This is a genomic window from Chitinophaga sp. CF118 (assembly GCF_900112615.1).
In the GTDB taxonomy this organism is placed as follows: Bacteria; Bacteroidota; Bacteroidia; order Chitinophagales; family Chitinophagaceae; genus Chitinophaga.
The window spans coordinates 57,672-173,014 of the sequence record NZ_FOMK01000011.1 but is presented as its reverse complement, the minus strand read 5'-3'; the positions used below and the strand labels follow the sequence as shown (position 1 = coordinate 173,014).

Annotated in this window: 100 protein-coding genes (1 of these 100 only partly in view); 42 read left to right on the top strand and 58 right to left on the bottom strand. The window is 42.4% G+C overall.

Translation table 11 applies throughout. The features are described from left to right. From BM176_RS28290 to BM176_RS28280, 3 genes are all read left to right on the top strand, one after another. On the top strand, nucleotides 1-882 hold the 3' portion of the coding sequence (locus BM176_RS28290) for an NAD(P)H-hydrate dehydratase (protein WP_090107764.1). Its footprint begins 657 nt before the window's first position; 882 of the gene's 1,539 nt are visible here — the last part of the coding sequence; its start codon lies beyond the left edge, outside the window; the stop codon is at nucleotides 880-882. Nucleotides 883-953: 71 nt separating this feature from the next. Further along, nucleotides 954-3,179, top strand: coding sequence for a sodium-translocating pyrophosphatase (locus BM176_RS28285; protein ID WP_090107763.1), 2,226 nt, complete (start codon nucleotides 954-956; stop codon nucleotides 3,177-3,179). 328 nt (nucleotides 3,180-3,507) lie between these two features. Continuing rightward, nucleotides 3,508-4,137 (top strand): NAD(P)-dependent oxidoreductase, encoded by a 630-nt coding sequence (locus BM176_RS28280; protein WP_090107762.1) that lies wholly within the window; start codon nucleotides 3,508-3,510, stop codon nucleotides 4,135-4,137. Nucleotides 4,138-4,286: 149 nt separating this feature from the next. On the opposite strand, the gene BM176_RS28275 is transcribed toward BM176_RS28280, so the two are convergent. Beyond that, entirely contained in the window at nucleotides 4,287-5,291 is a 1,005-nt protein-coding gene (locus tag BM176_RS28275) for a helix-turn-helix transcriptional regulator (RefSeq protein WP_090107761.1), read from the bottom strand. Between the two features lie 449 nt (nucleotides 5,292-5,740). Between BM176_RS28275 and BM176_RS28265 the strand changes: the two genes are divergently transcribed. The 6 genes from BM176_RS28265 (at nucleotide 5,741) to BM176_RS28240 (ending at nucleotide 13,600) form a co-directional block, all read left to right on the top strand. Next, the gene (locus BM176_RS28265; RefSeq protein WP_090107759.1) at nucleotides 5,741-8,119 is read left to right on the top strand and encodes a TonB-dependent receptor; all 2,379 of its coding nucleotides are present in this window, start codon (nucleotides 5,741-5,743) and stop codon (nucleotides 8,117-8,119) included. A 20-nt stretch (nucleotides 8,120-8,139) separates the two neighbouring features. Continuing rightward, nucleotides 8,140-9,012 (top strand): DUF4249 domain-containing protein, encoded by an 873-nt coding sequence (locus BM176_RS28260; protein ID WP_090107758.1) that lies wholly within the window; start codon nucleotides 8,140-8,142, stop codon nucleotides 9,010-9,012. A gap of 79 nt (nucleotides 9,013-9,091) precedes the next feature. Further along, a complete protein-coding gene (locus BM176_RS28255) occupies nucleotides 9,092-9,721 on the top strand; it encodes a hypothetical protein (protein WP_143097945.1) in 630 nt (209 codons plus the stop codon). 257 nt (nucleotides 9,722-9,978) lie between these two features. Beyond that, nucleotides 9,979-10,371: a BlaI/MecI/CopY family transcriptional regulator gene (locus tag BM176_RS28250; protein ID WP_090107756.1), complete on the top strand. Its 393-nt coding sequence runs from the start codon at nucleotides 9,979-9,981 to the stop codon at nucleotides 10,369-10,371. A 35-nt stretch (nucleotides 10,372-10,406) separates the two neighbouring features. Next, the gene (locus BM176_RS28245) at nucleotides 10,407-12,386 is read left to right on the top strand and encodes a M56 family metallopeptidase (protein ID WP_090107755.1); all 1,980 of its coding nucleotides are present in this window, start codon (nucleotides 10,407-10,409) and stop codon (nucleotides 12,384-12,386) included. A 104-nt stretch (nucleotides 12,387-12,490) separates the two neighbouring features. Continuing rightward, complete coding sequence (locus BM176_RS28240) at nucleotides 12,491-13,600, top strand: C1 family peptidase (RefSeq protein WP_090107754.1); 1,110 nt, start codon at nucleotides 12,491-12,493, stop codon at nucleotides 13,598-13,600. A gap of 222 nt (nucleotides 13,601-13,822) precedes the next feature. Here the strand turns inward: BM176_RS28240 and BM176_RS28235 are convergent, their stop codons facing one another. The 14 genes from BM176_RS28235 to BM176_RS28170 form a co-directional block, all read right to left on the bottom strand. Beyond that, nucleotides 13,823-14,098, bottom strand: coding sequence for an acylphosphatase (locus tag BM176_RS28235; RefSeq protein ID WP_090107800.1), 276 nt, complete (start codon nucleotides 14,096-14,098; stop codon nucleotides 13,823-13,825). Nucleotides 14,099-14,212: 114 nt separating this feature from the next. Next, nucleotides 14,213-14,818, bottom strand: coding sequence for a 2'-5' RNA ligase family protein (locus tag BM176_RS28230; RefSeq protein WP_090107753.1), 606 nt, complete (start codon nucleotides 14,816-14,818; stop codon nucleotides 14,213-14,215). 368 nt (nucleotides 14,819-15,186) lie between these two features. Beyond that, the gene (gene tpiA / locus BM176_RS28225; RefSeq protein ID WP_090107752.1) at nucleotides 15,187-15,948 is read right to left on the bottom strand and encodes a triose-phosphate isomerase; all 762 of its coding nucleotides are present in this window, start codon (nucleotides 15,946-15,948) and stop codon (nucleotides 15,187-15,189) included. Nucleotides 15,949-15,973: 25 nt separating this feature from the next. Continuing rightward, entirely contained in the window at nucleotides 15,974-17,227 is a 1,254-nt protein-coding gene (locus BM176_RS28220) for a putative sugar nucleotidyl transferase (protein WP_090107751.1), read from the bottom strand. Nucleotides 17,228-17,297: 70 nt separating this feature from the next. After that, complete coding sequence (locus tag BM176_RS28215) at nucleotides 17,298-17,549, bottom strand: type B 50S ribosomal protein L31 (RefSeq protein ID WP_089778244.1); 252 nt, start codon at nucleotides 17,547-17,549, stop codon at nucleotides 17,298-17,300. Nucleotides 17,550-17,689: 140 nt separating this feature from the next. Beyond that, nucleotides 17,690-18,181 carry a YajQ family cyclic di-GMP-binding protein gene (locus BM176_RS28210; protein WP_090107750.1) on the bottom strand — a complete coding sequence of 164 codons (492 nt, stop codon included), beginning with the start codon at nucleotides 18,179-18,181 and terminating at the stop codon, nucleotides 17,690-17,692. Between the two features lie 155 nt (nucleotides 18,182-18,336). After that, nucleotides 18,337-19,077: a head GIN domain-containing protein gene (locus tag BM176_RS28205; protein ID WP_090107749.1), complete on the bottom strand. Its 741-nt coding sequence runs from the start codon at nucleotides 19,075-19,077 to the stop codon at nucleotides 18,337-18,339. A 38-nt stretch (nucleotides 19,078-19,115) separates the two neighbouring features. Continuing rightward, nucleotides 19,116-20,204, bottom strand: coding sequence for a hypothetical protein (locus BM176_RS28200; RefSeq protein WP_090107748.1), 1,089 nt, complete (start codon nucleotides 20,202-20,204; stop codon nucleotides 19,116-19,118). Beyond that, nucleotides 20,188-20,739, bottom strand: a complete 552-nt coding sequence (locus BM176_RS28195; RefSeq protein ID WP_090107747.1) for a hypothetical protein — start codon at nucleotides 20,737-20,739, stop codon at nucleotides 20,188-20,190. Before BM176_RS28195 ends, BM176_RS28200 begins: the two co-directional genes overlap by 17 nt. Beyond that, a complete protein-coding gene (locus tag BM176_RS28190; protein ID WP_090107746.1) occupies nucleotides 20,739-21,308 on the bottom strand; it encodes an RNA polymerase sigma factor in 570 nt (189 codons plus the stop codon). The genes BM176_RS28195 and BM176_RS28190 overlap by 1 nt, the downstream gene beginning before the upstream one ends. Before the next feature lie 177 nt (nucleotides 21,309-21,485). Further along, entirely contained in the window at nucleotides 21,486-23,948 is a 2,463-nt protein-coding gene (locus BM176_RS28185; RefSeq protein ID WP_090107745.1) for a TonB-dependent receptor, read from the bottom strand. A 466-nt stretch (nucleotides 23,949-24,414) separates the two neighbouring features. Next, the gene (locus BM176_RS28180; protein ID WP_090107744.1) at nucleotides 24,415-24,840 is read right to left on the bottom strand and encodes a hemerythrin domain-containing protein; all 426 of its coding nucleotides are present in this window, start codon (nucleotides 24,838-24,840) and stop codon (nucleotides 24,415-24,417) included. Nucleotides 24,841-24,842: 2 nt separating this feature from the next. After that, the gene (locus BM176_RS28175) at nucleotides 24,843-26,141 is read right to left on the bottom strand and encodes a prolipoprotein diacylglyceryl transferase (RefSeq protein ID WP_090107743.1); all 1,299 of its coding nucleotides are present in this window, start codon (nucleotides 26,139-26,141) and stop codon (nucleotides 24,843-24,845) included. A 187-nt stretch (nucleotides 26,142-26,328) separates the two neighbouring features. Next, nucleotides 26,329-26,742, bottom strand: coding sequence for a BrxA/BrxB family bacilliredoxin (locus BM176_RS28170; RefSeq protein WP_090107742.1), 414 nt, complete (start codon nucleotides 26,740-26,742; stop codon nucleotides 26,329-26,331). 231 nt (nucleotides 26,743-26,973) lie between these two features. Between BM176_RS28170 and BM176_RS28165 the strand changes: the two genes are divergently transcribed. Both BM176_RS28165 and BM176_RS28160 read left to right on the top strand, forming a co-directional pair. Continuing rightward, nucleotides 26,974-27,429: an Hsp20/alpha crystallin family protein gene (locus BM176_RS28165; protein ID WP_090107741.1), complete on the top strand. Its 456-nt coding sequence runs from the start codon at nucleotides 26,974-26,976 to the stop codon at nucleotides 27,427-27,429. 159 nt (nucleotides 27,430-27,588) lie between these two features. Further along, entirely contained in the window at nucleotides 27,589-28,428 is an 840-nt protein-coding gene (locus BM176_RS28160) for a hypothetical protein (RefSeq protein ID WP_090107740.1), read from the top strand. Between the two features lie 450 nt (nucleotides 28,429-28,878). On the opposite strand, the gene BM176_RS28155 is transcribed toward BM176_RS28160, so the two are convergent. Next, nucleotides 28,879-30,276, bottom strand: a complete 1,398-nt coding sequence (locus BM176_RS28155; RefSeq protein WP_090107739.1) for a type III PLP-dependent enzyme domain-containing protein — start codon at nucleotides 30,274-30,276, stop codon at nucleotides 28,879-28,881. A 229-nt stretch (nucleotides 30,277-30,505) separates the two neighbouring features. Then, complete coding sequence (locus BM176_RS28150; RefSeq protein ID WP_090107738.1) at nucleotides 30,506-31,141, bottom strand: WbqC family protein; 636 nt, start codon at nucleotides 31,139-31,141, stop codon at nucleotides 30,506-30,508. A 394-nt stretch (nucleotides 31,142-31,535) separates the two neighbouring features. Between BM176_RS28150 and BM176_RS28145 the strand changes: the two genes are divergently transcribed. Continuing rightward, the gene (locus BM176_RS28145; protein WP_177230572.1) at nucleotides 31,536-31,991 is read left to right on the top strand and encodes an LEA/WHy family protein; all 456 of its coding nucleotides are present in this window, start codon (nucleotides 31,536-31,538) and stop codon (nucleotides 31,989-31,991) included. Between the two features lie 66 nt (nucleotides 31,992-32,057). On the opposite strand, the gene BM176_RS28140 is transcribed toward BM176_RS28145, so the two are convergent. The 3 genes from BM176_RS28140 to pyrE form a co-directional block, all read right to left on the bottom strand. Continuing rightward, nucleotides 32,058-32,606, bottom strand: a complete 549-nt coding sequence (locus BM176_RS28140; protein WP_218162296.1) for a M23 family metallopeptidase — start codon at nucleotides 32,604-32,606, stop codon at nucleotides 32,058-32,060. 393 nt (nucleotides 32,607-32,999) lie between these two features. After that, entirely contained in the window at nucleotides 33,000-33,368 is a 369-nt protein-coding gene (locus tag BM176_RS28135; protein ID WP_090107735.1) for a heavy-metal-associated domain-containing protein, read from the bottom strand. 67 nt (nucleotides 33,369-33,435) lie between these two features. Then, nucleotides 33,436-34,080, bottom strand: coding sequence for an orotate phosphoribosyltransferase (gene pyrE / locus BM176_RS28130; protein ID WP_090107734.1), 645 nt, complete (start codon nucleotides 34,078-34,080; stop codon nucleotides 33,436-33,438). Between the two features lie 64 nt (nucleotides 34,081-34,144). On the opposite strand from pyrE, the gene BM176_RS28125 reads away from it, so the two are divergent. Further along, complete coding sequence (locus BM176_RS28125; RefSeq protein WP_090107733.1) at nucleotides 34,145-34,771, top strand: NUDIX hydrolase; 627 nt, start codon at nucleotides 34,145-34,147, stop codon at nucleotides 34,769-34,771. A 38-nt stretch (nucleotides 34,772-34,809) separates the two neighbouring features. Here the strand turns inward: BM176_RS28125 and BM176_RS28120 are convergent, their stop codons facing one another. The 8 genes from BM176_RS28120 to BM176_RS28085 form a co-directional block, all read right to left on the bottom strand. Then, complete coding sequence (locus BM176_RS28120) at nucleotides 34,810-35,244, bottom strand: hotdog fold thioesterase (protein ID WP_090107732.1); 435 nt, start codon at nucleotides 35,242-35,244, stop codon at nucleotides 34,810-34,812. Continuing rightward, the gene (gene coaD / locus BM176_RS28115; RefSeq protein ID WP_090107731.1) at nucleotides 35,241-35,717 is read right to left on the bottom strand and encodes a pantetheine-phosphate adenylyltransferase; all 477 of its coding nucleotides are present in this window, start codon (nucleotides 35,715-35,717) and stop codon (nucleotides 35,241-35,243) included. Before coaD ends, BM176_RS28120 begins: the two co-directional genes overlap by 4 nt. A 24-nt stretch (nucleotides 35,718-35,741) precedes the next feature. Further along, the gene (locus tag BM176_RS28110) at nucleotides 35,742-36,293 is read right to left on the bottom strand and encodes an RsmD family RNA methyltransferase (RefSeq protein WP_090107730.1); all 552 of its coding nucleotides are present in this window, start codon (nucleotides 36,291-36,293) and stop codon (nucleotides 35,742-35,744) included. Further along, the gene (locus tag BM176_RS28105) at nucleotides 36,284-37,162 is read right to left on the bottom strand and encodes a DUF3822 family protein (protein WP_177230571.1); all 879 of its coding nucleotides are present in this window, start codon (nucleotides 37,160-37,162) and stop codon (nucleotides 36,284-36,286) included. Before BM176_RS28105 ends, BM176_RS28110 begins: the two co-directional genes overlap by 10 nt. 73 nt (nucleotides 37,163-37,235) lie before the next feature. After that, entirely contained in the window at nucleotides 37,236-37,991 is a 756-nt protein-coding gene (locus BM176_RS28100; RefSeq protein ID WP_090107728.1) for a tetratricopeptide repeat protein, read from the bottom strand. A 69-nt stretch (nucleotides 37,992-38,060) separates the two neighbouring features. Further along, the gene (locus tag BM176_RS28095; protein WP_090107727.1) at nucleotides 38,061-38,411 is read right to left on the bottom strand and encodes a dihydroneopterin aldolase; all 351 of its coding nucleotides are present in this window, start codon (nucleotides 38,409-38,411) and stop codon (nucleotides 38,061-38,063) included. A 120-nt stretch (nucleotides 38,412-38,531) separates the two neighbouring features. Then, on the bottom strand, nucleotides 38,532-39,485 hold the full coding sequence (trxB, locus tag BM176_RS28090) for a thioredoxin-disulfide reductase (RefSeq protein WP_090107726.1): 954 nt from the start codon (nucleotides 39,483-39,485) through the stop codon (nucleotides 38,532-38,534). A gap of 230 nt (nucleotides 39,486-39,715) precedes the next feature. Beyond that, a complete protein-coding gene (locus BM176_RS28085; protein WP_012793808.1) occupies nucleotides 39,716-40,573 on the bottom strand; it encodes a sigma-70 family RNA polymerase sigma factor in 858 nt (285 codons plus the stop codon). 330 nt (nucleotides 40,574-40,903) lie between these two features. Between BM176_RS28085 and BM176_RS28080 the strand changes: the two genes are divergently transcribed. The 3 genes from BM176_RS28080 (at nucleotide 40,904) to BM176_RS28070 (ending at nucleotide 45,881) form a co-directional block, all read left to right on the top strand. Further along, nucleotides 40,904-41,923, top strand: a complete 1,020-nt coding sequence (locus BM176_RS28080) for a threonine aldolase family protein (RefSeq protein ID WP_090107725.1) — start codon at nucleotides 40,904-40,906, stop codon at nucleotides 41,921-41,923. Nucleotides 41,924-42,697: 774 nt separating this feature from the next. Next, nucleotides 42,698-45,343: a valine--tRNA ligase gene (locus tag BM176_RS28075; protein ID WP_090107724.1), complete on the top strand. Its 2,646-nt coding sequence runs from the start codon at nucleotides 42,698-42,700 to the stop codon at nucleotides 45,341-45,343. A 61-nt stretch (nucleotides 45,344-45,404) separates the two neighbouring features. After that, a complete protein-coding gene (locus BM176_RS28070) occupies nucleotides 45,405-45,881 on the top strand; it encodes a hypothetical protein (RefSeq protein ID WP_090107723.1) in 477 nt (158 codons plus the stop codon). Here BM176_RS28070 and BM176_RS28065 read toward each other — a convergent pair. The 6 genes from BM176_RS28065 to groES form a co-directional block, all read right to left on the bottom strand. Further along, entirely contained in the window at nucleotides 45,878-48,685 is a 2,808-nt protein-coding gene (locus BM176_RS28065) for a hypothetical protein (protein ID WP_090107722.1), read from the bottom strand. The two genes, BM176_RS28070 and BM176_RS28065, sit on opposite strands and share 4 nt — an antisense overlap. 202 nt (nucleotides 48,686-48,887) lie before the next feature. Further along, nucleotides 48,888-50,321: an L-serine ammonia-lyase gene (locus BM176_RS28055; RefSeq protein WP_090107720.1), complete on the bottom strand. Its 1,434-nt coding sequence runs from the start codon at nucleotides 50,319-50,321 to the stop codon at nucleotides 48,888-48,890. Between the two features lie 128 nt (nucleotides 50,322-50,449). Next, nucleotides 50,450-50,941 (bottom strand): FKBP-type peptidyl-prolyl cis-trans isomerase, encoded by a 492-nt coding sequence (locus tag BM176_RS28050; RefSeq protein WP_090107719.1) that lies wholly within the window; start codon nucleotides 50,939-50,941, stop codon nucleotides 50,450-50,452. Between the two features lie 35 nt (nucleotides 50,942-50,976). Next, entirely contained in the window at nucleotides 50,977-51,465 is a 489-nt protein-coding gene (locus BM176_RS28045; protein WP_177230570.1) for an FKBP-type peptidyl-prolyl cis-trans isomerase, read from the bottom strand. A gap of 107 nt (nucleotides 51,466-51,572) precedes the next feature. Further along, nucleotides 51,573-53,210: a chaperonin GroEL gene (gene groL, locus BM176_RS28040; protein WP_369823758.1), complete on the bottom strand. Its 1,638-nt coding sequence runs from the start codon at nucleotides 53,208-53,210 to the stop codon at nucleotides 51,573-51,575. A 51-nt stretch (nucleotides 53,211-53,261) separates the two neighbouring features. Then, nucleotides 53,262-53,543, bottom strand: a complete 282-nt coding sequence (gene groES, locus BM176_RS28035) for a co-chaperone GroES (RefSeq protein WP_072356767.1) — start codon at nucleotides 53,541-53,543, stop codon at nucleotides 53,262-53,264. Between the two features lie 260 nt (nucleotides 53,544-53,803). On the opposite strand from groES, the gene nusB reads away from it, so the two are divergent. The 6 genes from nusB (at nucleotide 53,804) to BM176_RS28005 (ending at nucleotide 60,259) form a co-directional block, all read left to right on the top strand. Beyond that, nucleotides 53,804-54,733 carry a transcription antitermination factor NusB gene (gene nusB / locus BM176_RS28030; RefSeq protein ID WP_090107716.1) on the top strand — a complete coding sequence of 310 codons (930 nt, stop codon included), beginning with the start codon at nucleotides 53,804-53,806 and terminating at the stop codon, nucleotides 54,731-54,733. 27 nt (nucleotides 54,734-54,760) lie between these two features. Further along, on the top strand, nucleotides 54,761-55,192 hold the full coding sequence (locus tag BM176_RS28025) for a DUF1573 domain-containing protein (protein ID WP_090107715.1): 432 nt from the start codon (nucleotides 54,761-54,763) through the stop codon (nucleotides 55,190-55,192). A 41-nt stretch (nucleotides 55,193-55,233) separates the two neighbouring features. Next, nucleotides 55,234-55,584, top strand: coding sequence for a preprotein translocase subunit YajC (gene yajC, locus BM176_RS28020; protein ID WP_090107714.1), 351 nt, complete (start codon nucleotides 55,234-55,236; stop codon nucleotides 55,582-55,584). Nucleotides 55,585-55,655: 71 nt separating this feature from the next. Further along, the gene (coaE, locus tag BM176_RS28015; RefSeq protein WP_090107713.1) at nucleotides 55,656-56,243 is read left to right on the top strand and encodes a dephospho-CoA kinase; all 588 of its coding nucleotides are present in this window, start codon (nucleotides 55,656-55,658) and stop codon (nucleotides 56,241-56,243) included. A 4-nt stretch (nucleotides 56,244-56,247) separates the two neighbouring features. After that, on the top strand, nucleotides 56,248-59,127 hold the full coding sequence (locus BM176_RS28010; protein ID WP_090107712.1) for a DEAD/DEAH box helicase: 2,880 nt from the start codon (nucleotides 56,248-56,250) through the stop codon (nucleotides 59,125-59,127). 76 nt (nucleotides 59,128-59,203) lie between these two features. Then, nucleotides 59,204-60,259: a glycoside hydrolase family 5 protein gene (locus BM176_RS28005; RefSeq protein ID WP_255373600.1), complete on the top strand. Its 1,056-nt coding sequence runs from the start codon at nucleotides 59,204-59,206 to the stop codon at nucleotides 60,257-60,259. A 247-nt stretch (nucleotides 60,260-60,506) separates the two neighbouring features. Here BM176_RS28005 and secDF read toward each other — a convergent pair whose 3' ends face one another. Beyond that, nucleotides 60,507-63,677, bottom strand: a complete 3,171-nt coding sequence (gene secDF, locus BM176_RS28000) for a protein translocase subunit SecDF (RefSeq protein WP_090107710.1) — start codon at nucleotides 63,675-63,677, stop codon at nucleotides 60,507-60,509. A 217-nt stretch (nucleotides 63,678-63,894) separates the two neighbouring features. Here secDF and BM176_RS27995 point away from each other — a divergent pair, with 217 nt between their 5' ends. The 6 genes from BM176_RS27995 (at nucleotide 63,895) to BM176_RS27970 (ending at nucleotide 71,237) form a co-directional block, all read left to right on the top strand. Next, nucleotides 63,895-65,112 carry a serine hydrolase gene (locus tag BM176_RS27995; RefSeq protein ID WP_090107709.1) on the top strand — a complete coding sequence of 406 codons (1,218 nt, stop codon included), beginning with the start codon at nucleotides 63,895-63,897 and terminating at the stop codon, nucleotides 65,110-65,112. 44 nt (nucleotides 65,113-65,156) lie between these two features. Further along, on the top strand, nucleotides 65,157-65,864 hold the full coding sequence (locus BM176_RS27990; RefSeq protein ID WP_090107708.1) for a DUF4397 domain-containing protein: 708 nt from the start codon (nucleotides 65,157-65,159) through the stop codon (nucleotides 65,862-65,864). Nucleotides 65,865-66,118: 254 nt separating this feature from the next. Next, a complete protein-coding gene (locus tag BM176_RS27985; protein ID WP_090107707.1) occupies nucleotides 66,119-67,816 on the top strand; it encodes a S8 family serine peptidase in 1,698 nt (565 codons plus the stop codon). 107 nt (nucleotides 67,817-67,923) lie between these two features. After that, nucleotides 67,924-69,141 (top strand): M57 family metalloprotease, encoded by a 1,218-nt coding sequence (locus BM176_RS27980; RefSeq protein WP_090107706.1) that lies wholly within the window; start codon nucleotides 67,924-67,926, stop codon nucleotides 69,139-69,141. Between the two features lie 195 nt (nucleotides 69,142-69,336). Continuing rightward, nucleotides 69,337-70,539: a pyridoxal phosphate-dependent aminotransferase gene (locus BM176_RS27975; RefSeq protein ID WP_090107705.1), complete on the top strand. Its 1,203-nt coding sequence runs from the start codon at nucleotides 69,337-69,339 to the stop codon at nucleotides 70,537-70,539. Nucleotides 70,540-70,715: 176 nt separating this feature from the next. Beyond that, nucleotides 70,716-71,237, top strand: coding sequence for a DUF7935 family protein (locus tag BM176_RS27970; protein WP_090107704.1), 522 nt, complete (start codon nucleotides 70,716-70,718; stop codon nucleotides 71,235-71,237). A gap of 132 nt (nucleotides 71,238-71,369) precedes the next feature. Here BM176_RS27970 and BM176_RS27965 read toward each other — a convergent pair whose 3' ends face one another. Further along, nucleotides 71,370-72,296 carry a M23 family metallopeptidase gene (locus BM176_RS27965; protein ID WP_090107703.1) on the bottom strand — a complete coding sequence of 309 codons (927 nt, stop codon included), beginning with the start codon at nucleotides 72,294-72,296 and terminating at the stop codon, nucleotides 71,370-71,372. Nucleotides 72,297-72,406: 110 nt separating this feature from the next. Here BM176_RS27965 and BM176_RS27960 point away from each other — a divergent pair, with 110 nt between their 5' ends. Continuing rightward, entirely contained in the window at nucleotides 72,407-73,954 is a 1,548-nt protein-coding gene (locus tag BM176_RS27960) for an acyl-CoA mutase large subunit family protein (protein ID WP_090107702.1), read from the top strand. A 42-nt stretch (nucleotides 73,955-73,996) separates the two neighbouring features. Continuing rightward, entirely contained in the window at nucleotides 73,997-74,893 is an 897-nt protein-coding gene (locus BM176_RS27955) for a class I SAM-dependent methyltransferase (RefSeq protein ID WP_090107701.1), read from the top strand. Nucleotides 74,894-74,986: 93 nt separating this feature from the next. On the opposite strand, the gene BM176_RS27950 is transcribed toward BM176_RS27955, so the two are convergent. Continuing rightward, the gene (locus BM176_RS27950) at nucleotides 74,987-75,826 is read right to left on the bottom strand and encodes a M57 family metalloprotease (protein ID WP_090107700.1); all 840 of its coding nucleotides are present in this window, start codon (nucleotides 75,824-75,826) and stop codon (nucleotides 74,987-74,989) included. 207 nt (nucleotides 75,827-76,033) lie between these two features. Beyond that, on the bottom strand, nucleotides 76,034-76,870 hold the full coding sequence (locus BM176_RS27945) for a M57 family metalloprotease (RefSeq protein WP_090107699.1): 837 nt from the start codon (nucleotides 76,868-76,870) through the stop codon (nucleotides 76,034-76,036). Nucleotides 76,871-77,262: 392 nt separating this feature from the next. Between BM176_RS27945 and BM176_RS27940 the strand changes: the two genes are divergently transcribed. Next, the gene (locus BM176_RS27940; RefSeq protein ID WP_090107698.1) at nucleotides 77,263-80,034 is read left to right on the top strand and encodes a S8 family peptidase; all 2,772 of its coding nucleotides are present in this window, start codon (nucleotides 77,263-77,265) and stop codon (nucleotides 80,032-80,034) included. 65 nt (nucleotides 80,035-80,099) lie between these two features. On the opposite strand, the gene lpdA is transcribed toward BM176_RS27940, so the two are convergent. From lpdA to BM176_RS27905, 7 genes are all read right to left on the bottom strand, one after another. Further along, nucleotides 80,100-81,506, bottom strand: a complete 1,407-nt coding sequence (gene lpdA, locus BM176_RS27935) for a dihydrolipoyl dehydrogenase (protein ID WP_090107697.1) — start codon at nucleotides 81,504-81,506, stop codon at nucleotides 80,100-80,102. Between the two features lie 140 nt (nucleotides 81,507-81,646). Next, nucleotides 81,647-82,315 (bottom strand): outer membrane lipoprotein periplasmic chaperone LolA1, encoded by a 669-nt coding sequence (locus BM176_RS27930; RefSeq protein WP_090107696.1) that lies wholly within the window; start codon nucleotides 82,313-82,315, stop codon nucleotides 81,647-81,649. A gap of 87 nt (nucleotides 82,316-82,402) precedes the next feature. Continuing rightward, nucleotides 82,403-84,970 carry an FtsK/SpoIIIE family DNA translocase gene (locus BM176_RS27925; RefSeq protein ID WP_090107695.1) on the bottom strand — a complete coding sequence of 856 codons (2,568 nt, stop codon included), beginning with the start codon at nucleotides 84,968-84,970 and terminating at the stop codon, nucleotides 82,403-82,405. Nucleotides 84,971-85,124: 154 nt separating this feature from the next. Further along, nucleotides 85,125-86,537, bottom strand: coding sequence for an alpha/beta hydrolase family protein (locus BM176_RS27920; protein ID WP_177230569.1), 1,413 nt, complete (start codon nucleotides 86,535-86,537; stop codon nucleotides 85,125-85,127). Between the two features lie 20 nt (nucleotides 86,538-86,557). Then, nucleotides 86,558-86,947 (bottom strand): DUF423 domain-containing protein, encoded by a 390-nt coding sequence (locus BM176_RS27915; RefSeq protein ID WP_090107693.1) that lies wholly within the window; start codon nucleotides 86,945-86,947, stop codon nucleotides 86,558-86,560. Next, on the bottom strand, nucleotides 86,940-87,449 hold the full coding sequence (locus tag BM176_RS27910; RefSeq protein WP_090107692.1) for a shikimate kinase: 510 nt from the start codon (nucleotides 87,447-87,449) through the stop codon (nucleotides 86,940-86,942). The genes BM176_RS27915 and BM176_RS27910 overlap by 8 nt, the downstream gene beginning before the upstream one ends. Before the next feature lie 49 nt (nucleotides 87,450-87,498). Continuing rightward, the gene (locus tag BM176_RS27905; RefSeq protein ID WP_090107691.1) at nucleotides 87,499-88,113 is read right to left on the bottom strand and encodes a 4'-phosphopantetheinyl transferase family protein; all 615 of its coding nucleotides are present in this window, start codon (nucleotides 88,111-88,113) and stop codon (nucleotides 87,499-87,501) included. Between the two features lie 83 nt (nucleotides 88,114-88,196). On the opposite strand from BM176_RS27905, the gene dcd reads away from it, so the two are divergent. Continuing rightward, entirely contained in the window at nucleotides 88,197-88,733 is a 537-nt protein-coding gene (dcd, locus tag BM176_RS27900; protein ID WP_090107690.1) for a dCTP deaminase, read from the top strand. A 43-nt stretch (nucleotides 88,734-88,776) separates the two neighbouring features. Here dcd and BM176_RS27895 read toward each other — a convergent pair whose 3' ends face one another. The 5 genes from BM176_RS27895 to BM176_RS27875 all read right to left on the bottom strand — a co-directional run bounded on the left by BM176_RS27895 (nucleotide 88,777) and on the right by BM176_RS27875 (nucleotide 93,956). Then, nucleotides 88,777-89,151, bottom strand: a complete 375-nt coding sequence (locus BM176_RS27895; RefSeq protein WP_090107689.1) for a hypothetical protein — start codon at nucleotides 89,149-89,151, stop codon at nucleotides 88,777-88,779. Between the two features lie 114 nt (nucleotides 89,152-89,265). After that, nucleotides 89,266-91,230: a hypothetical protein gene (locus BM176_RS27890; RefSeq protein ID WP_090107688.1), complete on the bottom strand. Its 1,965-nt coding sequence runs from the start codon at nucleotides 91,228-91,230 to the stop codon at nucleotides 89,266-89,268. 17 nt (nucleotides 91,231-91,247) lie between these two features. Further along, nucleotides 91,248-92,696 carry a 3-keto-disaccharide hydrolase gene (locus BM176_RS27885; RefSeq protein WP_090107687.1) on the bottom strand — a complete coding sequence of 483 codons (1,449 nt, stop codon included), beginning with the start codon at nucleotides 92,694-92,696 and terminating at the stop codon, nucleotides 91,248-91,250. A gap of 254 nt (nucleotides 92,697-92,950) precedes the next feature. Next, nucleotides 92,951-93,547: a class I SAM-dependent methyltransferase gene (locus BM176_RS27880; protein WP_090107686.1), complete on the bottom strand. Its 597-nt coding sequence runs from the start codon at nucleotides 93,545-93,547 to the stop codon at nucleotides 92,951-92,953. Nucleotides 93,548-93,551: 4 nt separating this feature from the next. Next, nucleotides 93,552-93,956: a glycine cleavage system protein H gene (locus tag BM176_RS27875; protein ID WP_090107685.1), complete on the bottom strand. Its 405-nt coding sequence runs from the start codon at nucleotides 93,954-93,956 to the stop codon at nucleotides 93,552-93,554. Between the two features lie 98 nt (nucleotides 93,957-94,054). Here BM176_RS27875 and BM176_RS27870 point away from each other — a divergent pair, with 98 nt between their 5' ends. Beyond that, a complete protein-coding gene (locus BM176_RS27870) occupies nucleotides 94,055-94,768 on the top strand; it encodes a Crp/Fnr family transcriptional regulator (RefSeq protein ID WP_090107684.1) in 714 nt (237 codons plus the stop codon). A gap of 48 nt (nucleotides 94,769-94,816) precedes the next feature. Beyond that, nucleotides 94,817-94,996, top strand: a complete 180-nt coding sequence (locus BM176_RS32285) for a hypothetical protein (protein WP_143097944.1) — start codon at nucleotides 94,817-94,819, stop codon at nucleotides 94,994-94,996. 50 nt (nucleotides 94,997-95,046) lie between these two features. Here BM176_RS32285 and BM176_RS27865 read toward each other — a convergent pair whose 3' ends face one another. Then, entirely contained in the window at nucleotides 95,047-95,901 is an 855-nt protein-coding gene (locus tag BM176_RS27865; RefSeq protein WP_090107683.1) for a 3-keto-disaccharide hydrolase, read from the bottom strand. Between the two features lie 97 nt (nucleotides 95,902-95,998). On the opposite strand from BM176_RS27865, the gene BM176_RS27860 reads away from it, so the two are divergent. The 3 genes from BM176_RS27860 (at nucleotide 95,999) to BM176_RS27850 (ending at nucleotide 97,819) form a co-directional block, all read left to right on the top strand. Beyond that, the gene (locus BM176_RS27860) at nucleotides 95,999-96,634 is read left to right on the top strand and encodes a tetratricopeptide repeat protein (protein ID WP_090107682.1); all 636 of its coding nucleotides are present in this window, start codon (nucleotides 95,999-96,001) and stop codon (nucleotides 96,632-96,634) included. A gap of 42 nt (nucleotides 96,635-96,676) precedes the next feature. Beyond that, nucleotides 96,677-97,399, top strand: coding sequence for an SRPBCC family protein (locus tag BM176_RS27855; protein WP_090107681.1), 723 nt, complete (start codon nucleotides 96,677-96,679; stop codon nucleotides 97,397-97,399). A gap of 117 nt (nucleotides 97,400-97,516) precedes the next feature. Beyond that, on the top strand, nucleotides 97,517-97,819 hold the full coding sequence (locus BM176_RS27850; RefSeq protein ID WP_090107680.1) for a YtxH domain-containing protein: 303 nt from the start codon (nucleotides 97,517-97,519) through the stop codon (nucleotides 97,817-97,819). 179 nt (nucleotides 97,820-97,998) lie between these two features. On the opposite strand, the gene BM176_RS27845 is transcribed toward BM176_RS27850, so the two are convergent. The 3 genes from BM176_RS27845 to BM176_RS27835 all read right to left on the bottom strand — a co-directional run bounded on the left by BM176_RS27845 (nucleotide 97,999) and on the right by BM176_RS27835 (nucleotide 101,456). Further along, entirely contained in the window at nucleotides 97,999-99,243 is a 1,245-nt protein-coding gene (locus BM176_RS27845; RefSeq protein WP_090107679.1) for a peroxiredoxin family protein, read from the bottom strand. A 211-nt stretch (nucleotides 99,244-99,454) separates the two neighbouring features. Beyond that, nucleotides 99,455-100,129, bottom strand: coding sequence for a YggS family pyridoxal phosphate-dependent enzyme (locus BM176_RS27840; RefSeq protein ID WP_090107678.1), 675 nt, complete (start codon nucleotides 100,127-100,129; stop codon nucleotides 99,455-99,457). 187 nt (nucleotides 100,130-100,316) lie between these two features. Then, nucleotides 100,317-101,456 carry an acyl-CoA dehydrogenase gene (locus BM176_RS27835; protein ID WP_090107799.1) on the bottom strand — a complete coding sequence of 380 codons (1,140 nt, stop codon included), beginning with the start codon at nucleotides 101,454-101,456 and terminating at the stop codon, nucleotides 100,317-100,319. Between the two features lie 300 nt (nucleotides 101,457-101,756). On the opposite strand from BM176_RS27835, the gene BM176_RS27830 reads away from it, so the two are divergent. Continuing rightward, nucleotides 101,757-102,704 carry an arginase gene (locus tag BM176_RS27830; protein WP_090107677.1) on the top strand — a complete coding sequence of 316 codons (948 nt, stop codon included), beginning with the start codon at nucleotides 101,757-101,759 and terminating at the stop codon, nucleotides 102,702-102,704. 45 nt (nucleotides 102,705-102,749) lie between these two features. Here the strand turns inward: BM176_RS27830 and BM176_RS27825 are convergent, their stop codons facing one another. Together BM176_RS27825 and BM176_RS27820 are read right to left on the bottom strand one after the other, a co-directional pair. After that, on the bottom strand, nucleotides 102,750-105,359 hold the full coding sequence (locus BM176_RS27825; protein ID WP_090107676.1) for an MGH1-like glycoside hydrolase domain-containing protein: 2,610 nt from the start codon (nucleotides 105,357-105,359) through the stop codon (nucleotides 102,750-102,752). 11 nt (nucleotides 105,360-105,370) lie between these two features. Then, a complete protein-coding gene (locus BM176_RS27820; RefSeq protein ID WP_090107675.1) occupies nucleotides 105,371-106,456 on the bottom strand; it encodes a DUF3810 domain-containing protein in 1,086 nt (361 codons plus the stop codon). Here BM176_RS27820 and BM176_RS27815 point away from each other — a divergent pair. Then, the gene (locus BM176_RS27815; protein ID WP_255373599.1) at nucleotides 106,407-107,351 is read left to right on the top strand and encodes a fructosamine kinase family protein; all 945 of its coding nucleotides are present in this window, start codon (nucleotides 106,407-106,409) and stop codon (nucleotides 107,349-107,351) included. The genes BM176_RS27820 and BM176_RS27815 overlap by 50 nt on opposite strands. On the opposite strand, the gene BM176_RS27810 is transcribed toward BM176_RS27815, so the two are convergent. After that, the gene (locus tag BM176_RS27810) at nucleotides 107,348-109,384 is read right to left on the bottom strand and encodes a PAS domain-containing hybrid sensor histidine kinase/response regulator (protein WP_090107673.1); all 2,037 of its coding nucleotides are present in this window, start codon (nucleotides 109,382-109,384) and stop codon (nucleotides 107,348-107,350) included. The genes BM176_RS27815 and BM176_RS27810 overlap by 4 nt on opposite strands. A gap of 136 nt (nucleotides 109,385-109,520) precedes the next feature. Here BM176_RS27810 and BM176_RS27805 point away from each other — a divergent pair, with 136 nt between their 5' ends. The 3 genes from BM176_RS27805 to plsX all read left to right on the top strand — a co-directional run bounded on the left by BM176_RS27805 (nucleotide 109,521) and on the right by plsX (nucleotide 111,345). Then, nucleotides 109,521-110,057, top strand: a complete 537-nt coding sequence (locus BM176_RS27805; protein ID WP_090107672.1) for a YceD family protein — start codon at nucleotides 109,521-109,523, stop codon at nucleotides 110,055-110,057. A gap of 106 nt (nucleotides 110,058-110,163) precedes the next feature. Next, nucleotides 110,164-110,358, top strand: a complete 195-nt coding sequence (rpmF, locus tag BM176_RS27800; RefSeq protein ID WP_012793868.1) for a 50S ribosomal protein L32 — start codon at nucleotides 110,164-110,166, stop codon at nucleotides 110,356-110,358. A 45-nt stretch (nucleotides 110,359-110,403) separates the two neighbouring features. Beyond that, nucleotides 110,404-111,345 carry a phosphate acyltransferase PlsX gene (gene plsX, locus BM176_RS27795; RefSeq protein WP_090107671.1) on the top strand — a complete coding sequence of 314 codons (942 nt, stop codon included), beginning with the start codon at nucleotides 110,404-110,406 and terminating at the stop codon, nucleotides 111,343-111,345. 193 nt (nucleotides 111,346-111,538) lie between these two features. Here plsX and BM176_RS27790 read toward each other — a convergent pair whose 3' ends face one another. Further along, complete coding sequence (locus BM176_RS27790; RefSeq protein ID WP_090107670.1) at nucleotides 111,539-115,309, bottom strand: sensor histidine kinase; 3,771 nt, start codon at nucleotides 115,307-115,309, stop codon at nucleotides 111,539-111,541. Between the last annotated feature and the right edge of the window lie 34 nt (nucleotides 115,310-115,343).

Below are 115,343 nucleotides of genomic sequence, written 5' to 3'. Positions count from 1 at the left end.
ACCCCCGCACGTTTTGAGGTAACTGATGAAGCACAGATCCGTGCGATATACAAACCACGCAAGCCGTTTTCACATAAAGGCACTTTCGGCCATGTATTGCTGATAGCCGGGAGTCATGGTAAAATGGGAGCAGCTGTACTAAGCGCTAAATCCTGTCTGCAGGCAGGTGTGGGATTGCTCTCCTGTCATATTCCAAAATGCGGATATGAGATCATTCAGATCTCTGTGCCTTCGGCCATGTGTATTACAGATGAGCAATACGATCACAGTTCCAGCTTCCATAATAATATATCTACTGAGGAAGAAGCCAGGCGATACAAAGCTATTGGCATAGGTCCCGGACTGGGTACAGCTGCCGGAACCTGCTGGGCTTTGGATAAATTGCTGGAAAACTATCATCAGCCAATGGTACTGGATGCAGATGCATTAAATATCCTCTCCACAGCCCCTGGTATGATGGCTAAAGTCCCCGCCAATTCCATATTAACACCTCATCCCAAAGAATTTGAACGCTTATTCGGTAAAACAGCCAATGATATAGAACGACTGGAGTTACTGATACGAAAAGCCGTTGAAAAACAACTTCATATATTGCTGAAAGGCAGGTATACGGCCATGGCAAGTCCTGACGGCTCCCTTTATTTTAATGCAACGGGCAATCCCGGCATGGCTACCGGAGGTAGTGGAGATGTACTCACAGGCATTATCACTTCCCTGCTGGCACAAGGTTATACCCCTAAAGAAGCGATGCTGCTGGGGGTTTACATCCATGGCCTTGCCGGCGATTACGCCGCAGCCAGTCATTCACAGGAGGCTATGACAGCCGAAGATATCAGTAGCTTTCTCGGCGCCACTTTTCTCAAGTTGCATAAAAATCGATAAATCCGGTTTACGGATATTCATTATCGTAATTGATAAAAGTTTATATTTATAGAATTGTAAAAATTCCCGATATGAATATTGTATATCTCGTTCCATGTTTTGGCGTAATAGCGTTACTATTTACAGCAATCCGAAGTTCCTGGGTATCCCGTCAGGATCCCGGTAATGAAAAAATGCAGGAAATAGCCCGGTACATTTCAGAAGGTGCAATGGCATTTCTTAAAGCTGAATATAAGATCCTCACTTATTTTGTGATCATAGCAGCTCTTTTACTTGCTTATATGGGAGCCTCTCACCATAATTCCGACTGGACCATTGCCCTGGCCTTTATTATGGGTGCGGTATTTTCTGCAACTGCCGGTTTTATTGGGATGAAGATAGCCACTAAAGCGAATGTACGTACCGCGCAGGCGGCACGCAGCAGCCTTGCAAAAGCTCTAAAAGTTTCTTTTACAGGAGGTTCTGTAATGGGAATGGGGGTAGCGGGTCTTGCTGTACTCGGACTGGGTTCCCTGTTCATTCTGCTGAAAGCATATTTTGGAGCAACTGCCAATACAGATGAGATGATCAAGACCATTGAGGTATTGACGGGTTTCTCCCTGGGCGCAGAAAGCATCGCACTGTTTGCCCGCGTTGGTGGCGGGATCTATACCAAAGCTGCAGATGTTGGCGCCGACCTGGTAGGGAAAGTGGAAGCTGGCATCCCCGAAGATGATCCCCGTAATCCTGCTACCATTGCAGATAACGTAGGTGATAACGTGGGAGACGTAGCCGGTATGGGCGCCGATCTTTTCGGTTCCTACGTGGCCACAGTACTTGCTACCATGGTATTGGGCAGCGAAATTATTTCTCATGACAATTTTGGCGGATTAGCCCCCATCATATTACCTATGCTGATTGCCGGCATGGGTATCGTATTCTCTATCATTGCCACTTTATTTGTTCGCATCTCTGATACTGCCGGTTTAAGCACAAGTGTAGTACAAAGAGCATTGAATATGGGTAACTGGGGATCTATCATACTCTCTGGTATTGCCAGTGCTGCACTGGTATATTATATTCTGCCAGCAGATGCGATCTATTTAAAACGCGACTTCATTCCAGGTACCGACCAGTTGAAAGAAGGTGCCAAAGCTATCACTCAAAACGGTGTGGTGGGTGCCATCGTAGTGGGTCTCACAGTAGGTACACTAATGAGCATGATCACAGAATATTACACCGCTATGGGCAAACGTCCGGTAATGTCAATCATCCGCCAGTCGTCCACAGGCCATGCAACAAACGTGATCGGTGGTTTGGCTGTAGGTATGGAATCTACCTTACTGCCTATCCTGGTACTTGCCTCAGGGATCTATGGTTCATTCTATTGTGCGGGTTTATATGGTGTGGCAATAGCGGCAGCAGGTATGATGGCCACTACCGCCATGCAGCTGGCCATCGATGCTTTTGGTCCTATTGCAGATAATGCAGGTGGAATTGCTGAAATGAGTGAACTGCCTAAAGATGTTCGTGAAAAAACAGATATCCTGGATGCAGTGGGTAACACAACAGCAGCTACCGGTAAAGGTTTTGCTATTGCCTCTGCAGCCCTCACCGCACTTGCACTATTTGCTGCATTTGTAGGAGTGGCAGGGATCAGCGGTATTGATATTTATAAAGCTGATGTACTCGCAGGTTTATTTGTAGGAGGTATGATCCCCTTCATTTTCTCTTCCCTTGCAATACGTGCAGTAGGTGAAGCGGCAATGAGTATGGTAGAAGAAGTGCGCCGGCAGTTTAAAGAGATTCCGGGAATCATGGAAGGTACAGGCAAGCCCGAATACGATAAATGCGTGGCTATCTCTACGCAGGCGTCTATCAGGAAGATGATGTTACCGGGTGCTATTGCGTTGCTGGCACCTATTATTATGGGTTTCATCTTCGGACCAGAAGTACTGGGTGGATTCCTGGCAGGTGCTACAGTAAGTGGTGTGCTTATGGGGATGTTCCAGAATAATGCTGGTGGTGCATGGGATAATGCAAAGAAATCATTTGAAAAAGGTGTTGAAATTAATGGCGTTACCTACTATAAAAAATCAGAACCACATAAGGCTTCCGTTACCGGAGATACTGTGGGAGATCCTTTTAAAGATACTTCCGGTCCATCTATGAACATCCTTATCAAATTAATGTCTATCGTATCACTGGTGATTGCCCCTACCCTTGCAGAACTATTTCATACAATCAAGGTAGTAGAAAAAACTACCGTGAAAACAGAACAGGTGATAGAGACTAAAGTAGTAACAGTAAAGAAATAAGTTTTCTTAGAATAAAACGGCCTGTATTCAATGTTGAAAACAAGCCTCAAGAAAAATTAAAGCTGGTCTAAAAAGACCAGCTTTAATTTTTTCTATAAAACATATGTATGGCGTGATTTAACAGGGATATCAAAAAAATCTATGCAAACACCTTCCTCATTATTTAAAATCCTGCCGAAATGAGGGAATGGCAAGGCTGTAACCCGCAAGCTCTTCATTTGTTTCTGATGGAACCTCATTTTATTTTCATAGAACTAATTGCAACCCGGAATGTTTATTGCTATAAGATAGTTCCATTCAGATCTTATCAAATTAAAAATAGATACACATGAAAGTTGCCATCATCGGAGCCTCCGGCTTCATCGGTTCAGCTATTTTGAAAGAAGCATTAGAAAGAGGCCATACCGTTACCGCTATTGTAAGACATCCTGAAAAAATAACAACAAAGCACCCCCAGTTGACGGTTAAAAAGGGCGATGTGACGAATGCACCGGAAGTTGCCGCCTTGGTTGCAGGAAATGATGCAGTAATAAGCGCTTTCAATTCATATGATCCAGCTACTTATGTGACAGCAATCCATGCAATTATCAATGGGGTAAAGCAGGCAGGTATCAAACGGTTACTGGCAGTAAGTGGTGCAGGGAGTCTGGAAATAGAACCCGGTGTACAGGTGCTGGATACACCAGAATTTCCGGCAGCATGGAAAGATGGAGCCTCTGCTACCCGTGATGCCTTCTATGTAATCAAACAGCAAAATGACCTGGATTGGACAGTGTTAAGTCCTGCAATCATGATAGAACCAGGTGAGCGTACGGGTAAATTCCGTTTAGGTAAAGACCAGGTAGTAGCAGATGAAAAAGGTGATAGTAAAATATCCACAGCAGATTATGCGGTAGCTATGATTGATGAACTGGAAAAACCAGCACACATCAGGGAAAGATTCACTTTAGCTTACTAATTCATCCTTTATATTTCAGGGGTTGTATCAAAGGATGGTACAACCTCTTCTTATTTGGAAAACAGCTACATCTCTTAAATGGATATAGTCCGCCATCACCACCTGAATAAAGCAAAAGCCATGGAAAGAAATGTATTAAAACATAAATCCTATCTCATTTTTCCGGGACTCACTCCATATTTTTTCCTGAAAGAATTGCTGAAATGCTGGATAGAAGAATATCCGAATGTATCTGCAATATCTGTCAGTGAGCGGCTTCCTTCCAGTACCAGTTGTCTTGCGTGCTCCATACGGTGATCATTCAGATAACCGAAAACAGTATTATCAAATACCTGTTTAAATCCTGATTTTAATTTGAATTCATTCAATCCTGCCAGCCTTGACAATTCCTGTAGAGAAGGTGGTTCCTGCAATTGTGCCAGTAAAATATCACGGGCGTAATAGATCTTTTCTTTATCTGTCGAAGAAATAGTATTACCTGCTGAAGAACGAAGCTCTGTAACACGCTCGTACTGCTCACATTGAAGAGCCAGCAGTTCCAGTATTTTCGATTGAAGATATAATTTCTTGAGTCCACCATTAAACTCGCATTTTTTTATTTCATCCAGGATCATAAGCATCCGGGAAGTAATTGGCTGATTATTTTTCTTATTCAGATAGATGGCTTTCCCTCCCGCCACTTTATCTGCCAAGCCATCCAGTACCCGGCCATTATTAACAGCCAGTTCCAGGAAACGTTCTTTGGAGAAACTCAACATCACCATCTCCAGGTCTTCCTGTTTGATCACATCTGCATTTTCAGCATCAAAAGGATTATAGATCAGGTTATGCTCCAATGTAGAGAAACGACGTTTGCCCGCAATTCCGAACATACCTTCTATATTTGTATCAACCTGCCCATGTACCATAAATAACAGGGATACAGCATCCATATTATCTGAAGAGAATATATGCAGGTTTTGATATACCTGCGCATCTCCTACTGCAATATGACACCCGTCAAAATACATTTCTCTGAAAGTAGCTTCCCCGAAATCACGCTTCAATTGCTGTGTTTCTTCTATCAGCAAAGGAGTAGACATTTTCTCTACATCGAATTGGAAAGTTTCCTGAAATAATAACTCATGTGAGTCACTCGTGATCTGAAAGCCCATAATAATCCGTTAAATATAAATTTTAATCCTTTTCGTGTAACAGTTTACCGGACGAAGTACTTCAAATTTGCACAAAAATATTCCTAAATATTTAATATTTCTTTTATGATTGGAATATTCTGTACGAATATTAGTACTATTCAAGATAAGAATACTGTAATTGAGGCCATTTTAACCTCTTTCAAAGTCATTGCCTGTAGTATTGATTTAGAGGATTGCGATAAGGTGTTGCGCATCGTTCCCCAACATCAGAGGATAGAAGAAACAATTATCATAGAGTTTATACAACATATGGGTTTTCAATGTACTGTATTAGAATAATCTGCATATCTTAAAAAATCTCTCTCTCCCTTATAGGGGTAATTATCTCCGCTTACGTCATATATGCGTAAACAGCTATTGCTATCTATCACCAGCTAGCTGCTATATAAAAACATTAAGACCCTTATATGAAAACAAGGTTAACAATGCTGCTGTTTCCTGTCCTGCTTCTATTGCAGGTACATTATGCAACGGCACAGCAACGGTACACAATCAGTGGTTATGTTAAGGACCAGCAAAATGGAGAAAGCCTCATTGGAATTTCTGTTTCAAAAGCAGGTACCGGCCTGGGTACCGTAACAAATGAATTTGGATTTTACTCTCTGACCCTGCCTGCAGGTGAGCATGAAGTACAATTCTCTTACGTGGGTTATACATCTATTAAGATGAATGTATCCCTCAAAGGCAATAAAACACTGGATATTAAACTGGAAAAGTCAAGTAGTCAGTTAAGTACCATTACTGTAAAAGGCACAAAACAGGAAAAAGCAGTGAATACGTTGAATACCAGTATCAACAGGCTGGATATTGCACAATTGAAAAAGATGCCCACCTTCATGGGTGAAGTAGACGTTCTGCGTTCCATCCAGACCTTACCCGGTGTAAATACAGTGGGAGAAGGTGCCAGCGGGTTCAATGTACGCGGTGGTGCTGCCGATGAGAACCTGATCTTACTGGACGATGCTCCTGTATACAACTCTACCCACATGCTGGGCTTCTTTTCTGTATTCAACCCTGATGCTGTTAAAAGCATCAACCTCATTAAAGGCGGTTTCCCTGCCGAATACGGCGGCCGAACTTCTTCAGTACTTGATATACGCATGAAAGATGGAAACAACCAGAATATGACCGTAAATGGCGGTATTGGCAATATCTTCAGCAGGCTATCAATCGAAGGTCCGCTTCAGAAGGACCAATCATCTTTCATTATCGCGGCACGCCGTTCTTATATCGACATCCTGATGAAACCTTTCCTGAAAGGTGACATGAAAGATACCAAGCTGAATTTCTACGACGTAACAGCGAAGGTCAACTTTAAATTGAACAAGAATAATACCCTGTTTGCCAGTGGATACCTCGGACGTGATGTATTCGGATTCGGTACACAGGTGAATATGAACTGGGGAAATAAAACAGCTACTGTACGCTGGAATCATGTATTCTCCAACCGTCTGTTCCTGAACGTAACTACCTTCTATAGCAATTATGATTACAGTCTGGACTTCAACAACGAAAGTCAGAAAGAAGCAGGGGAAGATAATCAGAGATACAAATGGACATCCAATATCATCAACTACGGCGTTAAACCTGCTCTCACATATTACATCAATGCACATAACAGTGTACACTTTGGTGTACAAGGACTCTACTATACTTTCAAACCTGGTACTGGTACCGGCGAAGAAGGTGAAACAAGTAGTGTAAAGGAATTAACGCAGCAACACGGACTGGAAGCAGCTGCTTATATCGATCACGAATGGAAACCAAGCAGCAGGTTTGGTGTACAATACGGAGTAAGATTCTCTGCTTATCAATACCTGGGTAAAGGCACTGTTTACTACTATAATGATACTACACCGGGTATACGTAAAACACTTATTGGTACAAAACAATATGGTGCCAATGAATTGATCAAAGCGTACAACTACCTGGAGCCAAGGATCACAGCACGATATGCATTGTCAGACAATCACGCGCTAAAAGCATCCTATAGCCGTACTACCCAGTACATGCATCAGCTATCGAACACAGCATCTCCTACCCCGCTGGATATATGGACACCAAGTACCAACAATGTACAGCCACAGGTAGCAGATCAATACACCCTGGGTTATGTATATGATGCGCCATCCAATGTATATGAAATATCGGCAGAAGTGTTTTATAAAAACATGGAACATCAGCTGGATTATATAGACAATGCTAATCTGCAACTTAACCAGCTGATAGAAGCAGACCTGCTGCCTTCACATAGCCGCTCCTACGGACTGGAACTGATGGCTAAAAAAGAAATAGGTGCCTCTACTGGCTGGATTAGTTATACCCTGTCACGCTCTGAAAGGCAAACAAATGGTATCAGTAAAAATGAATGGTTCCTGAACCGTTATGACAGAACTCATAACCTGAATATTGTATTCACACACGACTTTACTAAAAGGTCTACGTTTTCTGCCAACTGGGTATACGCTTCCGGTACACCTGGCACCTTTGCCGACAGCCGGCTGGAATTCCAGGACTGGGATATTCCATATAACAGTACTGGAAAACGCAATACCTACAGGCTTCCTGCCTTCCACAGACTGGACATATCTTATACACTCAAAGGCAAACAACTTCGTCGCTGGAAAGGAGAATGGGTATTTTCACTTTATAACGTATATGCACGAAGGAATGCTTATGCAATATACTTCCAGCAGAATAAAGATGATCAGTCCAAGAAAGAAGCAGTACGTCTGTCTATCATAGGCTCTATCATACCAGGGATTACTTACAATTTTAAATTTTAACCATCCTTCAAAAAACAGATATGAAAAAGTTACGACTCGGAATATTATTAGCGATGGTAGCAGGCTTCAGTGCCTGTGAAGATAAAATAGACCTTGACATAGCGAAGGGTACCTCCTACCCTGTGCTGGATGCATGGATCACAAATGAACCAGGTTTACAGGTTATCAGGTTTACGCAGTCTGTACAATCATATACAGATCAAACACCTGCTCCTGTTATTAAGGACGCAATCATTTCACTGATAGATGAAACAGCAGATATAACATATGCTTTCAATTTTACCGACACTGCATATACTTTTAATGCAGGGGATCATATATCCGTAGGTGTTACCGGCCATGCTTACCGGTTACGAGTGGTGTATAAAGGTGAAACATTTGAAGCAGTGGATACTATTAAAAGAAACACTCCCATAGATTCTATCACCTACAAATACAAAACTAAAGCTGAGAATGCGGTGGAGGAAGACGGATATTATGCCAAGTTCCATGCAAAGGATGTTGCCGGTGCGGTAGACTATTACTGGATCCGTTCCTACCGCAATAATATCTGGCATCGTGTAGGAGACGACTTCTCGGTAGATGGTTACTTTGATCAGAGTGTACAGGATGGCGCCTCCTTTGTACTTCCCATACAGGAAAGCATAACAGACGAAGAACATCCATACCAGAAGGGAGATAAAGTGATCGTTAAAATCCGCTCATTGACCAATCAGAGCCACTTCTTCCTTACACAGGTAAAAGAACAATTGAATAACGGTGGCCTGTTTGCCAAAGTATTGGAAAATGTGAAATGCAATGCAGTAAATGTCACAGCCGGAGGCGGTACACAAAAACTGCTTGGATGGTTTGGAACTTCAGCCGTAAGCAGCAGCGAGAAAGTAATTGAATAAGATTTTATATTATACAGCTGACTAAAAAGCAATGCTTTTTAGTCAGCTTCCTACCACATCAAACAACAAAAAATATTTCATGAAAAAAGTATTACTGGCATTGCTGGTACTGATTACAGTACAGCAGGCAAGGGCTCAGCATGCCCAAACTGAAACATTATTTTCCAGAAAAGGACAAGGGAAAACAAAAGTAGGTGCCTATGGCGCGCCTGCGACTAAATTTACATCCATTGATGGTAATTTTGGAGTACTGGTAGGTGGCTATGGCGGCGTACTGCTAAACAACAAAATAATGCTTGGAGCAGGTAGCTGGTCACTTGTTAACAACATACAAATGCCAACTGTAAATATCAATGGAAATAAAGAGTATCTAAGCTTATGGTATACCGGTTTTGTAGCAGAGTACGTTCATAATACAAATAAACTGATTCACTGGACTGCCGGTACGCTCATAGGTGGTGGCGGTGTATCCAGAAGAGAGAAATACAGATTCGATGACGGTGATAATCATAATTCGACTCACCATGATGGAAGCGGTTTTTTTGTAGTAGAACCCTTTGCCAATCTTGAACTGAACATTATAAAAAATCTCCGGTTTGACATAGGCGCTTCTTACAGACTGATCCGGGGATCCAGTACTCCAGGTATCACAGACAGTAAACTCAGTAATCCCACTATACATGCAGGCTTAAAGGCCGGGATTTTCTAATGGCACTCATCATTACTAAAAGCAGGATCTGCTAAAAACAACGAAACAGTCTGTCGCTTATCGTTCTTAATAGCACAGCCCTCATTTCATCAATAGTATATTACTTGCGCCAGGTATAGCTACCTCTTCTACTGAACGATTTCAGAACAGAAGGGTGGCATGCCTGTTTTTTATTATTTCAAACATAAATTTGGCAATTACGAAAAGTATCGTACATTTGATACGAAGATATTCGTACATCAATAATCATTGTAATTATGAGCACCGTTAAACAGACGAAACCTACAGAAAGTGAACTGGAAATATTGGGAATATTGTGGGATAAAGGTGCCAGCACAGTAAGGGAAGTACATGAAATCCTGGAAAAGACAAAGGATGCAGGATATACCACTACACTCAAGCTGATGCAAATCATGCATGAGAAGAATTTGCTTAAAAGAGATACCAGCAGTAAAACACACATATATGAAGCCGCTATTTCCCAGGAGAGTACACAACAACAGTTACTGAATAAAATGATAGATACTGTGTTCAATGGTTCTGCTTCACAACTGGTGCTCCAGGCATTAGGCAATCACCATTCTTCAAAGGAAGAACTGGAAAAGATCAAGCAATACCTTAATGAGATAGAAAATCAACAGAAAAAGTAACCTGCTGCGTTGCGGCACATAAAAACAAAACCATCATGACTGCGCAAATTCCTTTCACTGCAGATCTGATCCAGGCTTTTGGATGGGCCCTGCTCCACTCTTTCTGGCAGGCATTACTTGTATATGCCTGTTTACGGCTGGTACTGATGATATGGCCACAAGCCAGCGCCAGTATAAAATACAACCTGTCCTTTATTTCGCTGACAGGCATTTTCAGCTGGTTCATCATTACCCTCTGGCAACAACTGCAAACGATTCAACAGATTCACCAGGCTGCCCAACAAATGATAGATACCGGCGTCAGGCAAACAGCCCTTGAACTGCCTGCTATTTATCACAGTCAACAGGAATTGACAGGTGCCTTTCCCGGTCTGGAAGTCTTATTCCCACTGCTGACTGTCGTTTATGTGGCTGGCGTAGCAAGTATGACCATCAAACTAGTTATGGATCTCCTGCACCTGCGGCAGATCAGAAGAAAACAGGTATTACCCATAGATCCCGTTTGGGAAAAACATCTCGACAAACTGATGCTGCAGCTACAGCTGTCGAAAAAGGTAAAACTGCTTATTTCAGAACATATACAGGTACCTGTTATGATCGGCTTCCTGAAGCCACTGATCATACTCCCTGTAATCATGTTTAACAACTTAACAGCCGAACAGCTGGAAGCTATTCTGCTTCATGAGCTGGCACACATCAAACGCAATGATTATCTACTGAATATCTTCCAATCCATTGTTGAAACCATCCTGTTTTTTAATCCTTTCATATGGCTGATCTCAAAAAGTATCCGCATTGAAAGGGAACATTGTTGCGACGACCTGGTAATAGCAGGTAAAGTGCAACCACTGAATTATGCCAAAGCCCTGGTAGCATTGGAGGAATACCGGTTAACAGTCAATGCACTGGCGATGGCGGCAGCTGATAATAAACAACACTTATTTCACCGCATTAAACGCATCATGGAAATGAAAACTAAAAACATTAACTATACTCAAAAATTATTAGCAGTACTGATCATCGCAGTTGGCCTGATATCCATCGCCTGGCTCAATCCTTCAGGTGCAAAAGCTGAAGGCACAGTTCCTCCTGCGAAAATTACTGTAACAGCTCCAATCGCTCCTGGAATAGTGGCTCGCCCTATCCATTTTGCACGCTACATCAGCGATACCGTTCCCACAGAAAAACAAAATGCGGAAAAACAAGATGCAGAGAAGAAAGCGGTAGAAGAGAAGCAAATGGAAGCAAATCATGAAATGGATGCTGCCAATGCTCAAATGGATGCTGCTAAGGCAGGTATGGAAGCCGCAAAACTAGCAATGGAAAAGATAGACTGGAAACAGATGAATGCAGATGTAACCAGCGCGATGAAAAATGTAGACTGGGACAAGATTAACAAAGATGTGCAAACTGCTATGAAAAACATTGACTGGAAAAAGATCAATGAAGATATCAAAGCAGGCATGCAGGAAGCAAAGACAGCGGTAGATCCAAAAGTTATAGAAGAAAGTGTACGCATCGGGATGGAAAGCGCCAAAGCTGCTATGGCTAATTTCAACGTCGAAGAAATAAAAAAGAACATAGCCAATGCAAAGGAGGTGATGAATAGTGAGGAATACAAACAGGCGATGGCAAATGTAAAGCAAGAAATCGCTAAAGCACAGAAAGAAATAGTAAATGCGCAATCGCAAAGCAGGGTAACAGTCAATAGCAACAGTAATAGCATCACGAGCACGACTACTAGCACTAGCACTAGCAACAACAATAAAAATAAAACAACAAATACCTCTTCTGATAAAGACTTTAAATTATTAATAGAACAGATGACAGCAGACAAGCTGATAGATCCTAAAGCCGGATATACCATCAGTAAAAAGAATGGTGTATTAACAGTGAATGGAGTAGTGCAATCTTCAGCTGTAGAAAAGAAATACAGCAAACTGCTGAAGAATGTTAAAGGACTTTCCATTATTGGTAAAGAGGACAACTTAACGATCAATATATCCGAGGACTAACTCCTTTGTTGAACAATTATACCACGCTACTGCCGTTCATACAGCAGTAGCGTTTTTTTTTGATGGTTCCCCCTTATCTTTAGTTCCTAAACCTCAAACTTTATATGAAAGCTTATATAGGTATCCTGATAATCTTCTTTACAATAGGAGCACAGGCCCAGGATATAACTGTTATAAAGAATAACCCAGCTACACCTGTCAAGAACCAGTCTATGACGGGTACCTGCTGGTGTTTTTCCACTACCTCTCTGATAGAATCAGAATGCTTGCGTAAAGGACTACCCGCACTGGACTTATCCGAAATGTTCACCGTACGCAACATTTACATCGAAAAGGCGAAGAATTATATCCACCGTCAGGGATTTGCCCGTTTTGATGAAGGCGGGCTCGGGCATGATGTAATCCATGCAGCAGCGACTTATGGCATTATGCCGGAAAGTGTATATAGCGGACTTAAAGGAGGGCAAACACAGCATGACCATGGCGCGCTGGTAGCTGCTATGAAAAGTTACCTGGATAGCGTACTGAAGGTTAACAGACCCATTCCTGACAACTGGCAGGCACATCTGACAGCTATACTTGATCAGTACCTGGGTGCTCCCCCGGCAACGTTTATCTATAATGGCCGTACTTATACGCCACTCACCTTTGCGAAAGAAGTAGTAAAATTTAATCCGGATGATTTTGTAAATCTTACCTCTTTTTCCGATCATCCATTCTATAAATCTTTCATTGTAGAAGTACCGGATAATTTTTCAAATGGTGCTTATCTAAACATTCCCCTCAATGAGATGATCTCTATTGTCAAAACAGCGCTGGCAAAAGGTTATACCGTATTGTGGGATGCTGATGTCAGTAACAAAGGATGGATGACAGGTAAAGGATATGCCCTGTTTCCCACTATTGATACTATCGGAAGAAGCAGTTCTTTTAGTCCTGATACAGAAGAAAAACCATTTACACAAAACCGACGTCAGCAGTTGTATGAAGAATTAATTACCGAAGATGATCACCTGATGCATATTACCGGTATTGGCAAAAGCAAAGAGGGTAAGGACTTTTTCATTGTCAAGAACTCATGGGGTGAGAAATCGGGACCTTTCAGCGGATATATGAATGTATCAATTCCATATTTTGCGATTAATACAGTAACTATTATTGTGCCTAAAGCTGCATTGGATAAGGCTGTAAGCAGTAAACTCGCAGCGGATTAAAATATTTTGGAGCCATTTATTTAAATATTTTTCTACACAAACAACAGAGGTAAACGGATAATGCACCTTCTTTTTTTGAAAATCTATTCCCGAAAATTGTAAATCAATTGATTGGTAAAATAGCTTAAAAACAGGCTCCGTAAGTATTGCCCAAGCAGGTAATTCTTACGGAGTTACTTTATTAAAGCAGGCCCCCTCAGGAGCCACCTGTCCATAGGATAATTAATGCATTACTTTAAATCCTTCGTAATGTTGTAATGGACCTGCTGTAACTGTAACGTCCGTCACTTTTGCTAAAGGCGGGCCTTGCCAGCACCACGCTATAAATAATTCCATCGCGAGCGTCTCTCCTTCTGCCGCTATCCATACACTACCATCGGGCAGATTCTTCACCTCTCCCCGGATCCCTAAATGATCGGCGGTATGTTTAGTACTGGCTCTGAAAAAAACACCTTGTACCCTTCCTTTAACTGTAATTGTTGAATGTAGTTTTTGCATATGCATGCCTTCAGCAGTGACAGCATCAAAGCTACATAAACAGGTTAACTATTATCCGGGATTTAATGAACAATTGAGGGAAAAGCAAACAAAGGATGAAATAAACCGGGCATATTATGCTGCATAATTGAAAAGTGTTTTCTCTTTATGTACTTCATTGCCAAATATGAATTCCTTTACAGGTTCATAACTGCCGCCAGTAGCCGGTTTACGTAACAATGTAAAACTCCTGCACTGAAAACTACGGACGAATATCTGGTTATTAAAATGGTCGTATACCTTCCCGAATTCAGTAGTACTGATAGCTCTCGCTAATGTTATATGAGGTTTGTATGTAGTCGGTTTTATGTCAAATTCCTGCAGGATCTTTTTATGTAACTCGGCCATCGGTTTAGGATTAGCAACATTTACATAGATAGTATGCTTGTCATTCCCATGCTCAAAATGATCAAAACGGGAAGTATACAGGGTAAATCCTGATTGCTTCTTTGCAATATTGTCTAACAGGTAGATAAAATCATCCTGATATTTTACAGGAAACTCTGAACGGAACAGGTTGATATGTGCCTCAGAAACCCTGTTGCCATTCATGCCCAGCTCCTGGGCTATCAGCTTTTTCATGGCTTTTACATCATTGTTAATCTGAGTACCTGGTGTTACTATCAGTAGGTAATCGTACAATGTTTCCTGTTCGGATGCTATGTTGTTATTTGCTTGCATAACCAAATAAGTTTAGGACTTAAAGTGTATTGGTTATTTGAATATTGACATCACAAATATACAACTAATCTTCACATTTACTAATTTTCTTAGTATTTATTGCTAACTTTTTTATGATCCCAAGCTAACTGAAGAGAGGCCCCTCTCCCGGGATGAGACTCATGCCGGCATTCTTAACGATCTAATTCCCTTTTTAACAGGGCAGCCGGACTTCGGAACACCTCTGTATTCAAACAACGGGATTAACGTAAACGGAGCACTGCCCGCTATCTTGAACGTGAATTCGTGATACAGGTAACTGGTAGATTAACGCAAACGGGGCACTGCCCGCCATTGCGAACAGTGCCCCGTTATTATGTTCAGTATGATTAAGCCAGTTTCTGGATAATAGCAGTAAAGTCTGCAGCTACCAGGGATGCACCACCTATCAGGCCGCCATCCACATCCGGGCAGGAGAACAATTCTTCTGCATTGGAAGGCTTTGCACTACCACCATAAAGAATGCTCATATGCAATGCAGCTTCCCTGCCATATTTAGCAGCGATCTGAGAACGGATGAAAGCGTGCATATCCTGTGCCTGTGCTGCGCTGGCGGTAAGACCAGTACCAATAGCCCAGATAGGCTCATAAGCGATCACCACATCTTTCAATTGCTCTACAGTCAGGTGATACAAACTCTCTTCCAGCTGTTTAGCTACGTAATCGTTCTGTGTTTCAGCCTTCCTGATTTCCAGTGGCTCTCCACAACAGAAAATAGGCTTCAGACCATTAGCCAGTGTCTGGTCAATTTTCTTAGCCAATGCAGCATTACTTTCCTGGAAATATTCTCTTCTTTCAGAGTGACCAATGATCACGTAATCCACACCAACAGATTTCAGCATTTCTGCAGATACTTCGCCCGTATAAGCGCCGGATTTTTCAGATGCAACGTTTTGCGAAGCCAGGTAAAAACCCGGATTATTCTTCAACAATGCTTTCGCTTTCAGCAGATAAGGAAAAGGAGTAGCAACTACTACTTCCTGACCCTCTTTCAACTTCAGGCCGGTTTGCAAAATGTCATTGATCAGCTGTTCGCCCTGAGCTAATGTCAGGTTCATTTTCCAGTTGCCAGCTACAATTTTTTTTCTCATGTGTATCACTATATTAATTGAATAATTAATTATTGACTAATTCATATACAGCTTTTAACAGCCGCTCTTCAATTTCTCCCAGCTTCTGCCCTTTAAACTGCATCCAGGTAGCCGCATCTCTCAATGCTTCTCCGATCCGGTAAGGCTCCTGTTTCAAACCTCCCCAGGAAAAAGAAGGGATAAATTTAGGAGGAAAATCTCCTCCAAAAATATTACAGGAAACACCTGCCACCGTACCAGTATTGAACATGGTGCCTATCCCGCAACGACTGTAATCTCCCATCAGCAAACCACATTTACGACCTGCCGGCCAGGCTTCCTTTCGCGCTTCCAGCCATACATTCACAACACTTCCATTATTCTTCAGATTAGAACAGGTGGTATTACCTCCCAGGTTACACCATTCTCCCAGCACAGCATCTCCCAGGTAACCGTCATGTCCCTTATTGGAATAACCGAACATCACCACATTCTTAAGCTCTCCGCCGCCCACACAACCCGGCCCCAGTGTAGTGGCACCATAGATTTTAGTACCCATCTTCAACGTAGCTCCTTCTCCCATGGCAAATGCACCGCGGATCAGGCACCCTTCCATAATCTCTGCATTACGGCCAATATAAATCGGACCAGTTGTGGCATTCAGAATACTATGGCTGACAACTGCTCCCGGCTCCAGGAAAACGTGCTCCCGCCCGCTTACCTGGTTATTATCCGGTATGGGGGCAGAGGTCCTGTTTTTCGTCAGCAGTACAAAATCATTCCGTAAGGCCTGATCATTTAATAATGTAATATCCCAGGGCAGATAGATCCCTTGTACCTGACCTTTAAAAGAAACTCTTGTTTCAATTAAATCAAGACCTTCCTCTTTAGGAAGACCTGTAAAAAGAACTTTATTAGAGGAAATTCCCAGTTTATTCGTCTTAAAAGCCAACTGTATACAGCCCAGCTCATCTCCTGTTACAACTCTGGCCAGTATCTGGTTGTCCTGATATAACTCCTGCCCTGTTTCCAGGGAATGAATAGCATGTATTAAAGCTTCAGAGGGAAGAATATGTCCATTGATCAACACATTCACAGTTTTCTCATCTATCTGTTGCAGCGGATACTTTTCCTGCAAATATGGAACCGTCAAGTAGCTGGTACCCGTATTCAAACAGCGATCCCATTTCTCGCGGATAGTAAGAATACCCACGCGGCAAGCCGCAACCGGTCTTGTATGGGTAAAGGGGAATAACAAATCGCGTGCGGGTGTGTCGAAAAGAATGTAATTCCGCTCCATAAAGGCTAAAAATAAAAAATCCCATCGAAAAAGCCGATGGGATTTTATTAATTATTTAAAACGGGCCTGATTAGGCTTTCTTTGCGTAACGTTTGTTGAACTTGTCGATACGACCTGCTGTATCCAATAAAATGTTCTTTCCGGTATAAAACGGATGAGAAGTATTGGAGATTTCCAGCTTGATCACCGGGTACTCGTTACCATCTTCCCATTTCAACATTTCTTTTGAACTGGCAGTAGAACGACTTAAAAAAGCAGTACCGTTAGACATATCTTTGAATATTACAAATCTGTAATTTTCTGGATGGATTCCCTGTTTCATCTGAATAAAAATTTACTTTTTGTTACCGTATGCTACCCCTCACGATTGCCCATGCCTGGTTTCATACCAATATTATTATAATACAGGGTGCAAAGGTAATAATATTTTTTAAATCTAACACCTCTGTAACCGAATTATTTTTAACTCTTCATATTTACATACTGTAAAGGAATTCCCAGGCTGGCCTCCTTTATTTTCTGTATAACTTCCTGTAAATCATCTATTTTCTTACTGGTTACCCGAACAATATCATCCATAATGGCGGCTTGCACCTTTGTTCCGGAATCCTTAATCAACTTCACTATCTTCTTGGCATCTTCCTGTTTAATCCCGTTCCGTACAGGAATCTCTTTTTTATACACCTTCCCACTCTGGTAAGGTTCCTTGCTCAGATCATAAATAGTAGCATCCAGCCCATGGCGCATGGTCCGGCTGATCAAAACATCTATTACCTGGGTCAGCTTCATATCGCTCTCTACCTCTACATTCAAAGTCAGATCCTTCTTATTCAATTCCATCTCAACAGGGGAACCCTTGAAATCGAATCGTGTAGTGATCTCTTTCTTTACGGTATTTATAGCATTATCAAGCGTTTGCATATCTACTTTGCTAACAATATCAAAGGACGGCATAATTGAAAATAATTTTATTACAGTTATTCGCTTTTGGAACGACAAATATAACTGAATAGCACCGAAACAAAAACCCCGGGACGATTACCCGGGGTATGTTACCTTTTCAACCGGTAACATAGTCGCCTTGCAAGCGGCGACCAACAACTGATTCTTTAATCTTGTTTTGATACCTTAGACATGCCGGAAGACGACTGACTGAGGGATGCATTACCTTTATAACGTACATTTCCCATTCCGGAAACGCTGATGTCAAGCTTCTTTTCTGCAAACAGATCCAACTTTCCACTGCCCGAAACCTCTACCTTCACATTATCTGAATGCAGACCAAATGCATCTATATCACCAGAACCAGAAATACCATACTTGGTTTGTGGTACATTCCCCTTCAGGTTTACCTTACTGGACCCGGAAATCCTTACATCCAATACATTCGAATTAAGATCCATGTCTGCTATTGTACTACCACTGAAAGAAAATACCACCTTATTCCCCTTCAGGCTGCTTTTGCTGTAAAAGCCACCACTTCCGCTCGAGTTCAGCTCTTCCAGTTCTTCAACAGTTACATAGATATTCACCGTTTTAGTAGGTTTGATCTCATACCCTTTTTTGGTATTGATCTGTAATTCACTACCATTTACTGTAGTGACAATATAAGGAAGCAGGTTATCATCTGCCTCTATCTGGATATCACGCTTACTTCCCTGCTGGATGTATACATTGTAATTGCCGGAAGTACTGATACTTTTAAAAGGGTTCTGTGTGCGAACTTCCTGTTTGATGTTTCCGCTACCCTTTACTTTTTCGTTACGGATGTCAATTGTAAAAGCGGAAAGTACAAGCAAAGCGATCGCTAACGGCACATAGAAGTACCGGCCCAAATGTTGCATTTTCATAATTAGGATTTTAACGTTTTAAAGAAGATGTTGAATGATCAGTGACTGTCTAAATCGATGTCACTGTATACTCCCTGAATAGCCAGTAAAGGTGACTGATCGCCGGCTCCGGCAGTAGAACCAGTATAAGATAACTGGGAACTCTTTTTAATAGAAGTTACATTTTTAAATGAAAGATCGCCAGTATTCAGATCTCCGCTGGTAAGGTTTACCCTGATCTGAAAAGCAACGTTCTGCTGGAATCCCAGATTAATATCCGTATAGGTCAGGTGCATATCCCCTTTCTTAAATCCCTGTCCGATACTTTTTACAGACAGATCTCCGTACACCAGGTTCGCAGTTATTTCTGCCAGTACTTCACCAATCTTGAAATTTGTATAGGTACATCTGGAACTAATAACTCCTACTTTCGAAATAGTATATTCATCATAGTTACCTTTCACTTCCATCTTTCCTACCGATCCCAATGTATATTCACTGTAATTGGAACTCGCCATCAGGGAGCCGACAGACTCACTCCGGATATTTGAATAATTAGCCTTTACTATCAATGCATCTGCCTTTCCTACCTTCCCTTTCTGGCAATAATTCATATGCATTTCCAGTGATTTCTGCGCTTCCTTTATATCATAATTACAATAGTTCATATTGATGACCGCAGGAAAAGAAAGTACATCTGCAATCACATCTCCAAAATTGTTTTCGATAACTATTTTGGTAAGATCTTCAGGAACGTATAACTCATAATCAATGTTCACATAATCCTTGGAATCTTTCTTTCCACTCCCCCAGGAGAACCATTTGTTGCCCGATCCGGAAGGATTATACACTGTCTGAAAACTCGTCGTGTTACCATTAGTGTTAGTAGTAATATCTACCATACTGTTAACGTCCTTAGCCTCATCTACACTTTTACCGAAGCCTGTAATAACAACAGTCGATTTTATAACGTTTTTAGACCAGGTATGGATAATCACCTTTCCATATTTATTCGAAATCGTCAATGTAGTGTTACTGGCATTATTGATCTCTTTCACAATAGTTCTTCTGTATTCACTGTTTCCTTTTTCACCAAACGCCAGCACTGGTAATAACAGCAGTATCAGTATTTTAAATTTCTCTTTCATAGTTAGATTGCTTTTGTATAACAGGCTGCTTTTCTTTCAGCTCGTCCAATATTTTATCCAGCAGGTCCAGCTTTAACTGGTAATAATGTACCATAGCTGCTTTTATACGTTCGTTACCGGGATTTTGTATTAATTCTGCCTCGAGTACCTGGTAAGTTTCATTACGTAACTCCAGTTCTTTACGGGCCGAACTGTCCAGTCCTACCACAGATGCGGGATAGGCTTTAATATCCTGTAGCCGCTGTTCAATCTGAGAAGTGTAATACATCTTTGCGTCCTGCAACTCCGGCGATACATTTTCCAGATGTTGCGCCTTCTTCATCTGTAGGAACTGATAGATTACCACACTGTTTACAACAAGTACCAGAATAGCCGCCGCTTTTAACCAGTGACGGCCCAACTGCTGTATAATCGTTTCCTTTTTGGGGGGCCTCAGCTCTTTTTCAAGTTGTGCCCACACACCGGGTCCGGGCCCATGCTCCTCAAAATCCGGACGGTGCTGCCTGATAAAATCCTCAAAACTCTTTTCTGGCATCAGCGAATTACATTTTTTTGTTTAACGATCTGCCTCACTTTATCCTTCGCCCTCATATACTGTGTTTTTACTGTAGACTCAGAAATATCCAGCATTGCGGCAATTTCCTTATGCGAATATTCCTCAAAGATATACAGGTTAAGTACAGTCCGGTAACCTTGCGGTAATATATGTATCGCATCTTTGATGGCGGCCACCGTCCAGGCAAAACTATCTTCATCTATTCCTCCCTGCTCTTCTACCAAGTCTATATTATCTACTTCTTCAAAATACACTTTCTTTTTTCGCAACCTGGAAAGGCAGTGGTTCACCACTATCCTCTTGATCCAGGCGGTTACACTGCTGGCACTTTCCAGACGTTCAATATTCTTGAATATCTGCATAAAAGCCTCCTGCAGAGTGTCTTCAGCATCTGCGGCATTTCCCGTCATACGCAGACAGATGTTGTACATAGCCGCCGAATAAGCGTTGTACAATTCCCGGAAAGCGTGCACGTCGCCTTTTTTGCACCTGTCAACCAGGTGGTCTGTTATCGTTGTCTGGTTCAAGTTGTTGGTAGATGCTTGCATTATAAAGACATTATTTTGAAAAAAGGTTGCACATGACAGGAAGATTTTTTGAGGATAATTTCCTGCTTCAGTCTATAAACCTTGATAACCAGTCTGTTGAGAGTTTTAAAAAGGACGCGATCTAACGAGAGATCACGTCCTATCCATCCTTATATGTACCTAAAACCTAGGTCGAACCTAATTATTACTCTTCACCCTGTTCTGCTCGTCTTCCAAACCTGTTCTACGGCTCCTTGCTTCCTTAATACTGGTACTTCCAAAACGGTAAGTGAAATTCAACCTCACCTGCTGGCTTTCCCATTTGCTCCTTACTGAGCTGTAGCGGCCGGCATTCTCAAAAGTTCCACGGAACACCTGGTTGTTGAAAACGTCATTCACACTCAGCTTCACAGAACCTTTCTTATTTAACACCTGTTTGGATATCCCAAAGTCCATTGCATACATCGGCTTCATCTTAAACAACCCTTCATCTGCTATCTGTGAGGACAGGTAAAAGAAACTCACCTCAGTAGAGATCCCTTTGGGGAGAGTAAATGAATGCTGTGTACGGGCCATAAATCCACCACCGTTAATACTCACATTCTGATTATTCACTATTGTCTGATATTTACTATAATTACCAGACAGGTAAGTAAAGCTGTTCCACCATTTGGTAATCGGTACCGGAAAAGAAATGTTCATTGTAAAGTTGTCCGACTTGGCCACATTCAGGTATTTATATCTTAAAACAGAGCTGTCGCCGGTCACAGGATCTTTTCCTGCTTCTATGATCTGCGTTATCAGATCTTTTGTATGCGTATAACCGATAGAGGTAGTTAAAAACTGTTTGAAAGTATGTGTCAGTTCTATACTGTTGGCATAAGAAGGACGCAGGTAAGGGTTACCGGACAAAAGAGTGTATCTGTCCAGATAAAACTCAAATGGATTCAGATCTTCGTAGCTGGGGCGCTGTAATCTTCTGCTGTAAGACAAACCTAACTGGTGGTTCTTCGATACCGCGTAACCTACGAATATACTTGGGAACAGGTTAAAATAGCTGGTATCCGTTTTACGGTTAATCGTTATAGAATTACCTTCTACCTGTGTAGCTTCTCCGCGAAGGCCCATCTGCAAACTCAGCTTCTTAATCTGCTTGTGAAAATTGATATAACCTGCCTGCACATTTTCCTTATAAATAAACTGGTTAGAACGGTTCACATCATATACCCAGTTATTACTGCGTAAAGAATCGAAACGGGCATTGTTATCAGTCTTTACGAAAGAAAACTTCAATCCTGCTTCAAACTTAGCCTCGTGTTTCAGCGGATTTACATAATCAATTTTGATCGTTTTAATATCTATTTTAGATGGTTGTAAACTGCGGGAAGTATCACCGTGCATAAAGTTCTTACCGCCAGCATCCCAGGTATTGGAAAAGATATCAGACGTTTTGGTTTCCTTATTCAGTGCATAATCCAGGTCAATATTCAATTCTTTACCCATTGTATCCAGCACACCTTTGTAGTTAACATTGTATGCCCAGCGGCTCCAGTGCGAACCATTCTCTGAATTTGTTTTCAATGTTGAATCAACGGATTCCCTTCCACCGATCAATGTAGTACCAAAAGCAGGTGAGTTTGAACTTCTGAAACCGGCATCTACCATCACACCTATTGTGTGATTTTTACTGATAAAGTAATCCATACCTACCTTGGCGCCATGGTATTCAGATGTATTGGTGATCTTGTTATGTTGATCAAATATGGTAAACTTTCCATTATCCGTACCCGTACGATATAACGCAAGGTTTTGTTCGTTTCCGCGGTGGTTATAATTATAAGAACCAAAGAGGTTGAACTTTTCATTGCGATGGTTCACGTTAAGGCCCGCACTGTATTTTGGAGTAAGTCCATAAGCACTGCCCACGTTCAAACTTCCGTTGGTACCTACTGTTTTATTCTTTTTCAGTTTGATGTTGATGATCCCGGCGTTGCCCGCTGCATCATATTTGGCGGAAGGATTGGTGATCAGTTCTATCTGGTCGATATTACTACCAGGCATACTTTTCAGCAGCTGGGCAACGTCCTGGGAACTCATATTGGTTAGCTTACCATCTATCATAATAACAACACCATTCTTTCCTTTCATGCTGATGTTATCATCTTTATCAATAGTTACACCGGGAGATTTTTCCAGAACTTCCATTGCAGAAGCACCTGCACCGATGATACTGTTTTCAACATTTACCACCATTTTGTCGGGATGCTGCTCAACAAAAGGTTTCTTCCCTGTTACATTTACCTCTTTCAGATTTTTGGCATCTGCGCTAAGAGAAAGCGTTGGTACTTTTACAGGAGTATTACCATTTATTTCAAAAGTCGGACTATACGCTTTTTTCATACCTACATAAGCAGCTGCTACCAGGTACTTGCCTGATTTTATCTGCTCAAACTCATACTGACCGTTGATATCAGCAATAGCACCTTTTACCAGGGATGAGTCTTTTGCTTTTAATAAGGTGATAGTGGCAAATTCAACGGGTTTATTACCGCTTTGCATTACCTGCCCGGACACTTTTGCCGGCTGGCTGGTTTGTGCGTAGGTCTTTTTTATACTACAGACCACGACACTAAGGGCTAAAAAGATGGCGATAGATTTCATATAAGGAGGATTATTATTTATAAAAAACTAATAGTTAAAGTATTATTATGTATAGTTCCTTTACTTCTACAGTTCCTTTCTTTATCAACTACAGTGTAAAGGTATGTACTGTGTATTGCATAATACTTAGTCTTACATAAACGGTCCTGGGAAAGGGATGAGTGGTAATTTTTTAATTAAAGACGCCCTGAGAGGAATTTAGTTACAGATTTTAGGGGGATTTTATTGATCTTCAATACTGTGAATATTACTCAGACTCATATCAGAAAGGAACTTAACAGGGAGTAAACAGGCTCATCCTACGTTCATCCTACGTTTTTAACGTAGGATGAACGTAGGATGAGCCTGTTTACTTTATATCTGATTCCCGTTTGTTACCAGTTCAGGGTATATCTTATATATATCATCGCAAATGAAAAGAGCCCCACAATTTAAAATTGCAGGGCTCTTATATAATAAGTCGTTGTTATTCCCAGTCAATCTTCTCAAGCACATCGGGCAATACTTCCTGGATTTTTTCAAAGAGAACCCTTTCTTCTGTCCGGATATGCTCCTCAAGGCTACGGGCCAGCAGGTCCATAGCAGCTATCATATCTGTATTTTCAGTCAGGGCACTGTACATCCTGGATATCCGCTGATGATCCAGTGTCAGTTCCCGGATCAGCACATCGATTTCTTCGTTTTTCCCCAGACAAACCTCAAAAAGATATTCTTCCTTCTGGATATGTGGCACCATTACTTCCTGGAATACTTTTACAATGTAGGCCAGTTTAGCATCTGTTTCAAGTGGAAACCCTTCATAGGGAGCCGCATCCTTTTTCAGATAGCGACATACGAACAGCAGGCGTTTATGCTCCTGCGATAAAGGAATTAAAGTAGAATGGCGTTGCATAATCAGGAACTCGTTTTAGCTGCTGTAAATACTTTACGGCTATACCAGATCAACACTGCTCCGCCTATTACCATTAAAGTAGAAATGATTTCGGCCTGTGTAGGATGAAATCCGAAAATATCATATTTAGTATTCACTCTTATCTTTTCTATAAAGAACCTTTCTGCACCGTTCATCATCAGGTAGATGCCGAATACCACACCCGGTACATTCACCTTTTTACGAATGCCCCATAATACCAGGAATAATAACAGGCAAACAATAATTTCATACAGGGCTGTAGGATAAACGGATACTGGTAATACACTGCAGTATTTACCTGAGCAACCAGCCATCTGCACTCCTTCATTAATTACATTATGCGGATATCCGTAAGCAAAAAACCAGTCAGGCAAAAAGCTCAGTGCATCCGGTTTCACAAAAGGTGCGTGCGGTATTTGTTCCAGACTGGCGTACTGCCGTGTAAAGAACTGCTCACTTCCTTTTACTACTTCCTGGAATTTTGAAGGATCTGCCTGGGTTATATGCCCGGTAGCATCTGTTATGTAACTACTGTTATAAATGCCCCAGTCACCATCTCCCGAGAAATGGCAGCCCATACGTCCTATGCCATAAGCAAGCATTAATGTAGGAGCAGAACTGTCTATGAGGTGTAAGATGTTGATATTTTTAGATTTAGCATAGCGGATGATCACTATAGCCGCTACAATAAGTCCCCCGTAAAAGGTCAATCCGCTGAAAGAGGTCAGGGCTCCTATCGGATCCTGTACAAAGTCATTCCAGTTTTCAAGATTGTGGAAGATCTTGGCGCCTATTAAACCGGCAATAGCCGCCTGCACTGTAATATCGGGTACCCGCTGATGAGGCATTACCATCATAGTACGCTCTTCCGGTTTAGTCAGTTCCTGTTTTTTGGCACTTCTGTACTTCATGAATGCGAAAACCGCTCCCAGGATAATACCTCCTAAAAAACTTCCTTTAGCAGATAATATATAGGACTGGAAATCCTGAGATGCTTCTGCCCAGTTAAAGACTACTCCTCCTATTTTAAATCCCAGTACAAAACCCAGGATGCAATGAAGCAATAATTCTGAAATACCCGCTGGCTTACCAATAATTATTTTCTCCTGAATACCATGTAACAATCCCATTTGCTCTTTCCTTTTCAATTCGCTGGATAAAATGTATGCTCCCGCGAGAAAAGCAATAGCCACGAAAAAGCCAAATGTCTGAAAGAGTTTGAGAAAAGGAAGATCAAGACCTAACAGGTCTTTGAATGCGTAATATAGATTAGGATACATAGCCAAAAAAAATTGGTGATCTGAAATTTCCCTATGAACAAAGCCGAATTAGTCTAAAGGAAAATCAAACCACCAAAGTAAGCTGGAAAAATTACAAATTCCAAATGATATTTATACTTAACGCGAAATGCTTAATACAAAAACTTAATCTGGGTTCTGTATTAAGCATCCCGTTATCCGTCAGCAACTAGCAGTATTGTTCAAAAGCATCTGCCAGGTTAGCTGCAATCATTTGTGCAGGGCGTCCTTCAATCATATGACGCTCAATGAAATGTACCAGTTCACCATCTTTAAATAAAGCGATAGCTGGTGAAGATGGAGGATAAGGTAACAGGTGAGTACGAATCTGCTGGATAGCAGCTATATCAAAACCTGCGAAGCTGGTAGTCAGCCTGTCTGGTTTCTTTTCACTGTGTGCTACAGCCAGCAGTACACCCGGACGGGCAGTACCTGCAGAGCAACCACATACTGAATTGATCATTACCAGTGTAGTGCCTTCTTTCTTTAATGTTTCATCAACCTTGTCAGATGTCAACAATTCTTCAAAACCGTTATCTGTTAACTCTGCCTTCATTGGCATTACTAATTCTGCTGGATACATATTAATGCAATTTTTTTTGTTCTTAAGTTTTTACAAAGTTAATCAATCGGGGGATAAATAGAAAAACTTGAATGAATATGACTTTTTGTCTACAATTGAAATCGAAACAAGACAAAAAGTCCGACTAAATTAGGCTTTACTAGCAAAATAGCAGGGTTTATTGGCATGGTATCCCATTTGCTTAGTAGTTAGTGTTGAAAATTTTTAAAACAAACTCTAAAATTTATAATTATGACATTCGTAAAATTCAACCACGCTCCCGTAGTAAAATCATTTGGTGGCATCGTAGATGAGATCTTTAATAATGCCAATCTTAACAAATTTATTAAGGATGATTTCAATACCGCCGATTTTTTTGGTGCTCATCCTCCGGTAAATATCTATGAAACCAAAGAAGCTTATTCCCTGGATGTGCTGGTACCAGGATTAAACAAGGAAGACTTCAAGATCAGTCTTGAAAACAAGGTATTAACCATTAGCGCAGAAAAAGAAGCCGAAACCAAGGACGAAAACCAGAAACAGATCCGTCGTGAATTCAGCTACCGCTCTTTCAAACGTTCCTTTACGTTAAATGAACAGGTAGACGCCACTAAAATTCAGGCGAAATACGAAAATGGTATTTTAAAGGTGACTTTATCAAAGAAAGAGAATATACAAGATCCGGTGAAAGCAATAGTTGTAGAGTAAAAGGTTAGTGATACGGTTGTATAAGGACAGGTCCCTTCCCGGTTTTTCCGGGAGGGACTTTTTATTTTCCCCCTTTTCTGCCCTATTTACATAATTCACACAAACGTTTAACAAGTATCCTGTTTTTATAGAATAATTTGCCATATAACCATAAGGCCTATGCCGCAATTATTTAACAGGATACGATCCCTGACAGTTAAAGTCTATTCCGCTACTGAAAATGTAGTGATAGGCAATGCTTTGCGGTCAATTACCGACAACCGTGAACACTGTAATTATAAGCTTATATTCGATTATCTCTTCTTCCATATCCTCCTTTTAATACCTAAAGCGCTAATTGGCCTATATAACCAAAATACCACAGATTTACTTTTAATGCCGGTTTTCCTGGTGCTTTTGCTCTTAGGCATGTTACTTCTTAAAAAGGGGGTACCTTACAAAACTGTTAGTACCTTTGCTGTTTTAAGTACGATGCTCGTCCCAATGGCTTCGTCTTTTTTAAATAATCAGGATACCTCCCCCCGGTATACTATGATATGGTTATTAAGTATTCTGTTCTGCTATATAACTACCAACCTGGCCACTACCCTTTTAATGGGCGCACTGCTGTGTGGTTATCTTGGGCTGGCAGTGTGGGTGAACGTAAATCAGCTGGCCGTATTTGCCACGCCGAATTATTCTGCGGAACAGAACATTATCAGCATGCCCATCCTGGCCGGATTATATATACTTTTTCTGATAAGGGTGCTGGGGGCACATTACCGGAACATATTTATTTTTGAGGAGGCGCTTAGCCTGCAGAAGCAAAAGCAACACTCTTCCCTGTTGAATCAGCACCTTACCAAACAGTTCATTATCCTGAAAGGATTATCCCGTTCCGGCAAATCCAAGTACCTGGATGGCAACAGAGAACTACTGGAAGCCTGCCTGGGAGAGATTGAAAAACAGTGTGAAAGCGCTATTGATTACCTGGATGCGGGCCGTCAACCGGAGAACTAACCCCTCACTACACGTCTGTGTGAGGGCACTCATGTATAACAGGGCTTAGTAATATGGTCTGTTACTACAAGTTTACAGGGATATGACCAGCTTAATGATGCCACTATATTACAAGCAGGATTAATAACATCATCCCAACTGTCAATATCACTATAGGAAAATTACAACTTTCGGGTATTTCTTAGTCCCCTGGGGCAGCCTATCTTTGTTCCATCAAAGTACAACTGTTTTATTTTCCTTATACCCCTCCGCCTTTCTTTGTCTTATATCCCTATACGCAACTATATTTATCCCTTTGTCTTATTTTCCTATATGCTTTTGATATAACCTATGCCGTGGAATGGGCTCTTCTGTAAATGCGGGGGAGCTCTTTTTTTTACTATAATTATGGGCAAAAAATAACCCCGCGAAAAGTCGCGGGGTATGTAAGTGGATTACTAACCCATTTTTTTAATAACCCAAAATCTTTAACATGCTCTGGGCGCTCTGTTCCTTAGCATACAGCCAATCTTTAAGCTGCCCATTCTTATCATATCCTACAATTACGTGTTTAGGTGATGGGATCAGGCAGTGTTTGATACCGCCATAACCGCTCAGTTGATCCTGGTAAGCACCTGTATGGAAAAATCCAATATACAGCGGCTCATCATTTCCCTGTTTTGGAAGGAACACTGCATTAATATGCTCTTCAGAAGTGTAGAAGTCATATCCGTCGCAGGTTAACCCTCCCAGGTGGACCTCCTGGTATTCCTGATCCCATTTATTAATGGGTAACATCAGGAATTTCTCTCCTATACCCCAGGTATCTGGCAAAGTAGTGATAAACGAACTGTCTATCATATACCAGATTTCCCTGTCATTCTGCATCTTTTCTCCTACCACACTATAAATTACCGCACCGCTTTCGCCAACGGTAAAGGACCCGAACTCTGTATAAATATCCGGTACAGGTACCTTATTCTTCTTACACATGCTTTTGATATTGGCTACAATCTCATTCACGATGTAATTGTAATCATAATCAAAACCGAGAGAATGCTTTATCGGGAAGCCACCGCCAACATTGATACTATCCAGTTCAGGACAGATCTTCTTTAGCTGGCAGTACAGGTTGATTACCCTGTTAAACTGGCTCCAGTAATAAATATCATCCTTGATACCTTTGTTCATGAAGAAGTGAAGCATTTTCAGCTCAAACTTCTCATTCCCTTTGATCTTGTCTACATAGAACTCCAGCACATCGCGGGAAGGCACTCCAAGACGGGAAGTATAAAAGTCAAAGCTAGGCTCTTCTTCTGCAGCAATGCGCAGCCCGAGTTTTACTTTATCTTTTGAACGGATGAACTTTTTATAGTCCTCCAGTTCCTCCCTGTTATCCAATACCGGTATTACATTCTTAAACCCGCTGTTGATCAATTTTGCAATTGCCCGGGTGTAAGGTTTTGTTTTATAACCGTTACAGATCACAAACGTCTCTTTATTGATCTTCTTACGCTCATATAACTTATTGATAATATCAATGTCATATGCAAAGGACGTTTCAATATGCACACCATGCTTTAGTGTCTCCTCCATTATAAAGGAGAAGTGTGAACTCTTGGTACAATAGCAGTAATAATAGTTACCATCGTACTTGTTCTTCTTAATCGCATCCTGGAACATCTTTTTGGCTTTATTTACCTGCATTCCTATTTTAGGAAGGTAAGTCAGCTTAAAAGGTGTCCCGTACTTATCAATCAAAGCCTTGATATTCAGGTCATTGAATTGAAGGTAGTTGTTCTTTACATCAAAACCTTCTTGTGGAAACTCAAAGGTTTGATTAACGAGATCTGTGTAGGTGCTGTTCATTTAAAACCCGGAAAAATTTTAGGATTAGAAAAAGCAATCACAACCCTCGCTGGAAAACTCCTGGTTTACACACCTACGTCAGTTCGAAACCCAGCAAAATTGGTTGCAAAGCTAAATATTTTGTCCAATTGACTAGACAAAAACTTGCACTTTTTTTTAAACGGTTAAATATTAGCTTAAATCATTCCATACCAATATATTAACCCCTTTTACACATATTAAATTTCTACTATCTTAATAACTCCAGACTACGTCTTCCTTCACAGAAAATGAGATCCAGGATGCTCATATTGGGAATGAATCCGGTCCTTTCCTGGAAAACCTGGGTATATACAGGAGTATCTTCCGGGGAAGCAACAGCTGAGGGAGACATCGTATCTCTCAGGTCGGTGATACCGGTACCCGGAGCATATTCCTTTTCATACTCATCCGTAAAGGATACCGGATGGGATAAACCGATCACATCATTAGCCCATTCAAAGCAAGCCATATTCCAGTCGAGCAGAAACTGCGCAGGCCGCTCATATAATTTCCCTAATGCCTCTTCATGATATTCGAACCAGGGAGACCGGCGGTAAGCTGATACTAAAGTTTTCCAATGTTGTCCCTGCCATTTTTCTTCATTGCTGATTTTTACATCCTTCATTACCGTCCGCTGATTTTTTCCACGGGCTAAAGGAACGCTTAAAAGGATGCTTCCATTTGGTCCGGCAATATAGCAACGATTCCGAAAACTCAGCTTCTGATAGTGTTCATATCTTTCTATCAATAATATATCGCTCTTAACTAAAGTTTTATAGTAGGAAAGATTCGGAAAGTATTGTGATTCAATTAGTAATGTCTCTTTTCCTGTATCAACTGCCATATAGTCAAAATTTAGTGGTTACTGTGTAAATACCTGTGTTTATACCTACTGAGCGACTTATCATTAACTACTTAACAATTAACTCTAAGTCTCTGAAAAACAATTCATAGAAAAGTTAAAAATATGCTATTGAATTTAGCAATTCGAACTTTAAAGTAAAAGGTCAGGCGGTTGCAAATTTACTAAACTATTTAGTAGCTTTTTTGTTCATTTTCAAGGAGTTTTATACTTAAAGTAAAATGTTAGGTAGAGGTGTGATTTACAGGAATCAGTAAGAAATGTGAGGTTAAAAGTTTCATAATTCCTCTATCCTTCTTTTGAGATGCGTTTACTTTCATGTAGGTTTGATGGAAATTACTTATCTCCATTTGTCATATTAATTACATCTTTTGTCATGAAATATATCAGACTGAGCATTTTCATTTTTGCAATATGGGGAATCGTAAGTTCCTGCGAAAAGGTCAAGGATCTCCAATTTGTGAGGGTAGCTGGTTTTAAAGTTGGCAACTTAGGGTTCCAGAAAAGCATTGTTGAAATGACATTATCTTATTACAATCCGAACAGCTTTAACCTGAAACTGAAAGATGCCAGTTTCGATCTGTTCTTTGATGATACCCAGGTGGGCCATTCCGTTCAGGATACCATGATCTATATTCCGGCAAAAGATACTTTTTACTTTCCGGTGAAACTGGAGATCAATATGGAAAATGTGTTCAAAAATGCCCTTGGCGCTCTCCTGAATAAGGAGGTAACGATCAAGGCAACGGGGAATTGTAAGGTGGGTAAAGGAGGCGTATTTTTGCCTTTTCCGATCAAATGTGAAACTAAGCAACCGCTTAATTTCTTTTAGTTAGAGTAAAAAATAGGGCTGAGAACCAATTGGTTTCTCAGCCCCCGAGCTATCGATTTCTTCTCATTACCATTTTGGCTTCCTCACATTACCATAACCGCCACCTGCTGGTCTGTCTTCAAAATGCAGATGTGGTCCGGTCACATTACCTGTAGCACCCACTTTACCTAATTGCTGTCCGGCTTTTACCGTAGCACCTTTACTTACAGAACGGGACGATAAATGACAGTAAATGTAATCACGACCGTTTGCACGCAGGCCAATCCAGTTGCCATAAGCTCCTCCATTGGAATTGGACCATACAATCTTACCAGCCAGTACAGCAACTACAGGTTTGCCACTTGGCGCAGCGTAATCATCACCTGTATGAAATCCCGCAGCATAGCGGGGATCTCTGATGCCATAAGCGTAGGTTACTTTGTAACCAGGTACAGGTGAGGCAATTTTTGCAGCAGCAGCAAGTTCAAGTGCTGCAATTTCCTCATCTGACTCGATTTTCTTTTCTGTTTCTGGCTCCTGTTTAGCAGCTAACTCAGTTTTTGAGCAGGATACCAGGGCAGTAAAACACACTGCCATTCCCAGAATGGGAATCAATTTGAATTGGATGTTCTTCATCAATACACGTTTATGGTTAAAAAAAAATCTTTCACAGGCGGCACAGCAATACCGCATCAAAAATGATGTAACATACCCACAGTGATATCGACAGGAAATATCAATCGGGTGTCTGAATAATTAATGTAAGTGGATAATACTTAGTGGAAACAATAAGCTCTTCTCTTATAAGATATAGGTTCTTTCATGGTTAAAACAGTTAATATGGTTATTCAATTGAGGGTTTAAAAAATAATATAGGTTGTTCAAATATCCCTCAGGGTTCCGTACAGGGTACAAAAATAATAAATAAGTATAATATTAAGTTAAAAATATATTACTTGATAAGATAGGTACAGGGCACAAAAAAAGTGTCCCGTGGTTACGGAACACTTTTCTTATAAGAAGCTTTAATTAGTGTTTTTCTTTTCCACCACCATCTTCCGGCTTTTTGCAGCAGGTAGGTAGCTTGGCATAAGATTCTTCATTTGCCGTTACATTGTCAGCATCATAACCCGCATTCGCAATAGCCGTTTTTACGTTCTCTATATTAGTGCGGTCACTGAAAAATTTCACGGTAGTGATACCATGTTTATAGTCCACTTTGGAAGAGGCAACGCCTTCTTCTCTCAGCAGGAACTTTTCAATACGGTTCTTGCATTGTTCGCATTGTACTGTTGGGGTAGCGATCTTTGCTGTTACCATTGTGCCCTTTTTTGCCTGGGCCATAGTAACACCTACACCCGCAAATAATAACACCATTACAAGTTTGATGATACGCATAATTTACTTTTTGTAATCCTAATATAATAAATAACCTTTAATTGATGACCCGCTTTTTGAAGAACGGTTATACTTTCTGCAACTGCCATTTGTCTGGCGCACTTCTCCAGGCTTCCAGCGTGGAAAGGTCGGCTTCAGACACCACTCCTTTTTCAACGGCCAGCTCTATAAGGGCGCTATAATTGCTAAGTGAGTAGAAAGGAACCCCTGCAGCTTCAAACGCTTTTACTGCTACATCAAATCCATAATTGAAGATAGATACCATTCCTACAACTTCTCCGCCTGCGGCCCTGATAGCAGCTACTGCTTCAAGACTGCTTTTCCCGGTAGAGATCAGATCTTCCACCACAACTACCGGCTGACCAGGCTGTAACACCCCTTCAATCAGGTTACCCATACCATGCTCTTTTGCTTTTGCACGTACATAGATAAATGGTAATTTCAGCTGATCGGCTACCAATGCTCCCAGGGGAATGCCTCCGGTGGCAACTCCTGCTATTACCGCAGCATCCGGAAAAGTTTCAAATACCACGTTACACAACTCCGATTTAACATAGTCACGCACATATGGGAATGACAATATTTTACGGTTGTCGCAGTAAATGGGCGACTTCCAGCCGGAAGCCCAGGTAAAAGGTTCTGCCGGACGCAGCTTTACGGCTTGTATCTGCAATAGCTTTTCCGCTACTTGTTTTTCGCTGATCTTACTCATAGAAAGCAAAAATAGTTAATTAGGAATTATTGACGAATGATTAAATCAACACTAATTTTGCAACATGGAAAAAGAGTCAATAATATATCTCAACGAAAGACCTCTGATCATCACTGCTACCCCTGAGGCAGTGCCTGAGAAGTACAAAGGTGCTGAATCATATAACCTGCCGGACCAGAAAATAATAGAGAGTACGTTACAGGCTCTCGAAACGGGCAAACTGCCGGCGGCCATTTTCATTAATCCGGATACTACCGGTTTACTGGATAAGGTAAAAAGCTATTTCAGCATTCTCGTTGCGGCGGGTGGACTGATCACCAATCCTGAAGAAGAAATTCTGTTGATGTTCCGTCGTGGAAGGTGGGATCTTCCTAAAGGCAAACAGGATGATGGCGAAGACCTGGAAACGTGTGCTTTACGGGAAGTGGAAGAGGAAACCGGCCTGCACAGTATTACCCTGGAGCATAAAATCTCGGAAACCCTTCATTTTTATACTTACAAGGAAAAGAAGATTCTGAAGCACACGCACTGGTATAAGATGCAGTTTACGGGAACGGAACTGACCATCCCGCAGATTGAAGAAGATATTCTGGATATCCAATGGGTAAAACCCGAGCATTTGAGCAAATACCTGAAGTTCTCTTATCAGAACATTGCAGATGTATTTGAAAAAGATGGATACCCGGTGTAAATAACAGGACGACGGAGATGGCAGATCTGTTATCTCCGTTATTCTTTTTTATCCCTGATAGCTACTGTGAGCCGGCTGATGCAAACCAGTTTGTTATGATCATCACAGATCCTGATATCCCAAACGTGGGTAGTAGCTCCTATATGTAATGGCCGGGCTATAGCATGTACATATCCGTCCCGTACACCTTTTATATGATTAGCGTTGATATCCAGTCCTACACAGATCTGCTTACTGTGATCTATGATCAGTGAAGAAGCCACACTCCCTACTGTTTCTGCCAATGCAGCTGAAGCACCTCCATGCAAAAGCCCATAAGGCTGCCGGGTAAGATGATTTACAGGCATCATTATCCGCAGGTAATCAGGACCGATTTCGGTAAACTCCATTCCAAGGTGTGCCGACATGGTATTTTTACCAGAATCATTAAGCTGATCGAGAGAAACATCTAAAGAGTACCAGATCGGTTTCATATAGCTGATTTGAGGGTGTGTAATACTTCTGCTGGCAATAACTGAGATGCATCACCTTTGTAACGTAGCACATCCCGAACCAGTGAAGAAGCAATAGTAGAATATTTCGGGGTACAACTTAAAAAAATTGTTTCAATACTACTGTCCATCATACGGTTCACATCTGCTATCGCTTTCTCATATTCAAAATCAGCGATACCCCTGATCCCCCTCAATATAAAATTTGCGTTGATCTGTTTGCAGAAGTTCGCGGTCAGTCCATCATAAGTAACCACCTTTACTTTAGGTGTATGACTATAGATCTCTTTGATCCACTGGATCCGTTGTTCCAGCGGGAACATAGGAACTTTTGTTGAATTGATCCCAATCCCTACGAACAGTTCATCGAAAAGATCGAGTGCGCGGTCTATCACATCGGTGTGACCTAACGTAATAGGATCAAATGTGCCGGGAAATAAACAGATACGTTCCATATTAATATGTTGTGCCTGGAATAACTACTTCTTCAGTTCTTCCCTGTTGATAAAAATAGAAAAGATAGTGGTGCCATAATTCCGCTCACTGCGATAATAAGAAAATTTCTTAAAGTCAAGGTTGCGGGTATGCTCCAGTACAAGCCATCCTTCCTTCTCTAACAGTTCCCTTTCAAAAATGATCTGTGGGAGCTTGTCAATGTTAGGCATGCCATATGGAGCATCTGCAAAAATGAAATTAAATTTTTCGGTACACTGTTCGAGGTATTTAAACACATCCATCCTATGTACCTTCAGAGAAATATCCAGTTCTGCGGCAGTTTTCGTTATAAATGCTGCCATCGTTGGGTCTTTCTCAACAGTAGTAAGATCGGTTACGCCCCGGGAAGCCAGTTCATAGCTGATACTACCGGTACCCCCGAATATGTCAAGTGTTTTAAGTGAAGTAAGGTCGAGATTATTCTCTATGATATTAAAAAGTCCTTCTTTAGCAAGATCTGTAGTAGGCCGCGTATGTGGCATATTGGCCGGTGGCTGAAAGTGTAATCCCCCTTTCTCTCCTCCTATTATACGCATAAAGCCAGTGCATATAGATTGTTGAAATAATAACCGGGAATTTCCTGCATTTTAGGAATGTATCCAAAACCGGGTAAGCGCTCCATCCATTCAAGTTTAGGAATGAACCTGTGTAATTCCTTATAGATCTGGGAATCTGCAGTAACGGCTCCGCCTACTTTTACTTTTGCATATTGTTCATCCAATCCGGTTTGCCGCAGGGCATTCACCAGGTGATATACTACATCCAATCCTGTCTGGCAGAGAATTTCCTGCTGAGATAACAGCTGTCCTAATTTATATACAGTGAGTGTAAATTTATGTTGCTGGATATCGATGAAGGCAACTCCGTTAATATCACGGAAACCATTATCAAAGGTGTATGATTTCAGCAAAGCGGAGTTTACATGCAGGGTATTATCTGTAGAGAATTCTTTGCGTAAATAGCCCAGCAGGTCTTTATCCACACCATAGATATTTACCAGATGCTGGTCTGGCAATATATCTGCCAGGATTACTTCCTGTGTTTTTTCAGGGTAGATCAGCTGCAGGTAGTCTTTTTTAAGAGAAGCATTGTAATGTTTTTCAGGCACCAGCGTACTATCTCCCCCATCGAAAGCCAGGTATACTGCACGGAAGCTGGTGAATAAGAGTTTGTCGGCATCGAACACCTGTTCTATCATTTCCAGGTCAGCCACAGCCCCACTTTTCTGTGAAAGAAAGGTATATGATTTCAGTGCCACAAATCTTTTGGAAGCCGGTTCATAGACTACATAACTAAAAATCCCCCTTCCTATAAGCACCAGCAGTTGGCAGGTAGTAAGATCTGTTTCCAGTAAAGAAGCATCATCGACTGCAAAAGCAGGATGTATGTTATATGTAACAGACATTATTAATACATTAAATATGGCACAATAATAACCAAAAATAGTGACTTTCGATTCAGTCCCTTGCAAATCAACTCTATTCCAGCCCTTCCAGCATCTTTTTACATTGAGATTTTGTATCGGCATCGTCCTGAATAACACTTCTCAGGGATACTGCTTTTTTAAGTATTTCTATAGCTTTGGCCTGCTCATCATTCTCCAGATAGGCCCGTGCCAGTTCAAGGTAATTCACTACAATAAAGGGATCCAGCTTACGGCATTTTTCATAATTATTAATGGCGGAGGATAGTGAGCCTTCCGGCAGGCCGCCAAATAACATTTTGGCAGCGGCTTTCTCAAAGGTGTTCAGGTTAGCCACTTCATAATTCCATTTGCCCAGCACATGATATGCTTTGGCGCATGAGGGGTTAAATTTGATGGCCAATTCTGCATATTTCTTCACTTCCTTGGAGGCGGCTACCTTCTCTTTCGCGCCGGCTATCATGGCTTTACGTCCCATAGCCACTGCCATTACATAGTTGGCATCAGCATTTTCCGGCGCCAGTTTTAAAGCCTGATCAGCATAATTCTTTGCATCATCATAGTTACGGATCTTTTCATCAGTGTCTTTCTGACGGTAACCTTCCCGGGAGCAAAGTTCGCTGGCACCTGTCAGCGCCTGGATATTGTCCGGCTGGACCTTGAGCGCATCTTTATACAAGGCAAGAGCAGCGCTCTCTTTCATTTGTTTTTCCTGCTGCAAGGCCTGTTCTACAAGCTCTTCAGCAGTCTGTGCATACAAAACACCGGAAAATAACAGTAGACAAGCGAAGGCCAATACGTTTTTTAACATAGGATGGAGTTATATACATATTAAAAATACTAATTTAATATCAACTATGATATACCGGCCATCACACCTTTAGTAATTTTTTTCAAGCGTGACCATTGAGTTACGTACGGAAGCACCCATTGGAGGATTCATTTTTCGTAAAGAAACATTTGATTTCTGAATTTCCGGATACTTTTGTTTGATGGCATCAGTAATGGCATAAACTACTTGTTCCAGTAATGGCTGTGGGATGGCCATGATCCGTTCTACTATTGTGAAGATCCCCTGGTAGTTAACGGTTTCTTTTATACTGTCTATTTGGTTAACACCGGGAATGGTAACAGATACATCGATGATGAAGTCGTTGCCAATGATGCGTTCTTCCGGGTAAAGACCGTGGAAGGCTCTGAAATGTACCTGCTCTAAGCCGATTGTTAACATACCTGGAGTTTGAATTTATTGAAACCTGCTAAAGGCGTTAAGAGCCCTGACGACGACTATAATCCGAATAAAAACAGGCTGTATCGTACTTATGATACAGCCTGTTACTTCTGGAAAATATTATTGTTGATGTTCTTTTGCTGATAAGTAACGTTCTGCATCCAGGGCTGCCATACAACCACTGCCGGCGGCTGTTACTGCCTGACGGTAGATTTTATCCTGTACATCGCCACAGGCAAATACTCCTTCCAGGCTGGTACGTGAAGAACCGGGAACGGTTTTGATATATCCCTGTTCGTCCAGTTCCAGTGCATCTTTGAAGATGTCTGAATTTGGCTGGTGACCGATAGCTACGAAAAATGCGCTTACCGGGATCTCTGTTTCTACCTGTGTTTTATTATTCAGGAGTTTTACGGCTTCCACCTTTTTATCTCCCAATACTTCCAGTGTCTCAGAATTCCAGTGTACCATGATGTTTGTGGTTTTCAGTACACGGTCCTGCATGATCATGGATGCGCGCATTTCATGGCGGCGTACTACCATGTGTACATTGGTACACATTTTAGACAGGTACAAAGCTTCTTCTGCTGCGGTATCGCCGGCACCTACGATCACAACGTCTTTACCACGGAAAAAGAATCCGTCGCACACGGCGCAGGCAGACACGCCACTGCCGTTCAGGCGTTGTTCGGATGGTAATCCGAGCCATTTGGCAGATGCACCGGTGGCAATGATTACTGCATCGGCGGTCATCACCTTTGATTCGTCTATTGTTATTTTATACGGCTGGCTACTGAAATCCACTGAAGTGGCAAGGCCAAAACGAATATCAGCGCCCATACGGGTAGCTTGTTTTTCGAAGTCCACCATCATTTCCGGCCCTTGAATTCCTTCGGGGTATCCGGGATAGTTTTCTACTTCTGTAGTAATGGTTAATTGTCCTCCTGGTTGAATTCCCTGGTAAAGCACCGGTTTCAGGTTAGCTCTGGCGGCATAAATGGCAGCGGTATAACCTGCCGGTCCGGAACCTATAATTAATAAATGTACATGCTCCTGCTGTTGGTTAGTCTCCATACTTCTTGCTATGTAATATTGTTAAGATCTATTTATGAATGTACGTACCCCATCGGTATAGTGCATGCAAAAATACATATCCCCATATAATAAAAAACACCGGCTATAAAATTTACAGCCGGTGCATTTATAGACATAATAGATTTTAGATGTAATGGCAGATGATCAGATCAGACAATGTATTATAACATTTCAAACAGCTCTGTTTTTTCTGCTTCGTCCAGGACCTATTATCCCAGGTAAGATTTTAATGCGCCGCTGTAGCGGGCTTTTTGTAGTCTTTTGATAGCGCGTTCTTTGATCTGACGGATTCTTTCCTTTGTGAGGTCATACTTCTGTCCGATTTGTTCGATTGTTGCGCCGTTTTCACCATCCAGACCAAAGTAAGCGTTTACTATTTCAGCTTCACGCGGGCTGAGGGATTTCAGTACCCGGCGGATCTCTTCACGGAGTGAATCCCGCATTACGTCATCATCAGTAATATCTCCACCTTCCAGTAAATCGCCCATAGCCACATCTTCGGCTTCATGTACTGGAGCATCCAGTGACATATGACGGGTATTGCTCTGAAAAATATTGTTAATTTCCGATTCAGACATCTCCAGGATTTCTGCTAACTCTTCGGTAGAAGGTTCTCTTTCATTCTCCTGCTCAAAAGCCATGTAAGCTTTATTAGCCTTATTGTAAGTGCCAATTTTATTTTGCGGCAGACGAACCAGACGGCCCTGTTCTGCTAAAGCCTGCAATATTGACTGACGAATCCACCAAACTGCATAAGAAATGAATTTGAAACCCTTTGTTTCATCGAAACGCTGCGCAGCTTTAATCAAACCTAAATTGCCCTCATTTATAAGGTCGCTGAGGCTAAGCCCCTGGTGCTGATATTGCTTTGCTACAGATACAACGAAACGTAAGTTACCGGTAGTTAAACGTTCAAGAGCCTTCTGGTCACCCATTTTAATACGTTGCGCCAATACGGTCTCTTCTTCAGGGGTTAACAAAGGGATCTTTGAAATCTCCTGCAGGTATTTTTCTACCGCCTGCGAATCACGGTTAGTGATCTGGGTGGCAATTTTAAGTTGCCTCATATTGAAAGTTTATTAGTTTATAAATTGAATAACATCGAAAGAATTATTTTGTTGAAATATTTAAAATATTTACCTTACAAACTATTCCCACTCTCCGATATCTTCGTTTTAACAAATTAGCCTGCAAAGATCGTGCTAATAGCCCGTACTGCCAAATATCTTCGCAAACCTTTTCATTCTAGTAACAAAGTACTCTATATAAACGAAATTTTATAGCCCTTTAGTCGCTAAATTAAAGGGTTTAAATAAATTTTAACAATTGATAAGTAATCACATTCAAATTAATAACTTCACTAATTTATTGTTCAATACATTGCAAATTTTTCAAGGATGACGATCGATTTCAGGAGTGATACTTTTACCCGCCCTACCCCCGGAATGATGCAGGCCATGGCCAATGCAACCACCGGTGATGACGTATTCGGGGAAGATCCAAGCGTAAACAGACTGGAAGCCATGATGGCAGATTATTTTGGCAAAGAGGCAGCCTTATACTGCCCTTCGGGCACTATGAGCAACCAGATTGCTATTAAAGTACACACCCAGCCTGGCGATGAGGTAATCTGCAGTAGTCTGGCGCATGTTTACATTTATGAAGGCGGCGGTATTGCCTTTAATGCGGGTGCCCAGGTACGCGCCATTGAAGGGGAACGCGGTATGATCACCGCTGCACAGGTGGCAGCTGCCATTAACCCGGACGATGTACATAAAGCGGCTACCTCCCTGGTATGCCTGGAAAATACATCAAACCGTGGCGGAGGCTGTTGTTATGACCTGGACGAAATAGCCCGCATCAAAACCGTTTGCCAGGAAAACAACCTGAAACTCCACCTGGATGGGGCAAGGCTCTTTAATGCGATGGTGGCGGGGGGACAAAACCCTAAATCCTATGGTCAGTTGTTTGACAGTATCTCCGTTTGCCTTAATAAAGGAATGGGATGCCCTATGGGATCTGTACTGCTTGGCAGTGCTGCGTTCATCAAAGCGGCCCGCCGCATCCGTAAAAAACTTGGTGGCGGATTACGACAGGCTGGCTTTATGGCAGCCACTGGCATATACGCAATGGAAAATCATATTGTCAGATTGGCAGAAGATCATTTTCATGCTAAACAGATCGCAAAGATATTACTCGAAAAATCTTTCGTCGGTCATATGTTACCGGTAGAAACCAACATCCTGATCTTTGATATAGTGGAAGGCTGGAATCCAAGATTCTTTACCGACTATCTGAAAAAATTTGAGGTCCTGGTAATGCCGATTTCTGATACACAGGTCAGAATGGTTACCCATCTGGATGTTACCCATGAAATGATCGAAAAAACCTGTGAGATCATTGCTGGTATGGAATAGATTGTTGTTGGTTTGAAATAGATTGTTAATGATTGTTGCTGGCAAGTTTTAGATTGTTAATGATCAATAAATACTCTGTATCTGCCTGTTTAGTGTCTTAATTTAGCTTTAGAATAAGATTTTAGATCAGATCTCTATTTTGCTTCACCTGGAATTCACGGCAGATAAGGCGTATTTATTGATCATTAACAATCGCGATTCATCAACACATTAATTTTCAGCTTCTAAAAATGGAAAAATAATTTGCTCCGGCGTAGATGGATATAACAACAGTTATGTACATGAAGAAAATAGCTTGCTCCGTTGGAAGTCCCCTGTTAACGGCAAACAGGGGACTTCTCTTGAAGCTTCTTCTGGGGTTAAATTATATGACAGATTAATCATGGTAGCTTTTGTGCTACCTATAATCATCGAAATCTATTCTCTTTATCCTTCCTGTATTTATTATTTATCCTTGTATCCTTGTCTGTAATAGACAGGTGATTCGGTTAATAACAAGGTTCTCAAATCCGGCATTAACATCAACCCAATAAAACTACTTCCCTTCCCCTGATTCTGCAACCGGTAATGCATTTCCGGCATATTTTCCTACATATCCGGTAGGTTTGACCGGAAAAGTGTTAATAAAGCCTGTTTTCTCGTTACTGGATAGATTCTATGTGATAAAATTTGACCAGAAAAGTGTCCATAATGCCCCTTCACCATAAAACGGTGGTCATTCTAATCGGTTATTCTCTTATTTTTGCAGACTTATTTAAATGTTATACCGCAAGCATGGAACTTTCTAAAAATTATACACCTGCTGCTATTGAAGGCAAATGGTATCAGTATTGGATGGATAATGGCTATTTCCGGAGCAAACCGGACAACCGTCCTCCGTTTACAGTTGTAATACCTCCGCCAAATGTTACGGGTGTGCTGCATATGGGACATACCCTGAATGAAACCGTGCAGGATATATTAGTGCGCCGGGCTCGTATGAGCGGCTTTAATGCCTGCTGGGTACCCGGATCGGACCATGCTTCCATTGCTACTGAGGCAAAAGTGGTAAACATGCTCAAAACCGAAAAAGGTATTGAGAAATCACAACTCACACGTGAGGAGTTCCTTAAATATGCCTTTGAGTGGAAAGATAAATATGGTAGCATTATCTACAACCAGATAAAAAAACTGGGTTGCTCCTGCGACTGGGACCGGGTTACCTTTACCATGGATGACCATTATTATAAGGCAGTTATCAAAGTTTTCAAAGACCTCTATGATAAAGGCCTCATCTATCGCGGTGCAAGGATGATCAACTGGGACCCCAAGGCTAAAACAGCCCTGAGCGATGAAGAAGTACTATATAAAGATATCCAGGGCAAACTCTATTACATTAAATATGCAATAGAAGATTCCGAAGGAATGCTTACCGGTGAGAGTATCACCATTGCTACTCAACGTCCTGAAACCATCATGGGTGATACCGCTATCTGCGTAAATCCTGATGATGAACGATACAAACACCTGGCCGGACATTTTGCTATTGTGCCACTGGTAAACCGCCGCATCCCTTTCATCTTCGATACTTATGTAGATAAAGAATTTGGTACCGGTGCTCTGAAAGTTACTCCTGCACACGATATCAATGACTATAACCTTGGATTGAAACACAACCTGGAAATCATAGATACGCTGAATGATGATGGTACCCTGAGTACTGCTGCTGGTGTATTTATCGGAGAAGACCGCTTCACTGCCCGTAAAAAGGTAATAGCTACCCTCCGTGATCAGGAACTGCTGGATAAAGAACAGGAATATACTACCCGCGTGGGATACAGTGAACGTAACCCGGATACTGTAGTAGAGCCACGGATCAGCACACAGTGGTTCGTGAAAATGGCTGAACTCACCAAACCGGCACTGGATGCAGTGGTAAATGGAGATGTGAGCATCCATCCCGGCGACCGCTTCCTGGCTACCTACAAATACTGGATGGAAAACGTGAAGGACTGGTGTATTTCCCGCCAGCTCTGGTGGGGACAACAGATTCCTTCTTACTATGCTCCGGATGGTACTTTTGAAGTGGCAGAAAGCATAGAACTGGCTGTTGCTCAATTCAAAGCTAAAGGAATGATTTTACAGGCATCAGATCTCCGTCAGGATGAAGATTGCCTGGATACCTGGTTCTCTTCCTGGTTATGGCCAATGGAGGTGTTTAACGGTATCTCCCAGCCTGATAATGAAGACATTAATTACTACTACCCTACTTCTGTACTGGTAACCGGACAGGATATCATTTTCTTCTGGGTGGCACGTATGATCATGGCAGGGCTGGAATACAAAGAAGTGAAGCCTTTCAGCGATGTATACTTTACCGGAATGGTACGTGATAAGCTGGGCCGTAAAATGAGTAAACAGCTGGGGAACTCGCCAGATCTGCTGGAACTGATAGAACGCTTTGGTGCTGATGCGGTACGTTTTGGTATCATGATCTCCTCTCCGGCGGGTAATGATCTGCTGTTTGATGATGCTTCCTGCGAGCAGGGACGTAACTTCTGTAACAAGATCTGGAATGCGCTGAAGCTGGTGAAGATGTGGGAAGAACGTGGTACTGCAGAAAATACCGCCGATGCCAATCACTTCGCTGTACAGTGGTTTGAAAGCAGGCTGAATGAAGTTCAACAGCAGGTGGCAGAACTGTTCAAAGACTTTAAACTGAGTGAAGCACTTAAAACAATATACAGCCTGGTATGGGATGATTTCTGTAGCTGGTACCTGGAATGGGTGAAGCCCGGATTTGAACAGCCCATTGATGCAGAGATCTATAAAAAGACGGTTTACTTCTTCGAACAGCTGATGCAGCTGCTACATCCGTTTATGCCGTTTGCTTCAGAAGAGATCTATCAGCTGCTGCAAACACGTACTGCTGGTGATGACCTGATTGTAAAACAATATGAAACACCTGCGAAGTCAGATTCAGGTATACTGGCTCAGGGATCATTAGCGAAACAGGTGATCAGCAGTATTCGTGATGCCCGTAACAAACATCAGATCAAACCAAAAGATCCGGTAGACGTGTTCATCGATACCCTCCAGAGAAATGTATTCAATGTAATTGAGGATACTCTTATCAAACAGGTAAACGCAAAATCCGTTGAATATACAAATGAACCTGTTGCTGATTGTATTTCACTGGTAGTACAAACAGACAAGTTTTATCTGAAAACAGAAACTGTACTGGATCCGGCTGCACAGAAGGAAGAATTATTGAAAGATCTCAAATATCTGGAGGGATTCCTGATATCGGTAGATAAAAAGCTTGGTAATGAACGGTTTGTGCAGAATGCCAAGCCGGAAGTGGTAGAAGCAGAGCAAAAAAAGAAAGCTGATGCTCAGGCGAAAATAGCCGCTATTACGGAAAGTTTAAAATCCTTATAATTTTCAGCATCGCCCGGACGTTAACTATTCCGGGCGATGTTTTTTATATCCCTTTTGTACTATGCGGAAATATTATCTACTGTCGGGACTTTTTGTTGTGATTACGAGTCTGCCAATATATGCACAATCCGGTAAGGCGAAGAAAGCAGCAAGCACCACGGCAAAAACAACTACTTTACGGTTTCGCAGCACCTGGGGTATTTTCCTCAGCGAAACACTGCCACGTCCGGAAATATTGAATCTGCTGGATTCTTCATTGGTAGTAAGAGATGAAAAGAATAATAAATATCCTGTAGTATCCTTCGATTTTACTTACGAAAAGAAGGAAACTTATTTGAACGATACGACCGGTAAACCCGGCGTTTACACTGAGTTTGTAGGAGATAAATTTGAAGGCGACAAACTTCCCTCCTTCTGGAGCAGCCGCATCAAAGAAACATTATCAAAAGGAGAAGTGCTCTATTTTGATAACATCATTATTAAGTATACAGGCGATAAATTATACCGCGTACCCAAGCTGCAATTCAAGGTGAATTAATAACTAAACAGCTGCTGGATAGGTATAATAAAGTCGATCCGCTGCTTCGCATTATCCGCTGGATCCTGATCCAATAAATGGCTGAAACGCACGCCAAAACTAAATGGCAGTACATTACCAAGCTTCGTATCAAAGAATACTTCTCCACCCACAGAGCTATAGCGGTTATTTACTTTATTGATGTAATCGTAGGCCCTGCTATAATCATAAAATACATTCCCTCTTATCCGCATAATATACATCAACTGGGCAAAGCCCCAATCAGGGTATGCAATTGGGAAATGATAGTTAGCTCCCAGTTTATAGACGTGAGAGTAGAAAGGTGTATTGTATCCTCTTGCATATACAAAGTTATCTGAGAAAGAATATCTCCGTGCAGTATCCCGCTGTTGATAGGCAGCATTTAATACAATACTGTGATTAGGCGAGAATCCGGGAAGATACAGATCCAGCCTGGTATAGAACTGCTCTGCAAATACGCTTGTCAGTGAATGGCTGTATTGTGCCAGGAAGTACTGACCAAAATGTGAAAAGATATTTTGCTGTCCTTTGATCCTGAAATTACTGAACAGGAGTGTATTCCCCAGGTATTGCAACTCCGGGGTAGAGAACTTGAAATTCCCTCTTGGATATCTGTCAAGATAATGATAGGTAGAAGTGAGTGAGAGATAACGGCTATATAATCCGGAAGAGATATTCAACGGTATAGTAATACCAGCATGTACATCTGTTTCATCCCAGTATAATCTACCCCTGTTTCTGAACAGATCCGAGCGATTGAATGTATACGATGTTCCTCCCTGTAAATAGGCGAACCAGCCTCCGTAAATAAGATTGGCACTCAGTTGAGAACTACCCTCATTACGGTTATAAGCATAGCCTATGCTGGTACTTGTTGTATTCAGGATATTATTTCCGTATAACGACAATGTATACACCGGATCATTAAAAGTAGGCAGCCAGCTATGAAATTTAAAGAATTGAAATGCCTGCGGATATTTCTTTACCGGGAAAAGATCATGCGGAGCTTTGTCCAAAATGCTTCCTCCCTCTTTGAAATCCGGTCGTAGCCAGGCACTGTGATAATTCTGACCTGTGTCAATAGACTGCCATGTAGTGGGCGTTAGCGGCGTTTCATACAATGCATATCCTTTAGTAGTGAAACCACTATATACGATCTGTTGTGATACAGGATCTATTGTTGCATGCAGCACTCCATTCGGATGTTTTGTTACCTGGCAAACTTTTTTGTCCGACGGCGTTATGGCGTATACGTTATCTACATCTTTATAGGAAGCTGTGTAATAAATGGTATCATGTTGTACCTCCGGAATGCCCAGCACTGTATATTTGAAGGGTGTAAGCTGTTCTGTTGTGCCGGTAGTGACTGACTGGCGGATCATGGCCATCTGTCCCTGCTGATTGCGTACATTACTGATGATAAACTGTTCATCTGCAGAGAACTTCGGAAAGGTATAATACCAGTTTTCCGGATTAGGCAAAGATGACAATACCTTACCTGTTTCTCCGTCCAGCAATTGCAATCCGAACTGCTGGGAAGGCAGAGTAACAACTGCTACTATCCTTTTCCCATCTGCGGTAATATCCGGAGAGAAATACCTTGTGCCATGTGTCAATGTTGAGGTACGACCGGTAGCCCGGTCATACAGCCTGATTACTGAATAATCCTTCCATGCCCAGCGTGGATGAAAGCGGGCTTCTGTCCAGATGATCCTGCCATTACGATAGCTAAAATAATCGTCGAAATTAATACCCGGGCGTGTAATCAGTTGTTGCTTTCCGGTACTGTCTATCAAAAAGAAGCCGGGTACATGGTTATACGCCGCTTTATATACAATCCACTGACCGGGTTTTACGGTGTAGATATATTTATAGTTGGTAACAGTTTTCGGTGTTTCCAGCACTGGTTTTCCCGGAGTGCTGTTTTCAGCTGCATAGTTGTTCCATATGGGTTGGTATTCCTGTAACATGGCGTGATAGAATTCTATCACGTTTTTCCCGGTGCGCCGTTTCAGGCTTTGGGAAAATGGATAGAACAGCCCACGGTAACGAACAGCGTCTATCGTCACATCTTTCCAGAAAGTACGTCCGTAATGTTCACGTCCGTAAACACTCATCAGATAGCCCAGGTTATAATGATTGGGCATATAATCAACAAAAGATCCGTTGCGGATCTTCATGTAATTGTAGTTTTTCTTTTCAAGGGAGAAAGCCCTGAAGCCATCAAAGAAGGATGGCAGTCTTCCCCTTCCCTGTGGACTTAATGCAGTTTCCATAGTTACCGCATCTCCTTCCCAGAACCAGTTGGGTACAGCTATATTGGTCACAGCAGCCTGGCCCATTTCGCCCAGCACATAGGATGCAACTTTAGATACCCCCTGCCGGAAGTTGCTATTCTGCAACACATGCCGGTATTCATGTACAGACAATTGTTCTTCCCAGTTCAGTGATCCCAGGTCTGTAGAAGACGGTGGTGGTGTGAGATAAAACTCTGAACGGAAGGGACCTAATTGTACGTAGCCGTTAGATTCGAGTGTCTGGTTCTGCAGAACGATGTTTACTTTCCTTTGCAGGCCGCCGATAGAAGGGCGTGTATAGCGATTGATATAATGTACAAGGTTGGCTACCCGTTGGCCTTGGGATTCCAGTCCGCGGGGAAAGATAATCCTTACCGTATCCGTATTGATCTGGTTCCACTTCATGGATGGTGGATTACCTCCAAACTGTTGTGCCAGCAGGGTTGCAGGAAAAAGGATCAGGAGGAGACACGTTAATGTTCTCATAGCTTTGCTGTAGGTATATTCGAACAATATACGGAAATAATGTAGAATGCTTCACGCAAACCGATGAGTTCCAGGAAGCATTCTGTGGACTGAATAAAAAAACTTTCAGGAATTGTTGCAGGAAGGTTCAGTGGATCGAAATAAATAACATTTAGCAGAGGCTCTCCGGAATATATGGATAGCATTCTGTGTACATATCAGATCAACACTCGGGAAGACTGATAGGGATATTTACAGCCAGCCCACCGTCGGACGTTTCTTTGTATTTACTATTCATATCCAGTGCGGTTTCCCACATGGTTTTCACGACTGCATCCAGAGATACTTTAGCCAGTTCCGGATTGCTTTGCAATGCCAGCTGGGATGCTGTAATCGCTTTGATAGCACCCATGGTATTCCTTTCTATGCAGGGTATCTGTACCAGTCCGCCAATAGGGTCGCAGGTTAGTCCGAGGTGGTGTTCCATCGCTATTTCTGCTGCCATCAGTACTTGCCGCTGTGAACCGCCCAGGCATTCTGTGAGGGCTGCCGCCGCCATAGCGGAAGACACGCCTATTTCCGCCTGACAGCCACCCATTGCGGCTGAAATAGTGGATCGCTTTTTAAAGATGCTGCCTATTTCAGAAGCGGTGAGCATGAACTGAATGATTTTATCCTCGCTGTAACCATCGCAGAAAATGGTGAAGTACTGCAATACCGCGGGAATCACACCAGCCGCCCCGTTTGTGGGTGCTGTAACAACTCTTCCAAAGGAAGCATTTTCTTCATTTACGGCAAGGGCAAAACAGCTTACCCAGTCCAGCGTATAGGCAAAGTGGTTACCACCTTGCCGGATAGCTGTAATCCAGGAATCATAATCTGTATAAGTATTGCCTTTTAATAATTTTTTATTGAGGGCAGCTGCACGACGGGCTACTTTTAATCCACCGGGTAATTCGCCGGTGGTATTCGACCCACGGAAAGTACATTCTTTCATCACCTGCCATATATCGAGGATACCTTTTCTTGTTGCTGCTTCAGAACGCCATGCGTGTTCGTTTTCCATCACCAGTTCTGAAATGGAATAGCCGGTTTTGATACAAAACTGTAACAGCTGCCGGGCAGTATCTATCGGGAAGGGCAGATCTACCTGTATGAGGCTTTTGCCTTTCTCCACACCTTCTTTCACTACAAAGCCACCACCAATAGAATAGTAGGTAGCTGCCTGTTGTGTACCATCGGTAAAAGTAACCAGGAATGTGAGTGCATTGGGATGAAAGGGCAGAGACTCTTCATACAGGAAAACGATATCTGTCAGAGGATCAAAAGGAACAGGATGAACACCGCCCAGTAACAGCGTTTTATTCCGGCGGATATCATCCGTCTTTTCATTGATTTTATTAACATCGAAGGTAACGGGGTCATCACCGCAGAGACCGAGCAGAACAGCGATGTCTGTACCGTGGCCGTGCCCGGTTTTGGCAAGTGAACCGTATAATAATGTACTTACAGACTCCACCTCAGACAACTGCCTTCCGGCATCCTGTAATTCCTGCAGAAACTGAAGGGAAGCCCTCCATGGGCCTAATGTGTGAGAACTGGAAGGACCTACGCCTATCTTAAAAATATCAAATACCGAAATACATTCGTGTGCCACGTGGTTGGGAATTTGAACAAATTTAGTGTATTCAATATTCGAAATAAAAAGAAACTCCCGGCTACATGATGCAACCGGGAGTTTCTTTTAACCATCAGCTTTTTCAGGATGATTCAATATTTTCATCTTTATTTTGGATCTGTAATGTCTGTCATTTCAACATGAAACACTAATATAGAGTTAGCAGGAATACCGTTCTGATCCACCATTCCGTAACCGTAGAAAGAAGGCAAATACACAGTAATTTTTCCTCCTTTGGTGATATGACGTACTGCAAACCTGAACCCGCGTATCAACTGGCCATATACAAAAGGACGTGGAGTAGTACCGGTAGAATCAAATGCAGCCGTATTCCCCATTATATTGCCACGGTACAATACAGTCACTGTTGTACCTTCATATCTCACACTGTCTACTCCATTTCCCGGGTTTTCTATTTTATAAAAAATACCTGAAGAATCCTTGACAGCTTCCAGGTTATTTGCTGCTAGAAATACCCCAATAGCAGCCGTGTCTTTTGCAAACTGTGGATAAGGATCAACATACACTGGTGCATCATCTTTCTTACAGGCAGTCATTAATAAAACGAATAATCCACTTAATAATAATAGATTCCTCATGCTTGTTCTTTTATTGATTATATAGGTTAATGAAATTATTGAAAGTCTACCAGCTCTACTTCACAAACGAGAATAGTATTAGCCGGAATAATATTGCCTACGGCTTCTTTACCAAAAGCCAGCGGAGAAGGGATGATCATCAGTATTTTGCCACCTTTTCCTATTTGTTGGAGACCGATCTGCCAGCCTACGATATGGTCTTTCAGTTTGCGGCCGTCAAAGTTGGTACTGCCGAAGGAAGCATCGAGCAGGCTATCCTGCAGGTTACTACGGGTATAAATGATGGTTGGAACAGAGTTTTCGGTCATACGAAGTGAATCTCCTGCCAGATAGATCTTGTAATACATACCTGTTGGATCCTTTTGCATGGTCAGGTTATGCGAACTGATGTATGCCTGGATCTGCACATCCTGTTTAGCGATTGTATCCACCACACCTTCATATGTTTCATTGGCGTATTCTTGTTTGGAACACCCCGTAAGCACTAGCAGAAATAACAGATAGTAGCGTAAAATTACGTTCATGACAGTATAACGGGTAAAATGGGCCAAAGTTACAGTTTTATAAATGGAAAAAGGGGGAAAGGCTTGCGCCATTTCCCCCTTTTCTATTATTTTCCTGTTGTACGATATTAGTAGTCCATACCCATACCGTGGCCACCTGGCATAGCAGGAGCTGCAGATTTAGGTTCTGGTCTGTCAGCTATCACACATTCAGTGGTCAGCAGCATACCAGCGATGGAAGCTGCATTTTCCAGAGCGATGCGGGTAACTTTGGTAGGGTCAATTACACCAGCTGCCAGGAGATTTTCGTAAATCTCTGTGCGGGCATTGAAACCGTAATCACCTTTACCTTCTTTCACTTTCTGAACTACGATAGAACCTTCGATACCTGCGTTGGCAGTGATCTGACGAAGAGGCTCTTCGATAGCACGTTTAACGATGGTAACACCAGTCTGTTCGTCTTTGTTTTCAACTACCAGAGTGTCCAGGCTAGCGATAGCACGGATATAAGCAACACCACCACCAGGAACGATACCTTCTTCAACGGCAGCACGTGTAGCGTGCAGAGCATCGTCTACGCGGTCTTTCTTCTCTTTCATTTCCACTTCTGTAGCGGCACCTACGTACAGTACAGCAACACCACCACTCAGTTTAGCAAGACGTTCCTGCAGTTTTTCGCGATCGTAGTCGGAAGTAGTTGATTCGATCTGGGATTTGATCTGGTTGATACGAGCCTGGATCGCTTCCTTTTCACCTTTACCACCAACAACGGTAGTATTGTCTTTATCGATAGTTACGGATTCTGCACGACCGAGATAGCTCAGGTCTGCATTTTCCAGTTTGTAACCTTGTTCTTCGCTGATAACGATACCACCTGTAAGGGTAGCAATGTCCTGCAGCATTTCTTTTCTTCTGTCGCCAAAGCCAGGAGCTTTCACAGCAGATACTTTCAGCTGACCACGCAGTTTGTTTACCACGAGAGTAGCCAGAGCTTCACCTTCCAGGTCTTCAGCGATGATCAGCAGTTGATGACCATTCTGAACGATTTTTTCCAGGATGTGCAGGATATCCTTCAGGGTGCTGATCTTCTTATCGTAGATCAGGATGTAAGGATTCTGCAGTTCAGCGTGCATTTTTTCGCTGTTGGTGATGAAGTAAGGAGACAGGTAACCACGGTCAAACTGCATACCTTCTACTACTTCTACAGTAGTTTCAGTACCCTTAGCTTCTTCTACAGTGATAACACCATCTTTGGTTACTTTATCCATTGCTTCAGCGATCAGTTTACCGATCGTTGCATCGTTATTAGCAGAGATAGCAGCAACCTGTTCGATTTTCTTGATATCGTTACCAACGCTTTCTGATTGTTTCTTCAGGTTTTCAACAACAACTTTAACAGCTTTGTCAATACCGCGTTTCAGATCCATTGGATTAGCACCGGCAGCAACGTTCTTCAGACCTTCGCTGATAATGGATTGAGCCAGAACGGTAGCGGTAGTAGTACCATCACCAGCAATATCTGCTGTTTTGGAAGCTACTTCTTTCACCATCTGTGCACCCATATTCTCGATAGGATCTTCCAGTTCGATTTCTTTAGCAACGGTAACACCATCCTTAGTTAAGCTGGGAGCACCGAATTTCTTCTCAATTACAACGTTACGACCTTTAGGGCCCAGGGTTACTTTAACGGCATCAGCCAGAATATCAACGCCCTTCTTCATTTTATTGCGGGCCTCAATGTTAAAGAATATTTGTTTTGCCATAATAGCTTGTGATTTTTTTAAATTTTAAGATTGTGATGTTCCTAGCGATGTTTCTTAAACAATTGCTAAAATGTCAGATTCACGCATGATTAAGTAATCACCACCTTCGATACTGATTTCAGTACCTGAGTATTTACCATATAATACAGTATCACCAACTTTAACGGTTACAGGTTCATCTTTTTTACCAGGACCAGCTGCAACTACAGTACCTCTCTGTGGTTTTTCTTTTGCAGTATCCGGGATGATGATACCACCGGCAGTTTTTTCTTCTGCTGCTGCGGGTTTCACTATCACCCTGTCAGCCAAGGGTTTAATACTTAAATCTTTTGCCATATAATTATACTTTTTAAAAAGGTAAGTTGAGTATTATGTTTCACAAGTCCACGATAATTGTGCCAAGGCTTTTTTCTGGTCAAATTTTCAGTTATCAAATATAGCTATCTTAAGGTCCCTGACAAAAATGCCATTTTTTCAGCCAAAACCTGACACGACCTGTTTAGCCTTTGTTAAAACAATCCTGAACAGATAGTGGAAAGTTTGCAGTTCAGTTTTTTTCCCTAGCTTTGCCGCCTCATACAGTTCTTGATTATAAGATGATTAGTAGAAGAAATATCCGGGTGAAGGTGATGCAAACTCTTTATGCCCTGGAAACAATGGAGCCAGGTACAATAAAGCCAGGTACGGCCACCAGCCTGTTAAGCGAGAAGCTGGACCAGACCAGTCAGATCTTTACCTATTTACTCTATAGCCTGACGCAGGTGGCTCAGTATGCTGAGACAGATTCCCAGGCAAGAGCATCCAAACACCTCCCTTCTGCAGCAGACCTGCGGGTGAATACAAAAATCGCAGGCAACGAATTTATTTTCCAGATTATTAATGATAAAGGCTTCCAGGTAAACCTGGAACAGTGGAAGCTGAAATACCTGCCAGAGGCGGATATGCTGCGCAAACTGTATAATGAGCTGGTGGCAACAGACACCTATCAGAACTATATCAAGGAACCTTCCCGCACTAAAACAGCAGAAAAGGAGATCATAGAATTCCTGTATAAGGAGGTAATGTCAAAAAGTGAACTGTTCATTCAGCACATGGAAGACAGTTTCCTGCACTGGGGTGATGATGAAGAGATGATGTCACTCCTGACTGCCAATTACATGCATAAGCCACACCTGTTCAACTTTTTACAGCTGATCAGCAAAGAAAAACTGGAATATGCTAAAGAATTGCTGCTGACGGTACTTGATAAGAAAGACTACTGCCTTGAACTGATCAAGCCAAAATTACAGAACTGGGATCCTGAACGTATTGCGGCTGTAGATATGCTGCTGATGGAAATGGGTGTATGTGAATTTCTTTACTTCCCTACCATCCCTACCAAAGTGACGATCAATGAATATATTGACCTGGCCAAAGCATACAGCACTCCACAGAGCGGGCAGTTTGTGAACGGTATCCTGGACAATATCCTGAAAGACCTTGATCAGTCTAACCAGATAAAGAAAATTGACCGTACAAAAAAATAGTTATTTTTGAGTGCAATCAATCTCAATATGAAAAAGCAACTCTTTATACTTGCCTGCGGCTGCCTTTTACTGGGAGCCTGCGGCAGTTCAGGTAACCGTAAAGGCGATGCGCAACACAATAGCGCAGATACCTCGAAAGGTGCACCTGTCATTACTTTTGATGAGATGGTGCATAACTTTGGCAATGTGATAGCAGGTGAAAAGGTGGAATATTCCTTTAAATTTACAAACACCGGCAATAAAGACCTGCTGATTACAGATGCCACCTCAAGCTGTGGCTGCACCGTACCAGACTGGCCAAAAGAACCTCTAAGACCTGGAAAAAGCGCCTATATGAAAGTGGTATTCAACAGTGCTGGCAAAGACGGATTCACCGAAAAGGAAATTACGATCAATGCCAATACCAATCCTCCGGTAGTACAAGGGCCTAAAATACAATGCGTTGTTGTAAAACAATAGAACGAAACAGAAGCTAAAAACAACAAATACAAACTAATACGATGTACATTAACATGCTGAACATTTTACTGATGTCTCCAACCGGAGGCGCACAAGGCGGTGGTTCTTCCATGGTGTCTTTATTATTCTTCGGGGGTATGATTGTGGTGATGTGGTTATTTATGATTCGTCCCCAGACTAAAAAGGCAAAACTGCAAAAAGATTTTATCAGCAATCTTCGTGAAGGCGACCCAATCGTAACGATTGCCGGTATTCACGGTAAAGTGAAAAAGATCTACGACGATAATACCATACAGATAGAAGTTAGTGCTGGAACATATCTTAAAATAGAACGTTCCGCTGTAAGCATGGAATATACTACAGCACAACAGAAAAATGCTGCTACTAAATAATTGCAGTTTACAAATTGCGCGTCCCAAATTCCCTTACGGAGTTTGGGATTTTTTTTTGAATTTGCACTTGTATGTTAAAAATAGGTATCACAGGAGGCATAGGCTCGGGTAAAAGCACGGTCAGCAGAATTTTTGAATTACTGGGCATCCCCGTATATTATGCAGATACTGCTGCTAAAGAGATCATGCACACGGACGAAGACCTGAAGCATAAGATCAAAGAACACTTTGGACAAAGTATTTATAATAGCGATGGAATACTGGACCGGGCTGCACTGGGAAAGATCGTTTTTAACGATAAAGATCAGCTGGAGTTACTAAACTCCCTGGTACATCCTGCTACCATCCGCCACAGCGACGAATGGGCCCAAAAGCAAACCAGCCCTTATGTGATCAAAGAGGCGGCTCTCCTGTTTGAAGCAGGATCAGCTCAATACCTCGATAAGATCATTGGCGTTTTTGCGCCATTGCCCATGCGCCTTCTCCGGGTAATGAAACGCGATAACGTAAGCCGGGAAGAAGTACTGGCCAGAATTAACAAACAAATAGACGAAAATATCAAGATGCGCTTATGTGATTATGTGATCCATAACGATGAGCAGCAGCTTGTTATACCCCAGGTGCTGTCATTGCATGAAACATTACTGCAACTAATTTAATATTATGGGTAAAACCATTTCACAGGGCAGCAACGGAAAGAACAAAGCCATACCGGTGCTACTCCTGGAATTACAGACAAACCATCCTACCCCGGTAAAGATAAGTGCCGGATTATTGAAAGAAGATGCTGGCGGACGTACCTGTCAGCGTATACCGCTGAATGATAAGAAGTCGCTTTCCATCTTCAATACGCTGCCCTCCAATGTGCAATACCTGCTACAACCCTGTACACAGGAAGCGATGGTATACAAAGAACTGCAGCTGAAAGAAAAGTTCCGCGATAATCCCATAAAATCGCAAACACTGCAGCAATACATCCATGAAGGAATGCAGTTATTCCTTTACAATACTTTACAGCAGCTGCGCTCATTAACACCTGTACTCCCCTGGTATACCATGATTACAGACGAAAGCATGCTACTGAAACATACACGGCCGGCCGTGGTCAATAATTTTCCACCCCAGCTCTCATTTGACCTGGTGCGGACAGACACCGGTACATTAAGACTCACCGCCACTATGACCGTGAACGGCCAGCCCTATCCCCTTTCCGAATTTGAACATTACGGCTTTCTGTTACGCAGCCGGGGAGAATTGTTCATTCTCCCGCCATCCACAGTAGAAATCCTGGGAAAATTACCCAATGGATTTATGGACATTCCTGCTGATCAGGAAGGTGATTTCCTCCAGCATATTATAGAACCATTGAGTGCACAATACCCGGTGAACAAAAGCATCCTGATGGAGAAGGTTGCTGTGGAAGCAGAACCTGTCTGCAATATCTGGCTGAGTGAACTGAACAAATCCTTCCTGGTACTAACACCTCAATGGCAATACGGTGCTTTCACCCTGGAAGCCGGAGGCCCACCTGTAGTACTTCGTACGGAAGGAAACATTCAATATGAAATAACAAGAGATACTGATACCGAAAAGGAATTCACCACATTTATCCGTTCCCTTCATGCCCGCTTTACACAGCAAAATAACGGTTACTTTTACCTGCCATTTGCAGATGCAGAAAAGAGCCAGTGGCTGGTGAAATGTTACCGCAAACTGACAGACCGTAACATTGGTGTATACGGGATGGATCAGTTGCAGCATTTCCGTTACAATACCCATGTGCCAGTGATGGACGTGCGCTGGCATGGTGATGATAAAGACTGGTTTGACCTTGAAATAAAAGTACATTACGGGGATGTACAAGTGCCGCTCACAGATATCCAAAAAGCATTACAGCACAAACAACCCCACCTCCTGTTAAAAGACGGTACCATTGGGGTGATACCTGAAGAATGGCTCCACAAATACGATCTGCTCTGGAAACTCGGTCAGATCCAGAAGGACAAACTGCGACTGTCAAGACTCCATTTCACTATTGCACAGGAAATGCTGGAAGCCCAGGATACTCCTGTGGTGGAAGATACCTTGAAAAAGCTCCAACAACTACAGGCTAAATCATCTCAGCATTTCCCTATCCCTCCTGCTATCCAGGCACAACTACGTAACTACCAGCAGGCCGGCTTTGAGTGGATGTGTTTACTCGATGCAATGCGCTGGGGCGGCTGTCTGGCTGATGATATGGGACTTGGTAAAACCTTACAGACCATTACTTTTCTGCAACATCTCACCGAAAAATATCCTGGTGAAACTCATCTCGTGATCTGCCCGACTTCTCTGATCTATAACTGGGAAAGTGAGCTTCAAAAATTCGCTCCCGGCCTGCGCTATTCCGTATATCACGGCAGCAGCCGCCAATATGATGCGGAAAACTGGCGCGGTCAGCAACTGATTATTACCAGTTATGGTACTGTCCGCAGTGATATCGAAACCTTCAGCAGCCACGTATTCGGCTATGTGGTGCTGGACGAAAGTCAGGTGATTAAGAATCCTTCCTCTCAGACTACCCGGGCCCTGCAGGATCTGCAAAGTCGCAACCGCCTGATTCTGAGCGGTACACCCATCCAGAATAATACCATGGACCTCTATGCCCAGATGAACTTTGCCAATCCTGGTCTGCTGGGAAACCAGGCGTTCTTCCGTTCAGAGTTTGCCATGCCGATAGATAAATATGCAGATGCGGGAAAAGCCGGTCAACTCCGCAGACTGATCTATCCCTTCCTGTTACGCCGTACCAAAGAGCAGATAGCCAAAGACCTCCCTGATAAAACGGAGATCATAATGTGGTGCGAAATGGGCGAAGAACAACGGCAGGCCTATAACAGGATCCGTGATTTTTACAAAGAGAAACTGCTCAACCATATCAAAGAAGATGGAATGGCTAAAAGCACCATCTACGTGCTGGAAGGCCTTACCCGCCTGCGGCAGGTATGTAATGCCCCCCAACTGATAGAGGCCGAAGCTAATGTTAAAAGCTCTGTGAAACTGGATGAACTGATGCGGGAAATCACCGAAAACACCGGTACTCATAAAGTGCTGGTCTTTTCGCAATTCACGGGAATGCTTCAACTGATCTCCAGATCTATGGAAACTACCGGCTTACCGTTTTTGTACCTGGATGGTGGTACCAAAGCCGAGAACCGGCAACAGCTGGTGAAGCAGTTCCAGGAAGATGAAACAGTAAGGGTATTCCTGATCAGCCTGAAAGCCGGCGGTGTAGGACTTACCCTAACTGCGGCAGATTATGTATACCTTGTTGATCCCTGGTGGAATCCGGCGGCAGAACAGCAAGCCATCGACCGTACCCATCGTATAGGACAACAAAATCCTGTTTTTGCCTATAAAATGATTTGTAAGGATAGTGTGGAAGAGAAAATACTGGCATTACAGCAGCGCAAGAAAATGATTGCAGATGACCTGATCAGTGAAGATACTGGTTTCGTGAAAAAGCTGACTGAGGAAGATGTTGCTTTCCTTTTCAGCTAACTTTTTTGGCCCCATTAACTAATTTTCGAATATTTGTATTATGCTATTGAGATCCATTTTTGTCATATTTTTTGCTATGGCTTTCATTACCGGAAAGGCGCAACAGCAAAAGCCGGAAGGATTCAATATCCAGCGTGGTGTGAACCTGAGCCATTGGCTATCCCAAACAGGCGGCCGCCGTGGCATCTCCCAATCAGAATATTTTACTGAAAAAGATATGGCCTTCATCGCTGAGAGTGGTTTTGATCATATCAGAATTCCTGTGGATGAATCCGAGTTATGGGACTATAAAGACGAGAAATATAAAGATGCCTTCACCCTGCTGCACAAAACTCTGGAATGGTGCAAACAATATCATTTACGGGCAATCGTAGATCTCCACATCCTCCGCAGCCACGATTTTAATGCAAAAGACCAGGCCCTATGGGACCAGGACGCTGCCCAGGAACGCTTCCTTCAGATCTGGCGGGAACTGAGTGCCGAGTTGAAGAAATACCCCGTGAGCCAGGTAGCCTATGAGCTCTTAAATGAACCCGTAGCCGACAGTGCTCAACAATGGAACGACCTGCTGGCAAAAGGAATACAACTGATCAGACAACTGGAACCTAACCGTGTGATTATAGCCGGAAGCAACCAGTTTGAATCCTATAGTACTTTCCCGCAGTTGAAAATACCTGCCGGGGAGAAGCGAACGATCCTCAGCTTCCACTACTCCAACCCTTTCTATTTCACTCATTATCAGGCCAGTGGTACCCGGCATAAGGATTACAGCGGTCCTGTACATTATCCTGGTCCTACCATTACACCTAATGAGCTGAATGAGCAACCTGCAACAATCAGGAATCTTTTGGCAGGTAGTACACAGGAATATAATGAAGATGTGATCCAGGAACAGATGGATGTTCCGCTGAAGTTTGCCAAGAAACAGAAGCTGACTTTATATTGTGGGGAATGGGGATGTATTAATACAGTTTCCAGGCGTGATCGTTTGCGGTGGTATAAGGATATGAGAAAAGTGTTAGAGAAGAATAATATTGCATGGGCGATATGGGATTATAAAGGGGCTTTTGGAATTGTGGATGATAACGGTGATCCGGATAAGAAGCTGATTAAGATATTGACAAAGGATTAATACTGAGAGTTCGGAGAGAGATCGTAGTGAGTCTATACGTAGAACACACCTTGAACAGACGTTGGACACACGTTGGACGCCCTTAGATCGCATATAAGTGTCCAACGTCTGTCCAACGTCTGTTCTACGTACGCCAGAACCAGTAACTCTCTCTGAACTTAATAGCAATATACTCTGGCAAAATACCACGCACAAAAAAGCCCCGGGAATTACCCGGGGCTTTTTCTATCAAACATTTAATTAATCCTTACTTTTTAGCTGGTGCTGGTTCTGATACAACTTTGGCAGCGATAGCATCACTTTCATTTGAAAGCTGATTCTTCTTGTCAAAGTCTACCAGTACCGGTGCTGCCACGAAGATGGAAGAGTAGGTACCGGTTACCACACCTATCAACATTGCGAAGGCAAACCCGCGGGTTACTTCACCACCGAAGATGAACAGGATCAGGATGGTCAGGAATACGGTCAGTGAAGTCATTACGGTACGGCTTAAGGTAGCGTTAATGGCTTTGTTGATCACGAAGTCCCTGCTTTCACCTTTGAATGTTCCATTACGGAAGTATTCACGGATACGGTCAAATACGATCACGGTATCATTCATCGAGAACCCTATCACCGTAAGTATGGCCGCAATAAAGTGCTGGTCAATTTCCAGTGAGAACGGTACGAAATCACGGCAGTAAGAGAATACCGCCAATGTAACCATCACGTCATGCAACAGAGAGAAGATGGTACCTATAGAATATTGCCATTTGCTGAAACGTAACAGGATGTACAGGAAGATTACCACCAGAGATAAGATGGTTGCTTTTACCGCACCGGCACGTAAGTCATCAGAGATGGTAGGTGATACTGTCTGAGATGCAACGATATAACGATTGGAAGAGAATATTTCATAAGTAACTGAAGGATCGTAGAATTTCTTCAGGCCCTGATACAGTTTCTCAGTTACTTCTTTATCCACAGCCAGGCTCTGTTCATCAATCTTATAGTTGGTAGTGATGTTCAGCTGGTTGGTGTTACCGATTGTTTTTACAAACGGCTCGCTACCGAATGCCTTTTCCAGGTCTGCACGTACTTCTTCGGTTTTCACTGGTTGATCGAAGCGGACAGTGTAGTTACGACCACCATCGAAGTCAACACCGTGACGGAAACCATGGAAGAAGGAAGATGCACCTAACAGGATCATCACGGTAGAGATCACGTATGCATACTTTCTTTTTCCTACGAAGTCGAAAGAAGCATGTTTGAAGATCTTTTGTGAGATCGGTGTGAAGTATTGGAAGTGTCTTTTCTTGTTTGTCCAGAAGTCGGTAACGATACGGGAAACCATGATACCGCAGAACAGGGACAGCAGCAAACCAATGATCTGAGTGGTAGCGAAGCCCAGTACAGGACCAAGACCAAAGTAGAACAGGATACAAGCCGTCAACAGTGAGGTAACGTGACCATCCAGGATGGGCGCATAAGATTTCTTATAACCGTCTTCCACTGCCTGCTGGTAAGTTTTACCGCGGGCCAGTTCATCCTTTATACGTTCAAATATGATTACGTTCGTATCTACTGCCATACCGATGGTCAGAACCAGACCAGCGATACCTGGCATAGTCAGTGTTGCACCCAGAGATGCAAGGATACCAAAGGTGAACAGCAGGTTCAGTATGAGTGCGATGTTAGCCACCCAGCCTGCGCTGTTGTAGTACACCAGCATCAGTACAAAGATGACAACGAAAGAGATCATGAATGATTTAGCACCAGCGGCGATAGATTCAGCACCGAGGGTTGGTCCAACAACCATTTCCTGAACGATTTTGGCAGGAGCCGGCATTTTACCGGATTTCAGGATGTTGGCAAGGTCTTTCGCTTCTTCCAGGGTAAAGGAACCTGTGATAGAGGAACGGCCACCGGCTATTTCATTTAATATAGATGGTGCGGAATATACAATGCTATCCAGCACAACTGCTACGTAGCTAAAAGTTGCACGATCGTCAGGATTGGAAGGCGCCAGTTCACCTGTCAGCTTTTTCCATTCCCTTGCACCTACAGCGTCCATGGTCATGCTGATTTCAGGATTACCATTCTGGTCGAAGTCCTGTCTTGCATCTACCACGCTCTCACCGCCTACGCGGGGAGTTGGATTAGCCGGGTTGATTTTCAGTGCGTATACTTCCAGAGGACCATGACGGTCTTCTTTATTTTCAGGACCGTAAGCAAATACGATATCCTTAGGTAATATGTTTCTAACGGCTGGCAGTAGCAGGTAGCGTTTGAAAGTAGCTGTATCTGTAGGGTAGATAGAACCTACAACAGGACTTGGAACGATACGGCCATCCTGTGTGATGGAAGGATGGAAGATAGCGAACAGTGGATTTGCGGCGATTGCTTCGCGTTCCATGTCTGCTTTTGTTTTTGCAGAATCTACGCCTTTACCCTTACCGCTGTCTTTAGACAGGTAAGAAGCAAGGCTACCTTCTTTAGAAGTGTCCTCTGCAGCTTTGGCAGCTACAGTAGTGCTATCTGTAGTTTTAACAGAGTCTACTGCTTTTTTACCACTCAGTGAATTCTTTACAGCTTCGTTCATTGGTTGTAACACATTGGTTACAAACTCCTGGCCGTTTTTGTATACTTCACGGAATTCGAGATTGGCAGTTGCCTGCAGGTATCTTCTAACACGCTCAGGATTATCAACACCGGCCAGCTCTACAGAGATGATACCTTTGTTTTCGTCCAGACTGATGTTTGGAGAAGCTACCCCGAACTTATCTATACGTTTCTGCAGTACCAGGTAGGTATTTTTGATTGCGGCACCTGCCTCACGGCGGATAACATCCAATACCTGCTGATTGCTGCTGTTGAAATTAATATCCTTCTGGTAAGCATTTGCGAAGATGGTAGCCAAACGACCGTTTGCTGCTACTTCTTCGTATGCTTGTCCGAACAATGTTACAAAATCAGACTGGCTGCTCTTTTTACGTTGGGTAGCCAGGTCCAGTGCTTTGTTAAAAGCAGGATCTTTAGACTGCCCGCTCAGAGAACGGATCACATCTTCTACACTAACATCCAGTACTACGTTCATACCACCCTGGAGGTCAAGCCCCAGATTCAGTTCTCTTTCTTTAGCCTTGGTATAATTAACATACCATGGAAAACCCGCCATTTCTTTATTGCTGGTGCTATCTAACAGTCTCTGCCTTCTGAGTTTAATCATTTCAGTCAGCGAATCCTGGTAAAAAGCTTGCAGTTCCTTATTGCCGGGATACTTCTGTTCGGCACTGGGATATGCTTTACTGATGTCGCTCAAGGCTTGCGCATCTATCTTCTTCTCGTAGTTGCGGACCAAAAACGTGAAAGACAAATAATACACAGAGATAAGGATCAATGCACCGGCAAAAAATCTAACCAGTCCTTTAAGTTGCATATTGTTTCGGGTTTATAAAAAATTTTTAAGAGTTGCAAAGATAGAATTAAAATTGATATATTAAAGCCGTACTAACACAGAAAAGAAAAAAGGTAGAAATTACTGATAATCAATACTTAATCTTACTTTTCCTTTTATAATTAATCCTTTAGTTATGCGTTTTTGCCATTTTTTTTGGTTGATTCTATGCCTTGCAGCCTGCAATACTAATAAATTTATGCAAACCTCCAATTATCCTTCTGCAAACTCTTTTCTGGATACCCTTTTAAAGGCCCATTCAGAGGCATTGGGCCCCATATATAATGATCCCGGAAAATACAGACTACAGGTCATTTACACCAGGATAGACCGGGATGCCCAAAACCGCCCTCATTTCCAGGATTATTTTTTCCGGCTGGATACCAGTCAATATTTTTACCCGGCATCTACCGTAAAGCTGCCGGCAATTGCCCTGGCACTGGAAAAACTCAATGACCTGAACATCCCGGAACTGGATATGCACACGCCCATGTTTACGGACAGCCTCTCCGGAATTACCTCCGCAGTACTGGCAGACAGTTCTGCGGAAAACGGATTGCCGTCTGTAGCCCAATATATTAAAAAGATTCTACTTGTGAGTGATAACGACGCCTTTAACCGGTTGTATGAGTTTATAGGACAGCAATCCTTCAATGAAAGCCTGTGGGCAAAGGGGTATCCCAATACACAGATCCGCCACCGTGTGGGGATTAGTGGTGTGGATGCAGAAGAGAACAGGCATACCAATGCCATCACCTTCCGCCGCAACGGGCAGGTACTATATCAGCAACCGGCCCGCTATAGCAGTATAGTTTTCTCCCCCCGGCACGACCGGATGGGTAAGTCCTATTATAATGATCAACATGAACTTGTAAACAGTCCGATGGACGCATCCATGAAAAACAGGGTGCCCCTTTCTGACCTTCACAGCATGTTACGCAGTATAATTTTTCCGGAATCTGTAACAAAACAACAACGGTTCCGTTTAAATGAGAGCGACTATCGGTATTTATATCATTGTATGTCAGCACAACCGGAAGAATCAGTCTGGCCTTCCTATGACACAATAGAATATCACCATAACTACGTGAAATTCCTATTGTTCGGAGGAGAAAAGCAACATAGTGAGCCCAAAGATGTCCGTATATTCAACAAACCGGGTTGGGCTTATGGATTTTTAACCGATGTGGCATATATTGCTGATTTCAGCCACAAAGTGGAATTTATGTTATCAGCCACTGTATATGTAAATGACGATGGTATTCTTAGCGATGAACATTATCAGTTTGAAACAACCGGCGAACCTTTTATGAAAGCATTGGGTGCTATAATCTATCAATACGAACTACAACGTAAAAAACAATATCTGCCGGATCTTTCCCGGTTTATGATGGAATATGGTAGAAGTAGCAAATAATCGTACACAATCAAAATATCAAAATTTTAATTAAAGAGAGCGTAATGGCAACAAAAACAAATCGTTTATGGGCATTAAGTGCCCTGGTGGTAATGGGAACCAGCTTTACCGCGTGTCTGAAATCCGTTGATACAACACCTACAAGACCCGTTGCTGCATTTGCAGTTATTAATGGTATTGGAAGCAGCACAGCAATGGATTTTTATGACAATAGTACCAAGGTCCAGACTAACATGGCAATGGGTTTTGGAGGTATTAATTACCAGGCATATGGTGGTATTCATCAGTTTTATTTCGCCAAAACCGGCACTACAACACAAGTAGCAACATCCACTGCCTCGTACGATTCACTGAAGTACTATACACTGGTATCTTACGGAGATTCTGCCAATGCTCAGTTACAACCTATCCGGGATGATTTTAGTGGTGCATCCACTTCCAAACTGAATTTCCGGTTTTTCAATTTAAGTCAGAACTCTGCTCAGGTAGATCTGTATCTTGGAGATACAAAGGTAGACAGTAATCTTAGCTATGTAGGTAACACCAGTATCAGCACAGCATTTAAACCATTAGCTAACATCAGCTCTGCCAGCATCCTGCGGGTAAAAGTGGCTGGCACCACTACAGTACTTGCTGAAAATACTACTGCAAATCTGCAAAGCGGTTATATATATACTATTTACCTGACAGGTATGAAGGACAGTGTTGGTCCGCTTAAGCCTAAAGTAAGTTATATTCAGAGTTATTATTAAACTACACATCCTCCGGGATAACAACATAAAAGATAAGAGGCTGCTTCACATTTGAGGCAGCCTCTTATCTTTTATTCATACTTCCCGATGAAGTTTTTCCAGTTTAGCTTTCTTTAAATGTTTCCATTTCAATCCCAAATTTATTGTACGTTTGTTACCAGTTAATCCGGGTCCGCTGTTTATATCCGATAATAAGTTATTCCAGTTTATCAGTCTGTTCAACACCCTATTTTAATAATCAATATACCCATTCTATGTCCTTTAATTTACGCCCTCATTTTATTATAGTTATCACATTACTTATTTCTATTTATCCGGATGTCCTGAAAGCCCAGGTACCCCGTTATATTATTTCATTTAAAGACAAACAAAAAAATCCTTTTTCACTGTCTGAACCGCCAGCATTTTTATCTCAGCGTGCTATAGAAAGACGAAACCGCCAGCACATCAGCATCGATTCAGCAGATCTCCCTGTAACGCCTGCGTATATAGATAGTATAGCAAAGTCGGGAAATATTAAGATCCTCTATACTTCCCGATGGTTTAATTATGTTGCAATACAAACAAATGATGTACCTGCACTTGAAAAAATTCGACATTACTCATTTGTCAATAGTACAGATACAGCAGGAGTACGCCACAGTCCATTGAAAAATACCAGGAAGAAATTTATGCCGGATAGTTTGCCGGTATCTGTTATGGCAAAAGATGCAGACATTTCCATGTATGGCAAAGCTGCTGCACAAATCCATTTACATGAAGGTGAATTTTTACATAATAGCCGGTACAAAGGAGAGAATATATTAATCGCCTTACTGGATGCAGGATTCTCTACTGTAGATAAAAACAGGGCATTCTTGTATTTACGCGAAAACAACAGGATAGTGGGTACATATGACTTTGTAAATACCTCTGCAAACGTATATAAAAGTGATAATCATGGTACTGAATGCTTATCCATTTTAGCATCAATGTTACCCGGAGAAATGATAGGCACGGCTCCCGACGCGGAATATCTGCTGATGCGAACAGAAGATGAAACTTCTGAACAACCTATTGAAGAGAATAACTGGATAGCTGCTGTGGAGTATGCAGATAGCATGGGGGCAGATATTATTTCCTCTGCTCTTGGATATAATACATTTGACAGTCCTTATAATAATTATACCTATTCACAGCTTGACGGGCATACAACACAGGTTGCACGGGCAACTGAGATAGCCGTTTCCAAAGGGATGATCATTGTAAATGCAGCTGGTAATGAAGGGAACACTGACTGGAAATATATTCTTTCTCCTGCAGATGCGGATAATATATTAACTGTTGGAGCAATAGATATCCATGGAGCAGTTGCGGCTTTCAGTGGCAAGGGGCCAACATCAGATAATCGAATAAAACCGGATGTTGTTTCTCTTGGTATAGGAACACAGTTTATTGATACATCTGGTAATATCAAGAGCGGATTGGGAACTTCATATGCATGTCCCGTAATAACAGGACTTACAGCCTGTTTATGGCAGGCTTTCCCGGACTGTTCCAATTTAGAAATTCTTAAAGCAATAAAAGCAAGCAGTAGTCGATATACTACTCCCGACAATAAAAGCGGATATGGTGTTCCAAATTTTCATACCGCTTTTGATTTATTATTAAATAAACAATGGCAGGATAGTATTAAAATAAGAGAATCATTAGTCAATAGCTGGATAAAATCTTTCCCTAATCCCTTTACTGATAAGATAAAAGTATATCTCCATAATATCGATGGCAAGGCAATAAACCTGTTACTTTATAACAGTGCCGGACAACTTGTAAAACATACATCTTTTACAATAGGCAAAGGTTATATATATTATGAATGGCCGGAAGATCTTTCAAAATTATCATCAGGAATTTATTATTTACGAGCTAAAAAAGGCAATGATAAAGTAACGATCAAATTATTAAAGCTGTAATATTCCTAATCATTTTTGTCCATTTTAAATTCTTTAAAAGATAAACTAAAACTCGATTTTTAAATTATATTTACGCTACATTTTTGAACCCTTTAAACCCCCTATTTATGTTAACCAGGACACGTATGGCCATTGCCCGGCCTTTGTTTGCATTGTTTTTGTTTAGTTTCTTTGTTATTTCCTGTCGAAAAGAAAATCAGGTATCTGAAACTCCTCCCAAACAAACGGAAGATGTAGCAACATTGAGATCTTTTTTGAGCGAAGTTACAGGCGCTAAAACTGACAAGATTACCTTCGATGACGCGAAGAAAGAATTTACCATTGATGGTGATGTAATTATGTCACTGAAATCTGCCAGTGAACATTATGCCAAAGCTGCCGCGACCAGCAGCGAAGATGCAGGAGGCCGTACCACACAACGCCGCTACGACTTCATCATGAACACCACTGTGGCAGGTAGTGTTACAATTTATGCTGATGGAACAGTACCTACCGCCTGGCAAACCGCTATTGATCAGGCAATCAGTAACTGGAACGGTACGGATTGTTTAGTTAAACTATCACGTGTAACCAGTCCTTTTGAGGCAAGAATTGTTTTTAGTTCTTATACAGATGCCTCTACCACTACCATTGCATTTGCATCATTCCCGGATGTAACAGGTAACTGCGGTCCTACTGTAAACATTAATCTGTACTACAGTACATTAAGCGCCAGTCGGAAACAATTTGCCATTACACATGAATTAGGACACTGCTTAGGATTTATGCATACGAATCAGGCAAATGGTGTACTGATTCCGGAAACACCTAATGCGTCAGATCCCAATTCTCTTATGAATGCGGTAGTACTAGACTGGGCTGGATATACTTATTATGATATCATATCCTATGGTATTGTTTATCCAAACGCAGTAAATACAAAACGTCTGTTGCGTTATTACAATGGTAATACCCAGGATCATTTCTACACATTGAACAGCACAGAACTGAATGCTTCCGGGTCCTCTTACAATTTCGAAAAAGGAGAAGGGTATATGTATACTTCACAAGTATCAGGCAGTTCACCATTTTACCGTTACTATAACTCTGCTAACGGAGATCATTTTTATACTGCCAATTATGCTGAAATAGGTGCTGGTTCAGGCGGTTACAGCCTTGAAGGCGTTTCCGGTTATCTCTTCACCACGCAGGTAGCAGGAACCCGGCCTCTGTACCGCTATTTCAATCTTGCCAGAGCAGATCACTTCTATACTGTTAACTACAGCGAATTTGGTGCCGGTGCAAGTGGTTATACCCTTGAAGGGGTTGCCGGTTATGTATATTAATAGTTTCTACTGACTCACTCTAAAGGAACCGGCCATTTTGGCCGGCTCCTTTCCCTTAGGACCCCAAAGCTTGAATCGTAATCTCGTTCATCATTAATTTTCCCTATCTCCTAAGCAAAGTCCCCACAATTGTTTTTATTTCACTTCCAAAATTATTGTACGTTTGTTACCAGTTAACCCAATAAAACTTTTATTATGACGAAGCAATTGGAATTAGCAGAAAGGCTGTCAAGGATATCTGAGCCACAAACAATTAAAATGGCCAAATTAAGTCGTGAACTTAAGGCCCAGGGGATAGACATTGTTGATCTAAGTATAGGAGAACCTGACTTTGATACACCTGCCCATATCCGGGAGGCCGCTAAAAAAGCCATCGATGAAGGCTTTACTCATTATACACCAGTAGCCGGTATTGCCGACCTGCGACAGGCAATAGTAAAAAAGCTGCAACGTGATAATGGCCTGGAATATACGCCCGAACAGATCGTCGTATCTACCGGCGCCAAACAAAGTATTGCCAATACCGTATTGAGTGTGATTAATCCGGGCGATGAGGTAATTATTCCCACCCCCTACTGGGTTACTTATTCCGAATTAGTAAAACTGTGCCAGGGTGAGGTAAAATTCATTCCCTGCAGCATAGAAAATAAATATAAGATAACACCTGCCCAGCTGGAAGCTGCTATCACGCCTAAAACAAAACTGTTCATGTTCTCCTCTCCCTGCAATCCTACCGGATCTGTATACAGCAAGGATGAACTGAAAGCACTGGCAGATGTATTTGCCCGGTATCCAGGCATCTATATCATGGCAGATGAGATCTATGAATATATTAACTACGTTGGTAAACATGAAAGCATCGCCCAGTTTGAAGGGATGCAGGAACGTACCATCATTATCAATGGCCTTAGTAAAGGCTTTGCCATGACCGGCTGGCGACTTGGTTACCTTGCCGCTCCCAAAGCTGTTGCTAAAGCAGCTGAAAATATGCAAAGCCAGTTCACTTCAGCAACGTCCTCTATCACACAGAAGGCTGCTGTTACAGCCCTCACCGGCGACCTGAGTACAGCACATACAATGGTAGCTGAATTCAGAGAAAGACGTACGCTGGTGTATGATCTGCTGAGCAAGATCCCCGGATTAAAACTGATTGAACCGGATGGTGCCTTTTATATGTTCCCGGATGTAAGTGCATTTTTCGGTAAATCCTTTGAAGGAACTGTTGTTAATAATGCAGACGACCTTTGCATGTATCTTTTACATAAAGCGAATGTATCCCTGGTTACAGGTTCTGCATTTGAACAACCAGATTGTATCAGAATGTCATATGCTGCTTCCAGAGAGAAATTACAGGAAGGAATTAAAAGATTAGCGGCAGGCTTAGGACAACTGGCTTAGTTTCCTGTTTAATAAAATCAACTTTCTATAACGATGAAAGGCTCCTGGCGGAGCCTTTCATCGTTATAGAAAGTTGTAGTAACTGATGAGCTCTCCATTCGTTATACAGATAAGAAACTGAACTGCACCATATTAATTGATTTATATATATTTGCAGCTGTAAATAATTGAACTACATGATCTCTAATCAAACATTGCTTTACCTCGTATTGGCTATAGGCGTTATTGCAGTATTGTATATGACTGTAAAAGATATGTTCATCAAGCCTAAAAATGAACCCACTCCTCAGGTAGCAGCAAAGAGTACCGACAAATCTGTACTTCCTTTACAACTGCAAGCCTATGAACGCCTGGTATTACTGGTAGAGCGTATTAATCTGCAAAATCTTATAGGTCGTGTATTCCAACAGGGACTGACGGCGACAGACATGCAGATAGGACTTATACAAACTATCAAAGCCGAATATGATCATAATGTAGCTCAGCAAATTTATGTATCTCCTGTGGCCTGGGAAGCAGTTAAAACACTGAAAGAACAGACTATCACAATTATTAACCAGGTTGCCAGCCAGCTTCCGCAGGAAGCTACGGCTATGGATTTAAACAAACAGATCCTGGAAATATTCCTGCAAGCCGACAACTCTCCATCAGAATTAACTTCTCAAATATTGAATGCTGAGGCAAAACAGCTATTCTAATCATAAATTTGTTAAAATACAAAGGGAAGGTTCCGTGAGGAATCTTCCCTTTGTATTTTATAACAAACTAATCTTTTGTAGCTACCAGCGACTTAATTGAAAGCCCCTCTGAGGACTTAACATCTTCAGATACTAATGCTCAATCATCACAACCCTTTTTGGCCTTATCACCTCATATAACAAATATCCCTTGTGATTAAAGTGAATATAAAGTGGTGGTGACTGATACCAGGGTATACCCCGGGTTTTAACATGTGCCTGGATATGCAGGTGAGGTTCTGTACTGAATCCGGAATTACCTACACAACCAAGAGGCTGCCCATAAGTAACCATATCTCCCTGTTTCACAATTATGCTTCCCTTTTTCAGATGAGCCAGGAATACAAAGCTGGAATCAGTTTCAATCAGTACCTGGTTTGTGTTCTGCGGTCCACGGCTCATATCTGGCGGAATGTTATCCCGGTCACCACCGTATGCCTTTACCACACGACCGTTACAGGGGCTGTACAGTGTATCGCCAAAGATCTCATAATCTTCCAGGCGGCGGCTGAAAATGGCATTTGCCCTGCTACCATTAGGTCTTAATTTTACGATATCCATAGCATAAATTGCCCCACGCAGGCTATAATGAAACAGGTTTGTAGGTAAGCCCTTGCCTCCCTGTAAAACAAAATAACGGCCCGTTTTGAGTGGGAAGGATAATTCTATGGTTTTGGGTTTACCGGTGGTGCCGGTAAAATACAGCACACTTAATAAAATCAGCAGGGAGGAAAAAAACAGGTTGGTACCCATTTTCCAGATCCGGGGAACTTTTGCCTCAGTCTTTTTTCGGAAGAACAAAGTCAGTAAACAGATCAGCAGACAAATACCAAAACCATATTTGGCATGAATAGTAAGGTATATCCAGGTACCGTATAAATAAATGAATACCCCTAATGAAAGTGCCAGCAACAGGCGGCTCCAACTGTGCCGCAAGACGATCTTGCCAGCAGTGAATAACAGGAAAAGGCTGAACAAGGCCAGGGCGAAAGTGAGTAATAACAATCCGTAAATGAACATGGCTTCTCTAAAAGGTCTTCTGCAAATTATCAATTATTTTCCCGACACAGCAATAACGTAATAATTATGTAACATTGCTGCTACTTCATCATTCCACGAAGCGTCAAACTATGGAAAATATTATCAAAACAGATGCCGGTATCACAATAGAAGCTGTATATACCCAGCCTGTTCCCATGAATGAGCAGCCAGGGGAGTTTCCTTTTACCCGTGGCGTACATGCTTCCATGTACCGTGATAAATTGTGGACAATGCGGCAGTATGCCGGTTTCAGTACAGCAGAGGCATCCAATCAGCGGTATCATTACCTGCTGAGTCAGGGCGTAAGTGGACTAAGTGTAGCATTTGACCTGCCCACACAGATCGGTTATGATTCCGATCATCCCATGTCTGAAGGTGAAGTAGGTAAGGTAGGAGTTGCCATCGATTCTCTGGAAGATATGGAACGTTTATTTCAGGGTATTGACCTGGAAAAGATCACCACCTCGATGACCATCAATGCGACGGGTTTTATTCTGCTGGCCCTATATATCGCGCTGGCAAAAAGGCAGGGGGCAGACCTGAAAAAAATATCCGGTACTATCCAGAACGATATTCTGAAAGAATATGCAGCACGTGGCACCTTTATCTATCCTCCCAAGCCATCTATGCGGCTCATCACCGATATCTTTGATTATTGCAGCCATGAGGTACCTAAATGGAATACCATTTCCATATCTGGCTACCATATACGCGAAGCCGGGGCCAATGCAGTACAGGAACTAGCCTTTACACTTGCTAACGGGAAGGCCTACCTGGAAGCCGCACAGGCAAAAGGGCTGGATATTAATGTATTTGCACGCCGCCTTTCTTTCTTCTTCAATGCACACAACCATTTGTTTGAAGAAGTAGCCAAGTTCAGGGCTGCCCGCCGCATGTGGGCTCATATTACCACCTCACTGGGGGCTACTGATCCCAAGGCACAGATGATGCGTTTCCATACACAAACCGGCGGAAGTACTTTAACAGCCCAGCAACCACATAACAATATTGTGCGGGTAGCCTTACAAACGCTGGCAGCTACCCTGGGAGGTACACAGTCCCTCCATACCAATGGATATGACGAAGCCCTTTCCCTGCCCACGGAAGCGGCAGCCCGTATAGCACTACGTACGCAGCAGATTGTAGGCTACGAAAGCGGCATAGCAGATACGGTAGATCCCCTTGCAGGCTCCTATTATGTGGAAGCCCTTACCAATGAGGTAGAAAGTAAAGCATGGGAACTGATTAACCGGATAGATGCGATGGGTGGGGCGGTAAGCGCCATTGAACAGGGCTTTGTTCAGGATGAAATTGCCCGTAGTGCCTACCAGTACCAGCGGGATGTGGAAAACGGGAAAAAGGTCATTGTGGGCGTTAACAAGTTTACCGTAGAGGAGGAAGTAGCCCCTGAACTATTCCGGATAGATGATAGTATCCGCCAGATTCAGACAGAAAAACTACAATTATTAAAGAGCCGCCGGAATAATGAGTTGGTAATGTCGCTGTTACAGCGACTGGAAAATGCCGCACATACGACTGAAAATCTGATGCCTATAGTTGTTGAAGCTGTTGAAAATTATTGCACTCTGGGCGAGATTGCAGATACTTTGAGAAAAGTATGGGGGGAACACAGATAATAGAGATGTTGCTGGTATTAAAATTCGTATTATTTTTAGGCCATGTCTTTTATCTATCATAACACTTGCCCGATATGCGGGTCGAACAATATACACAAGGTACTGACTGCAAAGGATTATACTGTATCACTGGAATCCTTTGACATCTTTCATTGCGGACATTGCAGTGGACGATTTACACAAAACGTACCCGGCAGCCAGGAAATAGGACGTTATTATCAGTCGGCCGAATACATTTCGCATTCCGAAACACGCAAGGGACTTATTAACCGTTTATACCACAGCGTAAGAAAGATCACTTTACGTTCCAAACAAAACTGGGTAAAGGCCGGCACTGGTCTTAAACAGGGAAGTTTACTGGATATCGGGTGTGGAACAGGTGCCTTCCTTCATTATATGAAACAGGCCGGCTGGGAGATTACAGGATTAGAACCGGATGATAATGCGCGTCAGAATGCTAAAACATTATACAATATAGAACCGCTCCCCTCTTCGGAGCTATTCAAATTACCAACGCAACAATATGATGCCATTACCATGTGGCATGTACTTGAGCATGTGCATGGATTGAATGAATATCTGCAGCAAATCCGTATTTTATTAAAGCCGGAAGGAACATTGCTTATAGCAGTGCCTAACTATACATCACCAGATGCGGAACATTATGGCGCCTTCTGGGCTGCTTATGATGTACCCCGTCACCTCTATCACTTTTCTCCTAATTCGATGGAGCAATTACTGAAACAACACAAGATCCGTATTGTAAAAAAACACCCGATGGTGTTTGATGGTTTCTATGTAAGCCTGTTGAGCGAAAAGTACAAAACTGGCCGCAGTCGCCTTATTCCAGGCTTTCTTCATGGTCTGGCATCTTACAGGAAAGGATTGAAAGATGTAGACAGATGCAGCTCTGTGGTATATGAATGTAAAGCAGATTAATTCAATAATTTTTAATAAACAAAAGAGGTTGTATCAAGTATGGTACAACCTCTTTTCATTTGGTTACCTGGTGGAGAACCAGTGTTATACTTACTAATACAAATAATTCATCGCAACAATATCGTTGGCACTAAATGCACAGTTAATACTATTATAACATGCCAGCATGAAAGAGTTTGGGTCTCCAGTGGTGGGTGTACCGGGTATCAAAATACCACCTACACCCGCAGCACCTTCATTGATTACACTACCTCCACAGCTATATGCACGGTTGAGATAATCTGTGTGACGGAGACCAATACAATGGCCAATTTCATGCTGAATTACACAAGCAGCATGATTAGCATTCGGGAAAGTGCCCAAAGCAGCAGGATTTGTATTCATAAGGATAGTGCCGTAAGGATTACCGGAGCTGGTAGGAAAACCAGAAGTGGCTAAAATAATGGACCCATCAACAGCTGGTCCCTGGTTAAAACCAGAGATAGTGATATCTGCTGTACCACTGGTTATACGCTGAAATGTAAGCCTTATCCCCAGCGCATTATAACGTGAAATAGCAAGATCAGTACCAGATACAAAAGCCACACCAAGGCTGCTGGCTACTCGTACAGTAATAGTACGTGGCAGGCCGGTTATCAGTCTTGTTGTTCTGTACTGCTCAGTATTTGCCACACGCAGAATCGGACCGTTAAAGCCCCTGGAAAAATCTTCCGGAGTCAAACGGATATCTCCTTCAACTATATAATCTTCGCCAGATTTATGAACATTAGATGTACCGAATCCCAGACTGGCTATCTGGTTTAAAACTGTTTGTGAAATTGCAGAAGGTTGACCTTCTGTCTTAGCTACTTTTTCTTTTTGACAGGATACAAAAGTAACAATAGAGAAACCTGTAATCAGGCAAAACAAAATAGTGAATGTTTGTTTAAGCATATATTTAGATTTAGGGGTCTGAAAAATGAAGAGTTGAGGATATGAATTAAACGCTTATCAAAAAAGGCTGAAGAATGTAAACAGGTGCTGCTCTGCGGTGTATGAATGTAGAGTCAATTAATTTCAGATATAATAAAACAGATAGCCGATAGTCCGCAGACTATCGGCTTTTTTGCTCATGCATCAGCCAATAAGGGATCTTATCTACTAATACAAATAGTTCATCGCAATGATGTCGTTGGAATTAAACGTACGGTTACCGCCGTTAGAACATGCCAACATAAAGGAATTAGCGTTAGCAGTAGATGGTGTACCTGGAATCAGGATAGCACCTACTGATGAAGCGCCTTCATTTACAGCAGAACCGCCACAGCTATATGCGCGATTGTAGTAATCGGTGTGACGGAAACCAATGCAATGACCAATTTCATGCTGTATTACAGAACCAACATAATTTACATTAGGGTTGGTACCATAAGCTGCAGCATTTGTGTTCATCAGAATTGAATTGTAAGGATTACCAGTACTTGTTGGGAAACCGGAAGAACCTAAAGTGATAAAACCACCACTTGGACCTTCGTTAAAACCAGAGAGCGTGATAGATGCAGTACCACTGGTAATACGCTGGAAGGTAAGGCTTGTTCCCAGTGCATTATAACGTGAAATAGCAAGATCAGTACCGGATACAAAAGCTGCTCCAAGGCTGCTGGCTACTCTTACGGTAATAACACGTGGCAGGCCGGTTACAAGTCTTGTAGTTCTGTATTGTTCAGTATTTGCCACACGCAGAAACGGACCGCTAAAGCCCTTGGAAAGGTCTTCCGGAGTCAGACGGATATCACCTTCCACCAGGTAATCATTACCTGATTTATGTACATCAGATGTGCCGAATCCAAGGCTGCTGATCTGATTTAAAACTGCTTGTGGGATAGCAGTTGGTTGGTCTTCTGTCTTAGCTACTTTTTCTTTTTGACAGGCAACAAAAGTAATTGCAGAAATGCCTGCAACTACGCAAAACAAAATAGTGAATGTTTGTTTAAGCATACATTTTAGGTTTGGGTTTCAAGAAATGAGGATATTATTAGCTGATTAGCTGAAGATAAATGCAGCTACATACCGGTTATACCGACATATATTACATAGCTCATCAGTAAATACAGCTAACGCTGACAATTAATTGCTCATGATTTCATTTGTGCTCTATATGACATACGATAGTAGCGACAATACCGCGTCATTACAAGGATTTCAAAAGGTTTATTTTTTTTGATTGATGCTGGTTGGCTATGCCAGCTATAAGATTGCTCACCAGGTCAAATACTCTACGTTTAGATTTCAGTTGCTCTATTCAATATTACAACTTTCCCCGATAGCAAAAAAAAAATTGTAGATTTATTCAGCCGGTGAGAGCTAATTTATGTCAACCGAGAACCTTTATGAAAACAACCCTTATTTTGTTATCCATTTTATTATGGCAAAATATATCTGCAAGGCAACTGAAGCCATCAGACAGCGTTTCACTACGTTATGCAGTTACTGATACTGCAGTAAGATCCAGCAATAATCTGCGTTATTATCTGGTAAAATTCAACGTGAATCCCGGAAGTAATGTGCAACAATACGGCGTAGTAAAAACTATCAGCCCACTACATTATATTTTACGTGGAATAAATTTCGACTCCTCACTGCAACAGAAAGTTATTTACAGTTATCCGGCAAACAGCAACTGGAAAGCGAGTCTGCAATTATTACAACAACTTACAGCAACAGCACCTACAGATAGTATCACATTTCAGGCAGGTATCGGGACTGTCACTTCTCCCATAAATTACTGCAGTATCAGAAAACAATCCGGTACTGTATTGCGTGTAACAATACAACAAAAAGACTGGCAATCATTCATAACGCAACCGGTTATACTTTTTGCAGACCGTATCCGTAAACCAAAAGGAGAAATCCTTATCAATACGGCCGATCCTTCTGCTAATGCGGTGAATACGGCACAACAACAATATCCGCTGATAAAAGGCTATCACATTACCGTATCTCTGAAAGAAGATCTTTTCGATACAACAGATATTGATTTTACCGGCAGGTACCTGCCATCTGCTGCTGCTGCAACACAGGTTACTTCTCATGCAACCATCATGGCTACTACAATTGGCGGTGCTGGCAACACTGGTGCAAAAAGTCTGGGGGCCGCACCACAGGTCAAATTCGTTTCTGCAGATTTTAATACAACTCTCCTACCAGAAGATGCTGCTTATTTTCAGCAATATGATATTACGCTTCAGAATCATTCCTATGGTACAGGCATAGAAAATTATTATGGATTGGAAGCAGTAGCATATGATGAGCAGGTGTATACAACAGATACCATTCTGCATGTTTTCTCCTCCGGTAATATAGGCACAGAAGCTCCTGCTACCGGCACTTACCAGGGGTTAGCCGGTTATGCAAATCTGTCAGGCACTTTTAAACAGGCAAAGAATGTACTTGTAATTGGTGGTACAGATGATTCCCTGCATGCTATTTCACTGAGCTCTGGCGGGCCTGCTTACGATGGCCGTGTGAAACCTGAGATCGTTGCATTTGGTATAGACGGTACTTCCGGTGCGGCGGCTATTACTAGCGGTGTTGCGGCCCTTCTGCTGGATGCTTACCGGCAGCAATACGGCAAAGCTCCTTCTGCGGCGCTGGTGAAAGCGTTAATGATCAACAGTGCAGTTAAAGTGAATCATGTACCTCTGAGCCATAAAGGCGGCTATGGCAGTCTTCATGCATTGGCGGCCCTGAACACATTAAAGGCCGGACAATTTCTTACTGGGAAAGGCTCACAACATTTTACTGTGACAGTCCCTCCGGGCATGCAGCACCTGCGGGTTACTCTCTGCTGGAATGATCCGCCGGCCGTACTTAATACAGATAAAGCACTTGTGAATGATCTGGACCTGGTTGTTACCGATTCTCAGGGGCATACCTATGCACCCTGGATTTTAAGTGCAGGCCCTTCAGTGGATTCTCTTTCAGCCGCCGCACGTAGGGGGCGTGACAGTCTTAATAATGTGGAGCAGGTAACCATAGACAATCCTGCTGCGGGAACATTACAGATCCAGGTGAACAGCCCTGCTGCGGGACAATCTTTTTACGTGGTATACGACTGGACACCACAAAAATCTTTTATGTGGCTGAGTCCGGGACATAAAGAAGTACTTCTATCGGGAGAGACACTCCCTTTGCCCATACGCTGGCAAAGCAATATAACGGGCAAAGGAGACCTTTCATACAGCATTGACAGTGGTAGCACCTGGCAATCACTGAGCAAGCAATTATCTGCTGAACAGGGGCTTTATTACTGGTTTGTTCCCAATACCTTCAGTGCAGCATTGCTTAAATTCACAACCACAGATACTTCCTTCATCAGCGATACCTTTTATCTCTCTCCCAGGCTACCCCTTCAAACAGGGTATGATTGCGGTGACAGCGCCTTTATTTACTGGCCATCCCAGGATAATGCCACTGCTTATGAAGTATTCCAGCTGGGAGAACAATATCTTACACCTTATAAACTGGCAACCGATACCTTCCAGCTACTGACTACAGGCGGCTCTCCTTACTTTGCCGTAAACCCTATACATAAAGACGGCTGGGCCGGCCTGAAAAGTTATGGTACCAACTATAAATTACAGGGAACCGGCTGTTATTTTAAAAGCCTGCTGGCAGATGTAACCGCCAATAACGGAGTATTATTATCGCTTTCACTTGGCACCAGTTATCAATTGAAACATCTCTACTGGGAACGTTCATCCAGTAATGGTTATATCACCCTGTCGGATGAAGCCGTGACCGGAACAGAATTCACCCATCTTGATGAGACTCCTCCCCAGGGACTGGTATATTACCGGGCCAGATTACTTGCGGATAACGGGAAGGTGATTTATTCAGATCCTGCAGCGGTATATCTCCTGAATAATAGTGCTTACCTCTTCTTTCCTAACCCGGTACATAATACCCTGCAGATCTTAAGCAAAGAAACTGCTAATCTGGAATTGCACATGTATGATATGAGCGGGCGCCTGTTGCTGAAAAGGGCATTATATAGTCAGGTGGAGAGCATAACTGTCCAGGATCTGCCTGCCGGAGTATATAACTGTGTGTTATTTAGTAATGGCAAAAAGGTGTTGGTTAAGAAGATAGTGAAAGAATAACCCTGTATATAAAAAAAGAAGTCCCAGACAAACGCCCGGGACTTCTCATATCTAGCTAATAACTATTAAAGGTGGATGGCTTCTCCGTAAGCTACCTCTATGGCGTCTTTTACAGATTCGCTCATAGTTGGGTGCGGATGGATAGAGTCCAGTACTTCCTGGTAGGTAGTTTCCAGTTTGCGGGCGGTCACTGTCTGAGCAATGATTTCCGTAACATTCGCACCTATCATGTGTGTACCTAACCATTCGCCGTATTTCGCGTCGAAGATCACTTTTACAAAACCTTCTGTTGCACCTGCAGCAGAAGCCTTTCCTGAAGCAGAGAATGGGAATTTACCCACTTTCACTTCGTAACCAGCTTCTTTAGCAGCCTTTTCAGTATATCCTACAGAAGCTATTTCCGGTGCACAATAAGTACAACCAGGAATGTTCATGTAATCAATAGGTTCAGGCTTGTGTGCGTATTTCTTTTCGTTGTATCCCAGAGCTTCCACGCAAACAATTGCTTCTTTAGAAGCAACGTGTGCCAGTGCCTGACCAGGAACCATATCACCGATAGCGTATACGCCAGGAATATTTGTTTGATAGTATTTATCAACCAGAACTTTACCTTTATCGGTTTTGATACCTAAAGCTTCCAGTCCAAGGTTTTCGATATTTGCAGCGATACCTACAGCGCTCAGTACAACGTCTGCTTCCAGGGTAATTTCACCGGTAGCAGTTTTTACTTTCGCTTTAACACCGTCGCCATTTCCTTCTACGCTTTCTACAGAAGCATTCACCATTATTTCGATGCCTTTCTTCTTATAGATCTTTTCCAGTTCTTTAGAGATATCTTCATCTTCTACAGGAACGATGCGCGGCAGGAATTCAACGATTGTTACTTTAGTACCAAGGGTAGCATAGAAGTACGCGAATTCAACACCAATTGCACCAGAACCTACAACGATCATAGATTTTGGCTGCTTAGGCAATACCATTGCTTCGCGGTAACCAATCACTTTTTTACCGTCTATTTTCAGGTTAGGCAGTTCACGGGCACGGGCACCGGTAGCCAGGATAATAGATTTCGCTTCATGTAAAGCTACCTTACCATCCTTATCAGTTACCTCTACCTGTCCTTTGGATTTCAGTTTACCTGAACCCATCAGTACATCAATCTTGTTTTTCTTCATCAGGAACTGTACACCCTTGCTCATCTTATCAGCTACACCACGGCTGCGTTTTATTACAGCATCAAAATCAGCACTGCTTTCGCCAGCGTTAATACCATAAGTTTTGGCATGTTGTATATATTCCAATATCTGTGCAGACTTCAGTAATGCTTTAGTGGGAATACAACCCCAGTTCAAACAAATACCGCCCAGGCTCTCCCTTTCCACTATTGCCGTCTTAAATCCCAGCTGAGAAGCACGAATAGCAGCCACATATCCACCAGGGCCACTACCAATTACGATTACGTCGTATGCCATATTGCTTAATTTTAATTTAAACTTGCCAAAGGTAGTAAAAAAATGTGCTAATGTGCAAATGTAGTGAGTGAGCGAACATAACACATATAGAAAAAGCCCGACCAGATGGTCAGGCTTCTTTTGGAAGATTCGTCAATATTTTAGCGGAGGTCAACTACTTCCACACCAGGATACTTTTTAGGATCGAAGGTGAAGGTAGCATCGGTCAGATTTGTGTTAGGCGTAAAGCTGGTAATCTCGTAAGTGTAGTGATTCCCGTTCTTTTCAAATACTTTCATACGGGAAATGCTCTGATTCTTCTTATCTATAGATACCATTACCTTAAAGATATTCTTTGATTTATCTGTAGGAGTCATTTCTATATTCTGTAACACTTTACCTTTTTCGTTAGACTCTCCATCCAAGCGGTACAGATAATCCTTATCGTAAAAATTGGTAAACAGTTTAGCAGGTGTTAAAGCTGAGCTATTCTGATCTACATTATTAATTGTTACCTCATTAGCATCCTTTGCATATGTCCAGGAGGTTTTATTATCACTGATAATCTCCTGTCCGTCCAGGGTTACTTTATATTTAGCACCCTTCATGTATACTGTTCCTTTCTTGGTATCAGTTACGCTATTGTTAGCACCTTCTACCTTTAGTATAAAGTTGGCTACTACAGACTTTAATGTTGAAAATCTCTTGCTTACATTATCCAGGATAGACTTAGCCTTAGGGTCATTCGCTCCCAGGGATCCTCTGGTTTGTGCCATGCCATTCATTACTACACTTCCAGTCAACATGGCCACTAATATAATTTTCTTCATCGTTGTTCTTTTTTGTTTACAGTTATTTAAGACAAATGTTATGCCGATACGATTATGCAATGTTAATATAAAGCCAAAAGGATGTAATCAACCTAAACTATCCAGGATCTCCTCCAGGTCGGATTCTGTTTTCACATGTACGTCCCTGGCCTTGCTACCCATGTTAGGGCCTACAATGCCTGCGGCTTCCAGCTGATCCATCAGCCGGCCGGCACGGTTATAGCCCAGTTTCATACGGCGCTGCAACAAAGAGGTAGACCCCTGCTGGTTCTGGACAATGATCCTGGCGGCCTCTTCAAACAGGGTATCCCTGTCCTGCAGGCTGATCTCTTTCCCTTCCATATCCTTATCATCCACATATTCCGGCAGCAGGAAGGCTTCCGGATATCCACGCTGCCTGCCTATGAACTCAGCTACCCTTTCCACCTCCGGTGTATCTACGAACGCGCATTGTAAACGAACCAGTTCCCCATTAAAGGAAACCAGCATATCCCCCTGCCCTATAAGTTGCTCAGAACCACCAATATCCAGGATGGTACGGGAATCTATTTTGGAAGATACCTTGAATGCTATACGGGCCGGGAAGTTCGCTTTGATGGTACCTGTAATAATGTTTACAGAAGGACGCTGCGTGGCAATAATCAGATGAATACCTATTGCACGGGCCAGCTGGGCCAGACGGGCAATCGGCATCTCCACTTCCTTACCGGCAGTCATGATCAGATCTGCAAACTCATCTATCACCAACACAATAAATGGCAGATAACGGTGTCCCTTTTCAGGGTTCAGACGGCGCTGGGTGAATTTCACATTATACTCACGGATATTACGGGTTCCTGCTTCTTTGAGAAGATCGTACCGGATATCCATTTCAATACACAATGCATTCAGAGTATGGATCACCTTTTTAATATCTGTGATGATCGCATCCTCTTCACCCGGTAATTTAGCCAGGAAATGCTTCTCTATCAATTTGTACAGGGATAACTCTACTTTTTTAGGATCTATCAGTACAAATTTGAGTTGAGACGGGTGTTTTTTATACAACAGGGATACCAATAAAGTATTGATACCCACAGATTTACCTTGCCCGGTAGCCCCTGCCATCAACAAGTGCGGCATTTTGGCCAGATCTGCTATAAAGTTCTCATTATCAATCTTTTTCCCAATAGCGATAGGCAGATCCATGGTACTTTGCTGGAACTTTTCAGATGCAAGCAGGTTTCTCAGGGATACTATGCTTTTTTTCACATTGGGCACCTCTATACCGATGGTTCCTTTACCGGGAATAGGGGCGATAATACGGATGCCCAGCGCAGAAAGGCTGAGTGCGATATCATCTTCCAGGTTCTTAATCCTTGAAATACGCACACCAGCTGCAGGTACTATCTCATATAAAGTAACTGTAGGACCGACAGTCGCACTGATCTTCTGAATAGAAATATCATAGTTTTTCAGCGTATCAATGATCTGGTTCTTGTTCCTTTCAAGTTCTGTAACATCCTGCACGATCTTTTCTGTACCATGATTATCAAGAAGTTCCAGCGTAGGATATTTATAATCCCTTAGATCGAGGATAGGATCATAAGGATCCAGTTGTACAGGACCGGTGGCCGGTTGTTCGTCTGGTGCAATATCATCTTCCGCTTCTTCCACCGGAGGTTTTAATTCAAAAGGCACGTCTTCCGGCAAACGGTTCTTTTTCCGGGAAGATGTCTGTTCAACAGTTTCTTCTATATATAATAATGGTCCAACTTCTTCCTCTTCTTCCTCCTCCTCTTCCAATTCTTCGTCCTCATCTACTACCGGTGGTACATATGCAGGAGGAACCACAGTGATCTTTTCGTTCTTTACAACCAGCTGCATTTCAGGTAATTCATCCGTTTCTGCTGCTGGAGGGATCACCACTACCCCATTATCTTTCAACCCATTTCTGCGTTTCCCGTCTTTAATATTTTCAACAGCTACTACTGCTTCAGCCACACCAGCAGGCACTAATATCTTCTTAGGCTTGCGTTCCATCAACCATTTAAAGTCCAGATTGTATTTCCAGATCACCCACGAAAATCCGGCTACTAAAAGTAGCAATGCGGCTCCTGCTGTACCCAGGAAGCCTGTGATCCATTTGCTCACTGCATCACCCAGTGCGCCTCCCCAGGGGAAACCAGCCATTCCTGTAACGAAGGCTGCAGCCGTACTGATAAACAGCAGGCCAAAAAGGATGTATTTAATATTACGCCATATCCGGAATACCCGGCGGCCTACGATAAAGTTTACTCCCAGTATAAAAAAGAGATAGCAGAAAAGATAAGCGGCCACACCAAATCCACCGTAAATGAACCAGTGTGAAACAAAAGCTCCCAAACGACCCAGCAGGTTCTCCACTTTCAAATCATCCATGAATAGTACGCTGGAAGCATAGCGGAAAACTTTATCCTGATCATCTTCCCAGGTGAACAGGTAAGAGGTGAAAGCAATAAAACAGTAGAGTGACAATAACAGGTATATTACACCCATGACCTTGTGGGTGCGCTCATCTTTGACCAGCTCCTTTACTTTTACCTCAGCTTCTTTCTCCTGTTTCAGTACATTGGGGTCATCTCCACGAGGTTTCTTGCTTTCCGGTTTCTCAGTTTTCAGTTTATTCCTAGACATAATTATAGCGATCCAAAATTAAGGCTGCCGGCTGACATATTAAGAATTTATTTTGGTGTTGTGGATATTGAGTGTGACAGACCCAAAACTACATTGCTACCAGCAAACGTCCCCCCACGAAGTCAGATTTTATACATCATTCTCTTTCATCCATTTAATATAACAACTGGATCCACCTGGTCATAAACTCCAATACAACAGGATTTATTGTTTCATCCAGGGAACCATACTCTTCCAGGGTACAGGAATTGCATCGTTGAAAAAGGTGATTGAGCCCCGGGAAGGTACGGAGTGTAACTGTTTCATTTCCACCCTTTACCAGTCCGCTTTCTATCCCTTTCAGGTTTTGTGAAGCATTTACTTCTATGTCCTTATCTCCGTTCATGGCCAGTACCGGACACTTAATTTTAGCGAGATAAACGGCAGGGTCGTATAACAAGGCGCTTAACACCTCTTTCCGGGTGTCGGCCTTATAACTGGCATCAAGAAGCCAGTCTGGGATTTCCTTCGTTGAATCACCAGTCTGCCTGAAAAGATTTGTTAGGCTGGCATATGCCTTTGCCTTCCGGACTACCGTATCTTTTTCGGTTACCAGTATATTCAGATAAGCTTTAATCGGATCTATATATTTCCGGACATCTGCGTCCTTTTCACCGGCAGAGATCCCCGCCTGTAAAGCCCTGGTCAGATAAATATCCCGGCCATTTATACCAGGAGCTGCTATTGTTATCAGGAATGCGATCTTATGGTCTCCGGAGGCTACTATTTGTCCTACTGCACCACCCATACTATTGCCTAACAAGCCAATAGCATTACTATCCACATCCTTCCGCTGCCGGAGAAAACTCACAGCAGCACGCACATCTTCTGCAAAATTATAGATATCTGAAGAATCGTAATTGCCGGTGCTGGTGCCTGTGCCGCGATCATCAAAACGCAATACAGCCATTCCATGTTTAGCAAAGTAATCTGCAATTACAGCAAACGGTTTGTGGCCAAACCGTTCCCCATCCCTATCCTGCGGTCCTTCTCCGGAGATCATGATGATTGCCGGGAAAGTACCTTTTATACCGGGTTTGGTAAAGGTGCCTGTTAACAGTACCTTATCTTTAGTATTAACGAATTTCACTTCTTCCACATCATAGGCAAATGGCGGCAGAGGTTCCTGAGGATGTTCTACAGGCAGTTCCCCTTCCTTGATTTCCCTTCTGGAAAAATTCAGTTCGGCCCGGTTACCCAGTTGTTCGAAGTAGCCTTCATAACGTCCGGTGCGGACGTTCCAACCACCGGTATATACAAGGCTGATTTTTTTTATAACGAACTTTAAGCTGTCATCTGTCGCATATACGGAGTCTATATCGATCAGATCTTCGGTCACATCCGGGCTTTTCATCTTCCCTTTCAGGATGGCTCCCTGCCTTTCAAACATCAATTGTAAACGCTGCCTGTTACCCTGTGGAGTTCTGAAGAACCCATACCAGTTACCTGTTGCATCATGGAGTGCCTGTGAAAATGCAGATCCTGCCAGGCAAAGGACCAGGCAGGTAATGACCATATATCTAAACATAATTCCCTGTAATTTAAGTTCTATGCTTTCTTCAGTACAGATAGCAACAGGCATACCCAGCCTGCAATAAAGAACAACCCGCCAAAGGGGGTAATAATTCCTACTCCTCTTAAGCCGACATTGCCGGTAGCTTTCAATATTGTTAACAGGTAAAGGGAACCGGAGAATAATATAACTCCTATAATGAAACAACGTCCCGCCCATTGTAACAGGGAACCGGGAAACTGTGCATATAATATGGCAATGGCCAGCAGGGCAAATACGTGATAAAACTGGTAGGTAACCCCTGTCTGAAAGGTGCTCACCGTTTCCGGTGGTACAAGTTCTTTTAATTTATGTGCACCAAATGCACCTAGTGTTACCGCCAATGCCCCCAACGCGGAAGCCCATACAAGAAAGCCTTTATGCATTATTATTGAGTCTTTGAGTGAATGTGTCTAAAGTAATGGTGTCAGATTCCGCAATGGTGATTTGTGCCTGTTGGTAGAAAGATTCCCTTTCTGCCAGTTTCTTTTCCACAAAAGCCAGCAGTTCCTCATCCGGCAGATCCTGGATGAGCGGGCGTTTGGACTTTTTGCGTTTCAGTCGCTCTACAATTACCGGTAACTCTGGATTGAGCCAGATGGTAGTCCCTCTTGCATTCATGATATCCATGTTATCCTGGAAGCAGGGTACACCACCGCCGCAGGAGATCACAAAATCATCGGATTCAGAGAGTTCCCTTAGCCAGAACCCTTCTTTTGCACGGAAATAGTCTTCCCCTTTGTTGGCAAAGATATCGCTGATAGACATAGATTCAGCCTCTACGATCACATCATCGAGATCGTAAAATGGCAACTCTAAGTGTTCTGCCAGCTGTTTTCCCCAGTAGGATTTGCCGGCTCCCATGAAACCGAGTAAAAAGATTTTCAAAATATCTGATTTTAAAATTAACTAATAATGGATGTAGCATTTGCACACATTAGGCCGTCCAAGTTAAACACAAATCATTTTCCAGCAAATATTGCAAATATAGCCGTGCATTTTTATCTGCTTTGTTAAAATTGCAGGTAAGCATGCCAGTGGACTGAAAGGTAAATGGTTCTATCGTCATATTCTCTTTAAAATCAACGCTTCCCAGTCCATACCATTTAAAAACAGCTTCTTTGGCGCTCCAGCAGATCGTTTTGTGTGGCAGAGAATGGACAGGATCAATAAAAGCCCTCTCTTCTGGAGAAAGGAATTTATGTGATACCTTCTCAATTTTTAGCTTTACTTCCTCTATATCAATCCCTACCGCCGCTTCTGTGCTCACTATCGCCGCTACATAATCCCCGCAATGTGAGATTGAAAAATGGAAAGTACCGCAAGCCAGGTAAGGCTTACGACTATCCATGATCAGGATATCCACTATCGGGAATTCCGGAAACAGTTCTACCAGCAGATAACGACCAGCAAAATGCTGCAGACGCTTGTGCGGATGATGAATGGCAGTTGAAATATTGACCTTTTCCATAAAAAAAGCCTCATCCTCTGTGATCTTCCACACTCCCAACCTACTATGGGGATTGATTTGTATGGTACGTATTAATGGCATATCTTGCCAAATTAAAGCAAAAAGCGGGACACTGCCAATGCTGGTTGCAACTATTAAACAACTAATACTAACTTACCCGATCTATGATCCTGTCAGACAAACGGATATTGGAGGAAATTGAAAAAGGAACTATCGTCATCGCTCCTTATGACCGGAAGTATCTAGGTACAAATTCTTACGACGTACACCTGGGCAAATACCTGGCTACCTACAAAGATAGAATCCTGGATGCCCGCGAACATAATGAGATTGAACATTTTGAAATTCCGGAAGAAGGATTTGTGCTGCAACCGGGTACATTATACCTTGGTGTAACAGAGGAATATACTGAAACACATGCACATGTACCTTTCCTGGAAGGGAAATCAAGCACAGGCCGCCTGGGTATCGATATTCATGCAACTGCCGGTAAAGGTGATGTAGGCTTCTGCAATACCTGGACACTGGAAATATCCTGCGCACAGCCGGTACGTGTATACGCAGGTATGCCTATTGGACAACTGATCTACTTTGTGGTAGAAGGTGAAGTGGAAACGCTTTATAATAATAAGAGTAATGCCAAATATAATGGCAGGACGGTGAAACCAGTGGAGAGTATGATGTGGAAGAATAAGTTTTAAAATAAATGAAAAGGGCGTCTCAAAAATAATTGAGACGCCCTTTTCAAATTTTGTTTTTATATTTTAAGGTAATTAGTCCAAAAAAAATAAGAGCAATAGCAATAAAAGAAAAAGTAAATTCAATAGCCGTAAAACCCCGATGTAAACCATATTCCTCATTGTAATAAATATAGGAATAAGTGTTCATGTATTTCTTCTCGATATCCCTGCTTTTATCTGTAATTTTTACTGTTTTATTCTTGTATTCAAACTGAAAAACAGGATAATCCAAATATCCAAGTTTTCTACTTTTAATAGACTCTACATTTACAATTTCTGCTTTTACTTTTGTTCCGTATAGTACAGGTAAAGAGGATTCGTATAAATTATATGCTAAAAAACCTCCTAATAAAATTAAAATGATACCAAAAATTCTCATCCCTGTCGTCTATTAGTTTATTTCAAGAATATCTAAAAATCATAACCCAGTTGTAAATAAAGGTTTTATAACTGGGTTATGATTTTTAATCTTTGATGTATATCTACCTCAAATTTATCTTAAAGAATTAATCCATGCAGCTATTTTCAGCGCATCATTACGAGGCACCTGTGGCATAGGAGGCATTTCAGTTGCATACTCCGGCCAGTTCTGTGGCTTTGGATTTGCCAGCAACTTCAGGATCTGCTCACTGGTATAGCGACGTTTCGCCACATCCGCATAAGAAGGACCTACCTGGCGCTTTTTAGCGTTATGACAAGCCAGACACGTATACTTTGCCAGTAAAGGCTTTACATCTTCGTAAGCAGGTGCTTTCGCTACTGCCGGTTTAACAGGGGCAGCAACTTTTGCAGGACCCGTCTTTACTTCAGGAACCGGTGCCGGTCCTGATTTTACTTTAGAAGAATTGTAAGTGCTGGTCTGACTCAGTGCCAGCTTATTGCCCTGTGGAATATGATGCAGCGTATAATATCCTGTAGGATGTATCAGTGAATAAGAATGATCCTTTTCACGTACGCCTTCGAGTGTGATATTATGAATATAATCCAATCGCAGGCTATCTACAATGATGCGGGCTTTCAATCCGTCTTCAGAAACCAGCACGCCTTTTACCGGGCATTTAGCTGTATTTACCGGAGGACTGCCATACACAGAGTGATATTTATACGTGAAACTTTCTACAGCATAAGAAGCAAGATCACTTGCAGATTTCTTGTCAACAGGTAATGTAAATTCAATTTCGAAACCGTCTGGCATTGCTTTTATATTACGCATTTCAAACGGCATCTTTTCATTCCATACCAGGCGTTGCAAACCTTCATTGGCTTCACCGGCAGAACCCCATCCACGATTGGTTTCTCCTACAAACAACGTAGAACCGTCTTTAGAAAATACCATGCGCAATACGCCAGACTGGAAGCCTTCACGGAAATCAAAAGATACACCCTGATACTCTCCTTCTACCTTTTCCAATATCACACGCATGATCTTACTCTGTCCCTGGTCTCCTATCAGTGTTTGCCCCGCAAAAGGGCCAAAACTGCCTTCAGGAATCATGATTGCTTCCGCGTTAGAAATACCCTGAATACCGTGTGGCAGGATAACTGCCGGTAAACGCAGGGAAGGGATCTTCTTCTTAACATCTGACAACGTTACGAACTGCTCGTTCACAATATTTTCAGGTTTGAGATAATGACCATCAACACCTTTCTCCCGACGATCATTCACCAGGGAATGGAAAGTTTTATCTGAAAGTTTTACCGGGGAATTGGGCAGCTCTGACCAGCGTAAGCCGGCAGGATGACCGATAAAGTCGCCTTTATCTACTTTCCAGATACCACCGGAACCTACCCAGTCTCCCTGATTCTCTGTATAAAACAATTCTCCGTTCAGCATACTGATACCACAGGGAGAGCGGAAGCCGGTTGCATAGGGTTCCATCCGGCCATCTTCCCAGATGTGCATCATCCATCCACGCCATGGCACGCGGCTTTCACCACGCCACCACTCTTCGTTACCGAAGGCAACGTTGGCGGATACAAAGAAAGAACCATCCGGTGCTATCTTAGGACCAAAGCTATATTCGTGATAGTGTCCGGAGAGCGGCCATGCATAAATTGTTTCATACACATCTGCCTTACCATCCATGTTGGTATCTGCCAGTCTGGTAAGTTCACCTCGCTGTGCGCAATACAACGCATCGTTTTTCCATTCCAGGCCTAATATTTCGTGCAGACCGGAAGCGAATTTTCTGAAGTAAGGTTTACGGCTGGTTGGATTCTCTACCACCCACACATCACCGCGACGGGTAGAAATTGCCAGATTACCATTAGGCAGCACCGTTAGTCCGCCTACTTCCAGCAGGGTACCTTCCGGTGAGGTTACCTTCATGATCTTAAAGAAATCTTCTTCCTTCGGCGTTTCCTGGGCATGCAGCGCAGTGGTAACGCCTGTTGCTGCTGTGAGCAACAGCGAGTACAACGTGGCCCTTTTAAAGAGTGCTTTATAAATATTTTTCATGTGCAAGAATCAAAAGATTAGAAAAGGATGGAATAACTCAGTTTACTGTGTACTGGTATGATCAGTTCTTTCAGTCCATCTGCATCGCGGATCAGGGGATTTTCACCACCGGCATCTTCAAGTTGCAGATAATAAGATTTTCCATCAATAATATACAGATCCTTTGAAAGCGATTCAATCGTACGACCTTGTGCCAGCTTAGCATACAGTCCATCCACCGGAGTAGCAACTGTCAATTCGCGATGCACGCCATGTCCTTCAGATAATACACGAACAGCATCTGTAACAGCAGCGCCATACAAGAAGTATTTGAAAGTAGGACGGTCTTTATCATCCAGTACATATCCTTTAGGACGGTACCCCGTACCAGTGGTATCTGTTAACCAGGCAGCCTGTGGAGAGGCCAGTTTTGATAATGTGAAAGCGGGCTTGCCGAGGTATTGTACTGCACCACGCGGGCGGGAACATCCGTTGCCTCTGTCGTGCCACATAGGTGTAGCATCCAGGAATCCGCCACGCCATACCTGTGCCAGCATTCCTCTATCCATGTCGTAAGTATAATGCACCTGTTCAGGACTACCCACAGAAACAGCATGTACAATGCGTGTACCTGGTACATCCATGAAGCTGCGCAGGATTGTATTCACAGACGCATCTACGAGGATAGGATCTGTTTCATCGCCACGGTTATTATTACCTTGTTGCTTATTGGATTGATTTGTTTTGTTGATAGTGATATTGCGGAAGGCAACAGCACCATGATCTCCCTGTAACCGTAAAGGACCTGTTGCTTTTTCCTCACTGGCAGAACCGCGGGTAGGTCCCATCAATTCCACATCTTCATGAATAGTTACACCATTCAGGTCTATTCGCAGCATTCTTGCATTAGTTATTTTCTTGCCACTGGCATCAAAACGTGGTGCCTGGAAAGAAACTTTCAGGTGTTGCCACAAACCTGGTGCACGGCTCACATTATAACGGGGTGCATGTCCGTCATATCCTTGCTGGCCGGCAGGACGGGCATCATCCCAACGTTCGTAGATACCACCATTGTCACCGGATTTAGGCACTGTTGTGCTCCAGCTATCCAGCAGTTGTATTTCATATCTGCCTTGTAGATAAACACCAGAATTGGCACCGGGAGCCATCATATAATCCAGTTCAAGATCCATATCTCCATATTCAACATTGGAAAAGAGATCCTGGCCGGGATGTTTCTTATCCGGCATATTCAGTAATACACCTGTACCACTACCTCCTTCTAAAATATGAGGTTTGTCTAATTGTGCGGCGGCATCGCCTGTAATGCTCCAGCTCTTTCCGGGATCATGAAATGAGGAAAGGTCCTGCAGGGGAACTGCGCCGGATTGACCTGCAGCGGGATTGACAATAGCCATTCCTATACTGCAGAAGCATAGGAAGCCCGTCAAAGACCGGCTTGCATGATTTTTCGATCTAAGTACCATAACGTTAAATAAATTAAGCCAAAAGAAAAATGAAAAGTTGAGACCCTTTTGACGCGATGCTAATATATAAATTGTTTATTCGCGGCACAAGTATATGTATTGAAGAATTGATGAACGGAAATTAAAAATCCTGCATGAATCTTAAATGAAATGTTAATGCAAAGCCTGATCTGCACATGGTTATAGGGGACAGCCTTCTTATTACGTACAGGCGTTCATATTATCAGGATCACAATGATGTTAAAGAGGTGAGATTATCGTTTGATATAACTTTTATAAAGGAAGTCTTCAGAAGCATCTACCAGCTGATAGCTGCTGGGTACTTCATCTCCCAGGCTGTGAAAGGTAACAAGCCGGGTACCGCTGGGGCGATTTTCCAGTGCTCTGTAGAGGTAACGTGAGTAGTATACATACAGGCTGGATGAATATTCGATCTCATGATCTATGCGATCTCCTTTATCAAGATTCTCAAAAAAGGAGTTATAAAAATAAAAGTTGTCGTATTCATCCAGGTCCAGTTTAGTAAAGTTCCCGTGAATGAATACAGCATTCTCTACCTTGATCACTTTTTTTGCGGCCAGGGCATGATGATATAATTCCTGTCGCTGTTCTACGCCATAGAATGTGGAATCAGGATAATAAATAGCCCCTACAAGGCAAAATTTACCCACTCCACTACCGATGTCCAGGATCTTTCTATTTCCTCCATGAGAGAGGAAATGGGCTGCTTTACGGGCAACTCCCAGCGGTGTCCAGTGCCGCCTTGACAAAAGTTGTATCCTTTCCGGATACAACCAGTCAAATGCAGCATCCGTGTTGTAGATAGTGGGTACTGGTAAATTTCTATGCATGCTTTTAGCCGGCTACCGGAACACGAATTAATTTCTGATAATCTTCTGGTTGGAGAAGACCTTCTCTATCCTGAAATTTTGAAGGAGTGATAAAAAATATCCATCCACGGTCCTGCGGGCTTTCCAGAATTAAATCCAGATTACCGTTCAATCTGATGTTAGGTCCGAGAAATTTGCATTTCACCGGAGCATTCACCGGGATAATCTCACTCCCTGAATAAAGGTTTGCAATCAAGGTACCCTTTTCGATGGACCCCTTGTTATTGAACCATTTAATACTATCAATCTTTTTTACTCCTGCTAATTTAAAGGCCGAAAGACCGATAAAACCAACAGTACCATTAAAGTCGATCCACTCATGATCTTTGGTAAAATGGATGCGTGGTCTGGAAATAGTTGACATATTCATTCTGCAAAGGTAACTTTAGTCTGGCAACTATGCGTTGAAACCTGTCAATCTAATAATTGATATATATCAATTCTGTTCGCTAATAAATTAATTATAATATGAGTTTAACCGGGCTTTTCCCTATCGATAAGTGGAATTTTAAGTCAGAATCGGTATTAAACGGGCTTCCTGCCGAAGAATTTGAGCATTTATGCGCCAATATGACAGAACAACGATACGAAAAAGGAGATGTTCTTTTCAGAGAAGGGGCTGTACCATCAGGCATTTTTTTTATAAAAAAAGGCAAAGTAAAGAAATATAAGGTAGATCATGAGAACAAAGAGCATATTGTTTACGTCGCAAATACAGGAGAATTGCTCGGATATCATGCAATTCTTTCAGAGGAAAGATATCCGGACTCTGCAGCTACTATAGAAGAAAGTGTGATCGCTTTTATCCCCAAAGAAGATTTTCTCGAAACACTTGAAATTTCTAAAGTACTTTCTCAAAGGTTGTTAAAGAATCTGAGCCATGAATTTGCAGTACTCACAAATAGTATTTCCGTTTTCGCCCAGCGCTCTGTCCGGGAACGACTGGCTATTATGCTGATTGTATTAAGAGAGAAATTTAAGGAAGAAACACTGGAAGGGGAAGACATCACCATCAATATTTCCCGGAGTGACCTGGCCAATATGGTAGGTACCGCGAAAGAAAATGTAGTAAGATTCCTGAAAGAATTCAAATTATCAGGAATTCTGCATACTCATGGGCGGAAGATTTTTGTAGAGGATGTGAAAAAGCTGATAGAAATCTCGAACTACGGGAGTAAATAATTTAGCGGCACAGGCTTTGTTTATATAGTCATGTTAAAAACAAGCAACATGATACAAGTCAGATTTTTGCCTGTGTTACTCGGAATGCTGTTATTAGGAGCTAATTGTGTACCTCCCCGTCATGGTCCTCCACGCCCACCCAGACCACACAGGCCGCCACATGGTGCTGTTCAGCTTAATATTCCGGATTCTTCTTTTCAAAGACCAGTAGTTGGGTTAAATTACTGAAGAAATCCGTTTTTTAGTGGCTGACTAAAAAGTTGTCAGCCACTAAAAAGTTATTTTTCTGCCTGTAATTTCTTTAGGATAGCATTCAGTTTCACAGGATCCTTCATGTAAGGAGAAAGATCAAACAGTGCTACTTTCCGGAAGTCTGTAGGATGACTTTCACTCTGCAGTGAAATGGTGCCTTCCTTTAGCAGCCGTCCATCCTGCAGCAGAGAAGGGTCTGCATTGGAAACACTGCCTCCGCCTACCTGAGGCTTTTCATATACCAGTACGGTATCTTTAAACACAATATGTTTAATCACGGAATCGCCTAATACAAGCGCAGATGCTTTTACCCACTGGTCGCCATGATATGTTTTTGAGGTAGAAGTAATACAATGCTCTGTGATCAGTTTACCATTAATCACTACGTTAGTTCCGGGAGTACAGAGATTACCTGTAGGCCGTTCATCTTTGCCATTCCCACCTAACAATTGTTCTTCCAGGGAAATAGGAAAATCCTGGTCTTTCCCCATACTGGCAGCAGATTGGCCATGCAACATGATTCCGTTATTTCGGATAGCCCATCCGGGACCACCCGGCACCTGCTCGCCCACAAAACGATACTCTACTACAATGAGGTATGCAGAGAACTTTTGTTTATAAAAGATGTGTCCGTATTTTTCATCAAAATTTTTATACCCATCGTATCTTACTTTCAACAACCCGTTCTCTACGCGGAAAGTATTGGCAAAATTATCATTGAGATCATGCCCTTTGATTTTGATATCCCAGTTCTTCAGGTCTTTGCCATTAAATAACTGAATCCAGCCTTTGGTTTTTGTTTCCTGTGCCTTGATTTTCTTTTCCTGTGCCATGCCAGTTAGCGCTGCCAGGAGAAAAACGCAGGTGAAGAGTTTTTTCATACGTCTAAAGTTTTATGGCTTTAAGATAGCGTTTGTATCTGAGATAGTTGGCATGTAATTGGGAACATTTAACTGATGTAACCTTAATGCTACAATCATGAGAATACTTATTACTTTTTTGATAGCTACCCTGACTGGATTTACTTCAATTGCCCAGGATATAACATCCAACTGGCAGCAATCGCTTAGAACGGAACTGCATAAACTGGATACATCAAAGAATTTTGGTATCTGGAAGCAAAGTATTGCCAAACTGGAAGACCTTACCAAAACCTACCCAAATGAATGGTTATTACAGTATTATACAGGATGGGCATACACACAGCCTTCTTTCCAGTTGCAGGAACAGGCAGAATCACTAACAGAAAATGCAGAACCATATGTAAAGAAAGCATTGCAGTTACAACCGGAAAACACAGAAACCCTGACACTGATGGCCTACTGGCTCTCTGCAAGAATTAATGCAAGTAAGGCGAGGGGAATAATGCTGGGATCCGAAAGCCGCAGTTATGCCGATAAAGCCATAGCAGCAGACAGTTCTAATCCCAGGGCTTACCTGATTAAAGCACTTGTAATTTTTTATACTCCAACTGTTTTTGGTGGTGGTAAGAAAAGGGCTGAACCTATTGTACAGGAAACGACGCAACGTTTTGCTGCTTTTAAGCCCAAAACACCGCTGGATCCACACTGGGGCAATGACATCTGCCAACAGTTAGCTAAAGAGTACAAATAAACTGTGCATTTTTATACACGAACATTTATAAACAAACATGTTATGAGTACATATAATGGCATCAATGGCTACGACGAACCCCGCGCTACCGCGCTATATGAAAATTCTGACCTCCTTAATGTGAGCAAACCGGGGCGTATTGCATCAATAGTAAGCGGAGCTATGTTAACCACTTCTGCTATTAATAACATCAACAAACATCCTTTCAGCAGCTTATTCAGGCTTGTGACGGGCGGTTATCTCTTATACAGGGGTATTTCCGGTAATTGTCCGATTTCTGCCGCAGCAGGTAAAAAAGCCGGAGATTCTCACTCCAGGGCTATTAACATCCGCAAAAAACTGGTAATTAACAAAACAAGGAATGAAATATACAGTTTCTGGAGAGACCTGGAAAACCTGCCCCTCTTTATGAAACATCTGGCCTCCGTGGAGCAACTGGATAACAATAATTCCCATTGGGTAGTAATTGGTCCCTCAGGGATAGGTAGTGTGGAATGGAATGCTGAAATTGTCAAAGATGAACCCGGTAGACTAATAGGATGGCGTTCTGCTTCTGGTTCTGAAATAGTAACAGCCGGTCGTGTTAACTTCAGGGAAGCTTTTGGCGGTGGTACTGAAATAGAAGTGAATATCACTTACCGTCCTCCTGCGGGATACGTTGGTACAGGGCTGGCATGGCTACTGAACAGTACTTTTGAAAGAATGGTTCAGAAGGATATTTTAAGCTTCAAACACTTTGTGGAAACAGGTGTAATTACTATTTAATATGGGCAGCCCGATCATACCGGCCTTAAAGTAAAGGCTATTCTGGCCTAATATTTGGAAAACATTAGAGATCCATATGGATCATTACTTTTTGTATAACCTTAAAAAACATTACTTATGAGCACGGCAAAAATATTATATGGAGCACTGGCAGGTGTTGCAACCGGATTGGCAATAGGTATTCTTACGGCACCGGATAGTGGAGAAGAAACAAGAAGAAAGATTAAGAGGGGTGCACACCGGTTTCAGGGCAACATTAATAAAATATTAGGGAAAGGTTCAGATGGATTAAGTGAGTTGAAATATATTTTTGAAAACGAAGCAAGCGGTTTAAAAAATGATGTTCGGGAGCGCATACTGACGTTGATTGATGAGAGCCTGGAATCTTATGGTAAGTTTAAAAAAGAAGTTACAAGTTGATCAATTTTCTGGTTAATTAATAACAGATTGCCAGGCTGGAATAAAAAGAGGCGGTAAAAATTTTACCGCCTCTTTTTATTCCGGAAAGACTATTTCAGAAAATTTTATCATTCTGTTTTCTGCCTGGATTTAAAGACTTTCATGCTCATTTTTGAAAGCTATGCATGTAAGTTTTATTTCTAATTCTCTGCAAGCAGTTCATCTACCAGTGTATTGAATTCCTTTTTAAAGTCTTCGTAATGCGTTCCTGTACCAGGTCCGGAGAAACCGGTATGTACTTCGCGCACATTCCCTTTTTTATCGATGAAGATAGTTGTCGGGAAACCTTTGATTCCTGTTAACTGAGGCAGACTTTTTTCAGCCTTCTGCGGGTCATTTGGTGTTACTCCTGTAATCAGTACGGGGTAGGGTACACTGAATCGTTTCAGAAATCCTTCCAGGCTTTTTTTCGACTTTTCAAAGTCGGTTGTACGCTCGTAGGACAGTCCGATCACTTCTACTCCCCTATCCTTATGTTGTTTATACCAGTCTACCAGGAAGCCTGTTTCATCCATACAGTTGGGGCACCATGACCCCATCAGGGTAATGATCACCACTTTATTTTCAAAACGCTTATCCTGGATGCTTACTTTCTTTCCTGAGAGATCCGGAAAGGAAAAATTGAGGCGGTTATTACCCGGTTTTACTGTCGCCAGTGTTCTTTCATCGGGCAACGCAGCATTTTCATCGTGGATGGCAGTCCATCCTTCTTTACCATCACCTATCCCGGCATAGAATACCCCATTTTCCAGGGTACCGTTGCTATTTACGAGAGCAGTGAAGTAATAGGCATGGGAGCCATCAAATGTAGAGAGCTTTAGCGTATCACCATCTACAATCCCTTCCAGAAAACGGTAATCACCGGTAGAAGTGAGGAAGGTACCATGTACCTTATTGCCCTGTTGCCTGAATTCACCTACTGCAAAGGAGGAATCCCTGCCCGGCGAGGCAAATTTTGTAGCCCAGCGCCCGGTTACATTGCTTTTTGCTGGTTGATACTGTTTAAAGCGTTCTTTTACATTATATACAGCCGTAAAAGGAATACTCACATCGTTATCTGCCAGATGGCGGATCCACACGCCACCTATCTCACCATTTGGTCTGAAAGCAGCCTTAAATTCAGAATCGAAGAAAGGCATTTTTATGAAGATGGAATCTGCCTGCACTTTTACATCATCAACCAACAGACGGTCCTCTGCATTTAATACATACATGATCTTTTTGCCGGCACTGTCTTTCACTTCAAAATTAAAGACAATATCTGCCCCATCTTTGCGATGCAGGCGGGCCTGCCATGTACCTTTTTGTAAATCCCACTTTTCCAATTGTGTGCTGAAAGCGAATACAGGAAAGGCTATCAGCAAAAGTAATATTCTATTTATCATATAACCTAGTAAATCAGTAGGGTAAAGATAATAAATACTTTTTAGAAAAGAAGACAAAACGGGTTTTATGATTCTCAGGCTTATAAGGAACGAACAAGCTACTAAAATGAATAAGGAACGAATTAGCTGGTTTACAACAAGCGAACAAACTGACAATTATAGCAACGGATCTGGGGCTAATAATAACAAACAAGCGAGTTTATAGCAAAAATTAGCGGGCTCCAAAGAGCATACTACCAATCCTGACCATCGTACTCCCCTCTTCCAGCGCAATGGTATAGTCACCACTCATTCCTACAGACAATTCATTAAAAGTATCCTGGCTGGCGAAGAAGCAGGCTTTCAGGCTCTGATGTAACGTCTTTAAGTGATGGAATTCTTTTCTTATCTGTTGCAGGTCTTCTGTATTGGTAGCCATGCCCATTAATCCGGCAATACGAATATTAGTGAGATTATTCTGTTGATCTCTCCATTGTTCCAGCAGTTGCTCCAATTCCTTTTCACTCAGCCCGAATTTGGTTTCTTCTTCTGCAATATGTACCTGTAAAAGACATTCAATGATACGGTCATGACGGGCCGCTTGTTTGTTGATCTCTTCCAGCAGCTTCATACTGTCTACTGCATGGATCATTGTAACAAAAGGTGCAATGTATTTTACTTTATTGCTTTGCAGGTGACCAATAAAATGCCATTGGATATCCGCAGGTAATAATGCCTGCTTTTCCTGTAATTCCTGTACATAGTTTTCACCGAAAATGCGTTGCCCGGCATTATACAATGCCTGGATATCTGCCGCAGGCTTTATTTTGGAAACAGCTACCAGTTTTGCCCCATAAGGTTTAAGCTGATCTTTGATCTTATTATAAGCAGATAAATTGACTGACATAGGGGCAAAAATAAGAAAAACCTAATTGAAGCGGATTACTAATAAATAAAGCGCTTCCGGATCACTTTAACAGTGCATTGTCTTCATCAGTGAACTGAATAAAAACAGGCTGTATCTCACTTATGATACAGCCTGAGTTATAAATATTATTTGTTTAATTGAAAACCGCGTAAAGTATGGCTTTCAATTAGGATAAAATCGATCTGCTGATCACTATTCGCTGCACTTCGCTGGTTCCTTCATAGATCTGGGTGATCTTGGCATCGCGCATCAGGCGTTCTACATGATATTCTTTTACATAACCGTAACCACCATGCACCTGTACCGCTTCTGTGGTTACCCACATAGCTGTTTCGGATGAAAATACTTTAGCCATAGATCCGCTGAGAGTATAATCTTTGTGCTGATCTTTGTCCATAGCCGCTTTAAAGCATAATAACCTGGAAGCTTCTATACGGGTAGCCATATCTGCCAGTTTAAACTGGATGGCCTGGTGCTGGCTGATTTCTTTGCCGAATGCTTTACGCTGTTTGGCGTATTTGAGTGCCAGTTCATAAGCACCACTGGCAATGCCCAATGCCTGCGAAGCTATGCCGATACGGCCACCACCTAATGTTTTCATGGCGAATTTAAATCCGAAGCCATCTTCTCCTATTCTGTTTGCTTTAGGCACTTTCACATCCTGGAACATGACACTATGTGTATCACTTCCACGGATACCCAATTTATTCTCTTTAGCGCCTATGGTGATACCGGGAGTATTCTTTTCTATTATCAGGGCATTAATGCCTTTACTACCTTTTTCAGGGTAGGTTTGTGCAATCACGATGTATACGCTGGCACTGTTACCGTTTGTGATCCAGTTTTTGGTACCATTCAGCAGGTAATAGTCTCCTTTATCTTCAGCCTGGGTGCGCTGGGAAGTAGCATCAGAACCGGCTTCTGGCTCACTAAGCAGGAATGCACCGGTGATCTCTCCTTTTGCCAGTGGTACCAGGTACTGCTGCTTTTGCTCTTCCGAGCCAAAGGTTTCCAGTCCCCAGCAAACCAGTGAATTATTCACGCTCATACATACGGAAGTAGAAGCATCTATCTTGGAGATCTCTTCCATCGCCAATACATAGGAGATTGTATCGAGGCCGGCACCTCCATATTTCGGATCGACCATCATCCCCAGAAATCCTAATTGTCCGAGTTTTTTGATCTGTTCTGCCGGATATTGTTGTTTTTCATCGCGCTCAATCACGCCGGGTAATAATTCAGTTACGGCAAAATCCCTGGCCGCTTTCTGGATCATGAGGTGTTCTTCTGTGAGTTGAAAGTCCATAAATTGTTTTTTGGTGCTATTAAACATGAGCCTCATGACGTGGCAAGGTCTCATTTATCTGAAATCAGATCTTTTAATCCCCTTAAATTAGCATTTCAGCAACTACTAAAAAAATACGTTGTATAAAATTGCATGTTATCCATCATTCTTACTGAAATATTAAAGATTATTTGAAGATACACCTTCCTTATTGCAATTGCTTTAGCGTTTATGCTAAGTGACTATACGCCTTAACATTAAGGCAACCAGGGCGTTCTGTTAAAATCCTGTAGATTGCTTATTCAGGAAGAACACCCTTTTATGAAGAACATCAAGATCATTGAGGTAAAATCGGAGATTGGGGCAGGTACACGTGGTGCCAGCCTGGGAGTAGAGGCTATCAAAATTGCGGCGCTTGATTTTATGAGCAACTTTTTTGTGCATTTCCCTACAGAAACAATAGAAACAGAGAATAAACTACTGTTTGAGCCGATTGAATCCCCTTATGCCAAAAGAATTAAAGGTACACTTACTTTATACGAAAGAATTAGTAAAAGTGTATCTGAAACAATCAAAGCTAATCTGTTCCCGGTAATCCTTTCCGGAGATCATAGCACCGCAGGTGCCACTATTGCTGGCTTAAAGATGGCCAGGCCTCAGGGGAAAATAGGTGCTATCTGGATAGATGCACATGCTGACCTCCATACCCCTTTTACAACCCCCTCCGGCAACATGCATGGCATGCCTGTAGCAGTTTCCATAGCAGAAGACAACCTGGATTGTAAGGTTCATGATGTAGATGATCAAACCCTGAAAGCCTGGGAAGCATTGAAGAATATTGGAGGGATTGCTCCCAAGATCCTGCCGGAAGATATTGTATTCATTTCCTTACGGGACTATGAAAAGGAAGAGGAGCACCTGATAAAAAAATACGGAATGAAGGTAATCACAACCAGTGAGGTACGCCGTAAAGGGCCAGAGCAGGTAGCCCGCTCTGTATTCCGTTACCTGAGTGATTGCGAATATATCTATGTTTCTTTTGATGTGGACAGCCTGGATGCTTCCATCTCCAAAGGGACAGGCACGCCTGTTACCAATGGATTACGGGAAAGAGAAGTGGAAGATCTCATCTCCAAATTTATGCAGCACCGTAAAATATGCTGCTTTGAAATCACGGAAGTGAATCCAACATTGGATAAAGAGAACCTTATGGCGGAAATAGCCTTCAATATATTACAACGAAGCGTAAACGTACTGCTACTGAACTGATCAGAGATTAACCCAGGGATTGACCAGAGATTAACCAGGAATTGATCAGGGATTATTTTTCATCTTAATCAGATTTGCAATAAGTCCTGTCCAGCCGGTTTGATGTGATGCGCCTATTCCTTTGCCGGTATCAGCATGAAAATATTCATGGAATAAGATCAGGTCAGCAAAATGCGGATCGGTATTATATTTTTCATTGTTACCAAATACTGCTCTTTTCCCATGCTCATCTTTAAGGAAGATTTTCAGCAAGCGATTTGCCAGTTCAGTGCCCACTTCCTTCAGCGATAGATAATTGCCGGAGGCAGTTGGATATTCTATTCTGAAATCGTCTGTATAAAAATAATGGAACTTACGCAGGCTTTCAATAAGAAGGAAGTTCATTTGCAGCCATACAGGCCCGCGCCAGTTGGAGTTGCCCCCATAAGTAAAGCTATCACTTTCTCCTGGTGCATATTTAACAACCAGTTCCATTCCATTTTCATTAATAGAGTATGGATGAGCCTCATATTTTCTGGATAGGGACCTTATTCCATATTCACTTAAGAATTCTGTTTCGTCCAGCATACGGCTTAACAGTCTTTTCATACGGTGTCCGCGAAGGAGGCTCAGTAAATGTTTATTCTCCTTCCCTTCTTCAAACCAGCGGGATACCAGCATAGCCAGATCGGGTCTGTGTCTTAAAAACCATGACATCCGTTTTGCGAACTCCGGGTTTTCTTCCAGTGTTTGCTTGTTGATCACCTCTACTGCAAAAAGAGGGATCAGTCCTACCATGCTTTTAAATTTCAGTTTTACAATGCGGTTGTCGGGCTTCCGTATCTGGTCGTAAAAGAATTCGTCTTCTTCATCCCATAGTCCGCTGTTTCCTTCCCCCATACTGGCCATCGCACCTGCTATATACATGAAATGCTCGAAGAATTTGGTGGCCATGCTGGTGTATACTTTATTGAAAGTAGCCAGTTCAAGGGCAATGTGCAACATATTCAACGCATACACAGCCATCCAGCTGGTAGCATCTGCCTGCTCCTCTCTCATGCCCGCCGGCAGTGGTAAACTCCGGTCAAATGCTCCGATGTTATCCAACCCTAAGAAGCCCCCTTCAAAGATATTACTCCCGCTGCTATCCTTCCTGTTCACCCACCATGTGAAGTTGATTACCAGCTTATGAAAAAGTGCCTCCAGGAAATAGTAATCTTTTTTTCCTTTAATGTTGGCATCCATTCTAAAAACACGGTATACGGCCCCTGCATGTACAGGGGGATTTACATCTCCCAAAGCCCATTCATAAGCAGGAAATTCTCCGGCAGGATTCATGTACCATTCTTCTGTAAGTAACAGCAGTTGCTGTTTGGCATAGTCAGGATCTACCATTGCCAGTGAAACACAGTGAAACGCCAGATCCCATGCGGCATACCATGGAAATTCCCATTTATCAGGTACGCAGATGATATCTTCATTATTGAGCTGTCGCCAGTTACGGTTACGTCCATTCCATCTTTCCTGTGGTGGCATGGGCATTGCCGGATCTCCTTCCAGCCACTGTTCTACTTTATAGCTGTAAAACTGTTTGTTCCACAGCATACCGGAAAGGGCCTGCCGTTGTATTAATTTCTCATCTTCACTTTGAATATTGCCATGTAGTTCGTTGTAAAAAGCATTGGCTTCATTTATACGTGACTGGAAAATACTATCGAAGTTTTCGAACGGGTTTTGCTGTTCTTTGTCGGTCAGACGTAAGGTGATTGTATGGGAACCGTGTGCCGGAACATTGATCTCATAATCAATCGCGGCCTTGGTTCCAGTCTTCTCAGGGTTTATCGTATTGCAGGCATGGATGATATAGTCGTTAATCCCATCCTTTGGATAAGCGGTGTTATTAGTGAAGTTGTAGAGACGGGTATTATTTGTTTCATTATCACAGAACAAAATTCTCCCTTTTCCCTGCTGGTACAGGTACTGTACTGCGAGTTTTTCATGCTGCAACCGGATGGTATTATCATTCACCTGCGACATGCCTGGTTTATAATCGTGCCGGCCCCATACCCATGTATTCCTGAACCATATTGTAGGCAATACATGCAGACTGGCATTTTCATCCGCCCTGTTATGGATTGTTATTTTTATGAGGATATCATCTGTATCTGCTTTCGCATATTCTACAAAGACATCGAAATATTTATTCTCATTGAATAACCCTGTATCCAGTAATTCAAATTCTTCCTGGTCTTTACCTCTCCGGGCATTTTCATCAATCAGCCATTGATAAGGATATTCGTGCTGCAGATATTTGTACAGCATTTTCATGTAGGAATGTGTAGGGGTAGCGTCGAGATAATAATATAACTCCTTTACATCTTCCCCGTGATTTCCTTGCTGGTTGGTAAGACCAAAGAAACGTTCTTTTAAGATGGGATCTCTTTTATTCCAGAGTGCTATTGAAAAGCAGAGTGTCTGTTTTTCATCACATATACCCGCAATACCTTCTTCCCCCCAGCGCCATGTTTTGCTACGGGCCATATCATGAGTGGTAAAATCCCATGAAGCACCATTGGCACTATAATCTTCCCGAACGGTTCCCCATTGCCTGTCACTCACATAAGAACCCCAATTTTTCCAGCCTGTTTGTCCTAAACGTTCTTGCTCTGCATTCATATCCCTGTATTTTATTTGATTCTGAAATAAGCAATCAGCCAGCCCACCACTTCGCTGTAGCTGCGGATCCCTTTTTCCTGTTTATTCGCCTTAAGGTACTGATCATAGATTATAGCGGTATAGTCATCCACCCGACCGCGATACTGGTCGTTGAAGGCCCTCAGGTAACGGAGATCCGCTTTTACTCCGGGTACCGTTCTCCGCCATAACTGGCCGGCCAGGGTTGTATCTTCCCTGCCCAGCTGGCGGATGCTGTACATAAACATCTCAAAGTTAGCTGCATAGCGGAAATGTTCGTTGGGGAAATTATTCGCCACCAGGTAGCCTACGAAATTAGCTTCTTCTTCCGGGGCGTATCCCACCTGGTGCGCCACTTCATGACAAATAGTAAACGGATGCAGGAAACCCGGGGTAGTAATATTTACCTGGGCTTCAGCGGTGAAAGGATTCAGATACCCTCCCACGTTCATATAGTTCAGCCATTTGCCATACAACGAAGGTTTGATACAGGGGTACTTATACGTTACACTGGGCCATTTAGCGGCCGCCAGTTGATAAGCAGCAACGGCCTGCTGGAACAATTGTGCACTGTCCGGGCCCGGATGAGTAACTGTCAGGGAATCGCCCAGGGCTATTTTGTGGTTGTTCACCCGTTGTAACAAAGTATCTGTGAGCCGGTATAACTGGTCTGTGTTATAATCAGTTACCTCCAATTTCATATCTGTTTCCAGAGATTGGCGGCTGTAGTTATATCCCCACAGGATCAGAAAAGCGAGATAAAGGCCCAGAATGGCAAGAATTCCTTTTAAAAGAAGAAATACAACTTTATACCATTTCGTTTTAAAGATATTATAACATAGTTTTAACAAAAAAATACCAGCAGTTATAATCCAGGCGACATAAATTACGTCACCAATGCTAAAAGGTATTTTTCCCAGTATCGTTCGGAAGCATATACTTATTGAAACATAAAACCTATGAAAATAGAAATCAGCGAATTGCTGACTCACCTCAAAGAGTACTTTAAACAACAGTATACACAATACGGTGATCAATATACGTACTCCTGTATTCCTGATTTTTGCTTTTGTTTCCATACTAATCCGCGAGAAGATGACAGATGAGATTTTACTGGGCGAACTTGCAACAGCAATTACCTATCAGTCGGGCATGAAAATACATATTAATTACGCAGAAAAAATGCCTGGAGGTGATATTAACGAAACTTATAAGCTTTCTACGGGGGAAGGGTTATTTTTTCTGAAGCTGAACAATGCAAAGTGTTATCCTGAAATGTTTACCCGGGAGTTTAACGGATTGTCTGCATTACGTGAATCGAACACCCTGAATGTTCCCACGCCCCTGTATCATGGCACCGTAGGTGAAAAGGCTTTTCTGCTTACTGAATTTATGGAAAAAGGTGGTGCTAATCCCGACTTTTGGGAGAATTTTGGTGCAGGTCTTTCCCGGATGCACCGGAATACGCAGCCGCACTTTGGTTTTTCTGAAACGAATTATATAGGTACCCTAAAGCAATATAACACGCTTTATAACAGCTGGTCCGTATTCTATGCCTTTAACCGTTTACAGCCGTTAACAAAGGCCGCATATGACAAACATCTGATAGACAAGGACATGGTGGCGAAAATGGAGAAGCTGTGGCGGCATTTGCCCAATATTTTCCCGGAAGAGCCACCGGCTTTACTGCATGGAGATTTGTGGTCAGGTAATTTTATGGTAGGCAAGGATGGCAAAGCCTGCATATTTGATCCGGCAGTGTATTACGGGCACCGTGAAATGGATCTGGCTATGGCCCGGTTATTCGGAGGCTTTGATACCCGGTTCTATTATACTTACCAGGCTATGTTTCCTCTGGCGCCGGAATGGCAGCAACGTATCAGTGTATGCCAGTTGTATCCATTGCTGGCACATCTGCTATTGTTTGGTGGAAACTATTATAATAATGTGAAGGAGATTCTGAATGCTTTTTAATTGAGGTTGCGGGTTTCCAGTTCTTTCATTCGTTCATATTCTTTTGCTATAATGGGGTAAAACTTTTCAAGGTCCCGTGATATGCCGGAAAAGAGTGCATCCACCCCTTCAGGAGCAGGTATCGTATTGGCATTCAGTGTATTTTCCAGTTGTTGCATATTATTGCTGATCCAGGTAAGCCCTACCATTGCAAAGTTGGGTTTCAGTTTATGCACCTGGAACTTCAATTGTTCCCAATCTCTGTCTACAACGAGCTTCTGGATCTTCACCATTTCTTCATTCACTGTTTTCAGAAAGATTTCAAACAGATCAGCTGCGTATGAGATATTATTCTCGTATAAAGTATTCAGGTACTTTACATCCAGTTCCTCATGAAATTCGAACCCGAAGGTATTCGTTGTTTCTTCCATTATTATTTCTGTTTCATCATCATTCAGATACTTATTCAGCACCTGTAATAACTGATCAGGTGTATAAGGTTTTGTCAGGATGTCTGTGATACCGGCCTGACGGGCCTGCGTGAATGTGCTTTCCATTGCCAGCGCGGTAGTGGCTACCAAAGGGGTTGCTACATTTGGTTTGTCCTCATCTTCGCGAATCTTTACCGCAAGTTCCAGGCCATTCAGGCCGGGAATCCGGATATCCAGCAATACCAGGTCGTATTGTCTTGAATCGAGAAAATAAAGCGCGTCAGGTCCATTGGTTGCCAGTTGGTGATTAACATTGTATTTTTCCAGCAGGCTGATAATGTACCTCAGGTTCATGGGATTGTCTTCTATAACCAGTACCCTTGCACCCGAGAAATTTGCTCTTTTACTCTGACTACCGGCTCCTACCATTGTTGAAGCGGATTTACGTGTTTTAATAAAAGGCAGGTTAAATGAAAAGCAGGTGCTGAATCCCGGCACGTCTATTACCTGAATTGTTCCTCCTTGTAATTCAACCAGTTGTTTGGATATGGCCAGTCCAAGTCCGGTTCCTCCATATTTTTCTCTTATTTCCTGTTCCGCCTGTTTATAGTTGCGGAAGATCAATTCCAGTCTGTCTTTCCGAATTCCTATCCCTGTATCGCATACCCGGAACTGGATCCAGAGTTTATCTTCCTGCCAGCTTTCGACAGTAACTTTAATTGTTATTTCCCCTTCTCTGGTGAATTTCTCTGCATTACTTAACAAATTCATCAGAATTTGGTTCAGTAACATATCATCGCCTACCAGGAGGGATTGCAGCTCATCATCTATTTCAGCAGAGATTTCTACCGGGCGCTGTCCCATTTTCAGTTCAAAGGTATGTCTGAGCAACTGTACCAGTTCTGCCAGGTTGAATTCACGTTGGTTCACCTGTAGTTCCCCTGCTTCGATTCTGGAGATATCCAGAATATCTGAGATGAGGCCTAACAGGATGCCGGAAGAGTGTTTAAGGATATTGATATAATCCTGTTGCTCGCCCCGCAGGTCGGTTTCCCCCAGCAGGTGTGTCATTCCTATAATGACATTGAGGGGTGTACGGATTTCGTGGCTCATGCTGGCCAGGAATTCCTTTTGTGCCCAGCGGGCCTCTTCAGCCTGGTGCCGGGCCTTTTCCAGGTAGGATTTCATCATTTTCTGCCTGGAAATGTCTACTATCTGCCAGATACTGCCGTTAAAGCGGCGTTTTTCCAGCAGGGGTATATAACTTATTTCATATATGCGATTATCTGTAAGGGTCAGTTCAAGTCCCTGGAAGGGCTTTTTTTTACGGCGGATGTCTTCCATTTTGGCTACAAACTCTTCCGGGTGGCGCATGAGCTGTCCCATGTGTATCATTACTTCGGTGAATGGTTTGCCTATAATGGCAGACGCATCTATACCGGCATCACGCAAAAATACCTGATTACACCATATAAACCGGTGCAGTGAGTCCGTTAGGAGGATTCCGGCATTACTATTTTGCAGGAAGGTGCTGATGGGAAGTGAGAAAATAGCATGCCCGCCAACTGTGGAATGGTTAGCCAGGAGGTGTTTCTGCGTACTTTTGATCTGGGATTTTGCCATTATTCAGTTACCAAAATAGGAAATGGGCAATTCTAATACATTTAATGATATATACGAGAATCGACAAATTTAGGAAATTTTTGCAATTGCAAATATTTAATTACCTTTGCATCCCTCTAAAAGTGAGGATTTTTTTATGAAACCACTCCGTGAATTTGAGATTGCCTTTGTGGGGCTAAAACCCGGAGAGCATACATTTCAGTACCAAATTACGGATAGTTTTTTTGAAAACTATGGTCCGCAGGATTTTACGAATTGTAATGCTACGGTAAAGCTGTTATTAGAAAAGAATAACAACTTTTTCCTGCTTAAATTTGAGATCGGCGGTACGGCAACTGTAAATTGTGATCGTTGCGGGCAACCATTTGAGTTACAATTGTGGGACGATTTCAACCAGGTAGTAAAGATGGTTGACAATCCAGAAGAGATGATAGATGATGAAGATGCTGATGTAGCGTACATCTCCAAGACAGAATCCCATTTAAATGTATCAGAATGGATTTATGAGTTCATCAACCTGAGTATTCCCATGCAGCGCATCCATCCGGTTGACAGTGAGGGAAAAAGTGGTTGTGACCCGAAAATACTTGAGATGCTGGACAATATGACTCAGCAATCTGAGGAAAAAGACAATCCAATCTGGAAAGATTTAGATAAGTTCCGTCAAAATTGATGGAATTAATTAATTTTGCGCTCCGTGAAGCTTGACATTGCCGTAAATGGCGGGCAAAACAGACCTAAGTATTTGAAATTAACACAGACAATTAAAATTAAATAAAATGCCAAATCCGAAACGCAGACATTCTCAGCAAAGATCAGCAAAGAGAAGGACGCATTACAAGGCCTTCGCTGATACTTTAAGCACAGATAGCGCAACCGGCGAAGTGCACCTGAGACATCGCGCTCACTGGGTTGAGAACAAACTGTACTACAGAGGAAAAGTAGTATTGGAAAAACAAAGCAGCACTAAATAATTTTACTATTTTTACCCCCGACGCAAACAGACAAATCTATCGTTCATGAGAATCGGGCTTGATATGATGGGTGGCGACTTCGCCCCTACGGAAGCAGTAAAAGGAGTAAAATTATTTTTAGAATCTGGTGCTACAGACGTACATCTGGTGTTGATTGGTGATGAGGTGGCTTTGGCTCCCTTATTAACTGAAGCACAGTTAGACCAATCAAAATATTCAGTTGTTCATTCATCCCAGGTAATCGGGATGGATGAACATCCTACCAAAGCACTGAAGGAAAAGCCACAGTCTTCGATTGGTATTGGCTTCTATCTTTTGCAGAATGGCAAAATTGATGCTTTTATCAGCGCAGGTAATACCGGCGCAATGATGGTAGGCACCTTCTATTCCATTAAAGCTATTGATGGCGTACAGCGCCCAACTATCTCCACCCTTGTTCCAAGAGATGGCAGTGGTTACGGACTGTTGCTGGATGTAGGTATTAATGCGGACTGCAAACCTGAGAACCTGGTACAATTTGCCGTGCTTGGATCCCTTTATTCCAAATACATCCTGAAAAACAGCAATCCTACTGTAGGCTTGCTAAATATCGGGGAAGAGGAAGGAAAGGGTAACCTGTTGGCACAGGCAACATACCCACTTCTGAAGGAACATCCGCAACTGAACTTTATAGGAAATGTGGAAGGACGGGATATTTTCACTAACAAAGCAGATGTGATTGTTTGTGAAGGATTTACCGGTAACGTGGTACTTAAAATGGCTGAGTCGATCCATGAAATGGCGGTAAGACGCAATATTGACGACGAATACATGCATAAGTTCGATCATGAAACCTTTGGCGGTACTCCTGTACTGGGAGTAAATAAACCAGTGATCATTGGTCACGGTATAGCTAGAAAAGTAGCCTTCAAAAACATGATTACCCTGGCGCAGCAGGTACATGAAGCCAAACTCGTGGATAAAATCCGTGAGAGCTTTGTGAAATAACTTACATCCTATTTAAACTAAAGGTATTCGATACCGGTTGACGAAAGTTAACCGGTATTTTTGTTTTTATCCCTTATGTAGCTCCGATTGAAGACAATATTGCTTTTATTGACGTTAGGGTCAACTGAAAAGAATCACCCCCAGGTAGAAGATGGCAGCAAAACCGCCTGGCCCAATCGTAACAGTTTGATGTTTAATCCCTTTCCTTTACCAGGGGAAGTTTTACGTAAAAGGTAGTCCCTACCGTTAATTGTGTTTCGAAACTGATCTCTCCGTGCGCCTGTTCCACAATATTCTTACACATAGCGAGTCCCAGTCCGGTACCGGAGTTCTTCGTAGTGAAATTGGGTACAAATATTTTAGATTGAATCTGTGGGGGAATACCTTCTCCATTATCTGACACACTGACCACAACCCAGCCTTGCTCTATCTCATTCATGCTGATATTCACCTCCCCTGCCTTCTCTTCCGGAATTGCCTGGATGGCATTCTGCAACAGGTTGGTAAACAATCGGTTCATTTGTGTTTTGTCTGCAAATACATAAAAGGCATGCCCAGGTGGGTTAAAGTGAATATTGCAGTTCTGGTGACTCTGATACAGATCTTTCAGGGAATGCAACACTTCATTCAACATGAGTACTTCACTATTCGCTTCATCTATCCGGGAAAATGCAGAGAAGTCTGATGCAATATTCGACAGGTGATCAATCTGTTCTACCAGTGTATGTGCCACACTATGAGAGAGTTCCTTCACATTAGGAGCATCGTTATTGATTGCCCGCTGCAGATATTGAATACTCAGCTTCATAGGCGTAAGCGGATTTTTGATCTCATGGGCTACCTGACGCGCCATTTCCCGCCAGGCACCTTCTCTTTCGCTTTTAGCCAGTCTGGCGGCACTCACTTCCAGTTTGTGCACCATCTTATTATATTCTTTTACCAGGGCACCTATTTCATCATCCTTGGCCCATTCAATTTCATCATTCTGCTGTCCCAGGCTCACATGTCGCAATTTTTCCGTTACCAGGGAAAACGACTTCGTGATAGAGTTCGTAATCAGTAAGGCAATCAATCCTGCTATCAAAAAAATGAACGCATTAAAATTGATCAGTGCCACCAGGAAATTGGAGATCTGCTGGTTCAATTCTGTTTGTGTAGCAAAATAAGGAACATTCAGATAGGCAAATATTTCCCCGTTGTTGCGTAGCGGTGCATACCCTGACAGGTAACGCATAGAGCCTATCTGTTCTTTCTGAATCCACTGGATTTTTTGTTCGCGGTAAAGATGCAGGTAAGCATCCGGATTTATCTTCCTGGATAATAATCCTTTCTCGGTGATCAGTGGTTGTGTGGTAATCTGCAGATTGCCATCCCGGTCGTATACGTTAATATCCAATGCACGGTCGTCAGCAATTTCACTGATTGAGGATGAAAGGCTGGCCTGAAAGATAGGATCATACAAACCTTCCAGATCATCGAACATACGCTGGGTGGAAAAGACTTTTTCCACGTCGTGAGATACTTCATTGATAGTATGACTCAGCCTTTCTTTATTTTCTCTTTCAGAGCGGTCTATAAAGAACAGGATGGTGGTCAATCCCAGTATGATAAAGGCGAACACTACGATGAAGATGATGGTACCATGTACCTTTCTGCGGATGCTGATATTGACCAGCGTTTTCAGATTACTGATACGCATACGCGCTTTTACCAGCAGGTCAAGCATGCGGTAGATCACAATGATCAGCAGGAAAAGACAGAACATGTAAGCAAACAGTGTGATGAACTCAACAAAACTTCTGTTCTCTTTTACGACGATCACCACCTTATCCCTGGATGCTTTATAAATCAGCTCAGAGAACCCTCCTTTAGAGTGGACTGCTATTTCTTCTTTAGGCAGATCTGCGGCATATAGCTTTACCTGGAATGCGTAATCATTATTGTTGATAACCAGTTGTCCCTTATCATAAATAGCATAAGAGTAAGGAACAGACGATTCCTTTTCAGGGTCGTAGATCTCCCCGTCTACCAGCAATTCCGGATAAAGACGTTGTGTGTTTACTACCGCTGGTGTCAGCTCATATACCAGGTAACCGGACTTGATCCCGTTCCGGTAAAAGTCTTTTCTTCCGATATAACTGAAATCATTAAAGCCGCGTTCATTGTAATAGAGATCATTGCCGATAAGTTCAGACTCTACCAGCATACGACGGCTCAGGTTAGAGAAGCTACTGGTATCTCCCCCATAGATAGGCATTCCATTTTCATCAAACGTATAAAATGAAACATTAAAGCGCCCGAGATAGCCTTTAAAATATTTTTGTTTTAGCTCATTCACCAACACCGACTGAGGCATGTTATTGGCATTATTCTGCTGAAAGAATAACTGCAATAATTCATCCTCTTCCATCTGTTTAGTTACATCCGTCAGCAACATTACCAGGTATGGATCCTTCTGCTTCGAGAGTTCTTCCGCCATTCTTTCACGGAGGCTCAGCTCTTTCTGGTCGTTATAATATACCAATACAGCAGAAGTGGTGATCGTTAAAAGAAACAGCCAGAAAAGGAAGGGGACAGTAGCAAGGCTATTCTCAAAACGGACGGATAAAAGATCAAGCAACACAACATAAAAAATCAGCCACAACACCATCACCACAGAGTAATAAATTTCATGGTTGTGGATCCTGAATAATAGCCAGATAACGCCAACCAGTACCAGGAACATATATTTTGTACGATGCCGGAAGTTCGTCAGTTCATTGAGCAGGTAGTTGATGATCTGAGAAAAGAACAAGAAACTGAATGCGATGAACCCCAGAATGATAGCTCCAATAACGCTGTATTCGTTCAGACTGAAAGGATTGGCTACATCAAAAGAGATCTTGGAGTCAATTACAAGGCTCCTGATCAGTTCTGACAGGAACTGGCCTACAATATACATCACCAGACTGCTAAGGATGATCACCAGTCTTTGTTGCCAGAGGTTCTTTACTACCGGTGGTTTGATCGTTTTCACATGTTCCCGGAAAAAGAGCAGCAACCAGAATGTAAGGAGTACATTCAGCAGCAGGTCTCCAAGTGACCGGAATATTTCATCTTTTGCATAAATGAGTGGTGTAAAGATATTGAGTTCACGCAGGTTAAAAGGAAAAGGATACAGATAACTGAGGATGCGGAAAATGAAGATCACTACAAACAGGAAAAGGAAACCGTAAAGCGGATTTTTCTGCCTGGCGATCATTGCCGCAAACAGGTTGATAAAAATCAGCACACAGATACAACCCAACACGCGAAGAATAACACTAAGCAGGTTTGGGGGGCCTTCAGCCATTGTACGGTCGTAGTGCAGATAGAAGAGTATTAGGTTATTACCGTTTAGTACCGGGATTCCAGGTGCCCGCATGTGAATGGAATATTCGTTGCCCAGGGCCGGTTTATCATAAAAGTGATCTACCAGGTAATTATTGTTGATACTATATTCCATCATAACGGGGATAGCCCCAATAAAATACCTGTCATGCCCTGGTTCCAGGGTACGCAGTTTTTTACAGATTACTTCGTAGTAACCATTTTTCATTTTCACGAAACTCGTACCGGGAATCAGTGGTGCCTGTCCTTCGGTAGGCTGCACAAGATTAGTACTCCAATACACCAGCCAGCGGCCGGCAGAACTGCTATCGTATGCAAATACGTAGAAGTCCTTATTGTCCATCAGCTTAACTTCATGGTTGTTATACTTTCGTGCAAAAAGGTCATTCAGTAATGCGGTATCTTTTGTCAGTTCAATAAATGACTGTTCCCGCTGGCGGATACTTTTTTCCAGGCTTCTCTTCACTCCCTGCGGGGAGGAATAGTATGACCAGTAATTACTGAAAAGGAAAGAAAAAGTAAATAGCCAGGCGGCAATAATCAACAGGTAGCCATGCCGGAGAATGAACAGTCTTATTTCTTTAATATCTAACAATAGATCTGAATTGAGCTGATTAAAAGGTTTCCGA

Coding starts and splice junctions, on each gene's coding strand:
- BM176_RS28285 (WP_090107763.1), top strand. CDS start 954: ATGAATATTGTATATCTCGTTCCATGTTTTGGCGTAATAGCGTTACTA.
- BM176_RS28280 (WP_090107762.1), top strand. CDS start 3,508: ATGAAAGTTGCCATCATCGGAGCCTCCGGCTTCATCGGTTCAGCTATT.
- BM176_RS28275 (WP_090107761.1), bottom strand. CDS start 5,291: ATGGGCTTTCAGATCACGAGTGACTCACATGAGTTATTATTTCAGGAA.
- BM176_RS28265 (WP_090107759.1), top strand. CDS start 5,741: ATGAAAACAAGGTTAACAATGCTGCTGTTTCCTGTCCTGCTTCTATTG.
- BM176_RS28260 (WP_090107758.1), top strand. CDS start 8,140: ATGAAAAAGTTACGACTCGGAATATTATTAGCGATGGTAGCAGGCTTC.
- BM176_RS28255 (WP_143097945.1), top strand. CDS start 9,092: ATGAAAAAAGTATTACTGGCATTGCTGGTACTGATTACAGTACAGCAG.
- BM176_RS28250 (WP_090107756.1), top strand. CDS start 9,979: ATGAGCACCGTTAAACAGACGAAACCTACAGAAAGTGAACTGGAAATA.
- BM176_RS28245 (WP_090107755.1), top strand. CDS start 10,407: ATGACTGCGCAAATTCCTTTCACTGCAGATCTGATCCAGGCTTTTGGA.
- BM176_RS28240 (WP_090107754.1), top strand. CDS start 12,491: ATGAAAGCTTATATAGGTATCCTGATAATCTTCTTTACAATAGGAGCA.
- BM176_RS28235 (WP_090107800.1), bottom strand. CDS start 14,098: ATGCAAAAACTACATTCAACAATTACAGTTAAAGGAAGGGTACAAGGT.
- BM176_RS28230 (WP_090107753.1), bottom strand. CDS start 14,818: ATGCAAGCAAATAACAACATAGCATCCGAACAGGAAACATTGTACGAT.
- tpiA (WP_090107752.1), bottom strand. CDS start 15,948: ATGAGAAAAAAAATTGTAGCTGGCAACTGGAAAATGAACCTGACATTA.
- BM176_RS28220 (WP_090107751.1), bottom strand. CDS start 17,227: ATGGAGCGGAATTACATTCTTTTCGACACACCCGCACGCGATTTGTTA.
- BM176_RS28215 (WP_089778244.1), bottom strand. CDS start 17,549: ATGAAACAGGGAATCCATCCAGAAAATTACAGATTTGTAATATTCAAA.
- BM176_RS28210 (WP_090107750.1), bottom strand. CDS start 18,181: ATGCCGTCCTTTGATATTGTTAGCAAAGTAGATATGCAAACGCTTGAT.
- BM176_RS28205 (WP_090107749.1), bottom strand. CDS start 19,077: ATGAAAATGCAACATTTGGGCCGGTACTTCTATGTGCCGTTAGCGATC.
- BM176_RS28200 (WP_090107748.1), bottom strand. CDS start 20,204: ATGAAAGAGAAATTTAAAATACTGATACTGCTGTTATTACCAGTGCTG.
- BM176_RS28195 (WP_090107747.1), bottom strand. CDS start 20,739: ATGCCAGAAAAGAGTTTTGAGGATTTTATCAGGCAGCACCGTCCGGAT.
- BM176_RS28190 (WP_090107746.1), bottom strand. CDS start 21,308: ATGCAAGCATCTACCAACAACTTGAACCAGACAACGATAACAGACCAC.
- BM176_RS28185 (WP_090107745.1), bottom strand. CDS start 23,948: ATGAAATCTATCGCCATCTTTTTAGCCCTTAGTGTCGTGGTCTGTAGT.
- BM176_RS28180 (WP_090107744.1), bottom strand. CDS start 24,840: ATGCAACGCCATTCTACTTTAATTCCTTTATCGCAGGAGCATAAACGC.
- BM176_RS28175 (WP_090107743.1), bottom strand. CDS start 26,141: ATGTATCCTAATCTATATTACGCATTCAAAGACCTGTTAGGTCTTGAT.
- BM176_RS28170 (WP_090107742.1), bottom strand. CDS start 26,742: ATGTATCCAGCAGAATTAGTAATGCCAATGAAGGCAGAGTTAACAGAT.
- BM176_RS28165 (WP_090107741.1), top strand. CDS start 26,974: ATGACATTCGTAAAATTCAACCACGCTCCCGTAGTAAAATCATTTGGT.
- BM176_RS28160 (WP_090107740.1), top strand. CDS start 27,589: ATGCCGCAATTATTTAACAGGATACGATCCCTGACAGTTAAAGTCTAT.
- BM176_RS28155 (WP_090107739.1), bottom strand. CDS start 30,276: ATGAACAGCACCTACACAGATCTCGTTAATCAAACCTTTGAGTTTCCA.
- BM176_RS28150 (WP_090107738.1), bottom strand. CDS start 31,141: ATGGCAGTTGATACAGGAAAAGAGACATTACTAATTGAATCACAATAC.
- BM176_RS28145 (WP_177230572.1), top strand. CDS start 31,536: ATGAAATATATCAGACTGAGCATTTTCATTTTTGCAATATGGGGAATC.
- BM176_RS28140 (WP_218162296.1), bottom strand. CDS start 32,606: ATGAAGAACATCCAATTCAAATTGATTCCCATTCTGGGAATGGCAGTG.
- BM176_RS28135 (WP_090107735.1), bottom strand. CDS start 33,368: ATGCGTATCATCAAACTTGTAATGGTGTTATTATTTGCGGGTGTAGGT.
- pyrE (WP_090107734.1), bottom strand. CDS start 34,080: ATGAGTAAGATCAGCGAAAAACAAGTAGCGGAAAAGCTATTGCAGATA.
- BM176_RS28125 (WP_090107733.1), top strand. CDS start 34,145: ATGGAAAAAGAGTCAATAATATATCTCAACGAAAGACCTCTGATCATC.
- BM176_RS28120 (WP_090107732.1), bottom strand. CDS start 35,244: ATGAAACCGATCTGGTACTCTTTAGATGTTTCTCTCGATCAGCTTAAT.
- coaD (WP_090107731.1), bottom strand. CDS start 35,717: ATGGAACGTATCTGTTTATTTCCCGGCACATTTGATCCTATTACGTTA.
- BM176_RS28110 (WP_090107730.1), bottom strand. CDS start 36,293: ATGCGTATAATAGGAGGAGAGAAAGGGGGATTACACTTTCAGCCACCG.
- BM176_RS28105 (WP_177230571.1), bottom strand. CDS start 37,162: ATGTCTGTTACATATAACATACATCCTGCTTTTGCAGTCGATGATGCT.
- BM176_RS28100 (WP_090107728.1), bottom strand. CDS start 37,991: ATGTTAAAAAACGTATTGGCCTTCGCTTGTCTACTGTTATTTTCCGGT.
- BM176_RS28095 (WP_090107727.1), bottom strand. CDS start 38,411: ATGTTAACAATCGGCTTAGAGCAGGTACATTTCAGAGCCTTCCACGGT.
- trxB (WP_090107726.1), bottom strand. CDS start 39,485: ATGGAGACTAACCAACAGCAGGAGCATGTACATTTATTAATTATAGGT.
- BM176_RS28085 (WP_012793808.1), bottom strand. CDS start 40,573: ATGAGGCAACTTAAAATTGCCACCCAGATCACTAACCGTGATTCGCAG.
- BM176_RS28080 (WP_090107725.1), top strand. CDS start 40,904: ATGACGATCGATTTCAGGAGTGATACTTTTACCCGCCCTACCCCCGGA.
- BM176_RS28075 (WP_090107724.1), top strand. CDS start 42,698: ATGGAACTTTCTAAAAATTATACACCTGCTGCTATTGAAGGCAAATGG.
- BM176_RS28070 (WP_090107723.1), top strand. CDS start 45,405: ATGCGGAAATATTATCTACTGTCGGGACTTTTTGTTGTGATTACGAGT.
- BM176_RS28065 (WP_090107722.1), bottom strand. CDS start 48,685: ATGAGAACATTAACGTGTCTCCTCCTGATCCTTTTTCCTGCAACCCTG.
- BM176_RS28050 (WP_090107719.1), bottom strand. CDS start 50,941: ATGAGGAATCTATTATTATTAAGTGGATTATTCGTTTTATTAATGACT.
- BM176_RS28045 (WP_177230570.1), bottom strand. CDS start 51,465: ATGAACGTAATTTTACGCTACTATCTGTTATTTCTGCTAGTGCTTACG.
- groES (WP_072356767.1), bottom strand. CDS start 53,543: ATGGCAAAAGATTTAAGTATTAAACCCTTGGCTGACAGGGTGATAGTG.
- nusB (WP_090107716.1), top strand. CDS start 53,804: ATGATTAGTAGAAGAAATATCCGGGTGAAGGTGATGCAAACTCTTTAT.
- BM176_RS28025 (WP_090107715.1), top strand. CDS start 54,761: ATGAAAAAGCAACTCTTTATACTTGCCTGCGGCTGCCTTTTACTGGGA.
- yajC (WP_090107714.1), top strand. CDS start 55,234: ATGTACATTAACATGCTGAACATTTTACTGATGTCTCCAACCGGAGGC.
- coaE (WP_090107713.1), top strand. CDS start 55,656: ATGTTAAAAATAGGTATCACAGGAGGCATAGGCTCGGGTAAAAGCACG.
- BM176_RS28010 (WP_090107712.1), top strand. CDS start 56,248: ATGGGTAAAACCATTTCACAGGGCAGCAACGGAAAGAACAAAGCCATA.
- BM176_RS28005 (WP_255373600.1), top strand. CDS start 59,204: ATGGCTTTCATTACCGGAAAGGCGCAACAGCAAAAGCCGGAAGGATTC.
- secDF (WP_090107710.1), bottom strand. CDS start 63,677: ATGCAACTTAAAGGACTGGTTAGATTTTTTGCCGGTGCATTGATCCTT.
- BM176_RS27995 (WP_090107709.1), top strand. CDS start 63,895: ATGCAAACCTCCAATTATCCTTCTGCAAACTCTTTTCTGGATACCCTT.
- BM176_RS27990 (WP_090107708.1), top strand. CDS start 65,157: ATGGCAACAAAAACAAATCGTTTATGGGCATTAAGTGCCCTGGTGGTA.
- BM176_RS27985 (WP_090107707.1), top strand. CDS start 66,119: ATGTCCTTTAATTTACGCCCTCATTTTATTATAGTTATCACATTACTT.
- BM176_RS27980 (WP_090107706.1), top strand. CDS start 67,924: ATGTTAACCAGGACACGTATGGCCATTGCCCGGCCTTTGTTTGCATTG.
- BM176_RS27975 (WP_090107705.1), top strand. CDS start 69,337: ATGACGAAGCAATTGGAATTAGCAGAAAGGCTGTCAAGGATATCTGAG.
- BM176_RS27970 (WP_090107704.1), top strand. CDS start 70,716: ATGATCTCTAATCAAACATTGCTTTACCTCGTATTGGCTATAGGCGTT.
- BM176_RS27965 (WP_090107703.1), bottom strand. CDS start 72,296: ATGTTCATTTACGGATTGTTATTACTCACTTTCGCCCTGGCCTTGTTC.
- BM176_RS27960 (WP_090107702.1), top strand. CDS start 72,407: ATGGAAAATATTATCAAAACAGATGCCGGTATCACAATAGAAGCTGTA.
- BM176_RS27955 (WP_090107701.1), top strand. CDS start 73,997: ATGTCTTTTATCTATCATAACACTTGCCCGATATGCGGGTCGAACAAT.
- BM176_RS27950 (WP_090107700.1), bottom strand. CDS start 75,826: ATGCTTAAACAAACATTCACTATTTTGTTTTGCCTGATTACAGGTTTC.
- BM176_RS27945 (WP_090107699.1), bottom strand. CDS start 76,870: ATGCTTAAACAAACATTCACTATTTTGTTTTGCGTAGTTGCAGGCATT.
- BM176_RS27940 (WP_090107698.1), top strand. CDS start 77,263: ATGAAAACAACCCTTATTTTGTTATCCATTTTATTATGGCAAAATATA.
- lpdA (WP_090107697.1), bottom strand. CDS start 81,506: ATGGCATACGACGTAATCGTAATTGGTAGTGGCCCTGGTGGATATGTG.
- BM176_RS27930 (WP_090107696.1), bottom strand. CDS start 82,315: ATGAAGAAAATTATATTAGTGGCCATGTTGACTGGAAGTGTAGTAATG.
- BM176_RS27925 (WP_090107695.1), bottom strand. CDS start 84,970: ATGTCTAGGAATAAACTGAAAACTGAGAAACCGGAAAGCAAGAAACCT.
- BM176_RS27920 (WP_177230569.1), bottom strand. CDS start 86,537: ATGTTTAGATATATGGTCATTACCTGCCTGGTCCTTTGCCTGGCAGGA.
- BM176_RS27915 (WP_090107693.1), bottom strand. CDS start 86,947: ATGCATAAAGGCTTTCTTGTATGGGCTTCCGCGTTGGGGGCATTGGCG.
- BM176_RS27905 (WP_090107691.1), bottom strand. CDS start 88,113: ATGCCATTAATACGTACCATACAAATCAATCCCCATAGTAGGTTGGGA.
- dcd (WP_090107690.1), top strand. CDS start 88,197: ATGATCCTGTCAGACAAACGGATATTGGAGGAAATTGAAAAAGGAACT.
- BM176_RS27895 (WP_090107689.1), bottom strand. CDS start 89,151: ATGAGAATTTTTGGTATCATTTTAATTTTATTAGGAGGTTTTTTAGCA.
- BM176_RS27890 (WP_090107688.1), bottom strand. CDS start 91,230: ATGAAAAATATTTATAAAGCACTCTTTAAAAGGGCCACGTTGTACTCG.
- BM176_RS27885 (WP_090107687.1), bottom strand. CDS start 92,696: ATGGTACTTAGATCGAAAAATCATGCAAGCCGGTCTTTGACGGGCTTC.
- BM176_RS27880 (WP_090107686.1), bottom strand. CDS start 93,547: ATGCATAGAAATTTACCAGTACCCACTATCTACAACACGGATGCTGCA.
- BM176_RS27875 (WP_090107685.1), bottom strand. CDS start 93,956: ATGAATATGTCAACTATTTCCAGACCACGCATCCATTTTACCAAAGAT.
- BM176_RS27870 (WP_090107684.1), top strand. CDS start 94,055: ATGAGTTTAACCGGGCTTTTCCCTATCGATAAGTGGAATTTTAAGTCA.
- BM176_RS32285 (WP_143097944.1), top strand. CDS start 94,817: ATGATACAAGTCAGATTTTTGCCTGTGTTACTCGGAATGCTGTTATTA.
- BM176_RS27865 (WP_090107683.1), bottom strand. CDS start 95,901: ATGAAAAAACTCTTCACCTGCGTTTTTCTCCTGGCAGCGCTAACTGGC.
- BM176_RS27860 (WP_090107682.1), top strand. CDS start 95,999: ATGAGAATACTTATTACTTTTTTGATAGCTACCCTGACTGGATTTACT.
- BM176_RS27855 (WP_090107681.1), top strand. CDS start 96,677: ATGAGTACATATAATGGCATCAATGGCTACGACGAACCCCGCGCTACC.
- BM176_RS27850 (WP_090107680.1), top strand. CDS start 97,517: ATGAGCACGGCAAAAATATTATATGGAGCACTGGCAGGTGTTGCAACC.
- BM176_RS27845 (WP_090107679.1), bottom strand. CDS start 99,243: ATGATAAATAGAATATTACTTTTGCTGATAGCCTTTCCTGTATTCGCT.
- BM176_RS27840 (WP_090107678.1), bottom strand. CDS start 100,129: ATGTCAGTCAATTTATCTGCTTATAATAAGATCAAAGATCAGCTTAAA.
- BM176_RS27835 (WP_090107799.1), bottom strand. CDS start 101,456: ATGGACTTTCAACTCACAGAAGAACACCTCATGATCCAGAAAGCGGCC.
- BM176_RS27830 (WP_090107677.1), top strand. CDS start 101,757: ATGAAGAACATCAAGATCATTGAGGTAAAATCGGAGATTGGGGCAGGT.
- BM176_RS27825 (WP_090107676.1), bottom strand. CDS start 105,359: ATGAATGCAGAGCAAGAACGTTTAGGACAAACAGGCTGGAAAAATTGG.
- BM176_RS27820 (WP_090107675.1), bottom strand. CDS start 106,456: ATGGAAACAAAAGCAAAAATCAGGAATACAGGAGTACGTATATTGATC.
- BM176_RS27810 (WP_090107673.1), bottom strand. CDS start 109,384: ATGGCAAAATCCCAGATCAAAAGTACGCAGAAACACCTCCTGGCTAAC.
- BM176_RS27805 (WP_090107672.1), top strand. CDS start 109,521: ATGAAACCACTCCGTGAATTTGAGATTGCCTTTGTGGGGCTAAAACCC.
- rpmF (WP_012793868.1), top strand. CDS start 110,164: ATGCCAAATCCGAAACGCAGACATTCTCAGCAAAGATCAGCAAAGAGA.
- plsX (WP_090107671.1), top strand. CDS start 110,404: ATGAGAATCGGGCTTGATATGATGGGTGGCGACTTCGCCCCTACGGAA.